Consider the following 108,588-nt stretch of genomic DNA (forward strand, 5'->3'; position numbering starts at 1 on the left):
TCGCCATCCGGAGCCGCTTCGCCGGCCACCCCAGCTGTAGCGACAAGACACGTAATGCACTAAGATTGAAACCGGACCACCCGATAGGGGCAGGCCAGTCAGCAAAAAGCTGTTGTCCTCGATTTTGGCCTTGACCGGTTTGGCAAAGTAAATCGCGATTCAGTTTTGCCATCCGCCAGAAAGTCGATGGTGGTTTTAGATATAGTGGCGTTCTTCGTCGGCCAACCGCCCCATGCAGATCCCGAACGTAAAACAGCCGTGGCGAACAACGCTATTGCAGGCGTAATGGCTCCCGCGCCGCGTACTGACTTGTCAGCTACACTACCCGCAGTGCTGGGCATGCCGGAATTACGGTATGATCGTGGAATAGCGCATCCTTGGCAAAGAGACAGGGGCGCGTCGCAGATCGATCACCCTGCGTATTCTTTATGGATGCACCAGACTTTGCACCACCCCGGGCAGGCCAAGGATGAACAGCACTCCGGCCAGAGGGATCGCGAACATGAAGCCCGCCAGTTGGAACCCGATCACGCCAAAGATGCCCCCCAGCACGAACATGCCGATGATCTTCAGCAGGATGCCCAGTTTGACCCGGTCGGGTGCAACGCCGCGGTCGGGCCATAGCCGATCATAGACGACGCGTCCCAGCTCTATCCCGATATCGGTCACCGTTCCGGTCGCATGGGTCGTGCGGATCCTTGCCCCCGAGATATTGGTGATGGTCGCGTTCTGCATACCCATGATGAAGCACAGGATCACCAGCCCCAGCACCCGGCCTATATCGGGCGGCAGCGTTCCACAGAGGGAAAATCCCAGCAAAAGGCCGCCTTGGATCGTCAGGGGCAGGGCATATTGCTGCCGGAAGACATGGTCGCGCCCCCAGTTGATCAGAAAGGCGCTGAGCGCCGACCCGGAAACGAAGGCCGCCACCGCCAGAACGCTCAGCAGGGCGATCCACAGGTTCAGCGCGGTCAGCTGGTCGGCGATGGCCGACAGATAACCGGTCATGTGCGAGGTGTACTGGCCCAAGGCAAAGAACCCGCCGACATTCGCGGCCCCCGCGATGGCGGCAAGGATCGTGCCCAGCAACAGGTCGTTTCCCGCAGACCGGCGTGACGCGACCAGCACGCGTGCCGACCTGGACGGGTTCAGCAATCGGCGCCTTGTCTTCAGGTCGCCCCGCAGATGTCCGGTATTGTGTCGTTCGTCTGGGGTCATGCTGCCATGCCTCTTCTTGGGTTGTCAGGGCAGAGATAGGGTCTGCAACTTTTGGTTGAAAGGCGCTGCTTGACCCGGGGTCAGGTTTGGCGATGCGGGCGGCGGATAACTGCTGAAATGATGCTGCCATGCGCAGATTTGCGCCTCGGCTTTGTCCGCCCTCGGCTGCCCTTGCACCCCTGCTCAGCGTCATCCCGATCAGGCCAGACAAGGGTTCCTGAAAACTGATGTTGAAAACTGTGACAATATGTGAAATTTCGACAAGAACTGTTGCGGAAGGAGAAGCTGCATGGATCTGCCATCGGATTATCGCGTCTGTGTCGTGGGACTTGGATCCATGGGTATGGGGGCGGCGCAGTCCTGCCTGCGCGCCGGACTGGCCACCAGTGGCATCGACCTGGATGCGGGGCGCCGCGATGCCTTTGCAGCCCAGGGGGCCGAGGGCGTGGCTGACGGGATCGCGGGGCTGACCGGCGATTTTAACGCAGTGATCGTGCTGGTCGTGAATGGCGCGCAGGCGCGGCAGGTGATCCTGGGGCAGGGGGGCGTGGCTGACCGCATCGCACCCGGCGGCGCGATTATGGTCAGCTGCACCCAATCGGCGGACGAAGCGCGCGCCTTGGGCGCGGAGCTGCAGGCGCGGGGCGTCCTGATGCTGGACGCGCCGGTTTCGGGCGGCGCCGCCAAGGCCGCGCAGGGGGCGATGACGGTGATGGCCTCGGGGCCGGATGCGGCCTTCGACGCGCTGGCCCCGGTGCTGCAGGCGGTGGCCGCCAAGACCTATCGCATCGGACCGGATATCGGGCAGGGTGCCACGGTCAAGGTCATCCACCAGCTGCTGGCGGGCGTGCATATCGCCGTCGGCGCCGAGGCGATGGCCCTGGCCGCCCGCGCGGGCATCCCGCTGGACACGATGTATGACGTGGTGACCAACGCCGCCGGCAATTCCTGGATGTTCGAAAACCGGATGAAGCATGTGGTCGACGGCGACTACACCCCGACCTCGGCCGTGGACATCTTCGTCAAGGACCTGGGCCTGGTCACGGAAACCGGGCGCGCCCTGGGGTTCCCGTTGCCCTTGGCCTCGACCGCCTTCGCGATGTTCCAGCAGGCCTCCAACATGGGCCACGGGCGCGAGGATGACAGCGCGGTGATCAAGACCTTTTCGGGCATCACCCTGCCGGAGGGCAAGGCATGAAAATCGGCGTCATCGCGGATGATTTCACCGGCGCGACCGACATCGCCGGGTTCCTGGTCGCGGGCGGCCTGACCACCACGCAGATGATCGGCGTGCCGGAGGCGGATGCGCAGGTCGATGCCGATGCCGTGGTGATCTCGCTCAAGAGCCGGTCGAACCCGGCGGCGGAGGCTGTGGCCGACAGTCTGGCCGCGCTGGAATGGCTGCGGGCGCGGGGCTGCGCGCAGATCTATCAGAAATACTGCTCGACCTTCGATTCGACGGCTGAGGGCAATATCGGCCCGGTGGCCGATGCGCTGATGGAGGCTCTGGGCACCGATATCACGGTGATCTGCCCGGCGCTGCCGGTGAACGGGCGGTCGGTCTATCTGGGCCACCTGTTCGTGGGGCAGGACCTGCTGCAGGATTCGGGGATGCGCGATCACCCGATCACGCCCATGCGCGACAGCAGCCTGATCCGGCTGATGGAAGGGCAGGCGCAGGGCCGCTGCGGGCTGGTCGATGCGGCGACCGTCGATCAGGGGCCGCAGGCCGTGCGCGACCGCATCGCCGCGCTGCGGGCGGACGGGGTCCGTTACGTCGTGCTGGACGCGATCAGCGACGCGCATCTGGCGACGCTTGGGCAGGCCGTGGCGGAGATGGCGCTGGTCACTGGCGGGTCGGGGCTGGGATACGGCATCGCGCGGGCGGTGTCGGGTGGGGCCGATGCCCAGGCCCAGGACGCGGGCGCGCCTCTGGCGGGGCCTGCGGTGGTGATCTCGGGCTCCTGTTCCGTGATGACCAACCGGCAGGTCGCGGCCTATCGCGCGCTGGCGCCGACGCTGGACGTGGAGGTCGACCGCTGCCTGGCCGATGCGGATGCCTATAGCGCCGAGCTGGCCGAATGGGTGCTGGCGCAGCCGCAGGGCCGCGCGCCGATGATCACCGCGACCGCCGATCCGGCGCGCCTGCGCGAGATCCAGGGACAGCACGGCCCCGCCGCCTCCGAGGCGGTCGAACACACCTTCGCCGCCGCCGCCACGCGTCTGGCCGAAGGCGGCATCACCCGCTTCATCGTCGCGGGAGGAGAGACCTCGGGGTCGGTCACGCAGGCGCTGAAGGTCACGGGCTTTGCCATCGGGCCGCAGATCGCGCCCGGTGTGCCTTGGGTCCGCGCGGTGGACAAGCCGCTGTCGCTGGCGCTGAAATCCGGCAATTTCGGGGCCGAGACCTTCTTCACCGACGCGCAGGAGGTCCCCGCATGAGCGCCGCCGACCGCATGGTGCTGCTGTGCCGCAGCCTGTTCGAACGCGGCTATTCCGTGGGCGGGGCGGGCAACGTCTCGGTCCGCAATCCCGATGGCGGCTTCACCGTCACCCCCACGGGCAGCAGCCTGGGCCGCCTGTCGGCCGATGCGCTGTCGGTGATCGGCGCGGATGGCGAACCGCTGCCGGGGCCGAAGCCCTCCAAGGAGTTCGCCTTCCACCGCGCGCTTTATGACGTGCGGCCGCAGGCGGGGGCGATCGTGCATCTGCATTCGACCTATCTGACGGCGCTGTCATGCCTGGAAGGCCTGCCGCGCGACAATGCGATCCGGCCCTTCACCCCCTATTACGTCATGCGCATCGGGCACATGCCGGTCATCCCCTATTCCCGCCCCGGATCGCCGCAGATCGGGCTGGACCTGGCGGCCGCCGCGCAAGGCAGCAGCGCGCAGGCCTTCCTGCTGGCCTCCCACGGGGTCGTGGTGCTGGGCCGCGACATCGACGATGCCGTGAACAACGCCGAGGAGCTGGAGGAGACCGCCAAGCTGCAGTTCATCCTGCGCGGCGAGAAGCTGCACTACCTGACCGAGGCCGAGATCGCCGAACTGGGCGGAGGATACTGACATGACCCGCATTGCCGCGAACCTTTCGATGCTGTTCACCGACGCGCCCTTTCTGGACCGGTTCGACCGGGCGGGCGCTGCGGGCTTCGACACGGTCGAGTTCCTGTTCCCCTATGACCACCCCATGGAGGTGGTGAAGACCCGGCTGGACCGCAACGGGCTGCGCCTGTCGCTGATCAACGCGCCCGCGGGCGATTGGGCGGGGGGCGAACGCGGTTTTGCCGCGCGTCCGGGCAAGCGCGCCGAGTTCCGCGCCAGCGTGGAGCAGGCGATCACCTATGCCACGGGCCTGGGCTGCCCGCGCATCCATGTCATGTCCGGCATCACCGCCGATGAGCCGGACCGCGCCGCCTGCGAGGCGGTCTGGACCGAAAACCTGCGCGAGGCCGCCGACATGGCCGCCACTGCCGGCCTGTTCATCAGCATCGAGCCGCTGAACAGCCGCGACGTGCCGGGATATTTCATCGCGCATCAGGACCCGACGCTGGCCCTGATCGAACGCCTCGAGCGCCGCAACGTGCTGCTGCAGTTCGACGTCTATCACACGCAGATCATGGAAGGCGACATCATCCGCCGGATCGAGCGGTTGAAGGGCGCCTATGGCCATGTCCAGATCGCGGGCGTCCCCGACCGGCACGAACCCGACACGGGCGAACTGAACTATGCCGAGATCTTCGCGGCCTTCGACCGGACCGGCTTCGACGGGCCCTTGGGCTGCGAATACAACCCGCGCGGCCGAACCGAGGATGGTCTGGGCTGGGCCGCGCCCTATCTGCGCACGCCCGCATGATCCCGGCCGAACGCCAGCAGTTCATCCTGTCATGCTTGGCTGAACGCGACATCGTCAGCATCGCCGACCTGGTGGAGCGTCTCGGCGTGTCGCACATGACCGTGCGCCGCGACATCCAGGTGCTGGAGGAGGCGGGGCGCGTCTCCTCGGTCACCGGCGGCGTGCGCCTGTCGCGGAGGTTGGCGCAGGAGCTGCCGCATCTGCAGAAGGCCGCGATCAACACCGGGGCCAAGCGCGCGGTGGGGCAGGCGGCGGCCGATCTGGTCCGCGACGGCATGGTGATCTATCTGGACGCGGGCACCACGCTGCTGGAACTGGCGCGCCAGATCGCCGGGCGCCGGGGGCTGACGGTGGTCACGAACGACTTCGTCATCTGCGCCTGGCTGTCGACGCATGCCGACTGCACCCTTTATCACAGTGGCGGGCTGGTCGAACGCGCGAACCAGTCCTGCGTGGGGGGTGCGGCCTCCGAGGCATTGGCGCGGTTCAACTATGACATCGCCTTCATCTCGACCTCGTCCTGGACGGTGGCGGGGCTGAGTTCCCCGTCCGAGGCCAAGGGCCCGGTCAAGCGCGTCGCGGTCGATCGCGCGCGGCGCGCCGTGCTGGTGTCGGATTCGACGAAATACGGCGCGGTGGCGGCGATGAACATCCTGCCCGTTTCGGTCTTCGACACGGTCGTGACCGATGCGGGCATCGACGCAGGGGCGGCGGACGCCCTGCGCGACATGGGCATCCAGGTGATCCTGGCCCCAGACCTGAAGGGAGAGACAATATGACTATCGTGGTGACCGGCGGCGCCGGGTTCCTGGGCGCACGCCTGATCGCGGCGCTGTTGGCGGACGGCGCGGAGCGCATCGTATCACTGGACCGGGTGGCCTGCCCGGTCGATGACGCGCGGGTGGAGAGCCTGGTCGGCTCCATCGACGACGCGGACGCCGTGGCCCGCGCGCTGTCAGGCGGGGCCGACACGGTCTATCACCTCGCCGCCGTGCTGTCGGGCCAGTCCGAGGAGGATTTCGACACCGGCCTGCACATCAATGTCGACGCCACCCGCCTGCTGCTGGAGGCCTGCCGCAAGCTGGACCGCGCGCCGCGCTTCGTCTTCACCAGCTCGCTGGCGGTCTTCGGCGGTGAGATGCCGCAGATCGTGCCACCGACCATGGCCCTGATGCCCCAGTCCTCATACGGCTGCGGCAAGGCCATCGGCGAATTGCTGGTCAGCGAATACAGCCGCAAGGGCTTCGTCGACGGGCTGACCGTGCGCCTGCCCACGATCTGCGTGCGCCCCGGCGCGCCCAATTCCGCGGCCTCCAGCTTCGTGTCGGGGATCATCCGCGAACCGGTATCGGGGCAGGCGTCGGAATGCCCGGTGCCGCTGGACACGCGGTTGTGGATCAGCTCTCCGGGCGTGGCGGTGCAGAACCTTGTCCGCGCGGGCCGCGTTCCGGCCACCGATCTGGGCCTGAACCGCGTCATGGACATGCCCGGCATCACCGCGACCCCCGCCGAGATGCTGGACAGTCTGGAACGGCTGGTGGGTCCGGACGCCCGCGCCCGTGTCGCGCTGACCCGTGACCAGCGCATCATCGACATCGTCTGCAGCTGGCCCGGCGCCTTCGATGTGTCCCGCGCACGCGCCCTGGGGTTCGGTGCGGACACCGATTTCGACGCGATCCTGCGCCAGTTCCTGGCCGATCGCTGAGCTTATTCATAAAGGAGGCGCCGCCGCGTCGCGGCGCAGAGGAGGAGTAACCCATGGCTGAACCCGGAATGGAGTTCCAGCTGATCGCAGGACTTGGCCTTGCCATCTTCCTGCTGATCTTCCTGGTCGTGAAGACCAAGGTCCACGCCATCGTGGCACTGATCATCGCCGCATCCGTATCCGGCCTGATCGGCGGCATGATGCCCGCCGAGGTCATCACCTCGATCACCACGGGCTTCGGAAAGACGCTGTCCACCATCGGCCTGGTCATCGGCTTTGGCGTGATGATGGGCCGCATCCTGGAAGTATCGGGCGCCGCCGAGCAGATGGCCTATTCGCTGATCCGGTGGGTCGGGAAAAAGCGCGAGGATTGGGCGATGGTCCTGACGGGCTATATCGTGTCGATCCCGATCTTCTGCGACAGCGCCTTCGTCATCCTGACCCCGCTGGTCAAGGCGCTGGCGCGGTCCTCGGGCAAGTCGGTGCTGACGCTTGGCATCGCGCTGGCGGGCGGGCTGATGCTGACGCACCATGCCGTGCCGCCCACCCCCGGACCCCTGGGCGTCGCGGGCATCTATGACGTGGATCTGGGCCTGATGATCCTGTGGGGCATCGTCTTCACCATTCCGGGCATGGCGGTCATCGTCTTTTATGCCCGCGCCATGGGCCCCCGGCTGGAGCGGATGATCGAAGCCGACACCGGCGAGGACATCGCCGCCGCCTATCGCCAGTTCGACAGCGCCGCCGAGGCCCGCCAGAAGGACCTGCCCTCGCTTGGGCTGGCGGTCCTGCCGCTGCTGCTGCCGATCGGGCTGATCTTCCTGAACACCATCGCGACGACGATGGTCCGCATCTCGGGCGATCCGGCGTTGGAGACGAACCTGCTGGTGCAGGCCATGTCCTTCTTCGGCAACCCGGTGATCGCCGTGGCCATCGGTCTTTTGGTCTCGATCTATACCCTGCTGCCCGGCCGTCCGCGCGACGAGGTTCTGGGATACATGGAGCAGGGCGTCGAAAGCGCGGGCATCATCCTGCTGGTGACCGGTGCGGGGGGCGCCTTGGGTTCGGTCCTGCGCGACAGCGGTGCTGGCGACGTGATCGGCCAGGCGGTGGCGGGTCTTGCCATCCCCGCCGTGCTGATCCCCTTCGTGATCAGCTCTCTGGTACGCTTGATCCAGGGTTCTGGCACGGTGGCGATGATCACGGGCGCATCGATCTCGGCGCCGATCCTGATGAACATGCCGGACGTGAACATGGTCTTTGCCGCACAGGCGGCGGCCATCGGGTCGATGGTCTTCGGCTATTTCAACGACAGCTATTTCTGGGTCATCAACCGGATGCTGGGCGTCAAGCAGGCCAAGCACCAGATGCTGCTGTGGTCGGTGCCGACCACGCTGGCCTGGGCGTCGTCGCTGGTCATGCTGCTGATCTGCAACGCGCTCTTTGGCTGACCGCACAATGTCGGGGCCGCTGCGGCGGCCCCTGCTTGCACGACGTGCATTCGAGAAGGCTCGCCCAAGGGCCTGACAATCTGTCCGAATTTCCGCTTTTCCCCAGAACCATCCCCGAAAATTGGGGATAACCGCCGCGGGTCGAAGTCGTGGCCCCGCCCCGCCGTCGCGAAGCTCGAGTCTCGGGCAGGATGTCGGTGGTCATCACCATGAAGGTGATGATGCGGCCTTGGCCCCCAAACTCTGGAGCAGGGCATGGCGGACCACCGGTTCCCAAATCGGCGGGATCATTTCAGCTACGCTCCAGGGTCGGCCCGCCCCTCGGCCAAACAGGACGCAAGCATGTCAGGCGGCCCCACGGTCCTGAAAGCGCGCGTTGAAGCGGGCGATCTCGCGGGGGGCGGGGCGGGTGCCTGTATAGATCTCGACATAGGTGGGGATGCGGTCCAGGCGTGTCTGCAGATCCTCGACGGCCCGCATCGAGATATAGCCGATCTGGACCAGATAGACGGTGCGCGCGCGAACATCCGCGGATGCCGCATCATGTCCCCAGCCCTGCAGCATCCTCGACAGGGCTGACAGGCGGCTGTCGTCCGCGGCCGCGACCCGGTCCGCCACAGCCTGATCCTGCAAGGCCCAACTGCGGATCGCGAATTCCAGCCGCGCGTCGAAGGTCTCGGACAACAGGAAGCAGCCGATGACGTTCAGCATCGCCTCGGCCTGGGTTTCGGCATAATGGGTCGTCGCCGCGACCAAGGGGGTAGTGGTTCGCGCGGCCCATCCGTCCAGAAGCGCCGCCAGCAACGCCTCGCGGTCCTTGAAGAACCAATAGAAACTGGTGCGCGACAGACCAAGCCGCTTGGCCAGGGGCATGATCCTGACGGCGTCGACGCCACCTTCGATCAGCGCCTGGTACCCCGCCTCGAGCCAACCATCCCGAGATCCCCGCCATCCGGCGGCAGTGACATCCTGTTCATCCATCCCCGAACCCTAGCGGCAAAGCGCCCAAGGCAACAAGCGAATTGTTCACCGAAGAACTGTGGCAGGACGGTCATGTAATTACACTTGACACATGTGAACATTCTGGGCTTCCGTCTGTCCGACCCCCGGCAGCAGGAAGGCAGCACGATGTCCGACGATCCGATTTTACAGCCCTATCGGCTGAAGCACCTGACGCTTCGCAACCGCATCATGATCACCAGCCATGAACCGGCCTATCCCGAAGACGGGATGCCCAAGGACCGCTATCGCGCCTATCACGTGGAACGGGCGAAGGCGGGGGTGGCGCTGACGATGACGGCGGGGTCTGCGGCGGTGTCGCGCGACAGCCCGCCGGTCTTCAACAACATCCTGGCCTGGAAGGACGAAGTCGTCGGCTGGATGCGCAAGCTGACCGATGAATGCCACGATCACGGCACGGCCGTGATGATCCAGCTGACCCATCTGGGCCGGCGCACGCGATGGGACAAGGCCGACTGGCTGCCCGTCGTGTCACCCAGCCACGAACGCGAGGCCGCGCATCGTTCCTTCCCCAAGAAGATGGAGGATTGGGACATCCAGCGCATCATCACCGATTACGTTGATGCGGCCGAACGGATGAAGGCCGCCGGGCTGGACGGGTTGGAACTGCAGGCCTATGGCCATCTGATGGACCAGTTCTGGTCCCCCCTGACCAATGACCTGGAGGGGGAATATGGCGGCAGCCTGGACAACCGCCTGCGGTTCACCTTCGACGTCCTGCGCGGCATCCGCGAACGCTGTGGCCCGGATTTTCTGGTCGGCCTGCGCTATACCGGCGACGAATGCCTGCCGGGCGGATTTGGTGCCGATGACGGCATCACCATCTCGCAGAAGTTGAAGGATAGCGGGCTGGTCGATTTCCTGAACGTGGTGCGCGGTCATATCGACACCGATGCCGGCCTGACCGACGTGATCCCGGTGCAGGGCATGCGCAACGCGCCGCATCTGGAATTTGCGGGACGGATCCGGAAAGCCACCGAATTTCCGACCTTCCATGCTGCCAAGATCCCCGACGTGGCGACGGCGCGTCACGCCATCGCGGCGGGGCTGGTCGATATGGTGGGCATGACGCGGGCGCATATGGCCGACCCGCATCTGGTGCGCAAGATCGTGGAAGGGCGCGAGGATGACATCCGTCCCTGCGTCGGCGCGAATTACTGCCTGGATCGCATCTATCAGGGCGGGCTGGCCTTTTGCCTGCACAACGCCGCCACCGGGCGCGAGGAGACGATGCCCCACGACATTCCGGCGGCATCCGAAACGCGCCGCGTGACGATCGTGGGGGCCGGTCCGGGGGGCCTTGAGGCTGCGCGCGTGGCCGCCGAACGCGGCCATGCCGTCACCGTCTTCGAGGCCGCCGACCAGCCCGGCGGTCAGATCCGCCTGACCGCCCGGCAGGAACGGCGGCGAGAGATGATCTCGATCGTCGCGTGGCGGATAGCGATGTGCCAGAAACGGGGGGTGACCTTCCGTTTCAACGCCTTCGCCGATGTCGATGACGTGCTGGCCACGCGGCCCGACGCGGTGATCATCGCCACCGGCGGCCTGCCCCATACCGAGGTGCTGGCCGCGGGCAACGATCTGGTCTGTTCGGCCTGGGACATCCTGTCAGGCGACGTCAAGCCGGGTGCCGACACGCTGATCTTTGACGATGCGGGCGATCATGCAGGCCTTCAGGCCGCCGACATCATCGCAGCCACCGGCGCACGGGTCGAGGTCGTGACCCCCGACCGCAGTTTCGCCCCCGAGGTGATGGCCATGAACCTGGTCCCCTACATGCGCAGCCTGCAGGCCCGCGACGTGACCTTCACGGTCACCTGGCGGCTGTTGTCGGTGGCCCGCGAGGGCAACCGCCTGCGCGCCACGCTTGGCAGCGACTACGGTGGCATGACGCGCGACAGGCTGGTCGATCAGGTGGTGGTGAACCACGGCACGCGCCCGCTGGACGACCTGTATTTCGACCTGAAGCCCCTGTCGCGCAACCTGGGCCGGCTGGATCACGACGCCCTGCTGGCGGGCCTGCCCCAACGGATCGACGACAATCCCGAAGGCCGCTTCCAGCTGTTCCGCATCGGCGACGCGGTCGCCGCGCGAAACACCCATGCGGCGATCTATGATGCGCTGCGGCTGGTAAAGGATATCTGATCGCCGGATGCCGGGGGCTGGCGGGTTTCGGACATGCCGCTGCGGATGTCGCCCGGCGTCATTCCGCGTTCGGATTTCAGGGCCCGCGTCAGGTGCGGCGCGTCGCAGAACCCGCAGGACAGCGCGACATCCGTCACCGACTGGTCGCTGCGCCGCAATCGGGCCGTGGCGCGGTCCAGCCTGATCTCCAGATAGATGCGGCGCGGCGATTGCCCCAGATCGGCCTGAAAGCGCCGTTCCAGCGTGCGGCGCGCAGTGTTCAGGGCGGCGGCGATCTGTCCGATGCCAAGCGGCGCTTCGATGTTCTGCTGCATCTTCAAGACCGCGCGCTTGACCAGATCGTCCCGCGCCTGCCGGGTCAGCATCTGGCCCGGTTGGGCGCGCTGACCGCCAAGCGCGTCTTCGATCATCATGATGTTCAGGCTTTTCGTGGCGGCGGATTGGCCGACATGGCGCTGAACCAGAAAGGCTGCCAGATGCGACGTGCCGTGCCCGCCCGAACAGGTCAGCCGGTCGCGATCGACAACGAAGATCTGGTCCGAGACCGGCGTTTCGCTGTCGAACCGGTCCAGGAAGTCCTGATGGTGGAACCAGCTGACGCAGCATCGATAACCCTGCAGCAACCCTGCCGCCTGCAGGGTGAAGACCCCCGTGCACAACCCCACCAGCGGCACGCCCCGCGCGGCCGCCTGACGCATGAAGTCCAAGGCCCCGGCCCCGAAGGCCGCGCGGTCGCTGATCAGCCCACCGACGACCACCAGATAGTCGAACGTCCCCGCCCGGCGCAACGGCGTGTCCGGCTGGACCCTGACCCCGCAGCTGGAGGCGACCGGGTCCATCCGTTCGGCCAGCACCGACCAGTCGCACAGGATGCGCCGCGACTTGTCGGCGTCGTCCGCCGCCAGCCGCAGAACGTCCACGAAATTGGCAAAGGCCGACAGGGTGAACTGGTCGGCCAGAAGAAAGGCGACGCGCAGGCGGTTGCGGGACGGGGGCGGTGGCGGTGTCATGGCGCAAAGCTACAGGATTGCTGGCGCAAATCTACAATTTTGAAGCCGGACCCGACAGTAATGTGACGGCCAGCTTCGACAGGAAAGGGCCCCCGCCATGCAACGTTTCTCTGCGATGTCCCTGCTCAGGAATGCGCTGACCGGCCACAAGAACTGGCGCGAGCAATGGCCCGACAGCCAGCCCAAGGCCGAATACGACGTCATCATCGTCGGCGCGGGCGGGCATGGGCTGGGCGCGGCCTATTACCTGGCCAAGGAACATGGCATCACCAATGTCGCGGTGATCGACAAGGGCTGGCTGGGTGGCGGCAACACGGGCCGCAACACGACCATCATCCGGTCGAACTATCTCTATGACGAAAGCGCAAGGCTCTATGACCACGCGCTGGACCTGTGGGAAAACCTCAGCCAAGAGCTGAACTACAACGTCATGTATTCCAAGCGCGGCGTGATGATGCTGGCGCATAACGTCCATGACGTTCAGTCCTTCCAGCGCCACATCCACGCCAACCGCCTGAACGGCGTCGACAACCGCTGGCTGTCCAAGGAAGAGGCCAAGGCCTTCTGTCCGCCACTGAACATCAGCCCCGACGCGCGTTACCCGGTGATGGGCGCGGCGCTGCAGATGCGGGCGGGCACGGCGCGGCACGATGCGGTGGCCTGGGGCTATGCCCGGGCGGCGGCGGCACGCGGCGTGGACATCATCCAGAACTGCCCGGTCATCGCGATCCGGCGCGGCCCGGACGGGGCGGTGCAGGGCGTCGATACCGCCAAGGGCTTCATCAAGGCCAAAAAGGTCGCCGTGTCGGCCGCCGGTCACACCAGCGTCGTGATGGACAGCGCGGGCGTCAGGATGCCGCTGGAAAGCTATCCGCTGCAGGCGCTGGTCAGCGAACCGGTCAAGCCGATCTTTCCCTGCGTCGTCATGTCGAACACAGTCCACGCCTATATCAGCCAATCCGACAAGGGCGAACTGGTCATCGGGTCGGGGACCGATCAGTACACCAGTTACAGCCAGCGCGGCGGGCTGCCGCTGATCGAACATACGGTCGCGGCCATCTGCGAGGTCTTCCCCATCTTCAACCGCATGCGGATGCTGCGCAAATGGGGCGGCATCGTGGACGTCACCCCCGACCGCAGCGCCATCATCGGCAAGACCCCGGTCAAGGGTCTCTACGTCAATTGCGGATGGGGCACGGGCGGCTTCAAGGCGACGCCGGGGGCCGCGCATACGCTGGCCTGGACCGTGGCCAAGGACGAACCGCACCCGATCAACGCGCCCTTCACGCTTGAACGCTTCACCACCGGCCGGCTGATCGACGAAGCCGCCGCCGCCGCCGTCGCGCACTGAGAGGTTTCCGATGCTGCTGATCCATTGCCCCTATTGCGACGCCACCCTGCCCGAATCCGAATTCGCCTATGCCGGTGAGGCGCATATCAACCGCCCCGCCGATCCGTCCACGCTGACGGATGAGGAATGGCGCGATTACCTGTTCATCCGCACCAATGCGCGCGGCCCACATTTCGAACGCTGGCGGCACGTCCACGGCTGCGCCCGCTTCTTCAATGCGGTCCGCGACACTGTCAGCGACCGTTTCCTGATGACCTACAAGGCCGGTGAGGCCCGCCCCGACCTGACCGTGAAGGAGGCCGCCGAATGAGCCGTTACCGCATCCCCGGCATGGGGCGCGTCGATCCCGCCGCGCCGGTCCGCTTCACCTTTGACGGGCGCAGCTATCAGGGCCTGCGGGGCGACACGGTCGCATCCGCGCTGTTGGCCAACGGCGTGCACCTGATGGGGCGGTCGTTCAAGTATCACCGCCCGCGCGGCGCCGTCACCGCCGGGTCCGAGGAACCGAACGCCCTGATCGCCACGTCCCGCGGGCCGGGGCGCTTCGAGCCCAACACCCGCGCCACCGTGCAGGAACTGCGCGCGAACCTGACCACCGAAAGCCAGAACAAGTGGCCGCGCCTGTCCTTCGACATCGGGGCGGTGAACGACCGCGCCTACATGCTGTTTTCCGCAGGCTTCTACTACAAGACCTTCATGTGGCCGCGCAGCTTCTGGGACAAGGTGTACGAACCCTTCATCCGCGCCGCGGCGGGTCTGGGCAAGTCGCCGACCGAAGCCGACCCCGACAGCTATGCCCACCGCAACCTGCACACGGACGTGCTTGTCGTGGGCGGCGGCGCAGCGGGGATCGCGGCGGCGCTGACGGCGGCCAAATCGGGGGCCCGCGTCGTGCTGGTGGACGAAAACCCCGAAATGGGCGGATCGATGCTCTCTGATCCGTCGGTCCGCATCGACGGGCGCGGGTCTTGGGCCTGGTTGGCAGAACAGCTGTCGCAGCTGCGCGCCGCCGGTGTCCGCCTGATGACCCGCACCACGGCCATCGGATATTACCACCAGAACTTCGTCGGTCTGGTCGAACGCGTGACCGACCACCTGGACCAGCCGCCCCATGGCGCGCCGCGTGAACGCATGTGGCATGTCCGCGCCGGGCAGGTGGTGCTGGCGCAGGGTGCGCTGGAAAAGCCGCTGGTCTTTGACGGCAACGACCGACCCGGCGTCATGCTGGCCGGGGCCGCGCAGACCTATCTGAACCGCTACGGCGTCAAGGTGGGCGACAATGCCGCCGTGGTGACCAGCCATGACAGCGCCTATTACGCGGCCTTTGACCTGGTCGATGCGGGCGCCCGCGTGGCGGTGATCGCCGACACCCGCGACAGCGTGCGCGGCGGCCTGATGGATGCAGCACGCAAGCGGGGCATCCCGGTGCTGACCGGCCACACCGCCACCGGCACCGAGGGTCGCCTGCGGGTCAAGTCCGTGCGCGTGAACCCGGTCCGTCATGGGCAGGTCGGCGCGGGCCGCAAGATCGCCTGCGACGCGCTGCTGATCTGCGGCGGATGGACGCCGTCGCTGCACCTGTTTTCCCACACCAAGGGGTCGCTGGCCTGGGATGCCGACAGCCGCACCTTCCTGCCGAACCACAAGACCGAGGCCTGCCAGATCGCGGGGGCCGGGCGCGGACTGTGGGGTTACGGCCCGGTGCTGGCGGACGGCGTCAAGGCCGGCATCGCCGCCGCCAAGGCCCTTGGCCGCGATGCCGCAGGGTCCGATGCGCGGGTCGATGGCGACCGCCCCGGCATCGGCACCAGCCAGACGGAACTGCCGACCGATCGCAGCCCCGGCAAGGCCAAGGCCTTCGTCGATTATCAGAACGACGTGACCGCCAAGGACATCCGCCTGGCCGTCCGCGAAGGCATGCGGTCCATCGAACACGTCAAGCGCTATACCACCAACGGCATGGCGACCGACCAGGGCAAGATGTCGAACATCAACGGGCTGATGATCGCCGCCGATGCCCTTGGCAAGGAGCCTCCGCAGGTAGGGCTGACGACTTTCCGCCCGCCCTATACGCCGACCAGTTTCGGGGCCTTCGCGGGTTACCACAAGGGCGCGACGTTCGAGATCACCCGCAAGACGCCGATCGACCCCTGGGCCGAGGCCCAGGGTGCGGTGTTCGAACCCGTGTCGCTGTGGCGCCGCGCCTGGTATTTCCCGCAAGGGGCCGAGGACATGCATGCCGCCGTCGCCCGCGAATGTCGCGCGACAAGGGCTTCGGTCGGCATGTTCGACGCATCCACCCTGGGCAAGATCGAGGTGGTCGGCCCCGATGCGGTCGAATTCATGAACCGCATGTACACCAACCCCTGGACCAAGCTGGCGCCGGGCCGCTGCCGCTATGGCCTGCTGCTGGGCGAGGACGGCTTCATCCGCGATGACGGCGTCATCGGCCGCCTGGCGCCCGACCTGTTCCATGTCACTACCACAACCGGCGGTGCCGCGCGCGTCATGAACATGATGGAGGATTACCTTCAGACCGAATGGCCGGACCTGGACGTCTGGCTGACCTCGACCACGGAACAATGGGCGACGGTCGCGCTGAACGGCCCGAACGCGCGCAAGGTGCTGGAGAAACTGGTCGAGGGGCTGGACCTGTCGGATGCGACTTTCCCGCATATGTCGGTCGCGGAATGCGCCGTGGCGGGCCTGCCCGCACGGCTGTTCCGCATCAGCTTCACCGGCGAACTGGGCTTCGAGGTGAACGTTCCGGCCCGCCACGGAATGCAGCTGTGGCAGGCCATCTTCGAGGCCGGCCAACCCTATGACATCTGCCCCTATGGCACCGAGACGATGCACGTCCTGCGCGCCGAAAAGGGCTATATCATCGTGGGCCAGGACACCGACGGCACCGTCACCCCGCAGGATGCTGGTCTGGACTGGGCGATCGGCAAGGCCAAGAAGGATTTCGTGGGCAAGCGGTCGCTGCAGCGTCCCGACATCGTCGCCCCGAACCGCAAGCAGCTGGTCGGCCTGCTGACCGAAGGCGGCACCCGGCTGGAGGAGGGCGCGCAGATCGTGCTGGACCCGAACCAGAGCCTGCCGATGACCATGGCCGGTCATGTGACCTCGTCCTATGACTCGGTGGCACTGGGACGGCCCATCGCCATGGCGGTCATCACCGGCGGCCATGCGATGATGGGCAGGACGGTGCATATCCCGATGCCCGACGGCACGGTCCGCGCCACGATCACCTCGACCAACTTCTATGACCCTGACGGCGAACGGCTAAAGGCCTGAGGAGCGACGACATGACCACGCAACGCCACGAGTTCGACCCCACGCCCTTCCTGGTCGAGGAACTGCCCCCGCGCCCGCGATTTTCCCTGCGCGTGCGTCCCGGCAACCGGGCGGCCCTGGCCGCCGCGCTGTCGCTGGAGCTGCCGACCACCGTCGGCCATCGCGCGTCCGGCCCAGGGCCCGAGGTTCTGTGCCTTGGCCCCGACGAATGGACCGTCCTTGTCGATGAGGCCGCACCGCTGGTCGCGGCGTCCCGCGATGCCTATGTCCAGATCCCGCACAGCCTGGTCGAGATCAGCGACCGAGAGATCACGCTGCGCATATCCGGCGCGCAGGCCCTGACAGCACTGACCACCGGCTGCCCCCGCGACATCGAGGCGATGCCCGTGGGGCAGGGGGCGCGGACGCTTTACGACAGCGCCACCGTCACCCTGTGGCGCGACGACCGCCAGGATTTCCGCATGGATGTCTGGTGCAGCTTTCTGCCGCATGTGCGCGCCATTCTCGACCAGGTGCTGGTCGAGCTGCGTTCGGGCCTCTAGGCCCCGCCACCCCCTTGTCCCCGTCCCGCCGCGACCCTGATGGTCGCGGGCGGCCCCGTCATGCCGAAAGGAACCCCCATGCTGGACTTCAAGACGCCTGCCATCTCGGACAGCGCCATCGCCGATGCCATCGGCCGCGAGCTGCTGCGCCAGCAGGATCAGATCGAGCTGATCGCCTCGGAAAACATCGTCTCGGCCGACGTGCTGGCGGCCCAGGGGTCGGTCCTGACCAACAAATACGCCGAAGGCTATCCCGGCAAACGCTATTACGGTGGCTGCGAATTCGTGGACGCGGTCGAGGATATCGCCCGCGACCGCCTGAAGCAGCTGTTCGGCGCAGGCCATGTGAACGTCCAGCCGCATTCCGGCGCCCAGGCCAACCAGGCGGTCTTTCTGGCGCTGCTGCAGCCTGGCGACAAGATCATGGGCCTGTCGCTGGCGCATGGCGGTCACCTGACCCACGGTTCGCCCGTGACCATGTCCGGAAAATGGTTCCAGGTCGTCAGCTATGAGGTCGAACCCGACACCCACCTGATCGACATGGCCAAGGTCCGCGACTTGGCGCTGGCCGAACGTCCCAAGCTGATCGTGGCCGGCGCATCCGCCTATCCGCGCCACATGGATTTCGCCGCCTTCCGCGCCATCGCGGACGAGGTCGGTGCCTGGCTGATGGTGGACATGGCGCATTACGCGGGCCTGATCGCGGCGGGCGAATACCCCAACCCGGTGCCCCATGCCCATGTCGTCACATCGACCACGCACAAGACCCTGCGCGGCCCACGCGGTGGCGTCATCCTGACCAATGACGACGATCTGGCCAAGAAGTTCAACTCGGCCGTCTTCCCGGGCAACCAGGGCGGCCCGCTGATGCATGTGATCGCCGCCAAGGCCGTGGCCTTCGGCGAGGCGCTGCAACCGTCCTTCAAGGATTACGCCCGCGATGTCATCGCCAATGCCCGCGCGCTGGCCGACGCGCTGACCGCGGGGGGCATGGGCATCGTGTCGGGCGGCACCGATTGCCACATGGTCCTGTGCGACCTGCGCCCCCTGGGCGTGACCGGCAAGGCCGCCGAGATCGCGTTGGAGCGCGCGGGCCTGACCTGCAACAAGAACGCCATCCCCTTCGACCCCGAAAAGCCCTTCGTCACCAGCGGCATCCGCCTTGGCAGTTCCGCCGGAACCACCCGTGGATTCCACGAGGCCGAATTCCGCCAGATCGGCGAGATGATCCTGCGCGTCCTGAAGGCGCTGGCCACTAATCCCGATGGCTGCGTCGACACGGAAACCAGCGTCCGCGCCCAGGTCAAGGCGATCTGCGATCGTTTCCCCATCTATCGCTGATGCCCCTGGGCATCCCGGTCACCGCGGCGGCAGGGTGATGCCGCCGCAAGGCCCCGGCGGCAAGCCCGCCGGGGTCATCCCATGCGTTCGGACGCATATTCGTTCGGGCTGGCGGGGAAGACGACGGTCTTGTCGCCGCTGATGAAGACGCGGCGATGGATATGGGCGTGGATCGCCCGCGCCAAGACCTGACTTTCGACGTCGCGACCCAGACTGACGTAATCGCCGGCGCTTTGGGCATGGGTGACACGGACTGTGTCCTGTTCGATGATCGGACCTTCGTCCAGATCGGCGGTGACGTAATGGCTGGTCGCGCCGATCAGCTTGACGCCCCGGTCGAAGGCCTGGCGATAAGGGTTCGCGCCCTTGAAGCTGGGCAGGAACGAATGGTGGATGTTTATGATGCGTCCCGACATCTTGCGGCACATCTCGTCCGACAGGACCTGCATATAGCGTGCCAGCACGATCAGTTCGGCACCCGCCTCCTGCACGATGCGCATCTGTTCGGCCTCGGCGCGGGCCTTGTTGCCCTTGGTGACCTTGATGCAGTGGAAGGGCAGGTCGTGGTTCACGACGACCTTCTGATAATCCATGTGGTTCGAGATCACGGCCACGATGTCGATCGGCAGTGCGCCGATCCGCCAGCGGTACAGCAGGTCGTTCAGGCAATGGCCGAAACGGCTGACCATGATGACGACCTTCATCTTCTCGCAGGGATCATGGAAGGCATGGACGATATCGGTGCCTTCGGTCGCGTCCCGCAGGTCCCGGTCCAGATCGTCGCGGGTCTTGCCCTGTTCGGACATGAGGCTGAGGCGCATGAAGAAGCGGTCGTTCTGCAGATCGGTGAATTGCGAACTGTCGTGAATGTTGCAGCCCGCCTTGGCCAGAACCGAGGCGATCGTCGCGACGACCCCGGTCCGGACAGGGCAGGAGACGGTCAGAATAAGCTGGGGCATGGATGATGTCCTTCGGGCGGTCGCTGAGGGGGATGCGTTCGGCCGGACCGGCCGCGGGGGCCGATCGCGTGATCGGCCGATACCCCAAGGCCTAGCGGCTGTGGCCGGTGCGGGCGTGAAGATTTGCGACGCCGTGCCAGCAGCTTTGCGCCACTCGGCGGGGCTGACGCAGAGGCGGGCCGCGGCCTCCGACAAAGGTGCGACGCGATGCTACCGCCGGAATGTCGCATGCATTCTGCGCCCTTGCGTCACTTCGCCACATAAACGTCAAACTTCATATTGCTTGTCACGTCCCTTCGCCGGGTAAGCCGCAGATTGCAGGGAAAGAACGCCGGAGAGCCCGTCTCTCTGTCCGGCCGGGGCTTCACGCGCCCTGGCCGTCCGATGCCGACATGCCATGCGCCACGACCAAGACGGTGATCATCGAAGAGGCCCCTTCAGGCAGGCACCAAGCCAACTCAGGAGGACGAAAGCTTGACCTTTATCACAAAGGACGGCGAGGAAGCCGGGCCGCAGGCGGATACACCCCCGCCGGAAAGCGTGATCCAGACCGACTATCAGGTCGGTCAGGACAATATCGAAGGACATCTGGGGCCCTGGGGCTTCAGCGTCCACAACCCGGTCTTTCTGATCTCGGCCACCTGCATCATCGCCTTCGTGGTCTTCACGCTGGCCCTTCCCACGATCGCGGGCGACCTGTTCAGCGGCCTGTTTTCCGGCGTGACCAAGGGCTTCGACTGGTTCTTCATCGCCGCCGCCGACATCTTCGTCATCATGTGCCTGGTGCTGGTCGTCAGCCCCTATGGCAAGATCCGCCTTGGCGGCGCGAACGCGGTCCCCGATTTCGGCTATGTCAGCTGGTTCTCGATGCTGTTCGCGGCGGGGATGGGCATCGGGCTGATGTTCTATGGCGTCAGCGAACCGCTGAGCCATTTCGGATCGTCCTCGGGCGGGATCGCGGCGGGGGCCGACGGTGTCCGCACCGATTGGGCGCCGCTTGGCGCCGCCGCCACCCAGGAGGAGGCCATCCGCCTTGGCATGGCCGCCACGATCTTCCACTGGGCACTGCACCCTTGGGCGATCTATGCGGTGGTGGGACTCAGCCTGGCGCTGTTCAGCTATAACAAGGGGCTGCCGCTGACGATCCGTTCGGCCTTCTACCCGATCTTCGGGGAAAGGGTCTGGGGCTGGCCGGGACACCTGATCGATATCCTGGCGGTCTTTGCCACGCTGTTCGGCCTGGCGACATCGCTTGGACTGGGCGCGGTGCAGGCCAATGCCGGCTTCAACAAGCTGTTCGGCATGCCCATCAACGAAACCTCGCAGATCATCCTGATCATCGGCATCACGGCCATCGCGCTCTATTCGGTGGTTCGCGGTCTGGAAGCGGGCGTCAAGCGCATGTCCGAGATCAACATGGTGCTGGCCTTCGCGCTGCTGATGTTCGTGCTGTTTGCGGGCCCGACGCTGCTGCTTCTGACCGACATGGGCGATTTCCTTCTGGCCTATGTCCAGTATCTGCCGGCGCTGTCGAACCCGGTGGGGCGCGAGGACGTGAACTTCATGCAGGGCTGGACGGCCTTCTACTGGGCTTGGTGGATCAGCTGGTCGCCCTTCGTCGGCATGTTCATCGCCCGCGTGTCGCGTGGCCGAACGGTGCGGGAATTCCTGATCAGCGTGCTGCTGATCCCGTCGCTGGTCTGCGTGGTGTGGATGTCGATCTTTGGCGGCGAGGCGATCAGCCAGCTGGTGCGCGAAAGCTATGGCGCGGTGCGCGACGCCGACCTGCCGCTGCAGCTGTTCGCGATGCTGGACGCTCTGCCGCTGGCGCAGGTCACCTCCTTCGTCGGCATCGTGCTGGTGATCGTGTTCTTCGTCACCTCGTCGGATTCGGGGTCGCTGGTGATCGACACGATCACCTCGGGGGGCAAGGTCGATGCGCCGATCCCGCAGCGCGTCTTTTGGTGCGTCTTCGAGGCGATCATCGCGATCGTCCTGCTGATGTCGGCGGGCGGTCTGGCATCGCTGCAATCGATGGTCATTTCGACCGGGCTGCCCTTCACGGTGCTGCTGCTGCTGATGTGCGTGGCGACATGGAAAGGGCTGGCCAGCGAACCGCGCTGAACCCGCACCTGACGGCAACGATCGGGCCCCCGCATCCGCTGCGGGGGCCCTTTGCGTTCAGGCATGCACCAGCCGCAGCGCCTGCGGGGTCTGGCCATAGCGGCGGCGGAACATCCGGCTCAGATGCGATGAATCGCAGAACCCGCATTCCAGCGCGATCTGCGAAATGGCCCGGTCGCCCGAGACGATCAGGTGATGCGCCAGCGACAGGCGCATGTCCAGGAAGGCGGCCTGGGGCGATGTGCCAAGCGCCGCCTGGAAATGGCGCTCCAGCTGGCGCTTGCTGTGCCCGATGCGGCGCGCGATCTCGGCCACGGTGAAGGGCTGTTCGATATTCTGCTGCATCAGCAGCAGCGCGCGCAGCACCATCGGGTCGCGGGTCTTGAAATCCATGGTGATGCCGGGCTGCGGCTTTTCGGCCTGCAGGGCCTCGTCGATGATCATGATGTGCAGGCTCTTGCTGGCCTGGGCGCGGCCGACATGCTTGTCGACCAGATAGGCCGCCAGATGGGCCGAACTGGCGCCGCCCGAACAGGTCAGCCGGTTGCCATCCACCACGAAGATCTGGTCGGTGACGGGGTTCAGCCCTTCGAACTGTTCCAGGAAATCGGCGTGGTGAAACCAGCTGACGCAGCAGCGATAGCCTTGCAGAAGCCCCGCCTGATGCAGAAGGAAGGCGCCCGTGCAGACACCCACCAGCGGCACCCCCGCCGCTGCCGCATCATGCAGGAAGCGGTGATAGACAGGGGGCAGGACCGCCTCGTCCTCCATCAATCCGCCGATCACCACGACGTAATCGAAGCGCGCCGGATCGCCCAAACGCTCCTTGGGCTGAACGCCGATCCCGCAGCTGGAGGTGACGGCCTCCATCGTGTCCGACAACACCGTCCAGTTGCACAGGATGGGTCGGCTGCGATCGCCTTCATCGGCCGCCAGCCGCAGGACATCGACGAAATTCGCGAAGGCGCAGAGCGTGAAGCGCCGTGCCAGGATGAAGCCGACCGACAGGCGCGCCTGTCCCTGTTGCCTGCGGATCTGGCGCGGCACCGTGGGGCGGGAAAGGGTGGGGGCAAGGCTCATGGCGTGGCCTTCGGATGAATGTGTCGGTTCCATGTCGTAGCCCTAATCCCGTGATGACGCAAATGTCCTGTCGCATCTGTCGGTCGAAAGGCAATGTGACGGCCAGACGGACCTGTCATCGGCCCGATCAGGCGGCACCAGGGCGCAAGTCGCCGGACCCGCCGGACCGGATCGATGCGCCGCCCCGAACCCGCCCTGTCACCGGGGTGCCCGACAAAAAGGAAACGCCATGAAGATCCTGGTCCCGGTCAAGCGGGTGGTCGATCACAACGTCAAGATCCGTGTGAAAACCGATGGCAGCGGTGTGGATCTGGCCAATGCCAAGATGTCGATGAACCCCTTTGACGAGATCGCGGTCGAACAGGCGATGCGCATGAAGGAAGCCGGCGAGGCCACAGAGGTGGTCGTCGTTTCGGTCGGTCCCGCGCAAGCGCAGGAGGTGCTGCGCACCGCGTTGGCGATGGGTGCCGACCGGGCCATCCTGATCCTGGCCGATGGTCGGGTCGAGCCGCTCTCTGTCGCAAAGATCTTGCAGCGGGTGGCGCAGTCCGAAGGGGCCGGGATGGTCATCCTGGGCAAGCAGGCCATCGACGACGACTGCAACCAGACCGGCCAGATGCTGGCCGCGCTGCTGGGTTGGAGCCAGGCGACCTTTGCCTCGAAGATCGAGATGGACGGCGCGTATGCCCTGGTCACGCGCGAGATCGACGGCGGTCTTCAGCAGATCCGCGTCACGCTGCCCGCCGTGGTGACCGCCGATCTGCGGTTGAACGAACCGCGCTATGCCTCGTTGCCCAACATCATGAAGGCCAAGAAAAAGCCGCTGGTCCAGCAGACCCCCGAAGATCTGGGCCTGTCCATCGCCCCCCGCCTGACCGTCCTGCGCGTCGAGGAGCCTGTCGCCCGCGCCAGCGGCATCAAGGTCGGCAGCGTCGCCGAGCTGCTGGACAAGCTGAAGACCGAAGCCGCCGTCATCTGAACCCGGGAGAGACCGCCATGGCCATCCTTCTTTTCGCCGACCACGACAACGCCTCCCTTTCGGAACACAGCGCCCGCGCCCTTGGCGCCGCCCTGCAGATCGGCCCCGAGGTCGACATTCTGATCGCCGGGCAGGGCGCCCGCGCCGCCGCCGATGCCGCAGCCGCGCTTGCCGGCGTCCGCCGCGTCCTGTTGGCCGAAGCCGAGCCGCTGGCCGAACGCCTGGCCGAACCGACGGCCGCGCTGATCGTGCAGCTTGCGGGCGAATACGACACGATCCTGGCCCCCGCGACCAGCAGCGGCAAGAATGTGCTGCCGCGTGTCGCCGCACTTCTGGACGTGATGCAGATATCCGAAGTGACCCAGATCGTCGCGCCCGACACCTTCAAGCGCCCGATCTATGCCGGAAACGCGATCGAGGTCGTGCAATCGACCGACGCCCTGCGCGTCCTGACGATCCGCAGCGCCAGCTTTGCCCCGGCCGCCACCGGCTGCGGCGTGGCACCCGTCGTCGCGGTCGATCCTGCCGCAGCCCCGGCGCTGTCCAGCTTTGGCCGCAACCTGCTGTCGGTCAGCGACCGTCCCGACCTGTCCTCGGCGCGGATCGTCGTGTCGGGCGGCCGGGCGCTTGCGTCGAAACAGCGCTTCGAGGAGGTCATCAACCCCTTGGCCGACAAGCTGGGCGCCGCCGTGGGTGCCAGTCGCGCGGCGGTCGATGCGGGTTATGCGGCGAATGACCATCAGGTCGGCCAGACCGGCAAGGTGGTGGCGCCCGATCTCTATATCGCCTGCGGCATCTCGGGGGCGATCCAGCATCTGGCGGGAATGAAGGACAGCCGGATCATCGTCGCCATCAACAGCGACGGCGAGGCACCCATCTTTCAGGTCGCCGATTACGGCATCGTCGGCGATATCTTCGACATCGTCCCCCAGATGGAACGCGCGCTGTGACCCTGGGCGCCGCCACGCAGCCGCGTCCGGACGTGGGCGCGATCATCGACGGCAAGGCGCATGCAGCGGGCCTGGGCGACCGGATCGCCCGCCATGTGCAGGCCTTTGCCGCCCATACGGGTCGCGCGCCGGGTCTGGCCGTGGTCCTGGTCGGCACCGATCCCGCCAGCGAGGTCTATGTCCGCAGCAAGGGCCGCATGGCCCGCAAGCTGGGGATGGAAAGCTTTGAACATGTCCTGCCCCAGACCGTGTCCCAGCCAGACCTGATGGCGCTGGTCGCGCGGCTGAACGCCGACAGGGCGGTGGACGGCATCCTGGTGCAGCTGCCGCTGCCCAAGGGGCTGGACAGCCTGGCCGTCATCAAGGCCATCGATCCGGCCAAGGATGTCGACGGATTGCACCCGGAAAACGCGGGCTATCTGGCGTCGGGGCTGCCGGGACTGGTGTCCTGCACGCCGCTTGGTTGCCTGATGCTGCTGAAGGCCAGCCTTGGCGATCTGTCGGGGCTGGACGCCATCGTCGTCGGCCGGTCGATCCTGGTCGGCAAGCCGATGGCGCAGCTGCTGCTGGCGGAACACTGCACCGTCACCATGGCCCATTCGCGCACCTGCGATCTGGCCGCCAAGGTGGGTCGGGCCGATATCGTCGTCGCCGCCGTCGGTTCGGCCGAGATGATCGCGGGCGACTGGATCAAGCCCGGCGCGACGGTCATCGATGTCGGCACCAGCCGCGTCATTCGCGACGGGGAAAAACGCCTGGTGGGCGATGTCGATTTCGCCGGCGCGCGGGCACGGGCGCGGGCCATCACGCCGGTGCCGGACGGCGTCGGGCCGATGACCATCATGACGCTGATGCACAACACCATGCTTGCGGCATTCCGACGCGCCGGATTGCCCGAACCGACGCTGGACTGAATTGCCGCCCCCCGATCGGGGCGATAACGTGATCTGGCGCCCCACGCGCCTTCGACCCCGCCGCCCCGGTGGCGGGCCACCAAACCAAGGGACCGGCACAGACGCCGCGCCATCACAGCCGCAAGGATCAAGAAGATGTCCTCATTTCCGCAGCACGCCCGCGTCGTCATCGTCGGCCTTGGCGGTATCGTCGGGGCCTCGGTCGCCCATCACCTGATCGAGAACGGTTGGGACGACATCGTGGGGATCGACAAGTCGGGCATTCCGACGGATGTCGGGTCCACGGCGCATGCGTCCGATTTCTGCTATGCGACCAGCCATGATCTGCTGTCCTGCTGGACGACCATGTATTCCATGGATTTCTATGAAAAGCTGGGCAATTACAAACGCATCGGCGGGCTTGAGGTGGCGCGCGTGGGCGATGATGCCCGCATGGCCGAACTGCGTCGTCGCGTCGATTCGGGCCGCGCCTTCGGCACCAATGTCAGCATCATTTCGGCCGCCGAGGCCAAGGTCAAGTTCCCCCTGCTGGAGGAGGACCAGATCCAGGGCGCGCTGTGGGACCCCGATGCGGGCCTGGTGGTGCCGCGGTCGCAGACCGTCGCGGGCAAGCTGGTCGACATGGCCGAGGCCGCCGGCAAGCTGAAGGCCTTTGCCAACACCCCCGCGCTGGAGCTGCTGCATGAAAACGGCCGGATCACCGGCGTGCGCACCACGCGTGGCACGATCATGGCCGATCACGTCGTGGTCTGCGCGGGCCTCTGGGGACGTCTGATCGCCGAGATGGCCGGAGAGGACCTGCCCGTCATGCCGGTCGACCACCCGCTGACCTTTTTCGGTCCCTATAACGAATTCGAAGGCACCGGACTGGAGATCGGCCGTCCGCTGCTGCGCGATCAGGGCAACTCGGCCTATCTGCGCGACACGGGCGACCCGGCCACGACCGAGGGCGGCCAGATCGAATGGGGCTATTACTATGAAAAGGACGTGCGGATGGTCCATCCGCGCGACCTGTTGGAAAAGCACCAGGCGCGGCTGTCACCCTCGCAGCGCGACCTGGTGCTGGACGACGTGATCGAGCCCCTGGAACGCGCGATGGAGCTGACGCCGATCCTGGGCGAGCTGGGCTTCAACGAAAGCCATTCCTTCAACGGGTTGCTGCAGACCACCACCGATGGCGGCCCCTCCATGGGCGAAAGCCGCAAGCTGCGGGGGTTGTGGTATGCCGTCGCGATTTGGGTCAAGGACGGGCCCGGCATGGGCAAGCTGATCGCCGACTGGATGACCAAGGGCCGGACCGAGATCGACCACCACGGCATCGACTATGCCCGTTTCAACGATTTCCAACTGACCGAGGATTTCATCGCCGGCCGCTGCGAGGAAACCGCCGCCAAGATCTATAACCCGCCGGTGCATCCGCGCGAACCCTTCGGCAATGGCCGCGGCATCCGCCGGTCGCCCTTCCACGCGCGCGAGGTCGAACTGGGTGGGCATTTCATGGAGCTGGGGGGCTGGGAACGCGCCCATGGCTATGCCGCCAACGATCACCTGCTGGAGAAATATGCAGGCCAGGTGCCCGAGCGCGAGAACGAATGGGACAGCCGCCATTTCTGGCGCGTGTCCAATGCCGAGCAGCTGGAGATGAGCGCCGATTGCGGCATCATCAACCTGTCGCATTTCCACATGACCGACATCAGCGGTCCCGACCATGTCGCGCTGATGGAATGGCTGTGCGCCGCGAAAATCGGCGGCGACGGCAATATCGGCAAGGGCATCTATACCCATATGCTGGACGAGGAAGGCATGGTCCGCGCCGACTTCACCGTCTTCCGCATGGCCGACCGCTGCCGGCTGGTGAACGGTGCCGATGCCGGTCCGCGCGACCTGATGTACATGCGCCGCGTGGCGCAGGACAAAGGCTTCGACGTCACCATCACCGACGTGACCGAGGATTTCACCACCATCGGCATCTGGGGTCCGAATGCGCGGATGAACCTGAAGAAGGTGGTGGCCGATCCGGACGCGCTGGACGACGCGGCCTTTCCCTTTGCCGCCATCCGCGAAATCCAGATCGCGGGCTGCAAGGTCATGGCCTTCCGCATCTCCTATGTCGGTGAACAGGGGTGGGAACTGCACATGCCCTATGCCGACGGGTTGGCGGTCTGGGATGCGCTGCGCGCCGCCGGCGTGATGGCCGTGGGGGTCGAAACCTATGCCAACTCTCGCCGTCTGGAAAAGTCGCTGCGCCTGCAGAACGCGGACCTGCTGACCCAGTACAACCTGCTGGAGGCCGATCTGGCCCGACCCAAGGTCAAGGAGGCGGATTTCGTCGGAAAGGCCAAGCATATCGAATACCGCGCCCGCGACCATCAGCCCGCGATGCTGTGCACGCTGGTGATGACCGACAACGTTGATGCCGCGGGCGTCGCCCGCTATCCGGTGGGCACGCTGCCGGTTATGGACCCCGACACCGGCGCGGTGCTGATCGACGAACTGGGGCGGCGGTCCTATACGACCTCGATCGCCTATGGCCCGACGATCGGCAAGAATATCGCGCTGGCCTATCTGCCGCATGAATACTGCCAGATGGGGCGCAAGCTGCAGGTCAGCTATTTCGACGAGATCTATCCCGTGGAAGTCGCAGGCATCGGCTATGCCCCGCTTTATGATCCCCAGAACACCAAACCCAGAAGCTGAGGCAAAGCGTCGTTGATCGAAACCCTGGACGCGGCCGCCATGGTGGCCGCGTCTTGACGACAGATCTGCCGCGACAGGTCGGGGCGGTCAGTCCAGCCGCGCGGCGCGGGGATCGTGGATGGGGCAGCCATTGACCCTTTCGCGGAAGCGGGCCGAATGCAGATAGGTCGCGTTGCGGGCGCGGTTGATCGACCCCATCGGACGATGCGCGGCGATCCCGTTCCAGGGCGAAAAGCGCATGCCGTCATCGACATTGCGGGCACGCGTCTCGCTCCAGCCGGGTTGTGCGGCCGCCTGAAGGATGGCGACGGTGCGAAAGGGTGAAATGGCCTCGTCCCACGGTTTTGTCGCGTCCTCCAGCGGCTGACGGTCAGGATCACGGCACAGCTGGGCGCGCAGCTCCCACCGGCAGGGGGTGTTCCTGGTGACGATGTCGATCTCCTCGCGCAGCGCGTCGGGCCGCCCCGAGGCGTCGATCGTCCGCCCCGTCAGCGCCGACAGCGTTTCGGAAACCGGCACCAGCTGCAGCTTGGCCACATGGGCGCCAAAGCGATAGGGTGTCTGGGTATAGTAGGTTTCGCCCAAGGGATGGGTGTTCGGGGCTCCGCCCAAGGCGTTCAGGGTCGAACTGGGCCCGGTCGTCGCCGTCAGCACGCTCTGGACACCGCGCAGCGTCTTCGAGAGCAGCTTCTTGGCCCATTCCGCCCGGTCGGTCGTCCGCGCCAACAGCTTCAGCGTCGAAAGAAAGGCCTGGGCATCGGGTGCCGAAAAGGCCGGCCCGTTGGCCATCACGAAATCCTGCGACCGCGCGTCTTCGGATCCTGGCAGGCGCGGTCCCTGAACGTTCAGCACCTTGATCGCCATCCCGCGCGGCACCGACACCGCGTCATCCAGCAGGTCGCCCGGATTGGTCGAAACCCGCATGATCACGTCGTGATCGCCCGGCGCGGCAAAGATCCCCTGCGCGTATTCGAGCGGCAGATCGCCCGGAATGGTCATGGTCGCGGCCAGCAGCGCGTGGCTTTTGGCATGAACCGACCGATAGGCGTGACCCTCGTCCTCGGCCACCCGTTCCAGGATCGTGTCGAAGGTGGCGTTCAATTCCCTGATGGTGTCGCCTTCGTCGGCCGAAATCGTTTCCAGATCGTCGGAATAGGGGATGGGGGTCTTCATCTGTCCCTCCTGAGGTGGCGGTACCACGAAAGCGTCGCGACGGCGTGCCGGAACAGGGATCAAGCCCAAGGTCCCGTTCGCGCAAAACCGCCCCGGCGCGATATGGTTCCGCGCCGCCCTTGCGGTGCCTTTCCGCCTTGGGTTGCCGCCACCCTGATCGCGATCCCGTGATAGGCGTTGCAAAATCGGCCCTTGTGGAACATTTGTTCCCGAACGCAATTCGATGAAAGACGGGCGGCACCAAGCGCCCTGTGGCGGAGGCTGACCTTCTTGGCGCAGATGACACATCAGGAACCGGCGGCGCATTTCCCCCTGCCGCAGACCGACAATCCTTTCGTGGCCGCCTTTGCGGCGACGCGCATGCCCATGCTGATCACCGACCCCCACCAACCCGACAACCCGATCATCTTCGTCAACGCCGCCTTTCTGCAGCTGACCGGATATGACCGCGATGAGATTTTGGGCAGCAATTGTCGTTTCCTGCAGGGTCCGGGGACCAATGCGGATGACGTGGCCAAGGTCCGTCAGGCGGTCGAACGGCTGGAAAGCATCGAGATCGACCTGCTGAACTATCGCAAGGACGGTTCGACCTTCTGGAACAGGCTGCTGGTGTCGCCGGTCTTCAGCAAGGCGGGCGAACTGACGCATTTCTTCGCCTCGCAATTCGACGTCTCGCCCGAGCGCAACCGCCTGGCCGAACTGGCCATGACCCAGACCGAACTGGAGGCCGAGATCGCCCGGCGCATGCAGGATATCGCGATGACCGAGACGCGGTTGCGTTTTGTTCTGGGCGCGGCCGAAATGGGGACCTGGACGCTTGACGTGACGAACCGTCGGCTTCTGTTGTCCAAGCAATGCCTGCTGAACCATGGCCGGCAGGAACATGAAAGCTTTGGCATGCCGCAGATGCTGGAGATCATCCTGCCCGAGGATCTGCCCCGCTGGCAGGAGGCGCTGGAAACCGCCATTCGCGACCGGTCGGAACTCAACGTGGAATACCGCGTCCGCACCCCCGACGACGACATCCGCTGGATCGAGATCCGGGGCAGCATCATCACCGATCCCGACGACCCCCAGATCACCATGGTCGGCGTCACCCAGAACATCACCGAACGCAAGAAGGCCGAGGAACACCGCCGCCTGCTGGCCCGCGAACTGGCCCACCGGGTCAAGAATTCGCTGGCCACCGCACAGGCCGTCTTCAGCCATTCGCTGCGCGGCGCCAGCGACATGGAGGATGCGCGATCCAAGGCCTTGGGCCGCATCCAGGCGATGTCGGCCGCACAGGACCTGCTGACGCGCGATCAGACGACCACGGCCAATCTGCGCGAAGTCGTCGAGGAGGCGTTGAAGCCCTTCGACAGCTTCGACATCCGGATCACCGGGCCCGGCATCGCCTTGGACGAAAAGGGGGTTTCGGCCTTTACCCTTGCGCTTTACGAACTGGCGACGAATTCGCTGAAATACGGCGCCCTCAGCGTCGACGGGGGCGCCGTCGTGATCGATTGGAAGGTCCTGTCGGACCGTCCGGATCATTTCGAATTCCGCTGGAGCGAACATTCAGGGCCGCCGGTCACGGCGCCTGAACGCCGGGGCTTCGGGTCGTCGATCATCGAGGACATCACTTCGGCGGATCTGGGTGGGACGGCCAATCTCAGCTTCAAGCCGAGTGGCGTGGAATACCACCTGCTGGCACCGCTGCGCGGCTGACCGCGTTACCGCGCGAGGCGATTTCAAGACCGGATCACCTGTCTGCACTGTCGCACAGGCAGGTGACCCTCCGGGGCCTACTCGTCCTCGACCAGCTTGTCCAAAAGCGCGCTGGCCTCTGCTTTTCCCAAGCCAGAGGATGTCAGCAGGGACGTCCCATAAGCAGCCGCGATCAGCACGCCTGCGCGACGGATTGTGTCCGGTGCCCCCAGCTGTCGCAGTTCCCTTGTGACGTGATCCATCAGCATCTGCTGATGGTCCGCCGCGATCCTGCACAGATCGGGGTCGTGACGCCCGCGTTCGGTGATCGCCTTGACCACGAAGCAACCACGGCCTTCATTCAGCTGGGCAATCTGATGGGCCATGGCGCGCAGGTTCTGGCGCGGGGTGCCCGGTGATCTGGCGATGTCCTCCATCAACCCGGCACATTGCCGCGAGTAAATCTCCAACGCCTCCAGCAGAACCGCGCGTTTGGACCCGAAGGCGGCGTAGAAGCTGGAACGGCTGAGGCCCATGTGGTCGATCAGATCGCCAATCGGCGTCGCCTCGAAGCCGCGATCCCACAGCAGGTTCATCGCCTTTATCAAGACAGCCTGCCGGTCGAAACCTGCCGGGCGGCCTGCCTTGCGCGGCGAGGGTGTCGGATTGGTCATCGGCGATACGGGATCCCGTTGTTTCCGGTATCCCTCCTATACCGAATGACGCCGAAATGCCATGGAACCGGGTAAAGTTTCCTGACGAAAGCCATGAAATCATAGGGTTGCAAGCGATCTCAGATTGGCTTTCTACGGAAAATCCCGGCCTTGCGGCCGGGATTGGTCCTTGACCATGAAGTAGCATGGGTGCGGCAGCCGCCTCAGTCCGACCCGTCACCCTTGGGCTGGGCAACCTGTGAATGCTGGACCACGGTCCAATCCTCATGCGCCTTTCGGCGATAGACCGAGGTGCAGGCGGCGGTAAAGCACAGATCGGCCTTTTCGGCTTTCACCTCATATCCCACCACGATCAGCCCCTCCTCGGGGCGCGAGATCTGGCGGTTCGAAAAGGTGACATCGTCCCATTCCGGCGTCCCTGCAACGGCCTCGACCGCGGCATCGCCCTGGAACAGATAGGGGGCGTGGCTCAGCGCCATGATGCATTCGGCATCGACCCGTTCATGATAGCGGCCCTGCGATGCCTGCCACAGGCTTTCCTCGAAATTCCAGACACGTTCGTCATCCATCTTGCAATCTCCTTGATGCTTGAAGGACCAACGGGGCGCAGGTCAGGGGGTTCCGCGCAGTCAGTGGCGCCCATGTTCCGTTCTGCGCGACCTGATCCGCCAATAAGACGCGTTTAGCCGAGGAAGGCCTCACCATGACCGTCGCCACGCACATGATGAACTTTGCCCGTGACGTGGCCAGCCGCGTGGTCTTTCTGGATCGGGATGATCCCGCCCGGGTCCTGCGCCATCTCCGGATTGCGCGACTGCAGGGTCTTCTGGCCGCGCAGGCCGCCTCACGCGAAGGGCCGTCCCGGCGTGGGGCGGCCAGCGGATCACGCCACGTCCGTGGCCTGGGACCGGCACAGCATGCCGAACAGGTCGCGCGGATCGTCGGGGTCGGCGATCATGTCCAGATCCTGGAAGAAGGGCGTACCCTGCAGACGCTGGTGAATGTGGCGCAGGGCGCTGAAATCCTCGATGGCGAAGCCGACGCTGTCGAACAGGGTGACCTGTGCGGCATCCGTCCGGCCCGCCACCTGACCCGCGATGACCTGCCACAGCTCGGTCACGGGATGGTCGGGGTCCAGTTGCTGAATCTCGCCCTCGATGCGGGTCTGAGGCGGGTATTCGACAAAGATCCCGGCACGGTGCAGGATCGCGGGGGCCAGTTCGGTCTTGCCCGGGCAATCCCCCCCAACCGCGTTGATATGCACCCCACCGCCGACCATGTTGTCGGTCAGGATCGTGGCGTATTGCTTGTCCGCGGTGCAGGTCGTGACGATCTGCGCGCCCAGGATCGCCTTCTCGGCGGTGGTGCAGGACACGACGGTCAGCCCGCGCCCGGCCAGGTTCGCCGCGCATTTGCGGGTCGCGGCCGGGTCGATGTCGAACAGCCGGACCTCCTCGATCCCGCAGACGGCCTTCATGGCCAAGGCCTGAAACTCGGCCTGCGCGCCGTTCCCAATCATCGCCATGACGCGGGCATCCCTGGGCGCCAGCCACTTTGCGGCCATCGCGCTGGTCGCCGCCGTGCGCAGCGCCGTCAGGATCGTCATCTCCGAAATCATCACCGGATAGCCGGTCGCCACGTCGGCCAGCACGCCGAAGGCCGTCACCGTCTGCAGGCCCCGCCGCGTGTTCGACGGGTGGCCGTTCACATATTTGAAGCCGTATTGCTGGCCATCCGATGTCGGCATCAGCTCGATCACGCCGATGTCGGAATGGCTGGCGACCCGGGGCGTCTTGTCGAATTCGGGCCAACGTCGGAAATCGGCCTCGATCTGGTCGGCCAGTTCGACCATCATCCGTTCGATGCCGACATGGTGGACCAGCCGCATCATGTGATCGACGCTGACAAAGGGCACGAGGGCCTGGCGCGAGGGCGGGGTCATGGAAATTTCCTTCAAATGAATGATCGGGTAGGGCGGTCGAAGACCTTGCGGCCCATCAGGCTGCCGGTCAGGTCGACCATCAGTTTCGCGGACCGGCCGCGATCGTCCAGAAACGGGTTCAGCTCGACCAGGTCCAGCGAGGTCATCAGCCCGGTCTCGTGGATCAGCTCGCAGGTCAGATGCGCCTCTCGGAAGGTCGCGCTGCCGGGAACCGTGGTGCCGACGGCTGGCGCGATGGCGGGGTCCAGGAAATCGACGTCCAGGCTGACATGCATCATGCCGTCTGCGCCACGCACGCGGTGCAGGAATACGGTCAGCGGCGGGGTGATGCCACGTTCATCCAGCGCGCGGCGTTCGGCGGGATCGACGCTGCGGATACCGAACAGGCAGATGTGGTCCGCCGGGATCGGTGCGGGAAAAGGCGGAAAGCCGTCGAACCCCGCGCATCCCGCCGCATAGGCGACCGGCGTGCCGTGCAGGTTCCCCGAGGTCGTGGAAAGGTGCGTGTGGAAATCGCTATGGGCATCCAGCCACAGCAGGAACAGCGGCTGCCCCGCGCGGGCCGCATGGTCCGCCGCCCCGGCCACCGACCCAAGCGCCAACGCATGATCACCCCTTAGCACGACGGGCATCCCACCCTGGTCCAACGTCCGGCCGACGGCGTCGCGGATCAGCGCGGTCCAGACCAGCGTCGTGGCCAGCTGATCAACCGCCGGATTGGCGCAATCCGTCTCCGGCAGCATGGCGGGCAACGCCAGATCGCCACGGTCGGTGACGCTCAGCCCCAGGAATTGCAGCAGCCCGCCGATCCCCGCCACGCGATAGGCGGCAGGCCCCATCAGGCAGCCGGGCTGGCGCTGGCCGCTGTCCACGGGGGCGCCGATCAAGACGGGTCGGGTCATCATGCTTCTCTTGTTTGGGACAAGGTGCTTTGCGGATCGGGAAGGTTTCAACTGGACATTCTGCAATTTCGGCAGACAAACTGACCAGAATGGCAAGTGCGGGTTTCCGAAATGGACGATCTGGATCAAAGGCTGATCGCGGAACTGCGGCGCGACGGGCGCGCCTCGGTGCAGCATCTGTCCGACAGGCTGGGCATCAGCCGGGCCACGGTGCGCGCACGCATGGCCCGGCTGCAGCAGCAGGGCGAGATCCTGGGCTATACCGCCATCACTCGCGGCGACGTGTCGGATGCGCCCGTCCGCGGGCTGGTGCTGATCGGGATCGAAGGGCGTGGCGGCGACCGCATCATGGCGCGCCTGTCGGGCATGGCACAGGTGACCGCCGTCCATTCCACGAACGGCAAATGGGATCTTGTGGTCGAAATTTCAGCCCAATCCCTGGCCGAGCTGGACGAGGTTCTGCGCCGCATCAGGAACCTTGACGGAGTCACCACATCGGAAACGAACCTGCTGTTGTCATCACGGCGTGCATCGTCGCGATGGACATGATGAACTGGCTGGACACGGCCAAGGCGCAGTGCCCGGCCATCGCCCTTCGCCGCGTCGACTTGGCAAGAATTGCGGGGATGGATAGGGTTGCGTCGCGACCCATCGGTCCAGGAAAGGGCGCCTTGTGGCAGAAGACATCTGGCTGACGATCATCAGCGAATTTTCGGACGTTCCGGACCTGTCGACCTTGACCCGCATCACGGTGCGCGTCGTGCTGGCGGCTGTGCTGGGCGGCATCCTGGGGCTGGATCGCGAAAGGAAGGGCCGCAGCGCAGGGGTGCGCACCCATATGCTGGTGGCGGTGGGCGCGGCCCTGTTCGTCCTGGGACCGCTGCAAAGCGGCATGGAGATCGGCGACCTGTCGCGGGTTCTGCAGGGGATCGTCCAGGGCGTCGGCTTTCTGGGGGCCGGCGCGATCATGGTCCGCTCGGCCCAGCATCAGATCGAAGGCCTGACGACGGCCGCGAATATCTGGGCAACCGCGGGCATCGGCGTCATGGCCGGCCTTGGCCTGGAGGCCACCGCCGTCCTGTCGGCCTTTGTCGTGCTGATCATCCTGGCGGCGGTCCCTGTCATCCTGCCGAAAGCGGCGGTCCCGGACGCCCGGAATGATGACAGGTGATGGCCGGACCAATCCCTTGCGACAGGCCCCGCCCGCTGGCGTGGCGTTCGGGGCGGCTGCCCCGTCATGGTAGGTCCTTGGGGGCGCCCCGATGCCCATTCCCTATGTTCTGCCGGCGCAGGACGGTGTTGATGAACCCGGCCATGAAGCAATGGGCAGACGAATGATTGTGCGTTCAATGCCGAATGTAGGTTCCGAAGATGTGAGCAGTTCATGAAGATTGAGTTCGACGGCAACCAGCCTATTGTCGATGCCGCGCAGATCGCGCCCTTGCTGGACCTGGATGTGGTCGGTTTTCAGATCCTGATGCAGTCAGGCAAAATCGCCACCGGTGTCGAGCGGGGCAGCGGCGCGGATGCCGGCAAGCTGCGCCTGACCTTCCAGTCGCCGGACTGGCGCGTCAGGCTGACATGCGGGCTGGACGGGACGGTCCTGACCACAACGCGGTTGCGTGTCCCGGGGACCGCCCGGTGATCGTCGCCCTGCGTCGCGGTGGTGCCCGACACAAGGGTCCGGTCGCCGACCCCGGTTGACCGGCAATATCCGGCGTTCGGTTGCCATCGTGACCGGTGAAGACCCGGCTGCGATCGGGCCGGTTGCCGTTGATCACTACGGCGACATCACCGGACCATTCCGCCTGTGGAAGATCACCGGGGGGGCAGGTGGAAACGAACGGCACCAGGTCGCCTGATGAGGTCGCCACGGTGAAGCAGCCCATCTCGGACGGACCATCACCCGACCTCGCCTGCCACGGCGTCGGATTCACCACAATCCCAGCACCGCCATGCCTGCGACATTACGCACAAGCCCGCGCGCAGCAGGACGGTCAGGCGGCCAGTTGGCTGTAGAGGCCGCGCCTTTTCATCAGCTCGGTGTGACTGCCGGTTTCCGCGATCTGGCCGCGATCCATGACCACGATGCGATCGGCATTGCGGATGGTGCCCATCCGGTGGGCGATGACCAAGGTCGTGCGCCCCACCGACAGCGCGTCCAGCGCCGACTGGATTTCCCGTTCGGTCTGGCTGTCCAAGGCGCTTGTCGCCTCGTCCAGGATCAGGATCGGCGGGTTCTTCAGGAAGGCCCGCGCAATGGCCACGCGCTGTTTCTGGCCGCCCGACAGCATCACGCCGCGTTCACCCACGACCGTGTCCAACCCCTGGGGCAGGCCCGCGATCAGGTCGGTCAGCTGGGCGCGGGCGGCGGCCTCGGTGATTTCGGCTTCGGTGGCGTCAAGACGACCATAGGCGATGTTTTCCCGCAGGGTGCCGCCGAACAGGAACACATCCTGGCTGACCAGCCCGATCTGGCGGCGCAAACTGTTCAGGCGCATTGCGCAAAGCGGCAGGCCGTCGACGGTGATGCGCCCCTCGGTCGCCTCGTAGAACCGCGGCAACAGCGCCAGCAGGGTCGTCTTGCCCGCCCCCGACGGGCCGACGAAGGCCACCGTTTCGCCCGCCCGCACCGTCAGGTCGATGCCGTTCAGGATCGCGCGGCCTTTCTCATAGGCAAAACCGACGCCCTCGAAGCGGATCTCGCCCTTCAGGGGCGGGGCATCGGTCGCATCGGGGGCATCCGCGATCTCGGGATCGGTGGCCAGCAGTTCCTGGAAACGGCGATAGCCCGCGATGCCGCGCGGATAGGTCTCGATCACGGCGGCGATCTTTTCCAGCGGGCGATAGAAGACGCCGACCAGCAGCAGGAAGCCGACGAAGGCACCCGTCGTCAGCGACCCCGCCAGAACATAGCTGGCGCCGACGACCATCACGATGACCTGCACCAGCCGCAGGCCCATGTATTGCAGGGCCGAAGACGCGGCCATCACGCGATAGGCATCCAGCTTGGCCTGACGATACCGGGCATTGTCGGCGGCGAAAAGATGGCTTTCATGGGCCTCGTTGCCAAAGGCCTGGACCACGCGGACGCCGCCCAGGGCTTCCTCCAGCCGGACGTTGAAATCGCCCACGCGCGAATAGATGGCCCGCCAGGTCCGCGTCATGCGCCCGCCATAGACCACGACCAGTCCCAGCATCGCGGGCACGATGGTCGCCACGATCAGCGCCATCTGCGGGTGGATCCAGAACATCAGCAGGAAGGCCCCCACGAAGGTCATCAACGCGATGAAGGCATCCTCGGGGCCGTGGTGGGCGACCTCTCCGATCTCCTCCAGATCGCGGGTGACGCGGGCGACCAGCTTGCCGGTGCGCGCACGGTCGTACCAGCGCCAGGACAGCCGCGTCAGGTGGTCGAAGGCCTGGGCGCGCATCGCGGTCTCGATGTTGATGCCCAGCTTGTGACCCCAATAGATCACCACCGTCAGCAAGCCCGCGTTCACGGCATAAAGCGCCAGCAGACCGGCCGCCGCCGCGACGGTCAGCGTCCAGTCGCCCTGCGGCAGCAGCGTGTCGATGAAATAGGTGATGGCCAGCGGAAAGGCCAGTTCCAGCAGGCCCGTCAGCACCGCACAGCCGAAATCCAGCCAGAACAGGCCCATGAAGGGGCGGTAATAGGAAAAGAAGCTGCGCATTGGGGGTCTGTCCTTCAAGCTGGTATCGCGACGGGCAGTCCGTCGTCGCGGGTCAGGACCTGCATCGGCAGGCCATAGATCTGCATCAGCGCAGGCGCGCGCATCAGGTCGGCGGGGCTGCCCTGAAGGGCCAGCCGCCCGCCCCTGAGCGCGACGACATGGTCGCAGAACCGGGCGGCCATGTTCACCTCGTGCAGGACGATCACGGCGCTGCGGCCCTGGTCGTGGCACATGCGGCGAACCAGCGACAGGACCTCGACCTGATGGGCGATGTCCAGCGCGCTGATCGGTTCGTCCAGCAGCAGCGTGCCCGCCGCCTGTGCGACCAGCATGGCCAGCCAGCCGCGCTGGCGTTCGCCGCCCGACAGCGTGTCGACCAGCCGGTCGGCCAGCCCGGCAACCCCGCATTCGCGCAGCGCCGCAGCGATGGCGTCGTGATCGGCCGGGCCCGGACGGCCAAGCGCGCCATGCCAGGGATAGCGCCCCAATGCCACCAGTTCGGCCAGGGTCATGCCCTCGGCCGGTGGGGTGGTCTGGGGCAGGACCGCCAGGCGGCGCGCCAGATCGCGCCCGCGCAGATCCGACAGCGGGCGTCCTTCGAACAGGACTGTCCCCTCGATCCGCGCAGGCATCTGGCGTGCCAGCACCTTTAGAAGGGTCGATTTGCCTGAACCGTTATGCCCGATCAGACCGATCACGCGGCCCGCCGGCAGGTCCAGCGTCAGATGGTCCAGCAGGGTCCGGCCCGGCACGCGGACGGTCAGGTCGTGGATCTGGAACAGGGTCATGGGGATCTCCGGGTCATCAGCCAGATCAGCCAGGGCGCACCGATCAGCGTCGCGAAAAGGCCAAGCGGCAATTCATAGGGAAAGCCCGCCATGCGTGCGCCGAAATCGGCAGCCAGCATCAGTCCCGCGCCGATCAGCGCCGCGCCGGTCAACTGGTCCGCAGGGCGTGCCAGGCCCATGCGGCGGGCCAGATGCGGCGCCATCAGCCCGACAAAGGACAGCGGCCCGGTGACCAGCGTCGCGGCCCCCGTGGCCAGCCCCGCCAGCAAGATCAGCACGATGCGCGCGCGGCGCGGGTCCAACCCCAGCCCGCCCGCGATGGCGGGTCCCAAAGGCAGCAGGGCCAGCCAGCGCGAGAGCGCCAGTCCCGCGATCCAGACGACCAGCGCCAGCCCCGCCAGGATCAGTGCGACGGGCAGGGTGACCGCGCCGGTCGACCCGCTGAGCCAGGCCAGGATCGCCCAGGCCCGCGCATCGCCGACCGCCATCATCGCCGACAGCACTGCCGACGCCAGAGCTGAAACGGCGATCCCCGCCAGCAGAACCCGTTCGGGCGGCATGTCGCGGCGGGCGGTAAAGGCCATGACCACCGCCAGCGCCAGCGCACCCCCGGCGGCAGTTCCCGCGCCCAGCATCAGTGCCCCCGGCGCGGCCAGCGCAAAGACCGTCCCCGCATAGCCAAGCGCCGCGCCCCCCGAAACACCCAGCACCTCGGGGGAGGCCAGCGGGTTGGCCGTCAGGCGCTGCAGCATCGTGCCCGCCAGCGCCAGCGCCGCCCCGGCGCCGGCCGCCGCCACCAGGCGTGGCAGGCGCAGGGGCAGAAAGGCCGCCAGGCTGTCGCGATCCAGGATCGCCCATCCCCCCGGCACCCGGCCGATCCACAGCAGCAGCCCCGCCGCGACCACCAGCGCCACCGCCAGTCCCGCCAGCCAGGGACCGGGACGCGCCAGGCGGGGTGCGGGCCCTTCGCCTGCCTCGGTTCCGGGTGGCGTCGATCCACGCAGGCGCGGCAGCAGCCAGATCAGCAGCGGGCCGCCCACCAGCCCGGTCAGCGCCCCGGTCGGGAAGGTCTGGCCCCCTGTGCCGGCCCAGGCCAGAACCAGCCCGTCACAAAGCGACAGGATCAGCGCGCCCAGAACCGGCGACAGGATCAGAAGCGCCCCGATCCCGCCTGCGCCCATGGCCCGTGCCAGGGCAGGGGCCGCCAGGCCCACAAAGGCGATCAGCCCCAGTTCCGCCGAAACGCCCGCCGCGATCACCACCGCCAGACCGACCGCCGCCAGTCGGACCAGCGTGACATTCAGCCCCAGCCCCGCCGCGCCGTCGGCCCCGATGGACAAGACCCGCAAGGGGCGCGCCAGCAGGGCCGCCCCCATCGCGCCAAGGCCCAACAGCAGGGCAAGATGGCGAACGCCGGTCCAGTCCTGCTGGACCAGCGCGCCGCCGTTCCAGATGACCAGCGACAGCAGGTACTGTCCCTGTGCCAGGGACACCGCCGTCGCGATGGCCGATGCCGTCAGCCCGATCAGCATCCCCGCGATCACCATCGTGACGGGGGCAAAGCCGCGCCGCGCCCCGATGCCCAGCACCAGCGCCGCCGCCGCCAGCCCCCCCGCCATCGCGATGGGCCACTGCCCTTCGACCAGAAGGCCCGGGGCAAAGACCGTCGCCAGAACCAGCGCCAGCTGGGCCCCTGCACTGATGCCAAGCGTCGTCGGATCGGCCACAGGATTGCGCAGCACCACCTGCAGGATCGCCCCCGACAGGCCCAGGGCCGCACCTGCCAGCAGGGCCACGACGCCCCGTGGCATCAGGCCCCAGCCCATGCGGATCTGATCAAGGCTCTGACCCTGCGGGACGGGGGGCCAGGCAGGCCAGGGCAGGTCGCGCGCGGCCCAAAGCCACAGCGCCGCCGCGGCCAGACCCCAGAGGCCCAGCATCATGCGCAGGCCCTGGGTCATGCCGCCCCCGCCAAGGTTTCGGCCAGGGCATCCGCCAACCGCAGCGCCGAGGGCATGCCGCCGAAAGCATTGATACGGGGCAGGCGGTGCACGCGGCCCGCCGCGACCTGGGGAAGCGCGCGCCACAGGACGCTGCGCGCCAGCCCGCGTTGCGCTTCGGGCGGGACGGGTCCGATGATGACCAATGTCGCCTGCGGCATGTCGGCCAACCGCTCAAGCGGGACCGGGGCCAGAAAGCTGAAGGCCGTGGCCGAGGCCCAGGCATTCGTCAGCCCGATCCGCGCCAGCGTGCTGCCAAAGAGGCTGTCAAAGCCGAAGGCGCGCAGATGGCGGGCGTCGCCGATCTCGACCAGGGCCACAGGGCGATCCGCATGGAAGGCCAGGCGGTCCCGGGCGCGGTCCAGCGCCGCGTCGGCGTGGGCTGCGGCGCGGTCACCGGCGGCAGGGTCCTGCAACGCCGCGGCCATGGCGTGCAGCGCAGCGGCGGCCTTGGGCAAGGGCGCCTCGTTCGGCAGGAAGAAGGGCAGCGACAGGACCGGCGCGACCTCGGCCAGGCGTGGTTCGAACCGTGTGTAATAGGGAGAGCTGAGGATCAGCGAAGGCCGCACCAGCTGCAGCAGTTCGAAATTCGGCGCCCCGCGCAGGCCCAGATCGGTGACCGCGTCGGGGATCACGGGCTGGCCGATATCGGCGCGATATCGGATCAGCTCGGTGGCGGCGACGGGCATGCGACCCAGGGCGATGGCGGTTTCCATCATGGCCCAGTCAATGGCCGCCAGGCGGGGCTGGGCGGCGTGGGCGCGCAAGGGCAGGCCCGCCGCCAGCAGGACGCCGGCGGCGGTCAGGAAGGCGCGGCGGTCGGGCCGGGGCGATATGGCCCCGGATCCTACCACGTGTAGGCGACCTTGGCGCTGACGCTGCGCCCCTCGCCGTAATAGCAGCCGAAGGCGCCGCAATTGGCCAGATAGACCTCGTCGGTCAGGTTGTTCAGGTTGACGCTGGCCTCGACATTGCCGCGGGTATAGGTCGCGGCCAGATCGACCAGCGTCACGCTGTCCAGGTCGAACAGGTTCTCGGCATCGCCCTTGCGTTCGCCGATATGGCGGATGCCGCCGCCGGCGCGCAGGCCGTTGCCGAATTCCCGGTCCAGCCAGATGCTGGTCAGATGGCGCGGGGCGTTTGGCATTTCCAGCCCGTCATCGGTGCCGCCCTTCTGTTCGGTTTCGTTGAAGGCATAGCTGGCGCGCAGGTCCCAGTTCAGGCCGATCGCCGCGGTTGCCTCCAGCTCCAGCCCCTTGGAGCGCACTTCGCCGATCTGCCGCCGCTGGCCCTGACCCAGGTTGCGGACCAGATTTTCCTGCGTCAGGTCATAGACGGCGGCGCTGAACAGCCCGTCAAAGCTGGTGGGCTGATACTTGACCCCGACTTCCCATTGCTTGCCCTCGGTGGGCTTCAGCGTCCGGCCCGTGGTGTCGTCGATGCCGATGCTGGGATCGAACGAGGTCGAATAACTGACATAGGGCATCGCGCCATTGGCCATCAGATAGCCCAAGCCGGCACGCCCGGTCGTGGCGCTGTCGGACTGGTCGATGGTGCTGGCGGTTTGCGAAAAGGTGGGGTTTGCGCTTTGCCAAGGGTCGCTGGTGACCAGCTTGGACCCTTCCTGCTTGGTCCAGTCATGGCGCAAGGCCAGACTGCCGCGCCAATTGCCCATCGAGATCTCGTCCTGGGCATAGACGCCGATCTGGGTCTGTTTGATGCTGCTGACGCTCTCGTAATAGGTTCTGGCGAAGGGCTGGCCCCCAAAGACCGGGTTCGCTGCGTCGATGGACGGGGCATAGAAGAATGTCGACGTCGTGTCGGCGTCATACTGGCGGATGTCCATGCCCACCAGCAGATCGTGGGTGGCGGTCCCGGTGTCCAGCCTGTTCGACAGGCGGGTATCCAGGTTCAGCCCCGTGGTGGATTCATCCTGGAAATTCGCCGACCGCAATACCGACAGACCGTCTTGGGACAGCCCACGAACGCTGTGGCCGGTATAGGTCCAGTCGAAGCGCTCGACCCGGAAGCCCTGGGACAGGGTCCAGCCATTGTCCAGCTGGTGGCTGATCTCGACGCCCAGATTGGCCATGTCACGGTCGCTGTCGTCAAAGCCGGGCTCCCCGAAATAGGCGTCGCGCAGGGCCTTGCCATCGCCCGTCTGTGTCAGCGCGAAGGGCACGCCGGGGGGCGAGATGGGCGCGTCCTTGGTATAGGACGCGATCACGTCCACCGTCGTGGCGTCGTCGGGCGTATAGCGCAGCGCCGCACCCAGATAGCCGCGCTGGTTGGTCAATTCGCTGATCTGGGTCTGGCTGTCGCGCAGGATGCCGGTCAGGCGCCAGGACAGGTTGGGACTGGCCACGCGGTTCACGTCGACGAAGGTCTGGGCGCTGTCATTGCTGTCATAGCCAAGGCCGATTTCCGAGAATTCGCTGTCCTGGGCGCGTTTTTGCACCTGGTTGATGATGCCGGCCGGCGATCCCGCCCCATAGAGCGACGAGTTGGGGCCTTTCAGCACCTCGACCTGCTGCAGGCCATAGACCTCGAAGGCGGGGGCGCCGAAATCGCGCAACTGGCGCAGGCCGTTCACATATTGCGATCCGCGCGCCTCGAAGCCGCGCACCGTGGGGCTGTCGAACCGGGGATCGCTGCCGAAAGGCTGGCCGACCACACCGGCGGTATAGTTCAGCGCCTGGCCCAGGGTCTCGGCGCCCTGATCCTCGATCTGCTGGCTGGTGACGACCGAGATCGACTGCTGGGTTTCGGCCACGGAGGTGTTCGACTTGGTCGCCACCTGCGCATAGCTGCCGACATAGCCGTCGGCCTGAACGCCGGCATCCGATGTCGCGGTCAGCACGATCGGTTCCAGAAGGACGGGATCCTGGGCGTCCTGGGCCAGGGCAGGGGCGGTGGACAGGGCCAGAAGGCTGGCACCGGCAAGACGAAGCGGGCGGAAGGAATGGGTCATGGCAACCTGCGCGTTAACGGATTGCCGTATAACTGACTAGTTCTGTCAGGTTAGTCAATCTCTCCTGACCTTGTGAAGCCGTGTAATCTTGACATTTTTACTTGGCAACCGGTTCGGGGCCGATGCCGCCCCTTCTTCGGGCGCCGAGCCTGCCTGATCCCCGTTCGACCTGAACGGGGATCGGCGCGACGGCAGGGCATCCCTCAGGGGCGATCCTGCAGCGCTTTGTTTTCGGCTCGGATCTGCGACAGGGTGGCACCGGCCGACAGGGCCTCGGGGTCAAGGCGCAGTTCGATGACCGCCAACTTGCCCGAGTCGCGGGCCCGATCGAAGGCGGCTGGAAAGTCGGCGGTGTCTTCGACCGTCTCGCCCCATCCACCATAGGCGCGCGCCAGCGCGGCAAAGTCGGGATTGGCCAGCGCCGTGCCCGACACCCGACCCGGATAGCGGCGTTCCTGATGCATGCGGATCGTGCCGTACTGGCCGTTATTGGCGACGATCACGATGGGGGCGGCGCCATGCTGCAGGGCTGTCGACATCTCGTTCAGGGTCATCTGGAAGCAGCCGTCACCCGCAAGGCAGACGACCGTGCGACCTGGATGCGCGATGGCCGCCGAAACCGCGGCCGGAAAGCCGTATCCCATGCTGCCCGAAGTGGGCGCCAGCTGCGTGAAAGGTCCCTTGTAGACGAAATACCGGTGCAGGAAGGCCGCATAGTTGCCGGCTCCGTTTGTCACGATGGCGTCGTCGGGCAGGGTGTCGGACAGCCATCGGACCACTTGCTCCATCCGCACGCGGCCGGGGGTGTCGCGCGGTGCGATCCAGGCCTCGCAATCCGCGCGGGCCGCCGCGGTCCAGTCCCCCCATGGGGTGGCGGCAGGGGTGGTTTCGGCCAGCGCCGCCAGCATCTGGCCCGCAGGGGCGACGATGCCGGTGTCGGGACGATAGACACGGCCCAGCTCGGATGCGTCGGGATAGACATGGACGATGCGGGGGCCGGGGGCGGCGGGGTCCAGCAGCTCGTACCCGCGGGTCATGCTGTCGCCCAGCCTGCCGCCGATCATCACCAGACAATCCGTCTGACCAAGTCGCTCGCCCAGCCTAGGGTTCATGCCGATCCCCAGATCGCCGACATAATGGGGATGGCGATTGTCCAGATGGCATTGCCGCCGGAAGGGCACGGCCACCGGCAGGTTCCAGTTTTCGGCAAAGCGTGCCAGGTCGTCGCTGGCCTGCCGGTCCCACAGGGTGCCCCCCACCATCAGCAGCGGTCGTTTCGCGCCCGACAAGGCATCGGTCACCGCAGCGACCTGCGCCGGGCTTACGGATGCGGCGGGCGTGGACATCGCCGGGATGTCGGGCACCTCGGCGCGGGCGGACAGCATGTCTTCGGGCAGGGCCAGAACCACCGGGCCGGGGCGACCCGACATGGCGACATGGAACGCGCGCGACACATATTCCGGCAGGCGTTCGATCCGGTCGATCTCGGCCACCCATTTGGCCAGAGGGCCGAACATGGCGCGGTAATCGACCTCTTGGAACGCTTCGCGGTCGCGATGGCCCCGGTCGATCTGGCCCACGAACAGGATCATGGGCGTCGAATCCTGACGCGCCACATGCACGCCCGCGGAGGCATTCGTCGCACCCGGTCCCCGCGTCACGAAACAGATGCCGGGACGTCCCGTCAGCTTGCCATGGGCTTCGGCCATCATGGCGGCCCCACCCTCGTGGCGACAGACGATATTGTCGATCGCGGCGCCGTGCATGGCGTCCAACGCCGCCAAGAAGCTTTCGCCGGGGACGGAAAAGACGCGCTGGACGCCCTGCAATGTCAGCTGGTCGATCAGGATCTGTCCGCCATGTCGCATCATGCCTGTTCCTTTCGGGATGGGTTTGGTTGTCCCGGCGCAGACTGCGCCTTGGGGTCGCCGGTGACGATCATACAGACGACGGCCGCCGTCAAATGCAGGATGAGCCGGTCGTCCGTGGCACGTCCGATCGCCGATGGACAATGGGGGCACCCCCCCATCGAAATCTTCCGCGGTATTTCGGTCGGGATCTGCGGGTTTGAAGCCCGTGGTCTTGAAAATGCTCGCGGCAATTCCGAGGCCTGCTTCAATATTGCGATCCGTCCCGATAAAATATCGAATCAATTACCGATCAATATTGAATGCACATATAAGCGAATACTGCCGTGGGGGTGTGGTTTTCCTGACCAGTGCCGCGGATGATTACACTGCACATTAAGCGCATTAAATGGCTGGGCTTGCTGTGTTGCAGAATATTTACACAATAAATATCCATGACTAACAGTGCTTTATAAATTGGTCTTTACAAAACAATAATAAATTAACTTGTCTTAAAATTGGCTCCCTTCATACTCCAATGACACGCCAGATTCGTCGATGTTTAACGTCTGAAATCGTGCCCATTCACCATGGGAAATCCACGACGCGAGCCAGCATGCCGGGACGCTTTGCATCACGATGTCACAAGTACAGATGTAAGGGTCACAGACATGCCGTTTTACACCGAACTTCCGGACGGATTCATCACCCTTGATGTGGGTGGCAATGTTGTCATCGACACCGGTGGTGTCTATGCGCTGAACCAGTTCAGCGACAGCAATGAATTCGATGAATACGACGTGCCCGGCGACCAGGGTGCGGGCGTCACCGTCAATACCGGCGAGCCGATCAGCCTGTTGGACACGGATGACACGGATGGCGCCAACGATCCCAGCCAAGCCTCGCTGGAGGGGACCTATCTGGGCGACGCCCAGTTCAGCACGGCTGGCGTCACGCTGCTGGGCATCGAAGTCGAGGTGAACCCGATCAACGGATCGCTGTTTCAGGCCGAGGACGGCACATTCTATATCGTCACCGATGATCCGATCCGGGAAGATGGCGCAGCATCGCCGCGCTTGGGCCTGACCGTGACGGTTCCGGGTGCCTTGCCGGGACTGCCCGACACGGTTCTGGACCTTGATCTGGGGGCGCTGAGCGGCAACGTCCTGACCGCCCCCATCGCAACCCTTGCGCAGACCGCGCTGGACACGGTGGTCGTGGGTGTCGACGCGGACGGGACCGGATCGATCGTCGTCGACGATTTCCTGCCCTGCTTCACCAGGGGCACCTTGATCGACACGACGCGCGGCGCGGTGCGGGTCGAAGATTTGAAGATCGGCGATCTTGTGTTGACCCAGGACCACGGCCCGCGCCCGATCCGGTGGCTGGGGTCGCGCCACCTGTCGGCCCACGGTCTGGATATCCTTCCCAATCTGCGCCCCATCCGCATTGCCGCGGGCGCCTTGGGGCAGGGCAGGCCGGAACGCGATCTGCTGGTTTCGCCGCAGCATCGCATCCTGGTCCGGTCCAAGATCGCGATCAACATGTTCGGAGCCGCCGAGGTCCTGGTGGCGGCCAAGCAGCTGTTGCAGGTCGATGGGGTCGATTACGCAAGGGACGTGCAAGAGGTGGATTATTTCCACATCATGTTCGATGCCCATGAGGTGATCATGTCGAACGGGGCGGAAACCGAGAGTTTCTATACCGGGGACGAGGCGCTCAAATCGCTGAATTCGGCGGCCCGGCGCGAGATCTTCGCGCTGTTCCCCGATCTTCGGGACCGCGATCCCGACATGCGTCCCATCGGCGCCAAACGTCTGCTGTCGGGCCGTGAAGGGCGCAGGCTGGTGCAGCGACATATCGGCAAGGGGCGCGAATTGCTGGAACTGGACAGCTGATAGATCCGGACGCCCCGCAAGACCGGTCGTGATGGGGGTGGACCGGAAGGCAGGGTGATCGACAGCCCCCTTGTCCACGGGTCACCCAGCCCGAAACCAAGATGAAAGATCCGGCCCGGCGTCCCTTGGGATCGCCGGGCATCGTTATGCCGGTGATGCGCACGAGGCGTTGGCGGTTCGGCATTTTTCCGTTCCGCGCCCTGTCATGCATCGCCAGGTTTTGTCGGGTCGCAGCGTCCTGACGACCGGGGCGTTCCTGTTTGCATAAATGAGTCGCGGCCTTGTTTCGCGATGCATCGGGCAGGAAAAGCGGGGCATTCGTGCGATATACCGGCACCCCGAGGCGATCGTCACAAATGTTACGTAAAAAATGGGTATGGCCGTTACACATTATTTGCATCCGGTCCCTGCATCGGTCAACTCATCAAGAGACGACCTATGAAGACCCTCGGCTTTTCCGCCATCGCCCTGTCCGTAATTGCCCTCTCGGCCGGCGGTGCGTTCGCTCAGTCGCGCGATCATATCCACATCGTCGGATCCTCGACCGTGTTCCCCTATACCCAAGCCGTGGCCGAGAAATTCTCGAACCAGACCGGCGCGCCTGCTCCCATCGTCGAAGCGACCGGTATCGGCTGAGCGCCGCTCTTAAATTCGGCCACTGACATAAGCTACGAATTTGCGGTCAGCTGATCTTCGAGGAGAAGGAGATCAGAGATGTCGAAACGCCGGCAGCAGGCGCCTGAGTTCCAGGCCAAGGTCGCGCTGGAAGCCCTGAAGGGGGAGGAGACGGCGGCCGAGCTGGCCGGCCGGTTCGGGGTGCATCCGACGATGATCGATCAATGGAAGCGAGCCTTGCCGGAATGGGCCCCCGCAGTGTGACTGGTGCTCCGCTGACCACCGCGACCGTGTTTTGCAACCGGCACGATGGTTCGTCTTTCTCGGCAAAGCTTAGATGTTTGACCCCATCACTTGATGGACCGACGTATTCCGGATGGTTCGATCCATCCCGCCCTCCAACTACAGTTCGCCAGCCTGCAGGAACACCGGACGATGCAGGCTCGGAAACCGGTGGCTCTTGGCGCTTGCCGGAAGGATGCGCCGCAGGTACGCAGGCTCAATGAAACAATCCGCGCTTCTTCTGACGACCACCCGCCGCGCCTTCCGATTGCTGCGATCGGCAATCGAGTCCCTCATTCTTCTGGCCGTCTTTCTGGCGTCGATGGCGGCCTGGGGTTTTGTCGAGTTGGCCAAGGAGGTGACGCGGGGATCGACCGAGGCCTTTGATACCGCCGTCATGCTGATGATGCGCAACCCCGCTGATGTCTCGGATCCGCTTGGACCGAAATGGCTCGAGGAGATGGGGCGGGACTTTACGGCGCTTGGCGGGGTCGGGGTCCTGGTGCTGCTGACCGTTTTTGCCGGTTGCTTCATGTGGCTGAGGGGGCTCTACCGCACGGCGCTGTTCCTTGGCGTCGCCATAGGCGGGGGTCTGGTCGCCAGCACGGCTTTCAAGAATGTCTTCGATCGTCCGCGCCCCGAACTGGTCCCGCATGGTTCCATCGTCTATTCGGCCAGCTTCCCAAGCGGCCATTCGATGATGGCGGCCATTACCTATTTCACCCTCGCCGTGCTGCTGGCCCGAACCCAGACCAGCCCCAGGATCAGGACATTCTTCATCATTGCAGCCACGCTGATCGTGTTCGGCGTCGGGGTCAGCCGGGTCTATCTGGGGGTTCACTGGCCAACGGATGTGCTTGCAGGGTGGACCGCAGGCGCGGCCTGGGCGTTTGGCTGCCTGGCGGTGGCACATTGGATGGGACGGAATCGCACGATCGAGCCCGACCTGAAGAACAGCGTCGCGCCGCCGGAAGACCAAAACCCGGAGAGCGACCCCTAGGTGTTTCATCCAACGGTTTGATGGTGCGATCCTCTCCAAGGAATGGAAAGAAGCATTATGGGGCAGAATCGTCGCGGAAGCGCCAGGACCACGCACGCTGTCAGGACTAATGATTAGGGTCGGCCTGTCATTGCTGGTGTAGATGGCCCGCCAACGGCATCGCGTTGTGCCAAGGTGGGTCTGAGAAGGACGCACCTGAGGGGAACCATCCATGGACAAGCCGATCACCATCGGACTCGATCTGCCCAAGAACGTCTTCCAGGTTGACGGAGGGTACACGGAAGGTTCGATTCTGTGCCGGCGGAGATCGCAGATGTTGGCGTTCTCCTCGAGACTGGAGCCCTGTCTCGTCGTCATCGAAGCCTGCGCGGGCGCTCATGATTGGGCGCGGAAACTGACGGCGGTCGGGCATGTGGTGCGGCTTATAGGGGGCGACAAAATGTAATTGTTCCAGGAACTCCCAAGCTGTCTTGAGGCCTGTTTTGTCGACCAACTGCGTAGCTGCGTACTTTCTGGTCAGATCAATGCCGGCGAAGAGATAGAACTTGCCTGCGGCCGTCTGAACCTCGGCGATAGCGATGTGGAAGAACCTGATCGGGTAGCGCTTGAACTGCCGCCGCGATGGCTGTTCCCGTTGATGTCCGGCAGGCGCGAGATGCCATATCATTGCAAACACCGATGCGGCGCCGACCGAGTCAGGTGCAGGATTGAGGGTTGAAAAGCATAGGCGACAAGCATTCATCGGCAGCAACGAGTGACGTCGGAACGCAGCAATCACAGCTTCCTCGGCCTCGGTCAGAATGGTTAAGCGCGGCTCGTTCGGCCCGGTTTTGCGGTCGTCGACCGGCTGCCCCTTCGCGACTGTCTTGGGGTTAATTTCCAGCTATTCGCTCAGCGGCGCGGGCGAAGCTTGCGATCGCTGTATTGCTCCTCTGACAGCGTGCGTGGTCGTGGCGCTCCTTTGGCGAACTTGTCCCATAACGCTTCCTTCCAAGCTTGAGAAAGGATCACACCATCAAACTGTGGGATCAAACACCCAGAGCCTGATGTGGATCCTTCTTGTCAACACGGCCCAAGACGCAACTCTTGGATCAAAAGGCGACCCAATGTGCTGAGGCACAGCCGGAACAAACTGCCATCGCAGCTTGCGTAGCGCTTCAACCATCCTTCGATTTGGCGATCTTGGGCAGCTCGATATTGATTTCCAAGCTGGACATCTGATCACCACGCTCCATGCGGACGTCGACATCCGTCTCTCCGATCGGCACGTATTTCCTGATCGCTGCGACGATGTCGCGCTGCAGCATCGGAAGGTAATCGACCTCGGCCATGCCGCTGCTGCTGCGTTCATGCGCCAACAGAATCTGCAGACGGTCTTTGGCCGTCTGCGCGCTTTTGGGCTGCTGCTTTTTGCGGGCGAAACTGAACAGGCTCATGATGCACGTCCAAACAGTCGCTTGAACAGACCGGCGCGACGCTCTCCCTGAATGCGCATCTCTACCTGTTTTCCGGTCAGGCGCAACACCGCATCCTCATAGGCTTGGGCCGCAGCCGACGGACCGTCCAGCACGACCGGCGTGCCGACATTCGAGGCCTTCAGGATCGCCTTGCTTTCCGGAACAACGCCCAGCAGCGGCACTGCCAGAATTTCCAGAACGTCCTCGATCGTCATCATCTCGCCGTTGTCGACGCGCGTCTCGTCATAGCGCGTGATCAGAACCTGCGCCTTGATGGGATCGGAGCCTTCGGTTTCGGCCCGTTTGGTCTGGCTGCTCAGCAAGCCCAGCACGCGGTCGCTGTCGCGCACCGAGGACACTTCGGGGTTGGTGACGACCACGGCCTCATCGGCGAAATGCATGGCCATCTGCGCGCCATGTTCGATGCCGGCGGGGCTGTCGCAGATGATATAGTCGAAATCGGACCGCAGCTCGGTCAGCACCTTTTCGACGCCCTCCTTGGTCAGCGCATCCTTGTCACGGGTCTGCGAGGTCGGAAGGATGAACAGGGTATCCAGGCGCTTGTCCTTGATCAGCGCCTGCTTGAGCTTCGCATCACCCTGAATGACGTTGATGAAGTCGAAAACCACGCGGCGCTCGCAGCCCATGGTCATATCCAAGTTGCGAAGCCCCACGTCGAAATCGATCACGACCGTCTTGAAGCCCTGCTTGGCAAGCCCTGCCGAAATCGCCGCGGAGGAGGTCGTCTTTCCAACGCCACCCTTCCCCGAGGTAATCACGATCACCCGACCAAGTGGCGGGTTGCTCTTCGGTTCTGTCGTCATGCGATCACCTCCATGCGAAGTTTTTCATCCTCGAGATAAATATGCGTGCAGCCTTGGCCTAGGGCAGCGTCAAGCGTCTCGCTTGTCTGGTAGAGCCCGGCAATCGCGACCAGTTCGGCATTCAGGCTCTGGCAGAAAATATGCGCGGTTTCATCGCCATGGCAGCCCGCCATGGCGCGACCGCGCAGGGGACCGTAGACATGGATGTTTCCTGCCGCGATCAGTTCCGCCCCGGAAGCGACCGAGCCGATCACCGTCAGGTCACCATGTTCCGCCACGATCATCTGGCCCGAACGAACCGTGGACCTGATCACCTTGTTTTCTGTTTTTCGCGGAGCGGCAGCTGCAGTCACGGGGCCTGTGTCGCGCGGCAATGGCGCATCGCGCCCCGTCGTCACGTTGATCAGACCCAGTGTCTGCAGCGTCGCCGCGTCAAGTCCGTTTACGTTTTGGACACCGAAGACACGCAGTTCGCGTCGGCGCAAACTGTCCACCAGATCACGAATGGCGTCTGCATCGCGAAAGCCTTCGGAATTTCCCAGATCCAGCACCATGGGCGCACCCATGAAGAATTGAGGCGTTTTCAGCAGCTGTTCGTCGATCTGCCCATAGAACTGTTCGCCCACGCTTTCGCAGTCGATGCGCAGGACCAATGCCGTCAAAAAGCGGCCGCGCACCTGGAAAGCGGCGACGCTGGCCGGCATCGGATTATGCGCGGACCGTGGGTATCGACCTGACACGGCGAACTCTGCTCCTGTTTGGTGGGCGGATTGCGACCAGAGGGTGCACCGCTCTTGTTCCATGTCCTTTTTCACGATCTTCGGTCGGGCGAAAGAGCGGTTTGCATCCTCAGCAGGAACTTGCCTTCTCAGATCACGGATGATCCTTAAACAACTTTGGCACCAAAACAGGGCATGAAGATTTCTCCCGTCCGAAAGATGGTATGATGAAGATCGAAATCAGCGTTCGTTGTTGAATTAATGCAAAAGATCCACAGGGCGGTCCGATGTTGATTGAGCCTGGTCTCCTCGATGGAGACCGGTTTGGCACGGACCCTGCTTGAACTGGCCCCGCTTTGACCGAACACTTGGGTACAGCTCCGATGTCGAGGGCCAGCCTCATTGCTCTTCATAACCAGAAGGTGACAGCGGCAGCCAAGGCGATGGCTGACAGACAGACCTTCGAGCATCTGTCGTGGCGTGTGGCGATTCGGTTCCAGTCCTTGATCTTGCCGAAGATGATCTCGATGCGGTTGCGCCGTTTGTCGTATTCGACCCGAGTCTTTCGTTTATTTTGGCCTAGGATGCAGGCACGTATCCCCTTGACCTGCAACGCTTCTGTGAACTGACCTGCCCCCCATTGGTCCCTCGTTCATAACGAGAGTCTGCCGGTTTGATGCTCTGCTCCCCAACCTTGGACCGCCGGATGCTGGAGTTTTCCGGCTCGGTCATGGAGACGGGCTGGCTGCGTCGCCGGGGTAATGCAGGGCGATCGGGACGTTATATCCGATCGCACTATAAGGTCGGTCCTCGTTGTAGTGCCTACGCCAAGTCTTCAGTTTTTCCTGTGCGTCCGCAAGGCTCATGAAGTTGCCATTGGTGCGCCACTGGTCCGAGCAGCAATGGCGACGCGCCTTCAGGCATTCCGACCTGAGCTTGATGTTGAACGTGAGGAGGATCAGAAAACAGTCTGGGGGACTGTTTTCCCGACGCAAGATGAAACCGTTGTCTGTTGGCTTGCCCGGGCGTGAGTAGTCCAGGGTGATGTGGTTGGCGTAGGCCCACAGATCGAGGTCGCCCGAGATGAACTCGCTGCCATTGTCGACCCGGATCGTCTTGGGATAGCCGACTTGGGCTCAGACCCGTTCCAGTGTCCCGAGCACATCCTCACCGCGGTAAGCGAAGCGCGGCTCAGCTGCTGGACAAAAGCGGGAATGCGTGTCGACGATCGTCAGGATCCGCAGTTTGTTACCCAAGGCCAACTGGTCATGAACAAAATCCATGGCCCAGACATCGTTCGGCCCGACAGCCTCCTGGCGATCGTCTCGCAGCTTGGCTTTCACCCGCCGTTTCGGATGCTTGTTCCTGAGCTGCAGACGCAGCAAGACGTGGACACGCCGATATCCGTAGCGCACACGCGTTTCGCAGATCTCCCTGATCCGTCTCTCGACGGCTGCCTGGTCCGTGCGCCGGGACTTGTCGTGGAACGTAGAGGTGTCGAATTGCAGGGCCCCGTCGTCATGGCTGCTCGGACCGATGGCGCACCCATGACGACCCCTGCGTATCGACGCGCCCCAATCGATGCACATCCCGCGAACCAACTCGCGCATTCGACCAGGGTGAGCCAGCAGGTGCCACCGGTTCAAACCGGCTGGCGAACGCGCTTTCACCGGATGACGTCCGTTCGCGTGCTCACTCGGACCGGTGGCGTTCACACGTTCACCCTTTCCCGATCCAACGTCAGGTTGGCGACGATCTTTTTCAGGCGACCGTTCTCGTCCGCAAGCGCCTTCAGCCGGCGCATCTCGTCTGGCAGCAGGACGCCATACCGCGTGCGTCGGCTGAACAGTCCACTGGACTGTTCACCGATCCTCCTTACTCCAGTCGAAATAGGTCGCTTGGCTGATCCCCGCCTTGAGGCAGATCTCGGCCACCGGCGTGCCTTCCTCGCCTTGCTTCAGGATGAACGCCGGTCTCGCGCCTCCATGAGCTTCGATGCCTCCATCGTTCTCGGCTCCTCTCCCAGTCAGGGAAGGTTAACCGAAAACTCCAGTTTCAAACGGCCCAGTTCACAGGGGGCAGAGCATCAAACCGGCAGATTCTCGTTATGAACGAGGGACCAATGGGGGGCAGCTCATGCGGCATCTCACCGCGCAGACGTTGCGTTCAGATATGAAACAGACAACTGGCGGGAGACTACCCGCCGATGAATGCGTCATGGATGACCAAGTTCGACACAAATGTTTTTTGTCCGCTTCCAGATGCAGGACAATCCGAAACAGAGTACGGCAACGCCCACTCTCTCTCTCAGCCTGCCTAAAGGCGTTACGGGCTTCATCCGCCGAGAGGTCGCTCTCGTGTCGGTATGGATTCGAAACCTTAGGGGCGCCGATATTTTCCAGACTTGGAAGGGGCCGCCTGATACGGGCGTATTGATGCTGAAAACCGGCAATGGGATTGTGCGAGCGGCGAACCGGTATCGCCGCAATGGCCCGGGCTTTGCATTCAGATGGCGCTGATGGGAATGGTGGCCAGGTTCCGCCAAACGGTCAACGTCGAAACCAAGGCCTTGAGGCCGCCCGAAATGACGCCTGACCCCGTCATGACGCGTACGATATTCGTCCAAGTTCGGGGACAAGGTGCATAAGCGCCTGATAATGCGACAAGAACACCCCGCCTGTCAGGTGATGCATGAAGTCGCTGCGCTTCAGGCGGTCCATGACCGGGCCCTTGACCTCGGACAGGTGCAACTGAATGCCCGCATCATGCAGCCGGTGCATCATCAGCTCCAGGCTTTCGAGCGCGCTGGCATCGATGCTGTTGATGGCAGCGCAGTTCAGCACGACGTGGCGCAGGTCGGGCCGGTCGGCAACCTGTTGCTGGATGACGGTTTCGATGGCGCGGGCATTGGCGAAGAACAGGCTCTCGTCAATGCGCAGGCCCAAGACAGAAGGGGTGCAAAGGACATCGTGGCGGTTCACATTGCGGAAATGCTGGGTGCCCGGCACCAGGCCGATCACCGCGACATGCGGGCGCGAGGCTGCCCAGAGGTGCAGCAGCACCGAGACGGCGACGCCCGCCATGATCCCGGCCTCGACCCCCACGCCAAGCGTCACCAGCAGGGTCGCGGCCAGCGCCGCGAAATCGGCATGGGCGTATTTCCAGGTGCGGCGCAGCGCGCCGAAATCGGCCAGGCCCAGCACCGCGACGATGATGGTGGCGGCCAGAACCGCGATGGGCAGGTGATACAGAAGCGGCGTCAGAAAAACGGATGCCAGTGCGATGCCGATGGCCGTGAACGCCCCCGCGGCCGGAGTCTGGGCACCCGCATCGAAATTGACCACCGAGCGTGCGAAACCGCCCGTCACCGGATAGCCTGCGGTAAAGGCCGCGGCCAGGTTTGCCATGCCCAGCCCGATCAGCTCCTGGTCGGGGGTGATCGATTGGCGCCGCTTGGCCGCCAAGGTCTGCGCGACCGAGACCGACTCGACAAAGCCGATCAGCGCGATCAGCGTGGCGGCGGGCAAGAGCGTGGCCCACAGCGACAGGTTCATCGCAGGCAGCGACAGGGGCGGCAGGCCCCGTGGAATGTCGCCCACCACGGCCACACCTCGCGCGGCCAGATCCAGAACCATCACCGCGATGATCGAGGCGATCACCACCATCACCGGCCCGGTCCGCGACACCAGTGCCGCCGTGCCTTCCGGCACATTCAACGCCAGCAGGGTCGGTTTCAGCCAACGCCGCGACCACAAAAGAAATGCGGTCGCCGTCGCCCCGATGATCAGCGTCGGCAGGTGCGTCTGGCCAAGGTTCCCCAGCAGCGAGGGGATGATCTGGACCAGGGTATGGCCCTCGGCCTTGATGCCCAGGATGTGCTTCAACTGGCCCGACGCGATCAGCAAGCTGGAGGCGGTGATGAAGCCTGAAATCACCGGGTGCGACAGCAGGTTCGCCACAAAGCCAAGGCGAAAGATTCCCATGGCCAGCAGGATCAGCCCCGACAGCAGCGCCAGCGCCAGCGCCGCCGCCAGGTATTCGGGGCTGCCCGGCGTTGCGACGGCACTGGCCGCAGTTGCCGTCATCAGCGACACCACCGCCACCGGCCCCACCGACAGGGTGCGGCTGCTGCCGAACAGCGCATAGACCAGCAGCGGCAGGATCGAGGCATAAAGCCCGACGACCGGCGGCAGCCCCGCCAGCATGGCATAGGCCAGCGATTGCGGGATCAGCATGATCGTCACGATCACCGCCGCCATCCCGTCGCCCACCAGGGCCTGCCGGTCATAGCGGCGGCCCCAGTCCAGAATCGGCAGGAACCGGCGCAGGCCGCGGGCTTTCAGTGCCATGCGCCCTCTCCTCAGAAGCGGTTGACGGGGATCTTCAGATAGCTGTGGCCATCGGTCTCGGACGGGGGCAGGCGGCCGCCGCGCAGGTTGATCTGCAGTGCCGCCATGATCCGGTCGGGCAGGGGCAGTGTGGCGTCGCGTTCGTTGCGCCGCCTGATCCAGTCGTCGCGGTCGGTGCCGTCCTTGACATGGCGGTTTTCGGCGCGGTGCTGCGCCACGGTGGCCTCCCATTCGGGTTCGTCGCGGGTGTCGCTGCCGTAATCATGGCCCACGAACAGCCGCGTGTCACTGGGCAGGGCCAGGATCGCCTGGATCGAGTCCCACAGCTCTTCGGTGGTGCCGCCGGGGAAATCGGCGCGCGATGTGCCGACATCGGGTTGCATCAGCGTGTCATGGGTAAAGGCCGCATCCCCGCAGACATAGGTGATGGACCCAAGCGTGTGACCGGGCGACAGCATGACGCGCACCTCCAGATCGCCGATGCGGAAGGTCTCGCCATCGGCGAACAGGCGGTCGAAATCGCGCGGCGGATCGAAGGCATTGGGCAGGTGATAGAGATCGGCCCAGATGCGGGCGATGTCGGGGGCCTTTTCGCCGATGGCAGTCGGTGCCCCGGTGCGATCGCGCAGATGGGCCGAGGCCATGACGTGATCGGCATGGGGATGGGTGTCCAGGACCCATTCGACGCTCAGGCCGTGCTGGCCGACAAGGTCCAGCACCTGATCCATGCTGGTGGTCGAAAATCGGTAATTGCGCGGGTCCAGGTTCCAGACCACGTCGATCAGCGCCGCCTTGCGGGTTGAAGGATCGGCGCAGATATACTGGATGGACCCGGTATCGGGTTCATAGATGCCCCAGACATCGGGGCTGCCTTCGCCGCGGGACGGCGAATGACGAACGACCGGTTGCTTGAGTTTCGAACGGCTCATGCTGATGCTCCTTTCAGGTCGGTAATCCCGCGGGCCTTGATCCGGTCGCCGATCCACAGGCCGACCAGCATGGCCGGCACGAAGACCAGGGTGCCCGGTGCCAACAGGGGAAGTGCGGTGAAGGCGGGCCCGGGACAGAACCCGCCGATCCCCCAACCGATCCCGAACAGCGCCGATCCCGTCAGCAGGGGCCGGTCGATGCTGCGGTTCGCGGGAATGTCGAAGGACGCGTCCAGAACGGGCGCCGGGCGCCGCCATGCCAGGCGGTAACCCAGAAAGGTCGTGACGGTGGCCCCGCCCATGACGAAGGCCAGGCTGGGGTCCCAGCTGCCCGCAAGGTCCAGGAAGTTCAGCACCTTGGCCGGGTCGGACATGCCCGAGATCACCAGCCCCAGCCCGAAGACCAGACCAGAGAGAAAGCCCCACAGGATGCGCATCAGAGACCCCCCATCACGTGGCGGATGACGAAGACGGTGACGAAACCCGCCGCCATAAAGGTGGCGACCGCCGCCAGCGACCGCCCCGACAGCCGCGCCAGCCCGCAGACCCCGTGGCCCGAAGTGCAGCCCGACCCCAATGCGGTGCCGACGCCGACCAGCAGTCCCGCGATGCCCATGGCGGGCAGGTTCTGCGGGACGGTCTGAACCACGCTGCCGCCGAAGGCCAGGATGGCCAGCGGTGCCGCCAGCAGTCCCAGCAGAAAGGCCCATCGCCAATCCCTGTCACGGGCGGCACCCTGCAGCGGCACGATGCCGCCCAGGGCACCTTGTGAAATGCCCGCGATCCCGGCGATGCGACCGAACAAGGCCATCACCATCACCGCGCTGACGCCGATCAGGATGCCGCCGCCCAAGGATGCCCAAGGCGTGAATGCGGTCTGTGTCACGATCTGCATGGCCGTCCTCCATCATGGCGGCGCCACTTGTCCTGCGGCGCCCGATGCTGTATATATTAAGCAACACTAATTCAGTCAAGGCTAATATAATGGAACTGGACGATCAGGCCTCGCGGATCCTGCAACAGCGGGCCGATCACGTCGCAGGGCGGCTGGCACTGGTCGCCAATGCCAAGCGGCTGCTGATCCTGTGCGAACTGGCCAAGGGGGAACGGTCGGTGGGGACGCTGCAGCAGGCGGTGGGCCTGGGCCAATCGGCCCTGAGCCAGCACCTGGCCAAGCTGCGCGAGGCCGGAATGGTCGATACGCGGCGCGAAAGCCAGACGATCTATTACCGGATCAGCGATCCCGATCTGGAGGTGCTGATGGCGGCCCTCTATGAAGCCTTCTGCAAGGACAACTGAGGGCGCGCCGGCTCAGCGTTTGGGCATGCCCGACGGGCGCGCGGCGCGTTTCTGGGCGGCGATGCGGAAGGGCGCGTTCGGCGCGCCATAGCCCGCATACCCGCCCTGACGCTGGACGATTTCAAAGAAGAAGCCGTCGGTGCGGGGTTCGCTGTAAAGCTGGAAGAAGCGGCCATCCGCATCCTCGTCATACATGATGTTGGCGCGCTGCATCCGCGCGACCAGATCGTCTTCCAGGCCAAAACGGGCCTGGATGTCCTGATAGTAATTGGCCCCGATCCGGAGGGGCGCAAATCCCAGTTCCGCCAGGCGGTCTGCCGTGGCAAAGATGTCGTCGCTGGCGAAAGCCACGTGCTGGACCGAGGCGCCGAAGCTGTCCTCGATGAAGCGGCCCGCCAGGGTGTGGCGCGCCTCGGCGCCGTTCAGCGTCACGCGCAGGCCGCCCAGCTGCACCGCCTGGCTGCGGACCAGCCCGTCGGGGTCCACCACATCCACCATCGGCGCCTTCTGCCCGTCGAAGATCGAGGTATAGAACAGCGTCCAGCTGAGCATCTCGTCGTAGGCCATCGTCTGGCCCACATGGTCGATCCCGGTGATGCCCGCCCCGAGCGGCGCGGGGCCCGAGCGGAAATCGACCTGCCAGATGTCGGCCAGGTCCGATCCCTCGTCCAACAGCCGGATCACGCTGCCGCCGACGCCGCGGATGGCGGGAATGGCCAGCTGGCCCAAGGGCGCGTGCTGCCGATGGGGCTGCGCCAGCAACGCTGTGGCGCGGGAAAAAGCCGCGCGCGCATCCCCGACCAGCAGCGCGATTTCGGAAACGGTGGTGCCATGCGCCACATAGGAGCTGTGCGAAAAGCCCATCGGATCGGTGTTGACCAGCAGGTTCGTCTCGCCCTGACGCCACAGGGTGACCTGCTTGGACACATGCTGGCCGGATTTCGCAAAACCGGCACTGGCCAGCAGGGCCTCCAGCGCGGGGGCATCGGCTTCGCTGGTGGCGAATTCGATGAATTCGACCCGTTCGACGGGTTGGGGGGCGGCCAAATCGGGCAGGCCGGGAACGGACATGGTCGATGACCGCCGCACCGCATCCATGACCGCGATCAGGCTGCGATGCCCGTCCTGCGCCACCAGCCGGGGCAGCCCGGCGCGGAACTGGTCGTTGAAGATCTCCAGGCTCAGCGGGCCGGAATAGCCGGTCGCGGTGACCGCGCGCATGAAGCCTGCCACGTCCAGATCGCCCTCGCCGGGCATGTTGCGGAAATGGCGCGACCAGTACAGCAGGTCCATGTCGATCGCCGGCGCATCGGCCAGCTGGACGAAAAAGATCCTGTCGCCCGGAATCGCCCGGATCGAGGCCGGGTCGATCTTGCGCGCCAGCGTGTGGAAACTGTCCAGGATCAGGCCGACATTCGGGTGATCGGCGCGGCGCACCACCTCCCAGGCATCGCGGTGGTCGTTGACGAAACGGCCCCAGCACAGCGCCTCGAACCCCACGCGGACGCCGTGGCGGGCGGCCATGTCGCCAAGGTCGCGGAAATCCTGCGCCATGCGGTCGATGCCGCCGATGGCCGCCGGATGCACGGTCGAACAGACCAGCATCAGGTCGGTGCCCAGCTGGTTCATCAGCTCGAACTTGCGTTCGGCGCGGGCGAAGGCACGGCTGCGATGCGGTTCGGGCAGGCCTTCGAAGTCGCGGAAGGGCTGGAACAGCGTGATCTCCAGCCCGTGGTCGCGGACCATGCGCCCCACCTCGGCCGGAGTGAAATCCGAGGCCAGGAAATCCTGTTCGAAGATCTCGATCCCGTCGAAACCGGCGGCGGCGATGGCGGCCAGCTTGGTGGTCAGGCTGCCTGACAGGGATACGGTGGCGATCGAGGTCTTCATTCGGCGTCGCGCCCCGCTGCCAGATCCGCGCGTAGGCGGGCTTCGTCCAAGGGCAGGCCGGTGAACAGCGCCCAGGCATCGACGCCCTGTCCGACGAACAGCTCGTACCCCGAAATGATCTGCAGGCCCGCCGCCGCCGCATCGCTCAGGAATTGCGTCTGGACGGGCGTGTAGACCGCATCGAAGGCCCAGGCAGCACCCTGCATCAGGGGCGCCGGCAGCGGTGTCCCGTCGTAACCGACCATGCCGATGGGCGTGCCGTTGACCAGACCATCCGCGCCATCCGCCATCGCGGCCGCGTCCGTGCCGGTCAGGACCGTGACGCCGGGCTGTGCCTGGCGCAGGCTGCGGGCCAGGGCATCGGCGCGCGCCAGGTCGCGATCGGCCAGACGGATTTCCGTGGCCCCCAAGGCGATCAGGCCAAAGGCGATGGCCCGCCCCACGCCACCCGCGCCGATCATCAGCACCGGCCCCGGCGCCGCCGTGCCCCGCACCGAACGATAGGCCGCGACAAAGCCCGAATAGTCGGTGTTGAACCCGCGCGGACCATCCGCATCGAACAGCACCGTGTTCACCGCCCCCATGGCCCTGACCAGCGGATCGTCGATGCGCAGCTTTTCCGTCACCCGTTCCTTGTAGGGATAGGTGACGTTGATGCCGCGATATCCCGAGACGGCGCAGCGGGCGAAAAGCGCGTCGAAATCCAGCCCCTCCAGCGCGGGGATCAGGCTGTCATAGGTCACCGGGCAGCCGTTCTGCCGGCCCGCCAGCCGGTGCAGGCGCGGGGATTGCGACGCCGCGATGTTGTCGCCGATCAGGCCGAGGCGAAGGGGCTCAGTCATGGTCTTGTCTTTCTGCAACGGTTTGGCCGGTGGCCTTGCGGGCGCGCCAGCGCACCCACCAGGGCGTGTTGGTGACCAGGATCATCACGACCGCCAGGAACAGGCACAGCGACAGCGGGCTGGTGAAGATGCCCATCATCATGGCGCCGAAATCCTCGCGTTCGCTGATGATGGCGCGCCGCCAGTTGTCGTCCAGCAGCCGCGAGAGGATCACCCCCAGGATGATCGGCGCCAGCGGATAGCCATAAAGCCGCATGAAATAGCCCAGCACGCCAAAGCCCAGCATCCAATAGACATCGGTCAGGCTGTTGTTGATGGCGTAGGCGCCGACGATGGACAGGACCATGATCACGGGCAGCAGCACGGTGCGCGGCAGTTCGACGATCTTGACGAACAGCCGGATGCCGGTCAGCCCGAACAGCAGCATGAAGCAGTTGGCCAGCGCCAGCGATCCCACGATGAACCAGAACATGTCCGGCTGTTCGATCATCAGCATCGGGCCGGGGTTCAGGCCGTGGATGAACAGCGCGCCGATCATGATGGCGGTGACCGCGTCGCCGGGGATGCCAAGCGTCATCATGGGGATGAAGGCGCCGCCGACGGCCGCGTTGTTGGCGGTTTCGGGGGCGACCAGGCCTTCGACCGCGCCCTTGCCGAAGGGGGTCTCGGGGTTGCGGGTGACGCGCTTGGCGTGGTCATAGGCCATCAGCGCCGCGATGTCGCCGCCCGTGCCGGGCAGGGCGCCCACGATCGTGCCGATGGTCGATGTCTGCAGCCCAAGCGGCAGGTGCTTGCGCACCTTGGCCCAGCTGGGGATGATTCCTGCCACGCGCTGGCGCACGGCGGGGCTGTTGATGCTGTGCATCTGGATCAGGGCCTCGGACACGCCGAACAGGCCGATCATCACCGCCACGAAGGAAATCCCGCCGCGCAATTCGTCGATGCCGAAGACGAAGCGGTCCTGGATGGTCAGCGGGTCCATGCCCACCGCACCGATGGCGATGCCGAAGGCCCCCGCGAAGACGCCCTTGACCAGGCTGTCGCCCGACAGCGACCCGACCAGCAGGATGCCCATGACCGCCAGCAGCATGAAGTCGCGCGGCTGAAAGCCGATGGCGAAATCCGACAGCAGCGGCGCAAAGGCCCCAAGCGCGAAGATGCCGATGAAACCGCCGATGAAGGACACGACCGTGACGATGCCGATCGCCTCTCCGGCGCGGCCCTGCTGGGCCAGCGGAAAGCCGTCCAGCGCCGTGGCGATGGCCGAGGGCGCGCCGGGGATGTTCAGCAGGATCGCCGTCCGCGACCCGCCATAAACGCCCCCCATGTAGATGCCGATCATCAAGGCCAGCGCCGGATAGACCTCCCATGAGAAGGTGAACGAGATCAGGATCGACACGGCCATCGTCACCGACAGGCCGGGAATGGCACCGACATAGATGCCGGCAAAGGTGCCCGCACCGATCAGGAACAAGAGTTCCAGGTTCACAAGCGGCATCAGCAGGTTTGACAGGATATCCATGGCGCCCTCAGAACAGCGACGTGATGAAGGCGACGATGCGCCCTTCGGGAACGATCCCCTGCGGCATCAGCACCGCGAAGATCAGCCGGAAGATGGCCCAGATGACGATCACCGTGCCCAGGGCCACGGCCAGGCAGAAGCCCCAAGACCGCCGCGACAGGAACCGCACCATAATGAACAGGAACAGCGCCGAGGTGGGCAGGAACCCCAAAGGCCGCAACAGCAGCGCATAGCCCAGGATCAGCACGATCGGCACGACCACGACCGCCGGCAGGATGTCGCGACGCAGGCTCTGATCACCGCGGTCCTTGCGCATCGTGTCGCGCAGGATGAAGACCCCCGCGATGGCCATGATCGCCGTCGTGGCCATCGGGACGACGCCCGGAGCCGACAGGGCCTCGAACCCCGAGATCCCATAGGCGGAATAGAGCAGGAACAGGCTGGCAAGCAGGATCGCCACGTTGAAGATCAGCTCTCCGGGGCGGCGTTTCGGGGGCATGTCCATGGGGGGTCCTTCCTTGCGGTCACCGGGCGGCGCGGGCGACATCGGCGCAATGGGGGGCCGCCCCGGCATCACCGGGACGGCGCGACATGTCGGCGTCAGGGACGCGGGATGTCGAAATCTTCGGGAGAGTTCTTGGCGATCTCACTGTCCCACAGAATCCAGGCGGTCTGGCTTTGCCAGGTGTCCAGGAAGTTCTGCGCCTCGGTTCCGGTCAGCGACAGCATATGGAAGCCGCGGCCATCCATCATCGACAGGAAGTCGGGGTTCCGGGTCGCCTGACCATAGGCGTCGGTCAGCTTGGCCACCACGTCGTCGGGCGTGCCCGCCTTGACGAAGATGCCGAAGAAGGGGCCCCAAGGCAGGATCTCGGCGAATTCGGGATTGGTGTCGGTGATGGCCGGGGTGTCGGGCAGCTGCTCGACGCCTTCGGTGTCAAAGATCGCGATGGCCTTGAGGTTGCCCGCGCGCACCGGTTCCAGCGCGGCGCCCAGCACGGCGGGCATCACGTCGATGGCCCCGCCTTGCAGCGCGGTCAGCGCCGGGCCGTCGCCGTCATAGGGGACGGCCGTGACATCCAGCGGCGTCTTTTCGTTGATCATCGCGGTCACGACCGAAGGCAGGCCGCCCGGACCGGTCGACCCGAAACGGATCTCTCCGGGGTTCGCGGTGATGTATTCGACCATTTCGGGGAAAGTGTCGAAGGGGGCGTCGGGGCGGGCGACCAGAATGGGGATGCCGCGGGCGATGATGTTGATCGGGACGAAATCCGAATAATCCTTCTGGCCCAGCCCCATCACCTTGTACAGCAACGGGTTTTCCGCGCCGAACAGCAGCGTGTAGCCGTCGGCATCCGCACGTTCGGCCTGGTTCAGGCCGATGGCGCCCACGCCGCCCGTGACGTTCTGCAAGATGACCTTGGCGCCCAGGATGACCTCGGCATGGGGGGTGACGGACCGGCTGACCGTGTCGGTGGACCCGCCCGCACCCCATTGAATGATGCCCTGGATGTCGCGTTCGGGGTATTCGGCCAAGGCGGGTGCCGCCGCAAGGCCAAGCGCGACGATCGCGCCGCAAACGATGTTCCGCATGTAATCCTCCCTTGGATCGGCCCCGTCCTTTGGGGGCTTGTCACGGCAATATCGCAAAACCGTCTTTAACGGCAAATACTGATTTGGACGCTACCGTAACATGATGTTAATCCGGGGCGCGGTCCCATGTCTCTCGCGCCCGGGCCTTGGCCAATTCGCGGCGGAAGAGGTGGACCGTCTGTTCGGCAAAACTGGACAGCTGGCGCCCGCGTTTCTGCACCGACCAGGCGGTGATGACGGCAGGTTCCACCAAAGGGCGTCGCACCAGACCGGGCATATAGACCTCGGCCACCGAAAATTCGTCGATCACCGCCACCCCCAGGCCGTGGCGCACCAGGCTGACGATGGTCTGCGCGAAACGGCCCCGCATGGCATGGCGGGGGCTCAACCCCGCGTCCAGAAAGGGTCGTGCCAGCGTGCGCCCATAGGGATCGTCCGGGTCCACACCGATGAAGGGATAGCGGATCAGGTCGCGGATCGACACGGCGGATTTTTCCGCCAGTTCATGCCCTTCGGGCATGATGGCCACGATCCGCCCCTCGCAGATGGGGATGCTTTCGACCGCCGGATTGTCCAGGGGCGAGGACATGATCACGACCTCGCCCTGCTCCAGCAGCAGATAGTCCAGCGTTTCCTCGATCTTCAGGATGTCCAGGTCGATGTCCAGATCGGGAAAACGCTGCCGCAGGCCGGTGATCACCCGTGCTGCGATGAACTGCGCGATCGAGGGCGCCGAGGCGAAGGACAGCGTGAAATCGTGCCCCTTCTGCAACGCACCCACCGCCGCGTTCAGGTTGTCCATCCGGCGATGGACCTGTTCCAGCATGGCAAAGATGGAATGGGCTTCCTGCGCGGGGACGAAGACGCCGGCACGCCGTTCGAACAGACGAATGCCAAGCCCGTCCTCGGTATGCTTGATCAGCCGGCTGATGCCGGGGGCTGATACGTTCAGCAGGTTGGCCGCGCCCTGGATCGTGCCCGCGATCATCACGGCGCGCACCACTTCGACCTGGCGCAGGGTAAGTTCCTTCATGCCGGCGATGGTAGGCACGGCGCGGGGGTTTGCAAGACGCATCCTGCGCCCGCAGACGCAGCGCGATTGAGTGAACGGACGACCCCTTGGGACCGTCCGCCGAACCCGTCAGCGGGAATAGCTGTTCAGCTTGGACGCCAGGCTTTGAATGTCGGGCCCGGACACCTTCGGCACGATGCGGTAGGCCGCGTTGACAAAGCAGAAGACCGCGAAGCCGACCAATCCCAGGCAGATCCCGATCACCAGGATCTGGCCATAGACCTGGCCCGACAGCCAGGAAAAGGCCTCGCCCGTGCCGCCCGCCTGCTGGGGGTTGGCCCGCCATGCGGCGAACAGGAACAGCAGGCCGACGACGCCCACCACGATTCCATGCGCGATCAGGCCTGCCTTCAGGATCGGGTTCCAGCGGGTGGTGAACTGATTGGCCTGAAGTTGCTGGCGGTATTCGTTCGTCCATCCCTGCTTCATGTAATGGATGCCCGCGCCGATGATCAGCAGCGCCGCGATGCCGATGATCCAGCGCCCGCCGGGCCATTGCATCACCGCCCCGACATAACGGGGAATGCTGGACCCCTGACCCTGATCGCTGCCGCCGAACAGCAGCGAAAAGGCCAGAACGCCGATACCCATGTGGATGGCGCCGGTGACCAGCATCCCGATCCGGGCCACGATGCCCTTGGCCTTGCTGCCATAATCCTCCAGATCGAAGGCAGCGTCGATGACGCGCCACAGGGCATAGGCGAACATCCCCAACAGGATGACGAACAGGGTCACGCCCCCCCACAGGGTGTTTTCCAGCCAGCCCAAAGCGGATGAGGTATCCTGGGCCTGCCCACCCCGCCAGATCGAATAGAGCGAGATGCCCGCGACGGCCAGATAGACCAGCCCCTTGCCCGCATATCCCAACCGCATCAACGGAATGGCCCAGCCCAGCTTGTCTTTCGTCATCTTCTCCACGCGCTTGTCACCTCTCAGCCGGCCGCAGGGGGCCGAACGGTTTCCGGTCATGAAAAGCGCATCCCGACCACGCGGCCGGGACGTTCCGTTCACCATGCTGTGGGGCCAACGAACCGAGGCGACAGGGGTTCCGGGGGAACTGGCGGCATCCGTGGATGCGCCGCCCGGCCCGGTCAGTTCAGCAGAACGCGGGCCAGGTTGATGATCGTCAGGATCTGCTGCGTCTGCGCATCTACGCGGATCAGGCGGTCGCCGTCGCGGTAATAGCGCCAGTCGTCGCGGCGTTCGATGTCATAGCGGCTGTAATCGCGCACCAGCACGTAATCGCCCACGCGCAACCGGTCGCCGACATCGCGGCCATAGCGGATGTCGTTCTTGCGCGCTTGGCCCGGCGGCACGCAGGACGGCGACTTCTTGGCCAGACCCGGAGGACAGCCGCCATGCTGCTGGGCGGCATGCCCGTGATGGCCGCCATGTCCGTTGCCCTTGCCGGGATTTGCCATGGCCGGCAATGCGGTCAGCGACAGCCCCAGGGCCAGCGCCGCGGTCAGTGTCTTTTCATGAATGCGCAAGGCCGTCATCTCCTGTGCCGGGTCGTTCCATGTGACCTTCTAACAGACGGACGGGGCATTCGGCAGCATCCCGATGTCGTGACCGGCGGTTCCCCGCTTTTTGTGCGATGGGCCGCAGGATGGGGGATGATCAGGATAGCCGGTGCCCCATATCCCCGCCGCCCGCGACCAAGGAACCGGGGATACCGTGATCGCACCGATCCCGGGCGGGTGGGGGCTGATCTATGTCCTATGTCGCGGTGAGGCTGTTCTTGTGCAGCAGGGCTTTGAGCGTGCCATGTCGCTGACCCCCGAGGTGGCGTAGTGCCCCAATATCGCGGGGGTCTTCGCCTATGTGCTTGGGGTGACATGCGCGACCTGGGCCGATGACAGGCGGTTCCACACCGAGGCTGTGGAAGCCCGGTCCCCTTTCAGCGCCAGCACATCTTGAAACGTAATGGGATCGCCCAAGGATGACCGGGTCCGGAGGCGCTGCAGGTTTCCGCCCTCGGCGTCAGCGCAGGAAGTAATCAACCTGCGATCTGGTGCGGGTCCCGCGGATGGTCATCGCCGACAGCGGCCTCTCTGCGCGCTTTGACGATGCCGAAATGACCTCGGCCGCCGTGGCGGTGGACCCCGACGCGCTGGCGCTGATCCTGACCAATCTGCTGCGCAATGCCGCCGAACACGGCAACGGGGATCTGCGGGTGACCCTTGCGCCGGGGCCGACGGTCAGCGTGTCGAACGCCGTCCAGCCGGGCGCGGTCTTCCGTCACGGGACCTTCGAGAAATCGCCCGACTCGCATGGGGCGGGGCTGGGGCTGGCGATCGTCGCCCGGGTCGCCGAAACCCAAAGCATCACGCTGGACCACGTGATGACCCCGGACTGCGCCACCGTGACGCTGCGCTTTGCCGGTGATCCGTCGTTGGCATCACACTGACGCGGCGTCGAACCGGGGCGACGCTTGTGTTATGCTGCAGGCCGATGACCGGAAGGAGCTGCCCCGATGAGACATCTGTCCCGCCGCCATGCCTCGCTTGCCATGCTGGCGGCCCTGGCGGCCTGCGGATCGCAGGGGGCAGGGCGCGCGCCTGTCCCGAATTTCGTCCGGTATGACGGTCCCCCCGTGACGCGGGTCGTGGTGTGGAAGGGTCAGCGCCGGATGCAATTGCTGAACGGGCAGACGGTCCTGCGGTCCTATGGTTTCGGTCTTGGCAACCAACCGGTCGGTGCCAAGCGGTTCGAGGGCGACGGCAAGACCCCCGAGGGGCTGTACCATATCGACCGTTTCAATCCACGCAGCCGCTATCACCTGTCTGTCGGCATCTCTTATCCCAACGACCAGGACCGCGCCTATGCCGCGCAGTTCGGTCAAAGCGCCGGCAGCGACATCATGTTCCACGGTCGCGGGCCCGAGGGCAACGCCAAGGCGCCACGCAATCGCGACTGGACCGCCGGCTGCATTGCGCTGACCGACCCCGAGATCGAGGAGGTTTATGCCATGCTGCAACCGGGCGTTCCGGTCCTTCTGCTGGCATGACGACCGGAACCGCGCGCGCCGCCTGTCACGATCCTGCGCAGGGGTTCAGAAATGCGTTGATGCGATGCCCGCGGGATCATAGAAAAAATCCATGACCCCCGTGTTTCGCCAACTGGCCGCGTTTATCGTCGTGACGCTGATCGCGATGGGTCTCGGCATCTCTGCCGGAAACGCGGGCATGGATCTGGAATGCCAGATGGCGATGTCCTTGGCGCAGGCCGATCACCATGCGCACCCCGCTGCGGGTGACGGCGGGACCGGGGCGGGTCATGCCCATGACGCGGGCCTGTCCCCGCCGGGTCAGGGGGCGCATTGCCAGGCCCATCTGTGCCCCGCGACGGCGCTGGCCGTGTCAGTCGATGTGGCGCGAGCGCTGCTGATGGGCCGCCCGCTGGAGGCCGTCGATACCCTCACGCTGCCGGAGACGACCGTTTTGGACGGGTTGCACCGACCTCCGCGCGCCTGATCCCCAACCGCTGATGACCGCTGCCTTGGCCGGTGTTGGCCCCGATCCCCTGTTCGCAGGGGTGCAGGCCCGTGGGCAACGCCGACCCGGACCCCAGAATGCGAATGACCCGCAATGATTCAGATCGGAGATCACAATGACACTCTACAAGATACTTGTCGCAACCGCCCTTGTCGTGATTGGGCTGACCCCGCCCGCCTTGGCGCAAGACGGCGAATTCCGCATGCCCGAGGTCTGCACCGTTCCCGCGGCGCAAGACCGGATGCATGACGGCCACGACTCCGTGGCACCCATGGACCACACGGTCCATGCCACCGACGCCAGGGATGCGGATGCGGCGGGCATGCCAGAACATGTCCGCGACAACATGCGCCGCATGAACATCACCATGCCCGCCATGCAGCAGGGCATGATGCAACCGGATGCCGATGTCGCCTTTGCCTGCGGGATGATCGCCCATCACCAGGGGGCGATCGACATGGCCCAGGTCCTGATGGACCATGGCGACGACCCCGACATGATCGCCCTGGCCGGCAAGATCATCGCCGCGCAGACGGACGAGATCGAAGAGATGACGGCCTGGCTGGCAGAAAACGCCAATTGACCTGCCCTGCGGCTGCGCGACCGGGGTCGCGCGGCCCTTTCGCAGCCACCGGTGGCTGTCCCCTGTCCAACGGGGCTTTGCGAAATAATCCGGCCACCCGTCTTGACCTTCCCATCGTTGGAAGCCCCATATCGCAGGTCATGTCACGACGGAGCCTTGCCATGAACATCGGAGACGCCGCCGCCCGATCGGGCGTATCGGCCAAGATGATCCGCTATTACGAACGGATCGGGTTGATCCCTGCCGCCGCGCGGACGGCGTCGGGGTATCGCGACTATGCCGACCCCGACATCCACATGCTGCGTTTCATTGCCCGCGCGCGGGATCTTGGCTTTCCGATCGCCGAGATTTCGGCGCTGCTGGACCTGTGGCGCGACAAGGACAGGCGCAGCGCCGACGTCAAGGCGCTGGCGCAGGCGCGGGTCCGGGATCTGCGCCACAAGATCGCCCACCTGCAGGACATGGCCGACACGCTGGAGGATCTGGCGCAAGGCTGCGCGGGCAATGACCGCCCCGATTGCCCCATCCTTCACAGGCTGCAGACGCGTGACGATGCCGCCGCCCCGGCCCAGGAAAGGACCCCGTCATGACCAGCACGAACGCCAAGACCGCCACCCTGTACCGGATGGTGATGACCAAGCACATGTGCCCCTTTGGGCTGAAATCCCGCGATCTGCTGCGGCGCCAGGGCTATCGGATCGACGATCGCCACCTGACGTCCCGCGCCGAAGTTGATGCCTTCAAGGCCCAACACGACGTGCAGACCACGCCCCAGACCTTCATCGACGGCCAGCGGATCGGTGGCTATGACGACCTGCGCCGCCATTTCGGCAAGACCGTCCGCGACAAGTCCAGGAGCACCTATCGCCCGGTGATCGCCCTGTTCGCGATGGCCGCCGCGATGGCGCTGGCCACCAGCTGGGCCGCGCTTGGCCAGCTGGTCACGGTCGCCGCCGTGGAATGGTTCGTGGCCTTCGCGATGTGTTTGCTGGCCCTGCAAAAGTTGAAGGATGTGCAAAGTTTCGCCACGATGTTCCTGAACTATGACCTGCTGGCGCAGAAATGGGTGCGCTACGGCTATGTCTATCCCTTCGCCGAAGGGCTGGCCGGGGTGCTGATGGTGGCCGGTGCGCTGATGTGGTTGTCGATCCCCGTGGCGCTGTTCATCGGCACGATCGGGGCCGTGTCGGTCTTCAAGGCGGTCTATGTCGACAAGCGCGAACTGAAATGCGCCTGCGTCGGGGGCGACAGCAACGTGCCCCTGGGTTTCGTGTCCCTGACCGAGAACCTGATGATGATCGCCATGGCCGTCTGGATGCTGGTCAAGATCACCATGCTGGGCCACTGAGACGGGCCTGACGACATCTGACCGGAACCTGAACGGAAGAAGGAACGACCCCATGGGATATGGACGCTTTGTCGCGATGATCGCCACATCGACGGTGGTGATGTTCGGCCTGATGTATCTGAACACCTATTCGATCGATCACATCGAATTTTCACAGACCCGGATGTGGATGGCGATCTATATGGGGGCGGTGATGGCGGTGATCATGCTGGCCTTCATGCTGGGCATGTATTCCGACCGGCGCAAGAACATCGCCATCGTCCTGGGGGCCGGTCTGGCCTTCGCGCTGTCGCTGTGGCTGGTGCGGAGCCAGCAGACGGTCGGGGATCTGGCCTGGATGCGCGCCATGATCCCGCATCATTCCATCGCCATCATGACCAGTGAACGTGCCGACATATCGGACCCGCGGGTGCGCGCGCTGGCCGATGCCATCATCGAGGCGCAGCGAAACGAGATCGCCGAGATGCAGCGCTATATCGCCGACATCAAGGCGAATGGCGACGCCCCCGCCGGTACGCCGCGGGCCAAGGCGCCATAGATTGCCGGACCGGGACCTTTGAAGGCCCGGGTACTGGACCTTGGTCCGGTTCGCAGGCGGGCGGGATGTGATTTGATCGAAGGGTGCTCAATGGCCCTTGTGGCCCCGACCCGGAGAAATCAGATGCTCACGAAGATTCTTTTGCCCAGGATGCAGATGCGATCCCGGCTGGCAGTTCTGCTGCTGGCAAGCGCTGCGATCATTGCCCCCGTCATGGTGCGGGTCGATGCGCAACACGGCCTGCGCCTGCTGCCGGCGATGGCCCATGCCAAGGATGGCGACCGCGGCGGCGACGACCGCGGCGGCGACGACCGTGGTGGCGATGACCGCGGTGGCGATGACCGTGGCGGGCGCGGCGGTGATGACGACCGCGGCGGCGATGACCATGGTGGGCGCGGTGGTGATGACGACCAGGGTGATGACGACCATGGCGGCGACGATTACGGCAGTGACGACCATGGTGGTGATGACCATAGCGGCCGCGGCCGCGGCGGCGATGACGATCATGACGACGCCGATGATCGCGATGATGATGACCGCGGCGGCCGACGCGGCCGGGGGCGTGATGACAAGCCCTCGGGTCCGGTCGGTGGCGGCTATGCGGGCGCCCGGCCGACCGAGGTCGAGCGTTCCACCCGCGGGATCGAGGTGACTTATTCCGACGGCTGGCGCGAGGAACTGGAAAACGGCCGATACGAGCTGAAGGATGCCCAGGGCCGCACCGTGATCGAACGCAGCGCGACCCCGCAGGACCGGGCGCGGCTGGCCTCCTTCACCCGCTGAGACCACCCATCCACCGGCGCAACGGCTAGCCGTTGCGCCATTCCTTTTGCGCCAGCAGCGCGGCCTCGGTGCGGTTGCGCAGATGCAGCTTTTGCAGGATCTGGGTCATGTGATGCTTGACCGTGCGTTCCTGGACCTGCGTGCGGCGGGCGACTTCCTTGTTGGACAGCCCTTCGGAAACCAGGCGCAGCACCTCTTCCTCGCGCGGGGTCAGCAGGTCCAGCCCGTCGCGCGATGTGGGGGCGGGGCTGCGCATCCGCGCCAGCATCCGTGCCGCAAGCGAGGGCGCAACATGACTTTCGCCCTGCATGATGCGGTCCAGCGTCGCGACCAGTTCGGCACCGCCGATCCCCTTGAGCAGATAGCCCCGCGCACCGCCCTCCAACGCGGCAAAGACGGCGTCGCCATCCTCGGACACGGTCAGCATGACCATCACCGGCGCGGGGTCCTGAAGGGCGATGCGTTCCAGCGCCCAAAGCCCGCCCTGCGGCATGGACAGGTCCAGCAATACCAAGGCAGGCGCGTACAGCCGCACGCTTTCGACGGCCTCGGCGCCCGATGCGACCGTGGCCACGACGTCGAAATGGCCGCTTTCCTGCAGCGTTCGCGCCACCCCCTCGCGATAGAGCGGATGGTCGTCCGCCACCAGAACCCGATGCCCGCTCATGTCTCGACCTCCATCCACAATTCCGTCCGTCCGTCCCGGCGCTCCATCCCAAAGCGACCGCCCAGTGATTCGACCCGGTCGCGCAGCCCCCGCAACCCCAATCCGGGGGCATGGTCGGGGGCGGGACCGGGGCCGGCATCCGATACCGTCACCCGCAGCCGATCCGCGTCCCCCTGCAGGCGCACCGTCAGATCCGCGCCGCCGGCGTGGCGGGCGGCGTTGTTCAACCCTTCCTGAACAAAGCGGAACAGGCAGATGCGCAGTCCCGGCGACAGGGGCGGATCGCCCTCGGCCTCCATATGCAAGGCGACCGGGGTGGGACAGCGCGCCTGATGCGCCTCGACCGCCAGGCGCGGAATGGCGGCGGCGGACAGATGCGCCAGTTCCGGCAGCGCCAACCCGTGCGAGATCTGGCGGATCTCGGACATGGCACGGTCCAGGGCCTGCTGGATGGCCGCCAGTTCGCCGGGTTGGGGGGTGCTGCCCCCGTCCAGGGCGTCCAGCCGCAGTCGGGCATAGGCCAGGTCCTGGGCCGGGCCGTCATGCAGATCGGCACCGATGCGGCGCAGGCCGCCCTCGGTCGTGGCGGCGGCCCGTCCCGCGGCCTCCTGGATTCGCGCCCGCAGCTGTCCGTTGCGATGCGACAGGCGGCGCAGGTCTTTCAGCTGTCGGTCCAGGTCGCGGCGTTGGCGGTCGATCGTCCGGCTGCCCTGTCGCACGATCACGTAAAGGATCAGGCCAAGGGCCAGGCCGCCGCCGCCGACCCCGGCCCAGGCTGCCGCACGCGCCGCCGCCAGATCCGCCTTCAGCGCCGGATCGGCGATATAGAGTTCGGCCACGGCGATGATCTCTCCGGTCCAGTCGGCGCGGATGGGGCTGTAGATTTCCAGCAACGGCAGCCCCAGGGCGTGTTCGCTGCGATCCTCCTCCTCGGCGTCATCCTCGAAGATGGCGGCGATCTGTCCCGACCAGGCGCGCGACAATTCGTGCGATGGCGGGAAATTCCGCCCCATCAGGTCGGCATTCGACGCGGCGATGACCAGCCCGCCCTTTCCCCACACCTTGTAGGAGACGATCCGCTCGGCCATGCCGGTGGCGGGCAGGACCTCGGACAGGGCGCGGCGCATGGCGGGCGAAGGCTGGGTGCCGGGGATGTAATCCTCGACCAGCGGGTGCAGGAAACTGTCCATATAGAAGGCGGCGGCCGTGGCCGTGTTGCGGATCACCACCTGGCGGATGCGGTCGGCCAGCAGCCAGCCCGCAAGACCCATGAAGATGGCCAGCACGACGCCCCCCACCACCGCGAAACGGGTCGAGAGGCTGGCATCACGCCAGAAACGGGTTGCGGAAAACGACTGCTTCATGCCGACACGCTGCGACATTTGATCGGGCTTTGCTACTGGACAGAAGGGCAGCCTTGGCATGGGCGCAGAGGGCTGACGGGCCATGCCCGAGACGACGCGCGCCATGGCTTGGGGGGATTCGCGACAAGACGCGGTTCAGGGTGCCGTCCATGCCCGTTTTCACACCTTATGCGCGCGCGGACCTATCCTTTTGCACCGCCCGACCCACTGGAAAAATAACGACAATTCGAGAATATGTCAGACATGAGGAACGCGCGATTGTGCCGTTCCAGTCACAGCGGAGCGGGCAGGAACACAGGCGATCTTCATCAGCCGGAACTTGATGTCGAAGCAAGCAACTTTTCGCCCGCCCGGCCGTGTCTCAGGCCTGCAACACCAACCCGATCCACCGGTTCCGTCGTAACGCGCGGACCCGCCCCGCCCCTGCATTCATCGCTCTCAGAGGACTACGACATGGCGACCACCTTCAACGTCATCAACCTGGGCACCTTCACCAATCTTGATGCGGTGGAAGGGGGACAGCCGGAGAACGCGTCCCTTCTGAACAACCGGATCTTCGGGGGGTCGACCGACCCGCTCTATAACCGCATCCAGACCTTTGCGCCCGCCGGGAACGGTGCCGGGGGTACGGGCCTGCCGACGCAATATGACGGCCAGGGCGATCTTGACCAGTTCTCGATCAATGGCGGTCCGGTGCAGACGGTCGAGGCCTTCATCTTCATGCCCGCCACGATCACCTATATCGACGGCACGACCGCGACCATTTCGGGGCGCGTGATGCAGGGCACCGATCTGCAGCTGTACCTGGTGCCGTCGGTGACGCAGGATCTGTCGCAGAACGCGCTGGAAGCCAAGCCGATCCAGTCGATCACCTTTGGCACCTATGCGCCGCCCCCTGCCGGGCAAAGCTATGTGATGTTGGCCGAACGCGATGCCAATGAACTGGACCCGGTGATCGACGGCACAGCCGGCAATGACACGATGAATGTCGGTTACGTCTATCAGGTGAACAGCAACGCCACCGCGCCCGTCATCGACAACACGGCCAATTATGTTTTGGGGGGCGCAGGCAACGATTCCATCGAGGGCGGCGGCGGCAACGACACCATCCTGGGGGGCGAAGGCAACGACACGGTCCAGGGCGGCACCGGCGCCGACAGCCTGATCGGCGGCGCGGGGTCGGATACGCTGGACTATTCCGAAAACACCGCCGGCGTCACGGTCAACCTGGCCACGAATGCGGCATCCGGCGGAACGGCGCAGGGCGACAGCATCAACGGGTTCGAAAACGTCGTCGGCGGGTCCGGCAATGACACGCTGACCTTGTCCAACACTGCCGGAACCGCCGATGGGGGGGCGGGCAATGACGCCCTGACCGGCGGGACCGGAAACGATGTCCTGCTGGGCGGCATCGGCAATGACACGCTGTCGGGCGGGGCGGGCATCGACACGCTGACCGGGGGCGATGGGGCCGATACCTTCGTCGCCGACGGGACGGGCGACCTGATCGTCGATTTCGGCCAGGGTGGCGGCTCGATCACCGATGACGACCAGACCAACAACGACTTCGTCGATCTTTCGGCCTTCTACAACAGCACGACCCTGGCCGCCTGGAACGCGGCCAACCCCGACAACCAGTACGACAAGGTGCTTGACTGGCTGCGGGCCGACTATGCCGACGGCGTGCTGGACCAGGCTGGCGGCCTGAGGATCCGCAACGGCGACGGCGAGCTGGTCGATCCCAGCTTCCTGAACTCGGAGACGACGAATGTCTGTTTTACGACGGGCACGAAGATCGCGACCCCCAACGGTCCCGTCGCGATCGAGCATCTGCGCGTCGGCGACCTGGTCGAGACGGTCGATCACGGTGCATGCCCCATCCGCTGGATCGGGTCGTCGCGCGTCGGTTCGCTGAGCCTGGCCAACAACCCCAGGCAGCGCCCGATCCGCATCCGCGCCGGAGCCCTGGGCCGCGGTCTGCCGCAGGCTGATCTGCTGGTGTCCCCGCAGCACAGGATCCTGGTCCAGTCGCGCATTCTGGAACGGATGGTTGGCGCCAAGGAAGGTCTGGTCGCCGCCAAGCACCTGTTGGGGATACCCGGCGTCGAGGTGGCCGATGACGTGACGGTCGTGACCTATTGGCATTTCATGTTCGACCGCCACGAAATCGTTTTTGCCGAAGGTGCCGCCGCCGAGTCGCTGTTCACCGGTCCCGTCGCGCTGAAAAGCGTCTCTGCCGAAAGCCGCGACGAAATCCTGTCGCTGTTCCCCGAACTGGCCACGCTGGACCACGATGCGCTGACCGCGCGCGCGGCCAGGACATTGGTCACCGGTCGCATCGGCCGCAACCTGGTGCAGCGCCATGTCAGGAACGACCGCGCGCTGGTGGAACAGGACATCCGCGCCTGACCGCCTGAAGGGCGCCACCCCCATCGTCGACAACAAGGCCCGCATCGCATCATACGGGTGCGATGCGGGTTTTGTGTCTGTCCGGCCTTTATCCGGCCAGATGGTCCTGGGTCGACACGACATCGCCATAGGCGAAGGCCAGGGCGGCCATCATGGCGGTATGGACCTGGGCCGCGGGAACGGATTTGCCCTGGAATTCCAACTGGCGGGTGGCGCAGGCGTCGTGAATGGTGGTCGTGCCATATCCCAGGTCGTTGGCGGCCCGCACGGTCGCGTCGATGCACATATGGCTCATGGCGCCGACGACCACGACCTGATCGATGCCGTGGGAGGTCAGCAGATCATGCAGGCCGGTGTCGCGGAACGCGTTGGGGAAATTCTTGGTGATCACCGGTTCTTCATCGGCGGGTCGGACCGTATCGTTGATGCGCGCGCCGTCGCTGCCGGGCACGAAGAAAGGGGCGTCGGGCATTTCGTGGCGGATGTTGACCACCAGATCGCCCCGGTCGCGAGCATGGGTGATGACGCGCGCGGCATTTGCGGCAGCGGTCTCGATCCCGTCAAGCGGCAGGTTGCCCGTAGGCCAGTATTCATTCTGCAGATCGACGACGATGACGGCGCGATTGGTCATGGCGGATATCCTTCGAGTTCGTTGGCCGGGTTCGTTGGCCGGGTTCGTTGGCTTGTCTGCAAGCATGGCACCCCGCGGCATGTCCCGCCATTGGCAAAACGTCACAAGGGCACCGGTCAGGGCATCGGGCCAAGGTCAGCGCGGGGGAAGCGGTCGTGGCCAGACGTCGTCGCGCGACAGCTGGATCACCGTGTCGCGCAGCCGCATGGCAAGGGGCGACAAGGGGCGGCGGCGGAGGCTGAGCAGGTAGTAGGGTGATACGCGGATCTCTCGGCGCGTCTGCAATACGGCAAAGCCCGCCGCGACCGGCGGGCGGATCAGCAGGTCGGCCACCTCGTCCGAGATCGGCGCGACGGCATCGCTTTGCGCCAGATAGGCGATGGTCAGCAGCAGCGAGGGGCTGTTGACGATGTTGCCCGGCTCGGACAGGCCGACGCTGGCAAAGGCGCCTAGGGCGGCTTCGCGGATCGGGGCGCCGCGCTGCTGCATGATCCATTCGTAATCCGACAGCTCGGTCAGCGTCACCCGCGCCGCGCGGGCCAGGGGATGACCGGCGCGGACCAGGAAACAGACCTTTTCGTCGCGCAATTGCAGGATGTTGAAATCACGGCTTTCGAATTCCGGCAGGATGCGGGCCAGCACGAAATCCATCTCTCCGGCGGCCAGGTGGCCCAGCAATTCGCGCGAGGGCATGACATCCACGGTGATCTCGGCTTCGGGGGATTGCTGCTTGATCTGGCGGATCGCCGAAACCAGCGTGCCGACCGCGGGGCCGGTGACTGCGCCCACATGCACCGAACCCGCCAGCCCGCCGCGCAACGCGGTCACGTCGGCGGCCATGCTGTGCATCTCGCGCAGGATGACGCGGGCGCGGCGCAGGACGGTCAGGCCGATCTCGGTCGGCTCCATTCCCGTGGGCTGGCGCAGGAACAGGGGCGCGCCCACCTGTGCCTCGATTGCGGCCAGCATCCGCGATGCGGCGGGCTGGGTCATGGCGCTGGCCTGGGCCGCCAGCTGCAGCTGCCCGTGTTCGGCAATTTCCTGCAGCAGGCGCAGCTGCGCGGGTTTCAACATCAGGCGGGCAGGGGTGCTTTGCATATCATTTCCGGCATGCAGATGACTTTGATTATCATTTTACCAGCATGCTGCCATCTTGCTAGGGTCTTGTCGCGGCCCACCACGCTTTGGAGGACCGCAAAGGGGATAGGCGGGTTGGAGAGCCGCCACAGGGAGGACAAGATGAAGATCAGAACCGCCGCGGTCGCGCTGGCGATCGGTGTCTCGTGGTTGGCGACCGGCGCGATGGCCGAAACCGTGGGCATCTCGATGCCGACGAAATCATCGGCCCGCTGGATCGATGACGGCAACAACATGGTCAAGCAGTTCCAGGATGCCGGTTACGACACCGACCTGCAATATGCCGAGGATGACATCCCCAACCAGCTGGCCCAGGTCGAGAACATGATCACCAAGGGTGTCGACGTGCTGGTCATCGCCGCCATCGACGGCACCACGCTGTCGAACGCGCTGGCCAATGCCAAGGCCGCCGACATCAAGGTGATCGCCTATGACCGGCTGATCCGCGACACGCCGGATGTCGATTATTACGCGACCTTCGACAACTTCAAGGTCGGCGTCGAACAGGCCAATTCGCTGGTCCGGGGCCTGGAGGAGCGCTTTGCCGACAGCAAGCCCTGGAACGTCGAACTGTTCGGCGGCAGCCCCGACGACAACAACGCCTATTTCTTCTATGACGGCGCGATGTCGGTGCTGCAGCCGCTGATCGATGACGGGTCGGTCGTCATCCCGTCGGGGCAGACGGGCATGGACAAGGTCGGCACGCTGCGTTGGGACGGAGCCGTCGCGCAGGCGCGGATGGATAACCTTCTGTCGGCCAATTACACCGACAAGCAGGTGCATGGCGTGCTGGCGCCCTATGACGGGCTGTCGATCGGCATCCTGTCGTCGCTGAAGGGCGTGGGATACGGTTCGGGCGACATGGCGATGCCGATCGTGACGGGCCAGGACGCCGAGGTTCAGTCGGTCAAGTCGATCCTGAGCGACGAGCAGTATTCGACCATCTTCAAGGATACCCGCGAACTGGCCAAGGTGACGGTCGGCATGGTCGATGCCATGCTGAAGGGCGGCGAGCCCGAGATCAACGACACCGAAACCTATGACAACGGCGTCAAGGTCGTCCCGTCCTATCTGCTGCAGCCCGTGCCGGTCGACAAGTCGAACTGGCAGCAGGTGCTGGTCGACAGCGGTTACTATACCCAGGACCAGATCCAGTAACGCACGTGCCAGACGGACCGCCCGGCACCTGGCCCATCGGGGCCGGGCGGTTCCCCGCACCGGAGACCACGCCATGACCGCGCTGCTGGAAATGCGCAACATCACCAAGACATTCCCGGGCGTCAAGGCGCTGGACAATGTCACCCTGTCGGTCCGCGAAGGAGAGATCCACGCCATCTGCGGCGAAAACGGCGCCGGAAAATCCACGCTGATGAAGGTGCTGTCGGGCGTCTATCCGCATGGCAGCTATGACGGCCAGATCGTCTATGACGGCCAGCCCGCCAGCTTTGCCGGCATCCGCGACAGCGAGGATCGCGGCATCATCATCATCCACCAGGAACTGGCGCTGGTGCCGCTGCTGACCATCGCCGAGAACATCTTCCTGGGCAATGAACGCGCCACGCGGGGCGTGATCGACTGGCCGATGACCTTCCAGCAGACCGAGACCCTGCTGGCCAAGGTGGGCCTGCGCGAAACGCCCGGCACAAGGGTGGACAGCCTGGGCGTCGGCAAGCAGCAGCTGGTGGAAATCGCCAAGGCGCTGTCCAAGAACGTGCGCCTGCTGATCCTCGACGAACCCACCGCCGCGCTGTCGGAAAGCGACAGCCAGGCGCTTCTGGACCTGCTGCTGGAACTGAAGGCGCAGGGCGTCACCAGCATCATCATCAGCCACAAGCTGAACGAGGTGCGCCGCGTGGCCGACAGCGTCACCGTGATCCGCGACGGGGCGACCATTTCCAGCATCGATGCGCGCGGCGGCGATCTGACCGAGGATCGCATCGTCCGCGACATGGTGGGCCGCGACATGGCCAACCGCTATCCCGAACGCGACCGTCATGCGGGCGATACTGTGTTCGAGCTGCGGAACTGGAATGTCTGGCATCCCGAACATGCCGACCGCCAGGTGATCCGCGACCTGTCGATGTCCGTCCGCGCGGGCGAGGTCGTGGGCATCGCGGGCCTGATGGGCGCGGGCCGGACCGAGCTGGCCATGAGCATCTTCGGCAGGTCCTATGGGCGCAACATCTCGGGGCAGGCGCTGATGCACGGAAAGCCGGTCGACGTGTCGACGGTGGATCGCGCCATCAAGGCCCGGATGGCCTATGTGACCGAAGACCGCAAGACGCTTGGGCTGATCCTGGAGGAGACGATCCGCCGCAACACAGTCTTGGCGAATTTCGAGGCCGTCGCCACCCGCGGCGTCATCGAGGAGAACCGCGAGACGGAGGTGGCCGAACGATACCGCCGGGCCCTGCGCATCCGCACGCCTTCGGTCTTTCAGAAGGTGATGAACCTGTCGGGCGGCAATCAGCAGAAGGTCGTCCTGGCCAAGTGGCTGTTCACCGATCCCGACCTGCTGATCCTGGACGAACCGACGCGCGGCATCGACGTCGGCGCGAAATACGAAATCTACAATATTATTAACGAACTCAGCGCGGCCGGAAAGGCCGTCATCATGATCTCGTCCGAGATGCCCGAGCTGCTGGGCATGTGCGACCGGATCCATGTTATGAACGAAGGTCGCTTCGTGGGCGAACTGTCGGCGGCCGAAGCCAGCCAGCAGGCCATCATGTCGCTGATTGTCAGGGAATAGGGGGAAGGTCGTGGAACAGACGGACCGCGCACCGGGCACAAGCATCGGTGCCTATATCACCAAGCATATCCGCGAATACGGGCTGCTTTTCGCGCTGATCGCCATCATGGCGTTCTTTCAGGTCGTGACCGGCGGCGTGCTGCTGAAGCCCGTCAACATCACCAACCTGTTCCTGCAGAACAGCTATATCATCATCATGGCCCTGGGCATGCTGCTGGTCATCGTTGGCGGCAATATCGACCTGTCGGTCGGATCGGTCATGGGCTTCATCGGAGCCCTGGCGGCGGTGATGATCGTCAGCTGGGACATGCCCGTGCTGGTCGCCGGGGCGATCTGCCTGGTCGCGGGCATGGTGATCGGCGGGGTGCAGGGCTATTTCGTGGCCTATTGGAAGATTCCGTCCTTCATCGTGACGCTGGCGGGGATGCTGGTCTTTCGCGGGCTGTCGCTGTGGCTGCTGGCTGGCCAGTCGATCGGACCCTTCCCCAGCAGCTTCCAGTCGCTGTCCACCGGCTTTATCCCCGACCTGTTCGGTGTGGGCCGTCCCAACGGCCTGGCGCTGGCGGTGGGTGCGGTGTCGGTCGGGCTGATCCTGTGGACCGGCCTGCGGGCGCGGGCGCGTAATACTCGCTACGGCATCGAGGACGAGCCTTGGGCCCTGTTCCTGCTGCGCAACGGCATCGTCGCGGTGGCGCTGCTGTTCGTGACCTGGAAGCTTGCCTGGTTCCGCGGCCTGCCCAACGTGCTGCTGTCGATGGTCGTGCTGACGGTGATCTATGTCTTCATCACCGAACGTACCATCATCGGTCGCCGCGTCTATGCGGTGGGCGGCAATGCCAAGGCCGCCAAGCTGTCGGGCATCCGGACCGAGCGTCTGACCTTCCTGACCTTCGTGAACATGGGCTTTCTGGCGGCGCTGGCGGGCCTGGTCTTTGCGGCGCGGCTGAACACCGCCACGCCTAAGGCCGGCTTCGCGGTCGAACTGGACGTGATCGCGGCGGTCTTCATCGGCGGGGCCTCGATGGCGGGGGGCGCGGGCAAGATCGTCGGCGCGGTCGTGGGGGCCTTCATCATGGGGGTGATGAACAACGGCATGTCGATCATGGGGATCGGCATCGACTATCAGCAGGTCATCAAGGGATTGGTGCTGCTGGCCGCCGTGTTCTTCGACGTCTACAACAAGAACAAGGAAGCCTGAGATGTTTCTGTCGCAACTGACATTGCCCGATGGCAGCCGCGCCGTCGCCATGCGGCAGGAGGGGACCGCGCATCTGGTTCCCGGCACCGCCAGCACCCGCGACCTGGCCTTGGCGGCCATCGCAGCAGGCCGCAGCCTGAGCGACGAGATCGCCGCACGCGGGCAGGGCGACCCTGTCGATCTGGCCCAGGCCCTGGCGCAGGGGCGGCTGCTGCCGCCCTTGGATCACGACGACCCCGCCCATCTGCATCTGACCGGCACCGGCCTGACACATCTGGGCAGCGCCGCGACCCGGGATTCGATGCATCAGAAGGCCGACCCCGAGGACATGACCGACAGCATGAAGATGTTCCGCATGGGGCTGGAGGGTGGCAAGCCCGCAGCGGGTCAGGTGGGTGCGCAGCCGGAATGGTTCTACAAGGGCAACGGCCATGCCGCCATCGCCCCCGGCGCGGCCCTGCCCAGCCCCGGCTTTGCGCTGGACGCGGGCGAGGAACCCGAGATCGCGGGGCTTTACGTCATCGCCCCCGACGGCCGGCCCTTCCGTCTGGGGTTCGCGCTGGCCAACGAGTTCTCGGACCATGTGACGGAACGCGGCAACTATCTGTGGCTGGCCCATTCCAAGCTGCGCCCCGCCAGTTACGGCCCCGAGATGCGCGTGGGCGATCTGCCCGCCCATGTCGAAGGCGTCAGCCGGGTCATCCGCGACGGCGCGGTCATCTGGGAAAAGCCCTTCCTGTCGGGCGAGGCGAACATGTCCCACAGCCTTGGCAACCTGGAACATCACCACTTCAAATACGATCTGTTCCGTCAGCCGGGCGATGCGCATGTGCATTTCTTCGGGACCGCCACGCTGTCCTTTGCCGACGGCATCACCACCCGTCCGGGCGACGAATTCGAGATCGCCTGCGACGCCTTCGGCCTGCGCCTGCGCAACGCCGTCCTGCAAATCCAGACCGACGCGACCCCGGTCGCCGTCGCAGCCCTATAGGTGCGCCATGTCCTTCACCCCCACCAAATGGCCCCGCAGGTTGCGTTCGCAGGAATGGTACGGCGGCACGTCGCGCGACACGATCTATCATCGCGGCTGGATGAAGAACCAGGGCTATCCGCACGACCTGTTCGACGGCCGGCCCATCATCGGCATCCTGAACACCTGGTCCGACCTGACGCCCTGCAACGGCCATCTGCGCGAACTGGCCGAAAAGGTGAAGGCCGGTGTCTGGGAGGCCGGCGGCTTTCCGGTCGAGGTGCCGGTCTTTTCGGCAAGCGAGAACACCTTCCGCCCGTCGGCGATGATGTTCCGCAACCTGGCCGCCCTGGCCATCGAGGAAACCATCCGCGGCCAGCCGATGGACGGGGCCGTGCTGCTGGTCGGATGCGACAAGACCACGCCCAGCCTGATGATGGCGGCGGCATCCTGCGATATCCCGTCGATCGTGGTGACGGGCGGTCCGATGCTGAACGGCTATTTCCGCGGCGAACGCGTCGGCTCGGGCACGCATCTGTGGAAGTTCAGCGAGGCCGTGAAGGCCGGAGAGATGACCCAGGACGAATTCCTGGAGGCCGAGGCCAGCATGTCGCGGTCATCGGGCACCTGCAACACGATGGGCACGGCCAGCACCATGGCATCCATGGCCGAGGCGCTTGGCATGGCGCTGTCCGGCAATGCCGCCATCCCGGCGGTGGACAGCCGCCGCCGCGTCATGGCGCAGCTGTCGGGGCGGCGCATCGTGCAGATGGTCAAGGATGACCTGAAACCGTCCGACATCATGACCAAGGCGGCCTTCGAAAACGCCATCCGCACCAATGGCGCCATCGGCGGATCGACCAATGCGGTCGTGCATCTGCTGGCACTGGCGGGCCGGGTGGGCGTCGACGTGACGCTGGATGACTGGGACCGCTGCGGCCGCGACGTCAAGACCATCGTGAACCTGATGCCGTCGGGGAAATACCTGATGGAGGAGTTCTTCTACGCCGGCGGCCTGCCCGTCGTCCTGCGCCGCCTGGCCGAGGCGGGACATCTGCACAAGGACGCGCTGACCGTCAGCGGCGGCACGATCTGGGACGAGGTCAAGGATGTCGTCAACTGGAACGAGGACGTCATCCTGCCCGCCGACCGGCCGCTGACCGACCATGGCGGCATCGCGGTGCTGCGCGGCAACCTGGCGCCCAAGGGCGCGGTGCTGAAACCCTCGGCCGCCAGCGCGCATCTGCTGGTCCATCGCGGCCGCGCTGTCGTCTTCGAGGATATCGACGACTACAAGGCCAAGATCGAGGACGAGGATCTGGATATCGACGAAACCTGCGTCATGGTCCTGAAGAATTGCGGCCCGCGCGGCTATCCCGGCATGGCCGAGGTCGGCAATATGGGCCTGCCGCCCAAGGTGCTGCGCAAGGGCATCACCGACATGGTGCGGATCAGCGATGCGCGCATGTCCGGCACCGCCTATGGCACGGTCGTGCTGCACACCAGCCCCGAAGCCGCGGCGGGCGGTCCCTTGGCGGTGGTCCGCGACGGCGACATGATCGAGCTGGACGTGCCGAACCGCCGCTTGCACCTGGATATTTCCGATGCCGAGATGCAGGCACGTCTGGCGGCCTGGACGCCGCTGTCAGATCAGCCCGAAAGCGGTTACGCCTGGTTGCACCAGCAGCATGTGATGGGCGCGGATACCGGCGCGGATATGGGTTTCCTGCGCGGCTGCCGCGGCAATCCGGTCGGAAAGGACAGTCACTGATGGACATCGCATTGGTCGGCATCGGCAAGATCGCCCTGGACCAGCACGTCCCCGCACTGGCCGCCAGCGGCGACTGGACCCTGGCCGCCAGCGTCAGCCGCCACGGCACGGTGGACGGCATCGAGGCCTTCACCGATCTGGAAACCATGCTGGCAGCCCGCCCCGAAATCGGCACCGTCAGCCTGTGCCTGCCGCCCGTGCCGCGGTTCGCCGCCGCGCAGGCGGTGCTGCGGGCGGGGCGCCACCTGATGCTGGAAAAGCCCCCCGGCGCCACCCTGGCCGAGGTTCATATCCTGCAGGACATGGCCCGTGCCCAGGGTGTCAGCCTGTTTGCCACATGGCACAGCCGCATGGCCCATGGCGTGGCCGCAGCGCGGCGTTGGCTGGCCGGTCGAACCATCCACGAAGGTCGGATCACCTGGCGCGAGGATGTGCGCAAATGGCATCCCGGCCAGGACTGGATCCTTGCGGCAGGCGGCATGGGGGTCTTCGATCCCGGCATCAACGCGCTGTCGATCCTGACCGAAATCTTGCCCCAGCCGGTCCATCTGACCGATGCCCAGCTGGATTTCCCCGCCAACCGCCAGGCACCCATCGCCGCCCGCCTGTCCCTGTCGCAAGGTATCGAGGCCGATTTCGACTTTCGCCAGCAGGGTCCCCAGACCTGGGACATGGAATTCCGGACCGATGCCGGCCATCTTGCGCTGCGCATGGGCGGCAACCTGCTGGAAATCGACGGCCAGCGGGTCGGTGGTCAGGACAGCATCATGGGCGAATACCCCGCCCTTTACGCGCGCATGGCCGATCTGGTGCGCGATCGTGCGTCTGATGTGGATCTGGCACCCATGGTGCTGGTCGCGGATGCATTCACGCGCGGGTCACGCAACAGCGTCGATCCGTTCGAATTCTGAAGGAGAGCACATGACCTATACCCCGTCTGGCAAACATCTGATCCGTGGCGAATGGGTCGGGGGCGACGCGCAGTTTTCCTCGGACCCGGTCGAAGGTCCGTCGCACCGCTTCGCCTCGGGGACGGCTCAGATGGTCGATCGTGCCTGCGTGGCGGCAGAGGACGCCTTCTGGACCTATGCCAATACCAGCCGCGCGGATCGGGCAGCCTTTCTGGATGCCATCGCCGATGAGATCGAAGCCCGCGCCGATGACATCACCCTGATCGGCACGCAGGAAAGCGGCCTGCCGACCGCGCGGCTGCAGGGCGAACGGGGCCGCACGACCGGCCAGCTGCGACTGTTCGCGGACCATATCCGCGACGGCGCCTATCTGGACCGTCGCCATGATGCGGCGCTGCCCGACCGCCAGCCGCTGCCGCGCCCCGACCTGCGGATGATCCAGCGTCCCATCGGGCCGGTGGCGGTCTTTGGCGCGTCGAATTTCCCGCTGGCCTTTTCGACGGCGGGGGGTGACACGGCCTCGGCGCTGGCTGCGGGCTGCACGGTGGTGGTCAAGGGACACCCGGCCCATCCCGGCACCGGAGAGATCGTCGCCGCCGCCATCGACGCCGCCATCCGGCGCTGCGGCATGCCGGCGGGCACCTTCAGCTTCATCCACGGCGACACGCATGAGGTCGGCCAGGCGCTGGTCCGCCATCCGCTGATCAAGGCGGTGGGCTTTACCGGCAGCCTTGGGGCAGGGCGGGCGCTATACGACCTGTGCGCGGCACGTCCCGAACCGATCCCCTTCTTTGGCGAGCTGGGATCGGTGAACCCGATGTTCATGCTGCCGCAGGCGATGGCGGCGCGCGGTGCCGAGCTGGCCAAGGGTTGGGCGGGGTCGCTGACGATGGGCGCGGGTCAGTTCTGCACCAATCCCGGCATCGTCGTGATCCGTCAGGATCAGGCCGGAGAATTTGCCGATGCCACGCTGGCCGCGCTGCGCGAAACGGGTGCCCAGGTGATGCTGACCCAAGGCATTGCCGCCGCCTATGCCAAGGGTGCCGACACGATCAGGGATCAGCCGGGCGTGCGCGATCTGCTGACCCAGACCTGCGACGATCGTCGGGCGCTGCCGCGGCTCTATATGGTCACTGGCGACGACTGGCAGGCAAACCATGCCCTGTCCGAGGAGGTCTTCGGCCCCTTGGGCCTGATCGTGACAGCGAAGGACGACGACCAGATGGTCGCGCTGGCGCGCAGCTTGGCCGGTCAGCTGACCGCGACGCTGCACATGGATGCCGGGGATGCCGAACTGGGCCGACAGCTGCTGCCGGTGCTGGAACGCAAGGCGGGCCGCATCCTGGCCAACGGCTTTCCGACCGGGGTCGAGGTCGCGGATGCGATGGTCCACAGCGGCCCATGGCCCGCCAGCACGAATTTCGGCGCAACATCGGTCGGCACGCTGGCGATCCGTCGCTTCCTGCGCCCGGTCTGCTTCCAGAACATCCCCGCGGCCATCATGCCAGAGGATATCGCGGGCTGAGAGGACAGCCCGAACAAGGTCATCAACCCAAGGGAGGATAACATGACCAAGACCCTGATGAGCACCGTCGCCGCGCTGGCGATTTCGGCCACGGCCGCGATGGCCGAGGGCGAGACGGTGGGCTTTGCGCAGATCGGATCGGAATCCGGTTGGCGCGCGGCCGAAACCACCCTGACCAAGCAGCAGGCCGAGGAGCGCGGCTATCAGCTGCAATTCTCGGACGCGCAGCAGAAGCAGGAAAACCAGATCGCCGCGATCCGGTCCTTCATCGCGCAGGGCGTCGATGCCATCCTGCTGGCCCCGGTCGTGGCCACGGGGTGGGATTCGGTCTTGGAGGAGGCCAAGGAGGCCGAGATCCCCGTCGTCCTGCTGGATCGGCAGGTGGACAGCAGCGAGGACCTGTATCTGACTGCCGTCGGATCGAACCTTGTCCACGAAGGCGAGGTCGCGGGCCAGTGGCTGGCCGAAACCGTCGGCGACAAGGAATGCCGCATCGTCGAGTTGCAGGGCACCACCGGCTCCAGCCCCGCCATCGACCGCAAGACCGGCTTTGAAAACGCGATCAAGGGGCATGACAACCTGGAAATCGTGCGCAGCCAGACGGGCGATTTCACCCGCGCCCAGGGCAAGGAGGTGATGGAGAGCTTCCTTCAGGCCGAAAACGGCGGCAAGGATATCTGCGCGCTTTATGCCCATAACGACGACATGGCAGTGGGCGCGATCCAGGCCATCAAGGAAGCCGGGCTGAAGCCGGGCACCGACATCCTGGTCGTGTCGATCGACGCGGTGCCGGACCTGTTCCAGGCGATGGCCGCGGGCGAGGCGAATGCCACGGTCGAACTGACGCCGAACATGGCCGGTCCGGCCTTCGATGCGCTGGAAGCCTATTGGAAGGACGGCACCATGCCTGAAAAGTTCATCCAGACGGAATCCAAGCTCTATACCCAGTCCGACGATCCGCAGGGCGAATATGATCGCCGCAAGGATCTGGGATATTAAGCCGATATCCGGGCCGCGCAGGTTGCGGCCCGGACCCTGACGGAAAGGCCATCCCATGCTGTTGTCGATCAGGTCGCTGACCAAGACCTTCCCCGGAACCCTGGCGCTGGACAAGGTGGATTTCGACCTGCGCGCCGGCGAGGTCCATGCCCTGCTGGGCGAAAACGGCGCGGGCAAGTCCACGCTGATCAAATGCCTGACCGGGGCCTATCGCCGCGATGGCGGCACGGTCACGCTGGAGGGCACGCCGATCGACCCCCGCTCGACCGTCGAGGCGCAGGATCTGGGCATCGGCACCGTCTATCAGGAGGTCAACCTGCTGCCCAATCTGACCGTGGCGCAGAACCTGATGTTCGGGCGCGAACCGCGCCGGTTCGGCCTGATCGACGCCCGTGCCACGCGGTCCGAGGCGCGGGCGATGTTGCGACAATACGGGCTGGACCTGGATGTGGATCGCGATCTGGGCAGCTATTCGGTGGCCATCCAGCAGATCATCGCCATCGCCCGTGCCGTGGCGCTGTCGGGCAAGGTGCTGATCCTGGACGAACCCACAGCATCGCTGGACGCGGCCGAGGTGCAGATGGTCTTCGACGTGGTGCGCGGCTTGCGCGACCGGGGCCTGGGGATCGTCTTCGTGTCGCATTTCCTGGACCAGGTCTTCGATCTGACCGACCGCGTGACGGTGCTGCGCAACGGTCGCCGGATCACCACGCTGGACACCGCCGATCTGGACCGCGTCCAGCTGATCGAACACATGCTGGGCCGGGCCCTGGAGGACGCGGTCGGGGACGGTGCCGCCGATGGCGCCGGAGCCGTCCGCCCCGAGCTGCTGAGTTTTCAGGGCTTCGGCCGTCGCGGCGTGATCGAGCCTTTCGATCTGGCCGTGGGGCAGGGCGAGGTCGTGGGGCTGGCCGGGTTGCTGGGCTCGGGGCGGACCGAAACCGCCGAGCTGATGTTCGGCGTCCGGCCCGCGCAAACCGGCAAGGCCCGCGACGCCGATGGTCCGCTGGATCTGTCGAGCCCCCGCGCGGCCATCGCGCGAGGCTTTGGCTTTGCCCCCGAAGATCGCAAGACCGACGGCATCGTGCCCGACCTGTCGATCCGCGAAAACATCATCCTGGGGCTGCAGGCGCAGCGCGGTTGGGCACGCCCCATCCCCCGGGCCGAACAGAACCGGCTGGCCGACGACTATATCCGCCGACTGGACATCCGCACGTCGGGGCGTGAAAAACCCATCGGAGAGCTGTCGGGCGGCAATCAGCAAAAGGCCGTCCTGGCGCGCTGGCTGGCGATGAACCCGCGCTTTCTGATCCTGGACGAACCCACGCGCGGCATCGATGTCGGCGCCCACGCCGAGATCCTGCGCCTGATCCGCGAACTGACCGATGCCGGCATGTCCGTCCTGGTCATCAGCAGCGAGATCGACGAATTGGTGGCGGTCGCCGACCGGGTCATCGTGGTCCGCGACCGCCGCCACGTGGCCGAACTGGCAGGCACGCGGCTTGGCGGAGACGACATCATGCGCGCCATCGCCGACAGCGGAGAGGTCGCATGACCCTGTTGAAACGCATCGCCCCGCAGCTGATCGCCCTGGTCGCGCTGATCGCGCTGGTCAGTACCGTCTTTCCGGGCTTTCTAACCGTGCAGTTCAGCGACGGGCGGCTGGTCGGTCCGGTGATCGATGTGGTCAAACGCGGCGCGCCCGTCGCGCTGTTGGCCGTGGGGATGACGCTGGTCATCGCCACGCGCGGGATCGACCTGTCGGTGGGCACGATCATGGCGATCTGCGGCGCGGTCGCGGCTGCGGCGCTGGCGGGCGGTTGGGGCATGGCCCCGGCGCTGGCGGCGGGAATGCTGGCCGGGGTGGCGGCGGGGTTGTGGAACGGCGTCTTGGTCGCCGTGATCGGCATCCAGCCCTTCGTGGCGACGCTGATCCTGATGACGATGGGTCGTGGCATCGCGCAGCTGATCACCGAAGGCCGCATCCTGACCTTTTCCGATCCGGGCTTTGCCTGGTTCGGATCGGGGACGTTGCTGGGCCTGCCGGTGCCGGCCTGGCTGTGGCTGCTGACCGGGGCAGGGGTTGCGCTGCTGATGCGGCGCACCGCCCTGGGTCTGCTGATCGAATCCATCGGCATCAACCGCCGCGCCAGCGCCCTGGCCGGGGTGAACGCGACCGTGCTGCTGATCGCGGTCTATATGGCCTCGGGGTTGTGCGCGGCGCTGGCCGGGATCGTGGTGACCGCCGACATCCGCGGCGCGGATGCCAACAATGCCGGCCTGTGGCTGGAGCTGGACGCCATCCTGGCGGTGGTGATCGGCGGCAATTCCCTGCTGGGGGGGCGGTTTTCCATCATTGCATCGCTGATCGGGGCGATGATCATCCAGACGATCGACACGGGCATCCTGCTGGCCGGGTTTCCGTCGGAATACAACCTGGTGATCAAGGCCGGTCTGGTGCTGGTCATCCTGGTCCTGCAATCGCCACGCATCGCCACCGAATGGCGGCTGTGGCGCGACAGCCACCGCGTCGACCGCGAAGCACGGCTTGAAGGGAAGGCCCGATGAACACCCGCGCGCTGCCACTTTACGCCACCATCGCGATCTTCCTGATCGCCTATCTGCTGTGCTGGCTGCAGTTTCCCAACATCCTGTCCACCCGTGTCATCGGCAACCTGCTGACCGACAACGCCTATCTGGGCATCGTCGCGGTGGGCATGACGCTGGTCATCCTGTCGGGCGGCATCGATCTGTCGGTGGGCAGCGTCATCGCCTTTTCCGGCGTCTTCATCGCCGTGATGCTGCGCGATACCGGCCTGCATCCGCTGGTGGTCTTCGCGATGCTGCTGGCGATCACCACCGCCTTCGGGGCGGGTATGGGGTTCCTGATCGACCGGCTGGCCATGCCCGCCTTCATCGTGACACTGGCGGGCATGTTCCTGGCGCGGGGCGCGGCCTATATGCTGTCGATCGATTCCGTGCCGATCCAGCACCCGTTCTTCAAGACGCTGCAATCGGCCTATTACCTGATGCCCGGCAAGGGACGGCTGACGCTGATCGGGGTGCTGATGATCCTGACCGTCGTCGCGGGGATGATCATCGCCCACAGGACCCGTTTCGGCCTGGCGGTCTATGCCCTTGGCGGGGGCGAACAGACCGCCCGGCTGATGGGGGTGCGACAGGGGCGCACGACGATGCTGGTCTATGGGTTTTCGGGGCTGATGGCGGGGCTGTCGGGGATCGTCTTTTCGGTCTATACAGGATCGGGCTATTCGCTTGCCACGGTGGGAACCGAACTGACCGCCATCGCGGCGGTGGTGATCGGCGGCACCTTGCTCAGCGGGGGCGCAGGCTACATGTTTGGCACGCTGGTCGGCGTCTTGACCATGGGGCTGATCCAGACCTACATCGTCTTCGACGGGTCGCTGTCCAGCTGGTGGACCAAGATCGTCATCGGCATCCTGCTGCTGGTCTTCATCCTTCTGCAGAAGGGTCTTTTGAAACTCTCACGCGCGAGGCTGGCATGACGCCCTATCCCTGCACATCCCCTGGCCGGGTCGACGCGCATTGCCGGCCCCGGGTGATGCAATGACGCCCGCACATGCGGGTCTGCTGCCCGATGGACGGCCCGTTGAACGTTTCACCCTGCGCGGCGGCGGGCTGCGGGCCGAGATGCTGACCCTTGGCGCCATCGTGCAGGATCTGCGCCTGGACGGCGTGGACCATCCTCTGGTCCTGGGCTGCCCCGACCTGGCGGATTATCTGGACGGCGGCCGCTATTTCGGGGCCATCGTGGGGCGTTTTGCGAACCGTATCGGCGGCGCAGGGTTCAGACTGGACGGCCATGACTATCGCACGGACCAGAATTTCCGCGGCAGGCACACGCTGCATGGTGGGTCCGACGGGTGCGACCTTCAGATCTGGCAGATCGTGGCATTGGCCGAAGACAGGGCCACCCTGACGCTGGACCTGCCCGACGGGCATATGGGCTTTCCGGGCCGGATAGAGATCACCGCCCAGATCGCCCTGGCCGACGGGACGCTGTGCTTTACCCTGTTCGCCCGCAGTGACGCCCCGACGCCCTGCAGCCTGGCGCATCATGGCTTCTTCGATCTGGACGGGACGGGCGACATCCGCAACCATGACCTGACCATCGCGGCCGCCCATTACCTGCCGGTCGATGACGACCTGATCCCCACGGGCCAGATCGCGCCGGTCGCGGGGACCGCTTTCGATTTCCTGACCCCGCGACCTATCGGTTCAGCCGGATATGACCATAATTTCTGCCTGTCCACCGCGCCGCAGCCCCTTCGTCCGGTGGCCCGGCTGTCGGGGCAGTCGGGCCTGACCCTTCAGATCGAAACGACGGCCTGCGGTCTGCAGCTTTATGACGGCGCCTATATCGATGGGGTGCGGGGGCTTGGAGGACGCGTCTATGGCCCCCATGCAGGGCTGGCGCTGGAAACGCAGGCCTGGCCGGATGCGCCGAACCGCGAAGGGTTCCCCGACGCGATCCTGCGCCCCGACCAGACATGGTGCGAGGTCACGCGATACCGTTTTCAACGCTGACCGCACGATCTTCTAGCCTTGCATCGGTGGCCGGGGCTGAGTGGGCGCGGCTTGGCGGATGGCAACAGGTCTGCCTTTGACCCACTTCCATGACTACAATAATCCGTCTTATGTCACGCTTGGGTTTTTATCGCCTGGCCGCCGCCTCTGTCCAAATGCCCGGAATGGCGTTCCAAACCTCGGGTCGAGCGGCACGGTTGATCGGCGACGGGTGTGCCGAGGCGTAAAATGCGAGATCATGCTTCTCCACGGCAGTCTTTGCCTGCGCCGCCCTGCGGCCAACTGCGATGATAGTTGTAAGCTTGGGCAGCAGATCGATGAGGGCGTCCAGCTGTTGCAGACCTGCGTTCAGCTCAGCCGGCGTGATCGTTCGCGTCCCATTCCACCACGGGACGACGTTCCACAGAACCGTGTCCTGGCGCGCGATACCGGCTTGCCGCATGAAGGTGAAGATGGCCTCAGCGGTGGGATCGTCATTGTCACGGGAGATGAAGCCCGAGCCGGTCTTGCTGGTCGCTGCCAGATTGTCGGTCATCGGGCCGGGTTTTTCCATCAGGAAGAGCAGCCTCGCGTCGGTGCCGCCGTCCATGGGGTCGAACTCGGGGACAGTCCCAGGGTTCTCGGCGCGCAGCGTTGCAGCATAATCCCTCAGCGGAGCGATATGAGGGAGATCACGCATTGCGCGGCGGGCGGCGATGGCCGCCTTGCTTTTCAGGCTGCGTGGCGCGTTGATTGGCGTGGGGATGTCGTCCATTCATCAGGCTCCTGGGTAACGTGTCATTAGATCATCCATCTGGCCGGAGATTGCCAAGGTCAGATCCCTGGCCATGCGCTCAATCAGGTCGCGGCACTCCACCTGCGCGGCCCATCTGTAGGTCCGGGCCTGACCGGGGAACATTAGCCCGAGCGCGTTGCCCGCGATGGCACCGGTGCTATCGCTGTCGCCGGAATGGGTGACGGCGACGGCCAGCCCGTGCTCTAGGTCCCGCGCGCAGCGGCAGGCGTGGATGGCGATGGAGAGCGCTTCATCGGCGGTCCATCCCCCGCCCAGCTGTTCGGTGGTCTCGGGGCGGCCATCGGCCGGCGCCTGCAAGGCGCGCAGGATGGCCTCGCGCGTCTCGGCCCCGAAGCTGTGGGCATGGGTTTCGGCCGCCCGCTCCAGATCGTCGCCGTCCGCCAGGGATCGCAGGATCAGCGCCCAGGCAGCGGCGGCCTCCTGCCCGGTCGGATGGCCGTGGGTCAGGGCGGAACACTCCGTCGCCAAGTCCCGCACACGATCCTCCGCGACGAAGGCGATGGGCGCCACACGCATGATCGACCCGCAGCCCTTCGATCCGTTCATGGCCGGCGCGCCGAAGCTGCCCGCCCGTCGCAGCGCGTCGAGGCAGGTGAGCCCCGGTGCGCGGCGAACATGCAGGCGTGGTTCGGCGACCAGTCCGACGTCATCCACCTCTATCCGCGGCGTCTCGCCCTGCGTCACCAGCCAGCGCAGCAGCGCGTGATGGATGACGCCGGGCGGGTGGCATATCCCCCTTAGCGTTCCGCGCACCGCGGCGCGCACCAGTCCCTCAGCCGTGAACAGGGTCATCTGCGTATCATCGGTGATCGCGCCTCGGATGCCCTGATGAAGGGGAAGATCCGTGAACTCTTGCGGGACGCGGGCGCGGATTTGGGCCAGACTGGCGAACTCGATATCCGCCCCGAGCGCGTCACCCATGGCGCCGGCCAGCAGGCAGTCCAGGATCTGCTCCTGCCGCCGCTCTGTCTGCAATGTCGTGGTCATCATCTCTCTCCTCGTCATCATGCGGCGAGGATGGCCCATGAGGGCTTGCCACAGTCCGACCGTCGGGATTTTCCGCATGACCCAGCAAGCTTACGTGGGGATCTACTGGACCCGCCCGGTGCCGCGCGCCGGGTTCGTCTCCATGTCCGCCGATGTGGACGTCGCGGCCGGCCAAAGCCTGACGATCCGTTATCAGCGCGATCTGGCGCGTCGCCACGTGCGCCTGGCGCATGGCAGCATGATCCGTGAGATCGCCCTCCTGGAGCTGGCTCCGGACCGGGCCAGCCCGGAGGCTGTGGTCGCCGTCGAACGTCTGGTCGAGGCGTCGGCAGGTGATGCGATCTTTCTGACCGTCGATTTCGCTCATGAGGTGAACTGGCGCCCGCACCGCTTCCTCTGGGCCGCCCTACCCCCGGACCGCATGCAGGCGCTGCCGCCAGACCCGATCCCGATCGACGGCAGGCCGTTCGACCCGCGCCTCCATTTCCGGGCATGGCAAGCCGACGACCAAGCCCACCGGGCCGGCAAGGAGGATCATCGTGCCCGGGTGATCGCAGCGCTGGCCCATCAGCCGGATGGTTCCTGGGCGGAGAGGGCTGAGCACCTGAATGGCCTGCGCCTCCTTACGCATGGGGGCAAGCGGTGGACGGGGGATAATCTTCGGAAGTTCGTCGGTGCGGCGACAGGCAGAGCACCCTCTACGAGCGGTTAGGACCGTGACGGACTGCCATTCAACAGGCAGTGCTCGCGGCCTCGGCTGTCACTTTCTGAACACACGCGCCGGAATACTGATCGCATCTGTTCATGATTTGCCTCCTCACGTGAATATAGAAGAAGCAGCAGTGCCGAGTGTCCCCTTTGACCAGCCCATCCCCATATCAGATCGTCAAGGTCATCGATGAGCCGCCTCATCTGACCATCGGCCCTCTCATGATCTGGATCCACCGGCGAGCCTATCCCTTCATCGATGACTGGTGTGACCGGAACTGGCTCATGTCGACGTGCTCGATCAGGATCGGGGAGGAAACCATGTACCTGACCGGTTCGGATGCCGCATCCGACGAACTGTCCGAGTTTCTCTCGTCGTTGAGGCGCCTTCGCGACCAGCAAGACAGCAGGGTCACATATTACCCCTCGTCGCAGGCCGTATTGATCGATGTCGTGCAAGCTGAGGATGATTGCTTTGCTGTATGCCTTCGGCATCGGAACGGTGGGCGCGTCGACTGCGAGGCGACCCGGTCGGATCTACACCAATGGATTTCCGAGCTTCAGGCGATCCTTCACGTGTTTCCGCGAATGACCAATCAGAGCCCGATCGGCCAGTCTTATGGATCGCCCACGGCTCCGGATCACCTTGCTCCCGAACTTGACCAGAACATGTTATAGAGAGTTCCCATGTCCAAATTCGCCCGACGTCTCCACGACTCCCGCGTGACCGAAGAAACCGTCGACAACAACGCGTGGTTTCGCGAACTGCTGCGCCTCTGGCGCCCTGCTGGCACCCCGTCCGAGAAGGATGGGGAGGGCCGGGTTTCGTCGCTTCGCCTTGCCGTGCGCGATGGCTATCTCAGCTTCTACGGGGCTGGCCAGCAGATCGCCAAGGTCAAATGCACCGAACGATCGTTTCATGAGGAAGTGCATCGCAAGTATCTCGAAGCCGACCAGACCCAGGGCAGAGACTATCTGCGCCCCGCGCCTCCTGCCGCCGATGCGGCGGGCGCTGTCCTCGCGAACCGTGTCGCTGCGGCAGCCCCCTGGCACGGTCGCGAAAAGCTGTTCGTCGACGAGGTCATCGCCGCCAATCCGGATATCTTCGATCTGGAGGTTGCTCTGTCTCTACCTAGACCCGGCGCAGCCAGACCTATTGCTGTCCGCCTCGACCTTGCAGCGCTGGAACCGCATCAGGATGGGTGGAGGATCGTGCTGTGGGAAGCAAAGATGGCCAATGACGGACGCGCCAAGTCCCTGACAGAACCGACGACGATGGCCCAGCATCGCGGCTATTCGGAATGGCTGCAGGACGAAGCGAATGCCGCAGCCCTCATCGCAGGCACAAAGGAGGCGTGCAGACTGCTCGTTCGCCTGCGTGAGCTTGCCATCCATGCCGGACAAACGAATATGCCTCCCTTGGGAAAGGGCATTGTCGCCGCCGGCAGCGACAGTGGCACGCCGTTGACCCTGGACCGGAGCGTGCGCTATGTGATCGACGCGCGCGGCGACACGCGGGCCACCTTCATCGGCAATGGGCATGACGCCAAACTGCGGGGCCTCGCGGGCCACGTCCAGGTGATCGGTCAAGGCGATCTTCTGACACTGGATACGCTTTGAGCGTATCGGTCACCGTCCACCGCGGGACGGCCGAGATCGGCGGTTCCTGCATTGAGATCCGGTCAGCCGCAGGAGAGCGGCTGATCCTCGACGCCGGCAAGCCGCTTGATGCGCCCCAGGATGCCACCGATCTTCTGCCCCGGTCTCTGGACCCGAACTCGGATGCGACGGTCCTGATCTGTCATCCTCATCAGGATCACTGGGGGCTGATCAACGAGCTGCCCCTCTCCTGGCCGGTGATGACGGGCGTGGCCTCGGCCAAGTTGATTGCTATCACGGCACGGCTGGCGCGCCAGCCTTTGAACCGGGAACTGGGCACGTGGAAAAGCCGGGGCGTCTTTCAGGCCGGCAGCTTTCGGATCACGCCTTTCCTGACAGATCACTCTGGCTTCGACGCCTATATGCTTCTGGTCGAGGTCGACGGGCGTCGGATCCTCTACAGCGGGGATTTCCGGTTGCACGGCCGAAAGTCCGACCTGGTACAGCGCCTCATGCAGAACCCGCCGCGCGATCTGGATATGCTGATCCTCGAGGGGACCAACCTCGGCACCCAGAAGCCCACCATCACGGAAGCCCAGCTTGAGGATCAGTTCGTCGACTTGGCCAAGCGGACCCCCGGACGCCTGTTCGTCTGCTGGTCGGGCCAGAATATCGATCGGACGGTGACCCTCTACCGGGCTGCCAAGCGCAGCGGCCGCACGCTGGCCATTGATCTCTACACGGCCGAGGTTCTGGAGACTGTCGCCGAGGGCACGAAGTTGCCAAGGCGGGGCTTTGACAATCTGACCGTGGTGCTGACCGCCGGGCTGCGGCGTCATTACATCCAGCACGGTCGCGAGGACTTTATCGACCGGATGGTCGAGCACGGCATCGGTGCCGCGAAACTCGAGGGCAGCAATCATATCGTCATGGTACGGGACGGGTTGGTAAGGGACTATCGGGCCAAGGGCGTGACGCCGACCACGGCCGACGCGTTCAGCTTCTCGATGTGGAGCGGCTATCTTGCGAAACCGAGCGAGACGCTGAGCTGGTTTCGCTCAGCTGGCAGCCATATCCAGCACCTGCACACCAGCGGACACGCATCCCCGACCGATCTTCGCGCGTTCGCGAAGGCCATGAACGCCGCTGTCATTCTCCCTGTTCACGGCAGCAACTGGGACATCGAGCAGGAGGGTTTCGAGCGGGTCCTTCGGCTCGCGGACGCGGAGGTCTATTCACTGCCGGTTTGATCCGATAGGTTGCATGCCCCACCGTCACGTCGATGCATCTGCGTAGCGCAGCCCGCAATCCGGTGTCGCCTGGATCTGAGCGATCATCCCCTGCATAAGGTTTTCCAAGGTTTCATTTCCTGTCGCGGCAGCGTCGTCACGGGTCTCGAGCATCGTCCGCATGAAGTCGTCCCAGGTGATGATCTGCAGCACCAGCCGCTCCCCGACACTTCTGATCTCCTCCGGGTGGTTCGCCAGAAGCCGCAAAAGAGGCGACTTGTCCGTGAATGCCGATGGATTGTCCCAGATCTGATCCATGGGTTGGGGATCGTCCAGCCGAAGATCCTTGCGCGTCCGCAGAACGGCACCAGCTGGAACCAGATAGATCATCCCCACATGATCCTTCTTCCCGCCCACCATCTCCTCAAGGGCCGCCAGCGTGCAGTATTTGAGATACTGCTCGATCGAGGTGCGCGCCTTCAGCTTCATCTCCATCATCACGATGGCATTGTCTGCGACATACAGACCGTCGTGCTGCGTGAACTGCTGCGGTGCAAATTCGGCATGACGCGCGCCGACTTCGCGCCCGATCGTACGGATCCTACCTTCGGGGCGGATGCCCAGAGGCGCAAAGAATGCCTTCGCAACGAAAGCGGATGGAGCAATCGCCAAGGCGATCTCCAGGACCTGGTTCAGGAGCTCCTCCTTGTTGGTTACCGCTGCGCGCCAGTCGGCATATGTCTGCCCCCTGCTGTAGAGCGACTTGCCCCCTGCCAGGCGGTCCTTCGGGACAAAGAACCCTGCCCCATCAGGGCTTTGCTGCCGCTTGATCGATCCAAGGCCAATCTTGTCCGGCGACCAGTAGATCTGCTCCAGGTTATCAAGGACTTTGTCGTTCCAAGGCATCGCTTGCTCCCTCGTCAGCCATATGGCGGTGGGACAACTGGCTATCCGACCGCCACTGGCAACGCTACGCCGTGATCAATGAGCTTTTTCTTTGCTGCAGCAACGGCAGCAGGAGGAAACCGATCGGCAAACTCCACGACGACGTATTCGCCTGTGAACTCGGCTGAACCAGATTTGACCAATGCTTCAAAGCCTGGGGTCACATTTTTACCCAAGGCCCAGTCCGTCAGCGTTTGGACTGCTCCCTTGGCAGAAATTTTTCTGCGCGTGTAAGAGGCCGTCTGCTTGCGGCCATGTTTCTCTCTGAGGGTCTCCTCATAGGCCGCGACAGCTTGCCATAGACGCTGCTCTATCGGATCACTGGCTTCGGGTGTTTCCAGTTCATACAATCGCTTTCGACATGCCTGTGCGATACTGTCCTCATTCAGCCTTACTGCATTGGCAAGAAGCCGACGAACGGAGGACGCGTCAGTCATCGTCGCAGGGTCAAGCGCCATGTTTCCTCCCAGGGACAGTAAAGCCTTACTATCGTTCGATCAGCGTCGCCTGCTGTGGATCATAAACATAGCCTGTGATGGTCCCATCCTTGATTTTTTCCACGGCATCTTTGATCGCGTAGATCGGTACCAGAAACCACTCGCGCGGGATGACTGGTCGGCCAAAGCGATCCATCACTTCGATATCAAGCCGCGCCGGCTCGAAGATCCGATGGATCAGATTTTCCAGCTTGGTCCTATTGATGTTGTAGAGCTCGTAGGTCGCCACGACCTCGACATTGGCCATCAGGAATGTCGGCTGCAGATGAGCCCCTGCAATGCGCTTTTCGACGCTCAGGTTCGTGACGCCGATCTTGTGGATCAGCCCTCTGTTCGCCTCGACCAGCGGGTGGTCAGACTTGCTGCGTAGGACATAGATCGTTCCGCTTGCCTCATCGCCGTCGATGGTCTGGTCGGAGAACAGTGGTCCTGCCGATGGATCGGTAATGCGCCGCCCGGCCTCGTCCTTGTTCAGCGCGCGCTGCAGGGACCGCATCAGCATGCTGCTTTCGGTGCCGTTATCGAAGATGACCCGCAACCGGGCATCCGTGCGCCCTTGGTCGTTGGTGATCGTCTTCGCTTTCTCGGCCACATAGGCTTTCTGCCCACTGACGATGAAAAAGCGCCCTTTCTCGATCTCGGCCTTCATCTCGAAAGGTCGGGTCTCGCGAAGCCCGCTGTCCAGCTCCTTCTGAACCTGTTCGAACAGCGGCTTAAAGGTCGCGAAGTCATCACATTTCTCCCGCGCTGCGACCTCGTCTGCGGCTTTCTTTTCGGCCGTCGAGCGGACATGGGTCAGCTCAGTGATTGGAGGCGCCGTCGTCTCCACCCCAAGTTCCGCCAGCAGCGCATCGTCATCCAAGCTGTCCAAATCTGGCCCGGGGGCCTTTTGGAAAGATCCGGACAGAAGTCCCTGACTGTCCAGCGGTGCGACCAGCTCGCGGCAGTCAGCCTGGTCACGAATGCGATCCAGCCGAACGGCATAAAGGCGCTCGAAGATATCCCGGCCCTCGCCTTGCTCGGGCACACGCCCCTGCTTGGTGACGAATTGCTGGATTTCCTCGAAGCCCGCGATGATACGCTCCTCTCGCGGTGTCCGGCTGACATGCCTTTTGGCCTCAACCTCAATGCCCAGCTCGGCCAGCAAGGCGTCATCTTCGTCAGTGAATGTCTTAGCCATTGGCGGCCTCCTGCTTCATGCGCGCCAGAAAAGCCACGCCTTCAGCCATCTTCTTTTCCCACGGATCTTGTGCAGTCAGGGACGGCAGGCGCCCCCGCTCCTGCTTGAATTTCACGGCGCGGCGGACCAGATCGCGTGCCTCTTCCGGAGTCAGCAGCACCTTCTTTGCCGCGATGACCGCTGCGATCTGCCTTAGGCTTTCCTCGCTCATGGTTTTGGCAAGGATCGCATAGGCCTCCCCGAAGGGATTGATCCGGTCGATCAGATCGATGTCCAGCTCGCGCACATCCATCGCGAACCTCCGAACGCCATCAATCAGGGCGGTATTTCCCGAGGCGCTTTCAGCGCGACCATCCTTCAGCGCGATCTCCTTGGCCTTCTGGGTCAGGTTCAGCGCGGCCACGGCATGCTGGCGCACCGCCTCCTGGTCCTCTGCGTCCAGCTCCGGAAATCTCGCGCCGACGATCTTGCCCATGCGAACCTGGGTCAGCTCTTCCGGTACCAGTTCCTCGTCAAAGAGACCCCGTTCGATCGTGGTCTTGTCCTGCACGAATGCCGTGATGACCTCGTTCAGATCCTCCTGGCAGATGCGCTTGGCCTCCTTGCTCTTCGGCTCCGACAGGCCTTTGATCTCGATCTGGAACTGACCCTTGGCCTCGTTGAAGCCGAAATTCTCCTTGGCAGGATCGTAGCCCCCTGCCCCGTAATCAAAGCCCTCGACCGGACCGCTCTTCGGACTTTTTGGCGTAAAGTTGAACCGGGGCGCCAGAACCTGCTCCATCAGCAGACTGGCAGCAATGGCCTTCAGCGTGTCGTTCACCGCCTCTGTAACCGCTGCCTCGGCGGCATCGGGTTCGGCAATCAGGTTCGTGAACCGGGCGCGGGTCTTGCCCACGGCATCGCGTGTGGCGCGACCGATGATCTGCACGATCTCCGTCAGGCTGGCGCGATAGCCGACGGTCAGCGCATGTTCGCACCAAATCCAGTCAAAGCCTTCCTTGGCCATGCCCAGGGCCACGATGATATCGACATGGTCCCGGTTGTTCTTTTGCCCGGCGTCTTTCAGCGCGGCTGAAACCCTGTCGCGCTTCGCCGGCTCGTCGTCCACCAGATCGGCGATCCGAAGTATCCTTCCGTCTGGCGTTCTGACCAGCTGGAAGCCCGTAACCGGATCGGTGCCCTGCCAATCGCCCAAGGCATCGATGATATGCTCGACCTCACGGTGCTTGTCCTTTGTGCTCTCGCGGGAGTTGACGTTTGGAATGTGCAGGATCGTCTTCTCGTTCGGGTCTAGCACCTTGAGGATGTCATCGGCATAGGAGCCGGAATAAAAGAAATAGCCGATATCTAGCGTTTTCAGATGCTGATAGCCGTTCAGCTGCTCGTAATAGGTATAGGTAACGGTATCGAACTGCGCCTCATCCTCGGGTGATAGGACCGCCTCGGCGTCACCGCGGAAATATGACCCGGTCATCGCGACCAGATGCACCTTGTCGCGGGCCACCAGTGCGCCCAGATGCGCGCCCAGCTTGTTGTCAGGATTGGCCGAGACGTGGTGAAACTCATCCACGGCGATCAGGCGGTCATCGAAGGCCTCGACCCCGAACCTGTCCACGGCAAAGCGGAAGGTGGCATGGGTGCAGACCAGCACCTGGTCCTCACCGGCCAGGAACTTGCCCACCGCGCCGACCTTGCCGTCATCACCGCCGGGGGCATTGCACAGGTTCCATTGGGGCTTGACGGTCCAGTCGGCCCAGAACCCATGCTGGCTGAGAAGCTCGTCATTGAAGCTGGAGCCTATGGATTTCTCCGGCACCACCACGATGGCCTGGCGCAGACCCTGGTTGTGCAGCTTGTCCAGCGCGATGAACATCAGCGCCCGCGACTTGCCCGAGGCCGGGGGCGACTTGATCAGCAGATACTGCTCGCCCCGCCTGTCATAGGCGCGTTCCTGCATGGTGCGCATGCCAAGCTCGTTCGCCTTGGTCGAACTGCCATTGGCGGCGTAGGTGACGGAGACGGACGGAACGGCCTTGGTCATTGCGAAATCCTGAACTGGCTCAAATAGGTGATGGCCCAGGCCGGGGGGCTGGGCCAGGTGCGGAAACCGTGCTGATGCCACGAGACACTATCCGCGCCGATCTTGGCGTTCGCCTCCATGAAACTGACCAGCGCGTCGTGGTCATAGAGGTACAGCTCATCGCCGTGCAGGAACGCGATGTGGATGCCCTTGCCGTGATATTTCCGGTCGATGACCAGGCGCCCCTTGAGCTGGACCTTCAGGAAGGTCTCGCCGTCAATATGCACGGCGATGAAGTCAGCGCCCTGCCAGTCATCCGTCAGGCGGATGCTGTTGAAGCCATAATCGGCCAGCCGCGCCGCGATTTTCTGGAAATTATAGTTTTCCTTCTGGCGCGAGTTCAGCTGGGCATAGGCGATGCGGCTGAACATCAGGCGCTGACCTTCGTGGTCATCTTCGTGTACATCTCGAACAGTTTTTCCAGCCGCTCGGTGTCGTTGCGAAAGCGGCGGCCGATATAGATGCGCTCCAGCACCTCGTCGTTGTGGTCATGCGCGGCGCGAAGGTTGGCCGGCATCTTCTCGGGGTCGTAGAGGTTGGCGATGGTGGCGGGGAAATGTGCCTCGCGGGCCAGAAGGATGCCTTCCGCCGCCGCTGTCAGGTCGGCGCGGTTCTTGTCCGTGAGCTTAGGGACTGGGAAAGTGTTCCAGCCAAGTGTGGTGGAGTAGCGGATCCTTGTTTCAAGTTGCCCGCATATTGATTCAATCCAAACCAAATGAAGGTTAGAAGAAAGAATAGCAAAGTAATAGTGATCTGAGTTAAGGATACCAAACGCGCTGTTTGATAGAATTCCAGAAGGGTGAAGACTCACCGGCAAATAGGTTCGGGATTCTGAGGAGTGCCCCGGAACCACAATCATCTTTTCACCCCCTTTCTGCCTAATTTGCTGAAAGGCGTATGGTGTAAGCGCACCTTCGCGAGTAAGAGGTTTTTTGCTTTTCTCTCGCATTTCGCGGACCATCGCAAAGCGTTGAGATAAGCCTTTATGTTTTGCCGCTTCCTCCGCTTCATTCTTTCGCACCCAAATGCAGAACCGCAATAACCCTTTTATAGTTTCGTTTGCGCCCAAGTATGGCAGAATATACTTCTTGCACGAAGATTCTGCGGCGATCAAGCTATCGCGCTCCTCTTTCGTCATTAACAGGCTCCCACCATCTACCGGCTTGCTTCCCGTGATCATCGGAGCGACATCTGACAGCGCTTTTGTTGATGTCGTAACTTCAACGTTCTTAAATGGAACGAGATAGGCATTAATATTCTGTACACTGCGCTCTTCAACTCGTTTGTCCGGAGCGGTTTGAATTAGCCGAACAGGCCCAGTGCTTCCTGAACTTAGGCCAACAATTACTACTGTGACCCCAGCATTGTGCGAAGCCAAATTTGACCATTTGAAAGCTGTATGCGCAAAAGATATTCTAAGGCCTCGACTGAAGATAAGTGGCCATAAACGCGCAACTTGTTCACCCTGACAGATCGAATTTGTAGTCACGAACGCACAACCTGCTGATGTGTGCTGGGAATAATCAGCAAACTTAAAAAACCATCCTGCTATATAATCAAGTGATTTCCAAGTTTTTGAAATATTATTGAAGACCCAAGCCATGTCATCTTTTTGCGCTTGATCCTGCTCCGTTCCGCCTTTGTAAGGCGGGTTCCCGCAGATATAGGTCTCGCCTCCCTCGTTCTCAAAGTCGATCTGCGCCTGATCCAGCGGGGACATGAACAGGTCATCGGCCTGAAATTTCACCCCCGTCCCCGTGGGCGGGCAGACCGACAGCCAGTCCAGCCGCAACGCGTTGCCGCAGGTGATCCAGTTCTGCGCGTCCAGCGGCAAGAACTCGGCCAGCGCTTCCTTTTGCCCTCGATAGGTCACGTCGCACTGGTATTCCGCAATGATCAGCGCCAGCCGCGCGATCTCGGCCGAGAAGCTGCGCAGCTCGATCCCGCGATAATTGGTCAGGGGAATGTCGGTGCGGCGGTCCGCCTCACCGCGGCGCCGATTGATCTCGGCCTCGATGGCCCGCATCTCCTTGTAGGCGATGACAAGGAAGTTGCCCGACCCGCAGGCCGGATCGAAAACCCGGATCTTGGCCATGCGCGCACGCAGGTTGGCCAGCTTGCGGGTGTTGTCGCCCGCTGCCTCCAGTTCGGCGCGCAGATCGTCCAGGAACAGCGGGTTCAGCACCTTCAGGATGTTCGGCACGCTGGTATAGTGCATGCCCAAGACAGAGCGCTCTTCCTCGTCCGCGACGGCCTGGATCATCGACCCGAAAATGTCCGGGTTGATCTGCGTCCAGTCGAGGCCGCCAATATGGGACAGATAGCGCTGCGCGATCTTCGAGAAGCGCGGCACATCGGTGCTGCCCGAGAAGAGCCCTCCGTTAACATAGGGGAAAGCATCGGCCCACCGCGGCAGCTTGGCCTCGGCTCGTTTCGCGATGGGCGTGTTCATCGCGCGGAAGATCTCGCCGATGACCTCATGTGTGTTGGCACCGTCCCGGTCCGACATCCGATCGACCGTCGCGGTGAACAGGCGCTCAGTGGCGAAGATGTCGGTGTCCTCGGCAAAGAAGCAGAAGATCAGCCGCGCCATGAAATGGTTCATGTCATCGCGTCGGTCCGAGCTGCCCCAATCGGGATTGTCCTTGATCAGCTCGACATAGAGACGGTTCAGGCGGCTGGTCGCGCGGATATCGAACGCGCTTTCACGGATCTGTTTTACTGTGGAAATCCCTGCGAGAGGCAGGAAGAAACCGAAATGGTCCGGGAAATCGACATAGCGGCAGGCGATGGTTTCCCCGCTGGTGATGTCCTCTGCCTCAAGCTCTACGCCATCGGTGGCAAGGATAAACTTGGCCTTGGCGCGGGCTGTCAGAGGACTGGCCCTGAGAGCGGCCAGCGCTTCGGCCACAGCGCCAGGCGCGCAGGCCGCCAGGTGGATGTTGTTCGTCTGGAGAACGCCACCCCACGGGCCCGCAAAATCCGACTTGTTGGTCCCCCCGCTGCGAAGCCGCTTGATCGTCGTGTCCTTGTTCCCGAAGGCCGTCAGGAAGGCATAAGGGAATTCGGCGGGGTCGAAAGGCTGCTCTGCCAGTTCGGAGATGGCCTGTTCAATTTCAACGGCGTTCATTCAGCATTCCAAGGATTGATCAGGTCTATGCCACAGCCCTCGAAGTCGGGCGTGTTACGGGTGGCAACAGGTGCGCCGTGGGCATGCGCTATTGCGGCGATCTGGCAGTCGGCCTGCATGATCGGGCGACCAGCAGCACGTCGTTCCGCTGCGATGTTTGCATAGGATTGCGCGGCGGCACTGTCGAAGGGCAGAATGCGGCCCGCCATATCCTCACGAAGGATATGATCAACAGCATCCATCAGGGCGGTGCGCCGTTTCCCAGCAGGCATGATTGCCAAGCCATGACGAAGCTCGGCTTCGGTAATTGCTGTCAGGTAAACACTTTTGCCGTCTTGCCTGGAAAGCCATTGTTCAACGCGAGGCTCAGGCTCAGGGCGCAACAGCTCAGAGACCACGTTCGTATCGACAATGAGCATGCTCACGCCTGATCAAACGCTGGTGGGTCTCTCATGGGCTCTCGCGGCGGCAGGTCCAGGGTGGCCCCTCCAAGAGGCGCAACACGGGCCCGAATAGCTGCGGCCAGGTTATGAGTAGGCTTCGCCTCACCTACGACTTCGCGGAGGATTTCCCGGGCTTCCTCCTCCATGGAGCGTCCATGCTCAGCAGCCCTAATGCGCAGCCGTCGCTTGACGTCATCCTGAAGGTTTCTAATTGTGATGCTGGCCATGGTACCTCCGCATAGGCTGACATCATCGCATGCAACGCTATCATAATCAACGACAGGTTCTGGGAATGGGGGGTGTCTGGGCGTTCTTCCGTGGGAGTTCCGCCTAGTGCGAAAATATCAAAACTCTGGCTTGTATGCGTGCTCCGAACATGCTGGCAATGCGGGATCTGAGGGTCTGGCACTCGGCCCATCCCTCATCACGTGTCAGAGCGCGATACCCCGAGCAGCATGCGTCCATTCCCGGCATGTAGGCCAAGGCAGTGACCTTATTCAATTGACAGATTTCCAATTTAGAAGCTGCTAAATGCACCTATGACCTCCCCTGCCCCATGTTCAAAAACGATCGTTTTTGAATGCAAGGCAGGGAGAGGGTCATCGAACCGGCGAACAAGGTGTATCGGGTCCGTGGTCTGCCCCCTGAAAAGTGGTCCTCCCTGAGGTATGGCTTTTGAGCCATTTGGAGGATGCAGGAATGCCCCAGAAAAAGCACAAGCCGGAGGAGATC

100 protein-coding genes and 3 pseudogenes are annotated in these 108,588 nt (G+C 64.8%); 56 read left to right on the forward strand and 47 right to left on the reverse strand.

All coding sequences use genetic code 11. From position 1 onward, the window contains the following. Positions 1-426 precede the first annotated feature (426 nt). A complete protein-coding gene (locus tag IE00_RS15470) occupies positions 427-1,218 on the reverse strand; it encodes a YoaK family protein (RefSeq protein WP_083554460.1) in 792 nt (263 codons plus the stop codon). Between the two features lie 295 nt (positions 1,219-1,513). On the opposite strand from IE00_RS15470, the gene ltnD reads away from it, so the two are divergent. From ltnD to IE00_RS15505, 7 genes are read left to right on the forward strand one after another with little or no spacing between them, the layout of a single operon-like run. Next, positions 1,514-2,416 carry an L-threonate dehydrogenase gene (gene ltnD / locus IE00_RS15475; RefSeq protein ID WP_371328450.1) on the forward strand — a complete coding sequence of 301 codons (903 nt, stop codon included), beginning with the start codon at positions 1,514-1,516 and terminating at the stop codon, positions 2,414-2,416. Continuing rightward, positions 2,413-3,660 (forward strand): 3-oxo-tetronate kinase, encoded by a 1,248-nt coding sequence (gene otnK / locus IE00_RS15480; protein ID WP_072298106.1) that lies wholly within the window; start codon positions 2,413-2,415, stop codon positions 3,658-3,660. The genes ltnD and otnK overlap by 4 nt, the downstream gene beginning before the upstream one ends. Beyond that, a complete protein-coding gene (locus tag IE00_RS15485; protein ID WP_072298107.1) occupies positions 3,657-4,283 on the forward strand; it encodes an aldolase in 627 nt (208 codons plus the stop codon). The genes otnK and IE00_RS15485 overlap by 4 nt, the downstream gene beginning before the upstream one ends. 1 nt (position 4,284) lies before the next feature. Beyond that, complete coding sequence (otnI, locus tag IE00_RS15490) at positions 4,285-5,073, forward strand: 2-oxo-tetronate isomerase (protein ID WP_072298108.1); 789 nt, start codon at positions 4,285-4,287, stop codon at positions 5,071-5,073. Next, positions 5,070-5,852 (forward strand): DeoR/GlpR family DNA-binding transcription regulator, encoded by a 783-nt coding sequence (locus IE00_RS15495; RefSeq protein ID WP_072298109.1) that lies wholly within the window; start codon positions 5,070-5,072, stop codon positions 5,850-5,852. The genes otnI and IE00_RS15495 overlap by 4 nt, the downstream gene beginning before the upstream one ends. After that, complete coding sequence (denD, locus tag IE00_RS15500; RefSeq protein ID WP_072298110.1) at positions 5,849-6,778, forward strand: D-erythronate dehydrogenase; 930 nt, start codon at positions 5,849-5,851, stop codon at positions 6,776-6,778. The genes IE00_RS15495 and denD overlap by 4 nt, the downstream gene beginning before the upstream one ends. 53 nt (positions 6,779-6,831) lie before the next feature. Continuing rightward, positions 6,832-8,229 carry a GntP family permease gene (locus IE00_RS15505; protein WP_072298111.1) on the forward strand — a complete coding sequence of 466 codons (1,398 nt, stop codon included), beginning with the start codon at positions 6,832-6,834 and terminating at the stop codon, positions 8,227-8,229. Positions 8,230-8,574: 345 nt separating this feature from the next. Here IE00_RS15505 and IE00_RS15510 read toward each other — a convergent pair whose 3' ends face one another. Continuing rightward, positions 8,575-9,210 (reverse strand): TetR/AcrR family transcriptional regulator, encoded by a 636-nt coding sequence (locus IE00_RS15510; protein WP_072298112.1) that lies wholly within the window; start codon positions 9,208-9,210, stop codon positions 8,575-8,577. Positions 9,211-9,357: 147 nt separating this feature from the next. On the opposite strand from IE00_RS15510, the gene hpbA reads away from it, so the two are divergent. Beyond that, complete coding sequence (gene hpbA, locus IE00_RS15515; RefSeq protein ID WP_072298188.1) at positions 9,358-11,394, forward strand: N-methyl-L-proline N-demethylase HpbA; 2,037 nt, start codon at positions 9,358-9,360, stop codon at positions 11,392-11,394. On the opposite strand, the gene IE00_RS15520 is transcribed toward hpbA, so the two are convergent. Continuing rightward, positions 11,361-12,404, reverse strand: a complete 1,044-nt coding sequence (locus IE00_RS15520) for a GlxA family transcriptional regulator (protein ID WP_072298113.1) — start codon at positions 12,402-12,404, stop codon at positions 11,361-11,363. The genes hpbA and IE00_RS15520 overlap by 34 nt on opposite strands. 97 nt (positions 12,405-12,501) lie before the next feature. On the opposite strand from IE00_RS15520, the gene IE00_RS15525 reads away from it, so the two are divergent. The 5 genes from IE00_RS15525 (at position 12,502) to glyA (ending at position 18,935) form a co-directional block, all read left to right on the forward strand. Continuing rightward, positions 12,502-13,755, forward strand: coding sequence for a sarcosine oxidase subunit beta family protein (locus IE00_RS15525; RefSeq protein WP_072298114.1), 1,254 nt, complete (start codon positions 12,502-12,504; stop codon positions 13,753-13,755). Positions 13,756-13,765: 10 nt separating this feature from the next. Beyond that, the gene (locus IE00_RS15530) at positions 13,766-14,065 is read left to right on the forward strand and encodes a sarcosine oxidase subunit delta (protein ID WP_072298115.1); all 300 of its coding nucleotides are present in this window, start codon (positions 13,766-13,768) and stop codon (positions 14,063-14,065) included. Beyond that, positions 14,062-17,052: a sarcosine oxidase subunit alpha gene (locus IE00_RS15535; RefSeq protein WP_072298116.1), complete on the forward strand. Its 2,991-nt coding sequence runs from the start codon at positions 14,062-14,064 to the stop codon at positions 17,050-17,052. Before IE00_RS15530 ends, IE00_RS15535 begins: the two co-directional genes overlap by 4 nt. Positions 17,053-17,063: 11 nt before the next feature. Next, a complete protein-coding gene (locus IE00_RS15540; protein WP_072298117.1) occupies positions 17,064-17,594 on the forward strand; it encodes a sarcosine oxidase subunit gamma in 531 nt (176 codons plus the stop codon). Positions 17,595-17,672: 78 nt separating this feature from the next. Further along, complete coding sequence (gene glyA / locus IE00_RS15545; RefSeq protein ID WP_072298118.1) at positions 17,673-18,935, forward strand: serine hydroxymethyltransferase; 1,263 nt, start codon at positions 17,673-17,675, stop codon at positions 18,933-18,935. Positions 18,936-19,009: 74 nt separating this feature from the next. On the opposite strand, the gene purU is transcribed toward glyA, so the two are convergent. After that, entirely contained in the window at positions 19,010-19,894 is an 885-nt protein-coding gene (purU, locus tag IE00_RS15550; RefSeq protein WP_072298119.1) for a formyltetrahydrofolate deformylase, read from the reverse strand. 483 nt (positions 19,895-20,377) lie between these two features. Between purU and IE00_RS15555 the strand changes: the two genes are divergently transcribed. Next, positions 20,378-22,018 (forward strand): BCCT family transporter, encoded by a 1,641-nt coding sequence (locus tag IE00_RS15555; RefSeq protein WP_072298189.1) that lies wholly within the window; start codon positions 20,378-20,380, stop codon positions 22,016-22,018. A 57-nt stretch (positions 22,019-22,075) separates the two neighbouring features. Here the strand turns inward: IE00_RS15555 and IE00_RS15560 are convergent, their stop codons facing one another. Continuing rightward, entirely contained in the window at positions 22,076-23,098 is a 1,023-nt protein-coding gene (locus IE00_RS15560) for a GlxA family transcriptional regulator (RefSeq protein ID WP_072298190.1), read from the reverse strand. A gap of 229 nt (positions 23,099-23,327) precedes the next feature. Between IE00_RS15560 and IE00_RS15565 the strand changes: the two genes are divergently transcribed. The 4 genes from IE00_RS15565 to IE00_RS15580 all read left to right on the forward strand — a co-directional run bounded on the left by IE00_RS15565 (position 23,328) and on the right by IE00_RS15580 (position 28,638). Continuing rightward, a complete protein-coding gene (locus tag IE00_RS15565; protein WP_072298120.1) occupies positions 23,328-24,077 on the forward strand; it encodes an electron transfer flavoprotein subunit beta/FixA family protein in 750 nt (249 codons plus the stop codon). A gap of 17 nt (positions 24,078-24,094) precedes the next feature. After that, positions 24,095-25,027: an electron transfer flavoprotein subunit alpha/FixB family protein gene (locus IE00_RS15570; protein WP_072298121.1), complete on the forward strand. Its 933-nt coding sequence runs from the start codon at positions 24,095-24,097 to the stop codon at positions 25,025-25,027. Then, positions 25,024-25,941, forward strand: coding sequence for a bifunctional methylenetetrahydrofolate dehydrogenase/methenyltetrahydrofolate cyclohydrolase FolD (gene folD, locus IE00_RS15575; protein WP_240493935.1), 918 nt, complete (start codon positions 25,024-25,026; stop codon positions 25,939-25,941). Before IE00_RS15570 ends, folD begins: the two co-directional genes overlap by 4 nt. A 135-nt stretch (positions 25,942-26,076) precedes the next feature. Then, complete coding sequence (locus IE00_RS15580) at positions 26,077-28,638, forward strand: FAD-dependent oxidoreductase (protein ID WP_072298122.1); 2,562 nt, start codon at positions 26,077-26,079, stop codon at positions 28,636-28,638. Between the two features lie 87 nt (positions 28,639-28,725). On the opposite strand, the gene IE00_RS15585 is transcribed toward IE00_RS15580, so the two are convergent. Then, positions 28,726-29,811, reverse strand: a complete 1,086-nt coding sequence (locus IE00_RS15585; protein ID WP_072298123.1) for a catalase family protein — start codon at positions 29,809-29,811, stop codon at positions 28,726-28,728. Positions 29,812-30,090: 279 nt separating this feature from the next. Between IE00_RS15585 and IE00_RS15590 the strand changes: the two genes are divergently transcribed. Further along, positions 30,091-31,521, forward strand: coding sequence for a PAS domain-containing protein (locus tag IE00_RS15590; protein WP_072298192.1), 1,431 nt, complete (start codon positions 30,091-30,093; stop codon positions 31,519-31,521). Between the two features lie 77 nt (positions 31,522-31,598). Here the strand turns inward: IE00_RS15590 and IE00_RS15595 are convergent, their stop codons facing one another. The 4 genes from IE00_RS15595 to IE00_RS15610 form a co-directional block, all read right to left on the reverse strand. Then, entirely contained in the window at positions 31,599-32,174 is a 576-nt protein-coding gene (locus IE00_RS15595; protein ID WP_072298124.1) for a TetR/AcrR family transcriptional regulator, read from the reverse strand. 203 nt (positions 32,175-32,377) lie between these two features. Beyond that, positions 32,378-32,743, reverse strand: a complete 366-nt coding sequence (locus IE00_RS15600; protein ID WP_072298125.1) for a DUF4440 domain-containing protein — start codon at positions 32,741-32,743, stop codon at positions 32,378-32,380. Positions 32,744-33,057: 314 nt separating this feature from the next. Continuing rightward, a complete protein-coding gene (locus IE00_RS15605; protein WP_072298126.1) occupies positions 33,058-34,116 on the reverse strand; it encodes an ornithine cyclodeaminase in 1,059 nt (352 codons plus the stop codon). 11 nt (positions 34,117-34,127) lie between these two features. Beyond that, complete coding sequence (locus IE00_RS15610) at positions 34,128-35,018, reverse strand: arginase (RefSeq protein ID WP_072298193.1); 891 nt, start codon at positions 35,016-35,018, stop codon at positions 34,128-34,130. 111 nt (positions 35,019-35,129) lie between these two features. Here IE00_RS15610 and IE00_RS15615 point away from each other — a divergent pair, with 111 nt between their 5' ends. The 4 genes from IE00_RS15615 to IE00_RS20215 all read left to right on the forward strand — a co-directional run bounded on the left by IE00_RS15615 (position 35,130) and on the right by IE00_RS20215 (position 36,880). Beyond that, positions 35,130-35,567 (forward strand): Lrp/AsnC family transcriptional regulator, encoded by a 438-nt coding sequence (locus tag IE00_RS15615; RefSeq protein WP_072298127.1) that lies wholly within the window; start codon positions 35,130-35,132, stop codon positions 35,565-35,567. Positions 35,568-35,691: 124 nt separating this feature from the next. Beyond that, the gene (locus IE00_RS15620) at positions 35,692-36,189 is read left to right on the forward strand and encodes an MgtC/SapB family protein (RefSeq protein ID WP_072298128.1); all 498 of its coding nucleotides are present in this window, start codon (positions 35,692-35,694) and stop codon (positions 36,187-36,189) included. Between the two features lie 213 nt (positions 36,190-36,402). After that, positions 36,403-36,663: a DUF6522 family protein gene (locus IE00_RS15625; protein ID WP_072298129.1), complete on the forward strand. Its 261-nt coding sequence runs from the start codon at positions 36,403-36,405 to the stop codon at positions 36,661-36,663. 55 nt (positions 36,664-36,718) lie between these two features. Next, the gene (locus IE00_RS20215) at positions 36,719-36,880 is read left to right on the forward strand and encodes a hypothetical protein (protein WP_170864176.1); all 162 of its coding nucleotides are present in this window, start codon (positions 36,719-36,721) and stop codon (positions 36,878-36,880) included. Positions 36,881-37,015: 135 nt separating this feature from the next. Here the strand turns inward: IE00_RS20215 and IE00_RS15630 are convergent, their stop codons facing one another. The 6 genes from IE00_RS15630 to IE00_RS15655 form a co-directional block, all read right to left on the reverse strand. Next, positions 37,016-38,713 (reverse strand): ABC transporter ATP-binding protein, encoded by a 1,698-nt coding sequence (locus tag IE00_RS15630; protein WP_072298130.1) that lies wholly within the window; start codon positions 38,711-38,713, stop codon positions 37,016-37,018. A 14-nt stretch (positions 38,714-38,727) separates the two neighbouring features. Next, entirely contained in the window at positions 38,728-39,501 is a 774-nt protein-coding gene (locus IE00_RS15635; RefSeq protein WP_072298131.1) for an ABC transporter ATP-binding protein, read from the reverse strand. Next, entirely contained in the window at positions 39,498-41,462 is a 1,965-nt protein-coding gene (gene fhuB / locus IE00_RS15640; RefSeq protein WP_072298132.1) for a Fe(3+)-hydroxamate ABC transporter permease FhuB, read from the reverse strand. The genes IE00_RS15635 and fhuB overlap by 4 nt, the downstream gene beginning before the upstream one ends. Beyond that, positions 41,459-42,355, reverse strand: coding sequence for an ABC transporter substrate-binding protein (locus IE00_RS15645; RefSeq protein WP_072298133.1), 897 nt, complete (start codon positions 42,353-42,355; stop codon positions 41,459-41,461). The genes fhuB and IE00_RS15645 overlap by 4 nt, the downstream gene beginning before the upstream one ends. Continuing rightward, on the reverse strand, positions 42,349-44,472 hold the full coding sequence (locus IE00_RS15650) for a TonB-dependent siderophore receptor (protein ID WP_072298134.1): 2,124 nt from the start codon (positions 44,470-44,472) through the stop codon (positions 42,349-42,351). Before IE00_RS15650 ends, IE00_RS15645 begins: the two co-directional genes overlap by 7 nt. 203 nt (positions 44,473-44,675) lie before the next feature. After that, entirely contained in the window at positions 44,676-46,340 is a 1,665-nt protein-coding gene (locus IE00_RS15655) for a thiamine pyrophosphate-binding protein (protein ID WP_072298194.1), read from the reverse strand. Between the two features lie 117 nt (positions 46,341-46,457). On the opposite strand from IE00_RS15655, the gene IE00_RS19850 reads away from it, so the two are divergent. The 6 genes and pseudogenes from IE00_RS19850 to IE00_RS20930 form a co-directional block, all read left to right on the forward strand. Continuing rightward, a complete protein-coding gene (locus IE00_RS19850; RefSeq protein WP_139291481.1) occupies positions 46,458-46,703 on the forward strand; it encodes a hypothetical protein in 246 nt (81 codons plus the stop codon). Between the two features lie 287 nt (positions 46,704-46,990). Next, the gene (locus tag IE00_RS19540; protein ID WP_083554462.1) at positions 46,991-48,217 is read left to right on the forward strand and encodes a Hint domain-containing protein; all 1,227 of its coding nucleotides are present in this window, start codon (positions 46,991-46,993) and stop codon (positions 48,215-48,217) included. Between the two features lie 438 nt (positions 48,218-48,655). Continuing rightward, a complete protein-coding gene (locus IE00_RS15665; protein ID WP_072298135.1) occupies positions 48,656-48,853 on the forward strand; it encodes a hypothetical protein in 198 nt (65 codons plus the stop codon). Between the two features lie 78 nt (positions 48,854-48,931). After that, on the forward strand, positions 48,932-49,096 hold the full coding sequence (locus tag IE00_RS15670; protein WP_139291482.1) for a helix-turn-helix domain-containing protein: 165 nt from the start codon (positions 48,932-48,934) through the stop codon (positions 49,094-49,096). A gap of 238 nt (positions 49,097-49,334) precedes the next feature. Beyond that, positions 49,335-50,114 carry a phosphatase PAP2 family protein gene (locus tag IE00_RS20820; protein ID WP_072298136.1) on the forward strand — a complete coding sequence of 260 codons (780 nt, stop codon included), beginning with the start codon at positions 49,335-49,337 and terminating at the stop codon, positions 50,112-50,114. A gap of 211 nt (positions 50,115-50,325) precedes the next feature. Beyond that, positions 50,326-50,541: pseudogene (locus IE00_RS20930) on the forward strand (IS110 family transposase); the annotation flags it as partial. Positions 50,542-51,271: 730 nt separating this feature from the next. On the opposite strand, the gene minE reads toward IE00_RS20930, so the two are convergent. The 9 genes and pseudogenes from minE to IE00_RS15730 all read right to left on the reverse strand — a co-directional run bounded on the left by minE (position 51,272) and on the right by IE00_RS15730 (position 59,287). Then, entirely contained in the window at positions 51,272-51,550 is a 279-nt protein-coding gene (gene minE / locus IE00_RS15685) for a cell division topological specificity factor MinE (RefSeq protein WP_170864177.1), read from the reverse strand. Next, positions 51,547-52,395, reverse strand: coding sequence for a septum site-determining protein MinD (minD, locus tag IE00_RS15690; RefSeq protein ID WP_072298138.1), 849 nt, complete (start codon positions 52,393-52,395; stop codon positions 51,547-51,549). The genes minE and minD overlap by 4 nt, the downstream gene beginning before the upstream one ends. After that, positions 52,392-53,099, reverse strand: a complete 708-nt coding sequence (gene minC, locus IE00_RS15695) for a septum site-determining protein MinC (RefSeq protein ID WP_072298139.1) — start codon at positions 53,097-53,099, stop codon at positions 52,392-52,394. The genes minD and minC overlap by 4 nt, the downstream gene beginning before the upstream one ends. A 424-nt stretch (positions 53,100-53,523) precedes the next feature. Next, positions 53,524-53,742: pseudogene (locus IE00_RS15700) on the reverse strand (transposase); the annotation flags it as partial. Between the two features lie 100 nt (positions 53,743-53,842). After that, positions 53,843-55,119, reverse strand: a pseudogene (locus IE00_RS15705) (DDE-type integrase/transposase/recombinase). A 595-nt stretch (positions 55,120-55,714) separates the two neighbouring features. Then, positions 55,715-57,463 (reverse strand): SulP family inorganic anion transporter, encoded by a 1,749-nt coding sequence (locus IE00_RS15715; protein ID WP_072298141.1) that lies wholly within the window; start codon positions 57,461-57,463, stop codon positions 55,715-55,717. A gap of 11 nt (positions 57,464-57,474) precedes the next feature. After that, complete coding sequence (locus IE00_RS15720) at positions 57,475-58,392, reverse strand: MBL fold metallo-hydrolase (protein WP_072298142.1); 918 nt, start codon at positions 58,390-58,392, stop codon at positions 57,475-57,477. Further along, the gene (locus IE00_RS15725) at positions 58,389-58,829 is read right to left on the reverse strand and encodes a DUF6691 family protein (RefSeq protein ID WP_072298143.1); all 441 of its coding nucleotides are present in this window, start codon (positions 58,827-58,829) and stop codon (positions 58,389-58,391) included. The genes IE00_RS15720 and IE00_RS15725 overlap by 4 nt, the downstream gene beginning before the upstream one ends. After that, positions 58,829-59,287 (reverse strand): YeeE/YedE family protein, encoded by a 459-nt coding sequence (locus tag IE00_RS15730; RefSeq protein ID WP_072298144.1) that lies wholly within the window; start codon positions 59,285-59,287, stop codon positions 58,829-58,831. The genes IE00_RS15725 and IE00_RS15730 overlap by 1 nt, the downstream gene beginning before the upstream one ends. 89 nt (positions 59,288-59,376) lie before the next feature. On the opposite strand from IE00_RS15730, the gene IE00_RS15735 reads away from it, so the two are divergent. Continuing rightward, the gene (locus IE00_RS15735) at positions 59,377-59,691 is read left to right on the forward strand and encodes a helix-turn-helix transcriptional regulator (protein ID WP_072298145.1); all 315 of its coding nucleotides are present in this window, start codon (positions 59,377-59,379) and stop codon (positions 59,689-59,691) included. Positions 59,692-59,703: 12 nt separating this feature from the next. Here the strand turns inward: IE00_RS15735 and IE00_RS15740 are convergent, their stop codons facing one another. The 8 genes from IE00_RS15740 to IE00_RS15775 all read right to left on the reverse strand — a co-directional run bounded on the left by IE00_RS15740 (position 59,704) and on the right by IE00_RS15775 (position 68,109). Continuing rightward, on the reverse strand, positions 59,704-61,581 hold the full coding sequence (locus tag IE00_RS15740; RefSeq protein WP_072298146.1) for a bifunctional sugar phosphate isomerase/epimerase/4-hydroxyphenylpyruvate dioxygenase family protein: 1,878 nt from the start codon (positions 61,579-61,581) through the stop codon (positions 59,704-59,706). Next, entirely contained in the window at positions 61,578-62,423 is an 846-nt protein-coding gene (locus IE00_RS15745) for a shikimate dehydrogenase (RefSeq protein WP_072298147.1), read from the reverse strand. Before IE00_RS15745 ends, IE00_RS15740 begins: the two co-directional genes overlap by 4 nt. Then, positions 62,416-63,945 carry a tripartite tricarboxylate transporter permease gene (locus tag IE00_RS15750; protein WP_072298148.1) on the reverse strand — a complete coding sequence of 510 codons (1,530 nt, stop codon included), beginning with the start codon at positions 63,943-63,945 and terminating at the stop codon, positions 62,416-62,418. The genes IE00_RS15745 and IE00_RS15750 overlap by 8 nt, the downstream gene beginning before the upstream one ends. A gap of 7 nt (positions 63,946-63,952) precedes the next feature. Further along, a complete protein-coding gene (locus tag IE00_RS15755) occupies positions 63,953-64,450 on the reverse strand; it encodes a tripartite tricarboxylate transporter TctB family protein (protein ID WP_072298149.1) in 498 nt (165 codons plus the stop codon). Between the two features lie 95 nt (positions 64,451-64,545). Beyond that, positions 64,546-65,538 (reverse strand): tripartite tricarboxylate transporter substrate binding protein, encoded by a 993-nt coding sequence (locus IE00_RS15760; RefSeq protein WP_072298150.1) that lies wholly within the window; start codon positions 65,536-65,538, stop codon positions 64,546-64,548. Positions 65,539-65,644: 106 nt separating this feature from the next. Further along, the gene (locus IE00_RS15765) at positions 65,645-66,571 is read right to left on the reverse strand and encodes a LysR family transcriptional regulator (RefSeq protein WP_072298197.1); all 927 of its coding nucleotides are present in this window, start codon (positions 66,569-66,571) and stop codon (positions 65,645-65,647) included. 108 nt (positions 66,572-66,679) lie between these two features. After that, entirely contained in the window at positions 66,680-67,519 is an 840-nt protein-coding gene (locus IE00_RS15770) for a DUF1206 domain-containing protein (RefSeq protein WP_083554469.1), read from the reverse strand. Positions 67,520-67,701: 182 nt separating this feature from the next. After that, entirely contained in the window at positions 67,702-68,109 is a 408-nt protein-coding gene (locus IE00_RS15775; RefSeq protein ID WP_240493936.1) for a hypothetical protein, read from the reverse strand. Between the two features lie 133 nt (positions 68,110-68,242). Between IE00_RS15775 and IE00_RS20220 the strand changes: the two genes are divergently transcribed. The 9 genes from IE00_RS20220 (at position 68,243) to IE00_RS20405 (ending at position 73,359) form a co-directional block, all read left to right on the forward strand. Next, the gene (locus IE00_RS20220; protein WP_170864178.1) at positions 68,243-68,404 is read left to right on the forward strand and encodes a hypothetical protein; all 162 of its coding nucleotides are present in this window, start codon (positions 68,243-68,245) and stop codon (positions 68,402-68,404) included. A gap of 235 nt (positions 68,405-68,639) precedes the next feature. Next, positions 68,640-69,020: an ATP-binding protein gene (locus tag IE00_RS15780; protein WP_139291483.1), complete on the forward strand. Its 381-nt coding sequence runs from the start codon at positions 68,640-68,642 to the stop codon at positions 69,018-69,020. Positions 69,021-69,086: 66 nt separating this feature from the next. Further along, positions 69,087-69,620, forward strand: a complete 534-nt coding sequence (locus IE00_RS15785; protein ID WP_083554463.1) for a murein L,D-transpeptidase family protein — start codon at positions 69,087-69,089, stop codon at positions 69,618-69,620. A 91-nt stretch (positions 69,621-69,711) separates the two neighbouring features. Beyond that, positions 69,712-70,086, forward strand: a complete 375-nt coding sequence (locus tag IE00_RS15790; RefSeq protein ID WP_139291484.1) for a hypothetical protein — start codon at positions 69,712-69,714, stop codon at positions 70,084-70,086. 136 nt (positions 70,087-70,222) lie between these two features. Then, complete coding sequence (locus IE00_RS15795) at positions 70,223-70,690, forward strand: DUF305 domain-containing protein (RefSeq protein WP_072298154.1); 468 nt, start codon at positions 70,223-70,225, stop codon at positions 70,688-70,690. A 161-nt stretch (positions 70,691-70,851) separates the two neighbouring features. Beyond that, positions 70,852-71,280 carry a Cu(I)-responsive transcriptional regulator gene (gene cueR / locus IE00_RS15800; protein ID WP_072298155.1) on the forward strand — a complete coding sequence of 143 codons (429 nt, stop codon included), beginning with the start codon at positions 70,852-70,854 and terminating at the stop codon, positions 71,278-71,280. Next, positions 71,277-72,038, forward strand: a complete 762-nt coding sequence (locus IE00_RS15805) for a MauE/DoxX family redox-associated membrane protein (RefSeq protein WP_072298156.1) — start codon at positions 71,277-71,279, stop codon at positions 72,036-72,038. The genes cueR and IE00_RS15805 overlap by 4 nt, the downstream gene beginning before the upstream one ends. Positions 72,039-72,090: 52 nt before the next feature. Further along, positions 72,091-72,576: a DUF305 domain-containing protein gene (locus IE00_RS15810; RefSeq protein WP_072298157.1), complete on the forward strand. Its 486-nt coding sequence runs from the start codon at positions 72,091-72,093 to the stop codon at positions 72,574-72,576. A gap of 150 nt (positions 72,577-72,726) precedes the next feature. Beyond that, positions 72,727-73,359: a hypothetical protein gene (locus IE00_RS20405; protein WP_205949692.1), complete on the forward strand. Its 633-nt coding sequence runs from the start codon at positions 72,727-72,729 to the stop codon at positions 73,357-73,359. Positions 73,360-73,384: 25 nt separating this feature from the next. On the opposite strand, the gene IE00_RS15820 is transcribed toward IE00_RS20405, so the two are convergent. Beyond that, a complete protein-coding gene (locus IE00_RS15820) occupies positions 73,385-74,026 on the reverse strand; it encodes a response regulator transcription factor (protein ID WP_072298159.1) in 642 nt (213 codons plus the stop codon). Then, positions 74,023-75,408, reverse strand: coding sequence for a sensor histidine kinase (locus IE00_RS15825; protein WP_072298160.1), 1,386 nt, complete (start codon positions 75,406-75,408; stop codon positions 74,023-74,025). Before IE00_RS15825 ends, IE00_RS15820 begins: the two co-directional genes overlap by 4 nt. A 435-nt stretch (positions 75,409-75,843) precedes the next feature. Between IE00_RS15825 and IE00_RS15830 the strand changes: the two genes are divergently transcribed. Beyond that, positions 75,844-77,799 carry a Hint domain-containing protein gene (locus tag IE00_RS15830; RefSeq protein WP_072298161.1) on the forward strand — a complete coding sequence of 652 codons (1,956 nt, stop codon included), beginning with the start codon at positions 75,844-75,846 and terminating at the stop codon, positions 77,797-77,799. 88 nt (positions 77,800-77,887) lie between these two features. Here the strand turns inward: IE00_RS15830 and IE00_RS15835 are convergent, their stop codons facing one another. Together IE00_RS15835 and IE00_RS15840 are read right to left on the reverse strand one after the other, a co-directional pair. Further along, a complete protein-coding gene (locus IE00_RS15835) occupies positions 77,888-78,430 on the reverse strand; it encodes a cysteine hydrolase family protein (RefSeq protein WP_072298162.1) in 543 nt (180 codons plus the stop codon). Between the two features lie 135 nt (positions 78,431-78,565). Then, positions 78,566-79,528, reverse strand: coding sequence for a LysR family transcriptional regulator (locus tag IE00_RS15840; RefSeq protein WP_072298163.1), 963 nt, complete (start codon positions 79,526-79,528; stop codon positions 78,566-78,568). Positions 79,529-79,669: 141 nt separating this feature from the next. On the opposite strand from IE00_RS15840, the gene chvE reads away from it, so the two are divergent. From chvE to IE00_RS15900, 12 genes are all read left to right on the forward strand, one after another. After that, positions 79,670-80,725 (forward strand): multiple monosaccharide ABC transporter substrate-binding protein, encoded by a 1,056-nt coding sequence (chvE, locus tag IE00_RS15845; protein WP_072298164.1) that lies wholly within the window; start codon positions 79,670-79,672, stop codon positions 80,723-80,725. Positions 80,726-80,798: 73 nt separating this feature from the next. Beyond that, the gene (mmsA, locus tag IE00_RS15850; RefSeq protein ID WP_072298165.1) at positions 80,799-82,319 is read left to right on the forward strand and encodes a multiple monosaccharide ABC transporter ATP-binding protein; all 1,521 of its coding nucleotides are present in this window, start codon (positions 80,799-80,801) and stop codon (positions 82,317-82,319) included. A 10-nt stretch (positions 82,320-82,329) separates the two neighbouring features. Beyond that, positions 82,330-83,517: a multiple monosaccharide ABC transporter permease gene (gene mmsB, locus IE00_RS15855; protein WP_072298166.1), complete on the forward strand. Its 1,188-nt coding sequence runs from the start codon at positions 82,330-82,332 to the stop codon at positions 83,515-83,517. 1 nt (position 83,518) lies between these two features. Further along, positions 83,519-84,508 carry an AraD1 family protein gene (gene araD1 / locus IE00_RS15860; RefSeq protein ID WP_072298167.1) on the forward strand — a complete coding sequence of 330 codons (990 nt, stop codon included), beginning with the start codon at positions 83,519-83,521 and terminating at the stop codon, positions 84,506-84,508. 7 nt (positions 84,509-84,515) lie between these two features. Next, on the forward strand, positions 84,516-86,258 hold the full coding sequence (gene araD / locus IE00_RS15865) for an L-arabinonate dehydratase (RefSeq protein WP_072298168.1): 1,743 nt from the start codon (positions 84,516-84,518) through the stop codon (positions 86,256-86,258). Next, on the forward strand, positions 86,258-87,169 hold the full coding sequence (locus tag IE00_RS15870) for a Gfo/Idh/MocA family protein (RefSeq protein WP_072298169.1): 912 nt from the start codon (positions 86,258-86,260) through the stop codon (positions 87,167-87,169). The genes araD and IE00_RS15870 overlap by 1 nt, the downstream gene beginning before the upstream one ends. 10 nt (positions 87,170-87,179) lie before the next feature. Further along, on the forward strand, positions 87,180-88,694 hold the full coding sequence (locus IE00_RS15875) for an aldehyde dehydrogenase (NADP(+)) (protein WP_072298170.1): 1,515 nt from the start codon (positions 87,180-87,182) through the stop codon (positions 88,692-88,694). Positions 88,695-88,736: 42 nt separating this feature from the next. Then, on the forward strand, positions 88,737-89,693 hold the full coding sequence (ytfQ, locus tag IE00_RS15880) for a galactofuranose ABC transporter, galactofuranose-binding protein YtfQ (protein WP_139291485.1): 957 nt from the start codon (positions 88,737-88,739) through the stop codon (positions 89,691-89,693). A gap of 55 nt (positions 89,694-89,748) precedes the next feature. Beyond that, positions 89,749-91,248: a sugar ABC transporter ATP-binding protein gene (locus IE00_RS15885; RefSeq protein WP_072298171.1), complete on the forward strand. Its 1,500-nt coding sequence runs from the start codon at positions 89,749-89,751 to the stop codon at positions 91,246-91,248. Continuing rightward, on the forward strand, positions 91,245-92,261 hold the full coding sequence (locus IE00_RS15890) for an ABC transporter permease (RefSeq protein ID WP_072298172.1): 1,017 nt from the start codon (positions 91,245-91,247) through the stop codon (positions 92,259-92,261). The genes IE00_RS15885 and IE00_RS15890 overlap by 4 nt, the downstream gene beginning before the upstream one ends. After that, positions 92,258-93,220: a galactofuranose ABC transporter, permease protein YjfF gene (gene yjfF, locus IE00_RS15895; protein ID WP_072298173.1), complete on the forward strand. Its 963-nt coding sequence runs from the start codon at positions 92,258-92,260 to the stop codon at positions 93,218-93,220. The genes IE00_RS15890 and yjfF overlap by 4 nt, the downstream gene beginning before the upstream one ends. 61 nt (positions 93,221-93,281) lie before the next feature. Next, on the forward strand, positions 93,282-94,262 hold the full coding sequence (locus tag IE00_RS15900; protein ID WP_072298174.1) for an aldose epimerase family protein: 981 nt from the start codon (positions 93,282-93,284) through the stop codon (positions 94,260-94,262). A 127-nt stretch (positions 94,263-94,389) separates the two neighbouring features. Here IE00_RS15900 and IE00_RS15905 read toward each other — a convergent pair whose 3' ends face one another. Beyond that, entirely contained in the window at positions 94,390-95,016 is a 627-nt protein-coding gene (locus tag IE00_RS15905) for a uracil-DNA glycosylase (protein ID WP_170864179.1), read from the reverse strand. Positions 95,017-95,019: 3 nt separating this feature from the next. Next, positions 95,020-96,045 (reverse strand): ADP-ribosylglycohydrolase family protein, encoded by a 1,026-nt coding sequence (locus IE00_RS15910; RefSeq protein WP_072298175.1) that lies wholly within the window; start codon positions 96,043-96,045, stop codon positions 95,020-95,022. A 76-nt stretch (positions 96,046-96,121) separates the two neighbouring features. Between IE00_RS15910 and IE00_RS15915 the strand changes: the two genes are divergently transcribed. The 4 genes from IE00_RS15915 to IE00_RS15930 all read left to right on the forward strand — a co-directional run bounded on the left by IE00_RS15915 (position 96,122) and on the right by IE00_RS15930 (position 99,602). After that, positions 96,122-96,757, forward strand: coding sequence for a hypothetical protein (locus IE00_RS15915; protein ID WP_083554467.1), 636 nt, complete (start codon positions 96,122-96,124; stop codon positions 96,755-96,757). Between the two features lie 137 nt (positions 96,758-96,894). Beyond that, complete coding sequence (locus IE00_RS15920) at positions 96,895-97,431, forward strand: hypothetical protein (RefSeq protein WP_205949693.1); 537 nt, start codon at positions 96,895-96,897, stop codon at positions 97,429-97,431. Positions 97,432-97,440: 9 nt separating this feature from the next. Next, the gene (locus IE00_RS15925; protein WP_139291487.1) at positions 97,441-98,373 is read left to right on the forward strand and encodes a hypothetical protein; all 933 of its coding nucleotides are present in this window, start codon (positions 97,441-97,443) and stop codon (positions 98,371-98,373) included. Beyond that, complete coding sequence (locus IE00_RS15930; RefSeq protein WP_072298179.1) at positions 98,370-99,602, forward strand: MBL fold metallo-hydrolase; 1,233 nt, start codon at positions 98,370-98,372, stop codon at positions 99,600-99,602. Before IE00_RS15925 ends, IE00_RS15930 begins: the two co-directional genes overlap by 4 nt. A 24-nt stretch (positions 99,603-99,626) precedes the next feature. On the opposite strand, the gene IE00_RS15935 is transcribed toward IE00_RS15930, so the two are convergent. The 8 genes from IE00_RS15935 to IE00_RS20935 are packed head-to-tail and all read right to left on the reverse strand — an operon-like array spanning position 99,627 to position 108,083. Then, positions 99,627-100,487 (reverse strand): hypothetical protein, encoded by an 861-nt coding sequence (locus IE00_RS15935; RefSeq protein ID WP_072298180.1) that lies wholly within the window; start codon positions 100,485-100,487, stop codon positions 99,627-99,629. Between the two features lie 41 nt (positions 100,488-100,528). Beyond that, positions 100,529-100,963 carry a hypothetical protein gene (locus tag IE00_RS19855; protein WP_139291488.1) on the reverse strand — a complete coding sequence of 145 codons (435 nt, stop codon included), beginning with the start codon at positions 100,961-100,963 and terminating at the stop codon, positions 100,529-100,531. Between the two features lie 49 nt (positions 100,964-101,012). Further along, positions 101,013-102,203: a GIY-YIG nuclease family protein gene (locus IE00_RS15940; protein WP_072298181.1), complete on the reverse strand. Its 1,191-nt coding sequence runs from the start codon at positions 102,201-102,203 to the stop codon at positions 101,013-101,015. Continuing rightward, a complete protein-coding gene (locus tag IE00_RS15945; RefSeq protein ID WP_072298182.1) occupies positions 102,196-104,244 on the reverse strand; it encodes a DEAD/DEAH box helicase in 2,049 nt (682 codons plus the stop codon). Before IE00_RS15945 ends, IE00_RS15940 begins: the two co-directional genes overlap by 8 nt. Further along, positions 104,241-104,654, reverse strand: coding sequence for a hypothetical protein (locus tag IE00_RS15950; protein WP_083554468.1), 414 nt, complete (start codon positions 104,652-104,654; stop codon positions 104,241-104,243). The genes IE00_RS15945 and IE00_RS15950 overlap by 4 nt, the downstream gene beginning before the upstream one ends. Next, entirely contained in the window at positions 104,654-107,413 is a 2,760-nt protein-coding gene (locus tag IE00_RS15955) for a DNA methyltransferase (RefSeq protein ID WP_072298184.1), read from the reverse strand. Before IE00_RS15955 ends, IE00_RS15950 begins: the two co-directional genes overlap by 1 nt. Beyond that, the gene (locus IE00_RS15960; protein WP_072298185.1) at positions 107,410-107,832 is read right to left on the reverse strand and encodes a type II toxin-antitoxin system VapC family toxin; all 423 of its coding nucleotides are present in this window, start codon (positions 107,830-107,832) and stop codon (positions 107,410-107,412) included. Before IE00_RS15960 ends, IE00_RS15955 begins: the two co-directional genes overlap by 4 nt. 2 nt (positions 107,833-107,834) lie before the next feature. Continuing rightward, on the reverse strand, positions 107,835-108,083 hold the full coding sequence (locus IE00_RS20935; protein ID WP_072298186.1) for a plasmid stabilization protein: 249 nt from the start codon (positions 108,081-108,083) through the stop codon (positions 107,835-107,837). Positions 108,084-108,588 lie beyond the last annotated feature (505 nt).

This window comes from Paracoccus sp. SM22M-07 (assembly GCF_001887735.1).
GTDB lineage: Bacteria > Pseudomonadota > Alphaproteobacteria > Rhodobacterales > Rhodobacteraceae > Paracoccus.

Coding starts and splice junctions, on each gene's coding strand:
- IE00_RS15470 (WP_083554460.1), bottom strand. CDS start 1,218: ATGACCCCAGACGAACGACACAATACCGGACATCTGCGGGGCGACCTG.
- otnK (WP_072298106.1), top strand. CDS start 2,413: ATGAAAATCGGCGTCATCGCGGATGATTTCACCGGCGCGACCGACATC.
- IE00_RS15485 (WP_072298107.1), top strand. CDS start 3,657: ATGAGCGCCGCCGACCGCATGGTGCTGCTGTGCCGCAGCCTGTTCGAA.
- otnI (WP_072298108.1), top strand. CDS start 4,285: ATGACCCGCATTGCCGCGAACCTTTCGATGCTGTTCACCGACGCGCCC.
- IE00_RS15495 (WP_072298109.1), top strand. CDS start 5,070: ATGATCCCGGCCGAACGCCAGCAGTTCATCCTGTCATGCTTGGCTGAA.
- denD (WP_072298110.1), top strand. CDS start 5,849: ATGACTATCGTGGTGACCGGCGGCGCCGGGTTCCTGGGCGCACGCCTG.
- IE00_RS15505 (WP_072298111.1), top strand. CDS start 6,832: ATGGCTGAACCCGGAATGGAGTTCCAGCTGATCGCAGGACTTGGCCTT.
- IE00_RS15510 (WP_072298112.1), bottom strand. CDS start 9,210: ATGGATGAACAGGATGTCACTGCCGCCGGATGGCGGGGATCTCGGGAT.
- hpbA (WP_072298188.1), top strand. CDS start 9,358: ATGTCCGACGATCCGATTTTACAGCCCTATCGGCTGAAGCACCTGACG.
- IE00_RS15520 (WP_072298113.1), bottom strand. CDS start 12,404: ATGACACCGCCACCGCCCCCGTCCCGCAACCGCCTGCGCGTCGCCTTT.
- IE00_RS15525 (WP_072298114.1), top strand. CDS start 12,502: ATGCAACGTTTCTCTGCGATGTCCCTGCTCAGGAATGCGCTGACCGGC.
- IE00_RS15530 (WP_072298115.1), top strand. CDS start 13,766: ATGCTGCTGATCCATTGCCCCTATTGCGACGCCACCCTGCCCGAATCC.
- IE00_RS15535 (WP_072298116.1), top strand. CDS start 14,062: ATGAGCCGTTACCGCATCCCCGGCATGGGGCGCGTCGATCCCGCCGCG.
- IE00_RS15540 (WP_072298117.1), top strand. CDS start 17,064: ATGACCACGCAACGCCACGAGTTCGACCCCACGCCCTTCCTGGTCGAG.
- glyA (WP_072298118.1), top strand. CDS start 17,673: ATGCTGGACTTCAAGACGCCTGCCATCTCGGACAGCGCCATCGCCGAT.
- purU (WP_072298119.1), bottom strand. CDS start 19,894: ATGCCCCAGCTTATTCTGACCGTCTCCTGCCCTGTCCGGACCGGGGTC.
- IE00_RS15560 (WP_072298190.1), bottom strand. CDS start 23,098: ATGAGCCTTGCCCCCACCCTTTCCCGCCCCACGGTGCCGCGCCAGATC.
- IE00_RS15565 (WP_072298120.1), top strand. CDS start 23,328: ATGAAGATCCTGGTCCCGGTCAAGCGGGTGGTCGATCACAACGTCAAG.
- IE00_RS15570 (WP_072298121.1), top strand. CDS start 24,095: ATGGCCATCCTTCTTTTCGCCGACCACGACAACGCCTCCCTTTCGGAA.
- IE00_RS15580 (WP_072298122.1), top strand. CDS start 26,077: ATGTCCTCATTTCCGCAGCACGCCCGCGTCGTCATCGTCGGCCTTGGC.
- IE00_RS15585 (WP_072298123.1), bottom strand. CDS start 29,811: ATGAAGACCCCCATCCCCTATTCCGACGATCTGGAAACGATTTCGGCC.
- IE00_RS15590 (WP_072298192.1), top strand. CDS start 30,091: ATGACACATCAGGAACCGGCGGCGCATTTCCCCCTGCCGCAGACCGAC.
- IE00_RS15595 (WP_072298124.1), bottom strand. CDS start 32,174: ATGACCAATCCGACACCCTCGCCGCGCAAGGCAGGCCGCCCGGCAGGT.
- IE00_RS15600 (WP_072298125.1), bottom strand. CDS start 32,743: ATGGATGACGAACGTGTCTGGAATTTCGAGGAAAGCCTGTGGCAGGCA.
- IE00_RS15605 (WP_072298126.1), bottom strand. CDS start 34,116: ATGACCCCGCCCTCGCGCCAGGCCCTCGTGCCCTTTGTCAGCGTCGAT.
- IE00_RS15610 (WP_072298193.1), bottom strand. CDS start 35,018: ATGACCCGACCCGTCTTGATCGGCGCCCCCGTGGACAGCGGCCAGCGC.
- IE00_RS15615 (WP_072298127.1), top strand. CDS start 35,130: ATGGACGATCTGGATCAAAGGCTGATCGCGGAACTGCGGCGCGACGGG.
- IE00_RS15625 (WP_072298129.1), top strand. CDS start 36,403: ATGAAGATTGAGTTCGACGGCAACCAGCCTATTGTCGATGCCGCGCAG.
- IE00_RS15630 (WP_072298130.1), bottom strand. CDS start 38,713: ATGCGCAGCTTCTTTTCCTATTACCGCCCCTTCATGGGCCTGTTCTGG.
- IE00_RS15635 (WP_072298131.1), bottom strand. CDS start 39,501: ATGACCCTGTTCCAGATCCACGACCTGACCGTCCGCGTGCCGGGCCGG.
- fhuB (WP_072298132.1), bottom strand. CDS start 41,462: ATGACCCAGGGCCTGCGCATGATGCTGGGCCTCTGGGGTCTGGCCGCG.
- IE00_RS15650 (WP_072298134.1), bottom strand. CDS start 44,472: ATGACCCATTCCTTCCGCCCGCTTCGTCTTGCCGGTGCCAGCCTTCTG.
- IE00_RS15655 (WP_072298194.1), bottom strand. CDS start 46,340: ATGCGACATGGCGGACAGATCCTGATCGACCAGCTGACATTGCAGGGC.
- IE00_RS19540 (WP_083554462.1), top strand. CDS start 46,991: ATGCCGTTTTACACCGAACTTCCGGACGGATTCATCACCCTTGATGTG.
- IE00_RS15665 (WP_072298135.1), top strand. CDS start 48,656: ATGAAGACCCTCGGCTTTTCCGCCATCGCCCTGTCCGTAATTGCCCTC.
- IE00_RS15670 (WP_139291482.1), top strand. CDS start 48,932: ATGTCGAAACGCCGGCAGCAGGCGCCTGAGTTCCAGGCCAAGGTCGCG.
- IE00_RS20820 (WP_072298136.1), top strand. CDS start 49,335: ATGAAACAATCCGCGCTTCTTCTGACGACCACCCGCCGCGCCTTCCGA.
- minE (WP_170864177.1), bottom strand. CDS start 51,550: ATGAGCCTGTTCAGTTTCGCCCGCAAAAAGCAGCAGCCCAAAAGCGCG.
- minD (WP_072298138.1), bottom strand. CDS start 52,395: ATGACGACAGAACCGAAGAGCAACCCGCCACTTGGTCGGGTGATCGTG.
- minC (WP_072298139.1), bottom strand. CDS start 53,099: ATGCCGGCCAGCGTCGCCGCTTTCCAGGTGCGCGGCCGCTTTTTGACG.
- IE00_RS15715 (WP_072298141.1), bottom strand. CDS start 57,463: ATGGCACTGAAAGCCCGCGGCCTGCGCCGGTTCCTGCCGATTCTGGAC.
- IE00_RS15720 (WP_072298142.1), bottom strand. CDS start 58,392: ATGAGCCGTTCGAAACTCAAGCAACCGGTCGTTCGTCATTCGCCGTCC.
- IE00_RS15725 (WP_072298143.1), bottom strand. CDS start 58,829: ATGCGCATCCTGTGGGGCTTTCTCTCTGGTCTGGTCTTCGGGCTGGGG.
- IE00_RS15730 (WP_072298144.1), bottom strand. CDS start 59,287: ATGCAGATCGTGACACAGACCGCATTCACGCCTTGGGCATCCTTGGGC.
- IE00_RS15735 (WP_072298145.1), top strand. CDS start 59,377: ATGGAACTGGACGATCAGGCCTCGCGGATCCTGCAACAGCGGGCCGAT.
- IE00_RS15740 (WP_072298146.1), bottom strand. CDS start 61,581: ATGAAGACCTCGATCGCCACCGTATCCCTGTCAGGCAGCCTGACCACC.
- IE00_RS15745 (WP_072298147.1), bottom strand. CDS start 62,423: ATGACTGAGCCCCTTCGCCTCGGCCTGATCGGCGACAACATCGCGGCG.
- IE00_RS15750 (WP_072298148.1), bottom strand. CDS start 63,945: ATGGATATCCTGTCAAACCTGCTGATGCCGCTTGTGAACCTGGAACTC.
- IE00_RS15755 (WP_072298149.1), bottom strand. CDS start 64,450: ATGGACATGCCCCCGAAACGCCGCCCCGGAGAGCTGATCTTCAACGTG.
- IE00_RS15760 (WP_072298150.1), bottom strand. CDS start 65,538: ATGCGGAACATCGTTTGCGGCGCGATCGTCGCGCTTGGCCTTGCGGCG.
- IE00_RS15765 (WP_072298197.1), bottom strand. CDS start 66,571: ATGAAGGAACTTACCCTGCGCCAGGTCGAAGTGGTGCGCGCCGTGATG.
- IE00_RS15770 (WP_083554469.1), bottom strand. CDS start 67,519: ATGACGAAAGACAAGCTGGGCTGGGCCATTCCGTTGATGCGGTTGGGA.
- IE00_RS15775 (WP_240493936.1), bottom strand. CDS start 68,109: ATGACGGCCTTGCGCATTCATGAAAAGACACTGACCGCGGCGCTGGCC.
- IE00_RS15780 (WP_139291483.1), top strand. CDS start 68,640: ATGGTCATCGCCGACAGCGGCCTCTCTGCGCGCTTTGACGATGCCGAA.
- IE00_RS15785 (WP_083554463.1), top strand. CDS start 69,087: ATGAGACATCTGTCCCGCCGCCATGCCTCGCTTGCCATGCTGGCGGCC.
- IE00_RS15790 (WP_139291484.1), top strand. CDS start 69,712: ATGACCCCCGTGTTTCGCCAACTGGCCGCGTTTATCGTCGTGACGCTG.
- IE00_RS15795 (WP_072298154.1), top strand. CDS start 70,223: ATGACACTCTACAAGATACTTGTCGCAACCGCCCTTGTCGTGATTGGG.
- cueR (WP_072298155.1), top strand. CDS start 70,852: ATGAACATCGGAGACGCCGCCGCCCGATCGGGCGTATCGGCCAAGATG.
- IE00_RS15805 (WP_072298156.1), top strand. CDS start 71,277: ATGACCAGCACGAACGCCAAGACCGCCACCCTGTACCGGATGGTGATG.
- IE00_RS15810 (WP_072298157.1), top strand. CDS start 72,091: ATGGGATATGGACGCTTTGTCGCGATGATCGCCACATCGACGGTGGTG.
- IE00_RS20405 (WP_205949692.1), top strand. CDS start 72,727: ATGCAGATGCGATCCCGGCTGGCAGTTCTGCTGCTGGCAAGCGCTGCG.
- IE00_RS15820 (WP_072298159.1), bottom strand. CDS start 74,026: ATGAGCGGGCATCGGGTTCTGGTGGCGGACGACCATCCGCTCTATCGC.
- IE00_RS15825 (WP_072298160.1), bottom strand. CDS start 75,408: ATGTCGCAGCGTGTCGGCATGAAGCAGTCGTTTTCCGCAACCCGTTTC.
- IE00_RS15830 (WP_072298161.1), top strand. CDS start 75,844: ATGGCGACCACCTTCAACGTCATCAACCTGGGCACCTTCACCAATCTT.
- IE00_RS15835 (WP_072298162.1), bottom strand. CDS start 78,430: ATGACCAATCGCGCCGTCATCGTCGTCGATCTGCAGAATGAATACTGG.
- IE00_RS15840 (WP_072298163.1), bottom strand. CDS start 79,528: ATGCAAAGCACCCCTGCCCGCCTGATGTTGAAACCCGCGCAGCTGCGC.
- chvE (WP_072298164.1), top strand. CDS start 79,670: ATGAAGATCAGAACCGCCGCGGTCGCGCTGGCGATCGGTGTCTCGTGG.
- mmsA (WP_072298165.1), top strand. CDS start 80,799: ATGACCGCGCTGCTGGAAATGCGCAACATCACCAAGACATTCCCGGGC.
- araD1 (WP_072298167.1), top strand. CDS start 83,519: ATGTTTCTGTCGCAACTGACATTGCCCGATGGCAGCCGCGCCGTCGCC.
- araD (WP_072298168.1), top strand. CDS start 84,516: ATGTCCTTCACCCCCACCAAATGGCCCCGCAGGTTGCGTTCGCAGGAA.
- IE00_RS15870 (WP_072298169.1), top strand. CDS start 86,258: ATGGACATCGCATTGGTCGGCATCGGCAAGATCGCCCTGGACCAGCAC.
- IE00_RS15875 (WP_072298170.1), top strand. CDS start 87,180: ATGACCTATACCCCGTCTGGCAAACATCTGATCCGTGGCGAATGGGTC.
- ytfQ (WP_139291485.1), top strand. CDS start 88,737: ATGACCAAGACCCTGATGAGCACCGTCGCCGCGCTGGCGATTTCGGCC.
- IE00_RS15885 (WP_072298171.1), top strand. CDS start 89,749: ATGCTGTTGTCGATCAGGTCGCTGACCAAGACCTTCCCCGGAACCCTG.
- IE00_RS15890 (WP_072298172.1), top strand. CDS start 91,245: ATGACCCTGTTGAAACGCATCGCCCCGCAGCTGATCGCCCTGGTCGCG.
- yjfF (WP_072298173.1), top strand. CDS start 92,258: ATGAACACCCGCGCGCTGCCACTTTACGCCACCATCGCGATCTTCCTG.
- IE00_RS15900 (WP_072298174.1), top strand. CDS start 93,282: ATGACGCCCGCACATGCGGGTCTGCTGCCCGATGGACGGCCCGTTGAA.
- IE00_RS15905 (WP_170864179.1), bottom strand. CDS start 95,016: ATGGACGACATCCCCACGCCAATCAACGCGCCACGCAGCCTGAAAAGC.
- IE00_RS15910 (WP_072298175.1), bottom strand. CDS start 96,045: ATGACCACGACATTGCAGACAGAGCGGCGGCAGGAGCAGATCCTGGAC.
- IE00_RS15915 (WP_083554467.1), top strand. CDS start 96,122: ATGACCCAGCAAGCTTACGTGGGGATCTACTGGACCCGCCCGGTGCCG.
- IE00_RS15925 (WP_139291487.1), top strand. CDS start 97,441: ATGTCCAAATTCGCCCGACGTCTCCACGACTCCCGCGTGACCGAAGAA.
- IE00_RS15935 (WP_072298180.1), bottom strand. CDS start 100,487: ATGCCTTGGAACGACAAAGTCCTTGATAACCTGGAGCAGATCTACTGG.
- IE00_RS19855 (WP_139291488.1), bottom strand. CDS start 100,963: ATGACTGACGCGTCCTCCGTTCGTCGGCTTCTTGCCAATGCAGTAAGG.
- IE00_RS15940 (WP_072298181.1), bottom strand. CDS start 102,203: ATGGCTAAGACATTCACTGACGAAGATGACGCCTTGCTGGCCGAGCTG.
- IE00_RS15945 (WP_072298182.1), bottom strand. CDS start 104,244: ATGACCAAGGCCGTTCCGTCCGTCTCCGTCACCTACGCCGCCAATGGC.
- IE00_RS15950 (WP_083554468.1), bottom strand. CDS start 104,654: ATGTTCAGCCGCATCGCCTATGCCCAGCTGAACTCGCGCCAGAAGGAA.
- IE00_RS15955 (WP_072298184.1), bottom strand. CDS start 107,413: ATGAACGCCGTTGAAATTGAACAGGCCATCTCCGAACTGGCAGAGCAG.
- IE00_RS15960 (WP_072298185.1), bottom strand. CDS start 107,832: ATGCTCATTGTCGATACGAACGTGGTCTCTGAGCTGTTGCGCCCTGAG.
- IE00_RS20935 (WP_072298186.1), bottom strand. CDS start 108,083: ATGGCCAGCATCACAATTAGAAACCTTCAGGATGACGTCAAGCGACGG.